This is a genomic window from Pseudomonas sp. NFACC43, assembly GCF_900119645.1.
Classification (GTDB): Bacteria; Pseudomonadota; Gammaproteobacteria; order Pseudomonadales; family Pseudomonadaceae; genus Aquipseudomonas.
In genome coordinates this window covers 1-96,888 of the sequence record NZ_FPKK01000018.1, presented here as the reverse complement: position 1 = coordinate 96,888, position 96,888 = coordinate 1, and the positions used below count along the sequence as shown (strand labels likewise).

92 protein-coding genes, 3 tRNA genes, 1 pseudogene and 1 riboswitch are annotated in these 96,888 nt (G+C 61.0%); of the genes and pseudogenes, 56 read left to right on the top strand and 40 right to left on the bottom strand.

Annotated elements, in window-relative coordinates; translation table 11 throughout:
- Positions 1-402 precede the first annotated feature (402 nt).
- Positions 403-1,146: a phosphatase PAP2 family protein gene (locus BT179_RS23845; RefSeq protein WP_072432026.1), complete on the bottom strand. Its 744-nt coding sequence runs from the start codon at positions 1,144-1,146 to the stop codon at positions 403-405.
- A 229-nt stretch (positions 1,147-1,375) separates the two neighbouring features.
- Here BT179_RS23845 and colR point away from each other — a divergent pair, with 229 nt between their 5' ends.
- The 5 genes from colR to BT179_RS23820 all read left to right on the top strand — a co-directional run bounded on the left by colR (position 1,376) and on the right by BT179_RS23820 (position 5,082).
- Positions 1,376-2,059: a two-component system response regulator ColR gene (colR, locus tag BT179_RS23840; protein ID WP_072394984.1), complete on the top strand. Its 684-nt coding sequence runs from the start codon at positions 1,376-1,378 to the stop codon at positions 2,057-2,059.
- Positions 2,049-3,326 (top strand): sensor histidine kinase, encoded by a 1,278-nt coding sequence (locus tag BT179_RS23835; RefSeq protein WP_072394982.1) that lies wholly within the window; start codon positions 2,049-2,051, stop codon positions 3,324-3,326. The genes colR and BT179_RS23835 overlap by 11 nt, the downstream gene beginning before the upstream one ends.
- A gap of 142 nt (positions 3,327-3,468) precedes the next feature.
- Positions 3,469-4,137: a class I SAM-dependent methyltransferase gene (locus BT179_RS23830; protein ID WP_072394980.1), complete on the top strand. Its 669-nt coding sequence runs from the start codon at positions 3,469-3,471 to the stop codon at positions 4,135-4,137.
- Between the two features lie 4 nt (positions 4,138-4,141).
- Positions 4,142-4,852 (top strand): lipopolysaccharide kinase InaA family protein, encoded by a 711-nt coding sequence (locus tag BT179_RS23825; RefSeq protein WP_072432008.1) that lies wholly within the window; start codon positions 4,142-4,144, stop codon positions 4,850-4,852.
- A 2-nt stretch (positions 4,853-4,854) separates the two neighbouring features.
- Positions 4,855-5,082 carry a hypothetical protein gene (locus BT179_RS23820; protein ID WP_072394976.1) on the top strand — a complete coding sequence of 76 codons (228 nt, stop codon included), beginning with the start codon at positions 4,855-4,857 and terminating at the stop codon, positions 5,080-5,082.
- A 51-nt stretch (positions 5,083-5,133) separates the two neighbouring features.
- Here the strand turns inward: BT179_RS23820 and BT179_RS23815 are convergent, their stop codons facing one another.
- The 11 genes from BT179_RS23815 to BT179_RS23765 all read right to left on the bottom strand — a co-directional run bounded on the left by BT179_RS23815 (position 5,134) and on the right by BT179_RS23765 (position 17,628).
- A complete protein-coding gene (locus BT179_RS23815) occupies positions 5,134-8,163 on the bottom strand; it encodes a multidrug efflux RND transporter permease subunit (RefSeq protein ID WP_072394974.1) in 3,030 nt (1,009 codons plus the stop codon).
- Between the two features lie 13 nt (positions 8,164-8,176).
- Positions 8,177-9,325: an efflux RND transporter periplasmic adaptor subunit gene (locus BT179_RS23810; protein ID WP_072394972.1), complete on the bottom strand. Its 1,149-nt coding sequence runs from the start codon at positions 9,323-9,325 to the stop codon at positions 8,177-8,179.
- 153 nt (positions 9,326-9,478) lie between these two features.
- Positions 9,479-10,576, bottom strand: coding sequence for a DUF1513 domain-containing protein (locus BT179_RS23805; RefSeq protein WP_072394970.1), 1,098 nt, complete (start codon positions 10,574-10,576; stop codon positions 9,479-9,481).
- A gap of 2 nt (positions 10,577-10,578) precedes the next feature.
- Entirely contained in the window at positions 10,579-11,643 is a 1,065-nt protein-coding gene (locus BT179_RS23800; RefSeq protein ID WP_072432009.1) for an imelysin family protein, read from the bottom strand.
- 30 nt (positions 11,644-11,673) lie between these two features.
- Positions 11,674-13,101, bottom strand: a complete 1,428-nt coding sequence (locus tag BT179_RS23795; protein WP_072394968.1) for a di-heme oxidoreductase family protein — start codon at positions 13,099-13,101, stop codon at positions 11,674-11,676.
- A 153-nt stretch (positions 13,102-13,254) separates the two neighbouring features.
- Complete coding sequence (locus BT179_RS23790) at positions 13,255-14,595, bottom strand: sensor histidine kinase (RefSeq protein ID WP_072394967.1); 1,341 nt, start codon at positions 14,593-14,595, stop codon at positions 13,255-13,257.
- Between the two features lie 66 nt (positions 14,596-14,661).
- On the bottom strand, positions 14,662-15,096 hold the full coding sequence (locus BT179_RS23785) for a Spy/CpxP family protein refolding chaperone (protein ID WP_072394966.1): 435 nt from the start codon (positions 15,094-15,096) through the stop codon (positions 14,662-14,664).
- 326 nt (positions 15,097-15,422) lie between these two features.
- Positions 15,423-16,100, bottom strand: coding sequence for a response regulator transcription factor (locus tag BT179_RS23780; protein ID WP_072394964.1), 678 nt, complete (start codon positions 16,098-16,100; stop codon positions 15,423-15,425).
- 7 nt (positions 16,101-16,107) lie between these two features.
- Entirely contained in the window at positions 16,108-16,518 is a 411-nt protein-coding gene (locus BT179_RS23775) for an SH3 domain-containing protein (protein WP_072394962.1), read from the bottom strand.
- Positions 16,519-16,730: 212 nt separating this feature from the next.
- Complete coding sequence (locus tag BT179_RS23770; protein WP_072394959.1) at positions 16,731-17,030, bottom strand: YciI family protein; 300 nt, start codon at positions 17,028-17,030, stop codon at positions 16,731-16,733.
- A gap of 1 nt (position 17,031) precedes the next feature.
- Positions 17,032-17,628, bottom strand: coding sequence for a septation protein A (locus BT179_RS23765; protein ID WP_072394957.1), 597 nt, complete (start codon positions 17,626-17,628; stop codon positions 17,032-17,034).
- Between the two features lie 87 nt (positions 17,629-17,715).
- On the opposite strand from BT179_RS23765, the gene BT179_RS23760 reads away from it, so the two are divergent.
- The 6 genes from BT179_RS23760 (at position 17,716) to rluB (ending at position 22,589) form a co-directional block, all read left to right on the top strand.
- Positions 17,716-18,573, top strand: coding sequence for a PHP domain-containing protein (locus BT179_RS23760; RefSeq protein ID WP_072394955.1), 858 nt, complete (start codon positions 17,716-17,718; stop codon positions 18,571-18,573).
- Positions 18,574-18,586: 13 nt separating this feature from the next.
- A complete protein-coding gene (locus BT179_RS23755; protein WP_072395442.1) occupies positions 18,587-19,216 on the top strand; it encodes an L-threonylcarbamoyladenylate synthase in 630 nt (209 codons plus the stop codon).
- Between the two features lie 132 nt (positions 19,217-19,348).
- Complete coding sequence (locus BT179_RS23750) at positions 19,349-20,047, top strand: segregation and condensation protein A (RefSeq protein WP_172834660.1); 699 nt, start codon at positions 19,349-19,351, stop codon at positions 20,045-20,047.
- 11 nt (positions 20,048-20,058) lie between these two features.
- Positions 20,059-20,994, top strand: coding sequence for an SMC-Scp complex subunit ScpB (scpB, locus tag BT179_RS23745; protein WP_072432010.1), 936 nt, complete (start codon positions 20,059-20,061; stop codon positions 20,992-20,994).
- Positions 20,995-21,039: 45 nt separating this feature from the next.
- Entirely contained in the window at positions 21,040-21,231 is a 192-nt protein-coding gene (locus BT179_RS23740; RefSeq protein WP_072394949.1) for a DUF1289 domain-containing protein, read from the top strand.
- Positions 21,232-21,374: 143 nt separating this feature from the next.
- Entirely contained in the window at positions 21,375-22,589 is a 1,215-nt protein-coding gene (gene rluB, locus BT179_RS23735) for a 23S rRNA pseudouridine(2605) synthase RluB (protein WP_072394947.1), read from the top strand.
- Between the two features lie 82 nt (positions 22,590-22,671).
- Here the strand turns inward: rluB and BT179_RS23730 are convergent, their stop codons facing one another.
- Positions 22,672-23,637 (bottom strand): CgnE/CgnB domain-containing protein, encoded by a 966-nt coding sequence (locus BT179_RS23730; protein ID WP_072432011.1) that lies wholly within the window; start codon positions 23,635-23,637, stop codon positions 22,672-22,674.
- A 90-nt stretch (positions 23,638-23,727) separates the two neighbouring features.
- Entirely contained in the window at positions 23,728-23,865 is a 138-nt protein-coding gene (locus BT179_RS26830) for a hypothetical protein (RefSeq protein ID WP_003178782.1), read from the bottom strand.
- Between the two features lie 938 nt (positions 23,866-24,803).
- On the opposite strand from BT179_RS26830, the gene BT179_RS23720 reads away from it, so the two are divergent.
- Positions 24,804-26,219 (top strand): amino acid permease, encoded by a 1,416-nt coding sequence (locus tag BT179_RS23720; RefSeq protein WP_072432012.1) that lies wholly within the window; start codon positions 24,804-24,806, stop codon positions 26,217-26,219.
- Between the two features lie 159 nt (positions 26,220-26,378).
- Positions 26,379-26,792, top strand: coding sequence for an alternative ribosome rescue aminoacyl-tRNA hydrolase ArfB (gene arfB / locus BT179_RS23715; RefSeq protein ID WP_072394939.1), 414 nt, complete (start codon positions 26,379-26,381; stop codon positions 26,790-26,792).
- A 22-nt stretch (positions 26,793-26,814) separates the two neighbouring features.
- On the opposite strand, the gene BT179_RS23710 is transcribed toward arfB, so the two are convergent.
- The 3 genes from BT179_RS23710 to BT179_RS26635 form a co-directional block, all read right to left on the bottom strand.
- Positions 26,815-28,014, bottom strand: coding sequence for an MFS transporter (locus BT179_RS23710; protein ID WP_072432013.1), 1,200 nt, complete (start codon positions 28,012-28,014; stop codon positions 26,815-26,817).
- Between the two features lie 83 nt (positions 28,015-28,097).
- Positions 28,098-28,346: a hypothetical protein gene (locus BT179_RS23705; protein ID WP_072394935.1), complete on the bottom strand. Its 249-nt coding sequence runs from the start codon at positions 28,344-28,346 to the stop codon at positions 28,098-28,100.
- 47 nt (positions 28,347-28,393) lie between these two features.
- The gene (locus tag BT179_RS26635) at positions 28,394-28,654 is read right to left on the bottom strand and encodes a hypothetical protein (RefSeq protein ID WP_143007945.1); all 261 of its coding nucleotides are present in this window, start codon (positions 28,652-28,654) and stop codon (positions 28,394-28,396) included.
- Between the two features lie 98 nt (positions 28,655-28,752).
- Between BT179_RS26635 and BT179_RS27340 the strand changes: the two are divergent.
- Positions 28,753-29,556: pseudogene (locus BT179_RS27340) on the top strand (hypothetical protein); the annotation flags it as partial.
- A gap of 165 nt (positions 29,557-29,721) precedes the next feature.
- Positions 29,722-30,489, top strand: coding sequence for a methyl-accepting chemotaxis protein (locus tag BT179_RS27335; protein ID WP_371128597.1), 768 nt, complete (start codon positions 29,722-29,724; stop codon positions 30,487-30,489).
- A 104-nt stretch (positions 30,490-30,593) separates the two neighbouring features.
- Here BT179_RS27335 and BT179_RS23695 read toward each other — a convergent pair whose 3' ends face one another.
- The 3 genes from BT179_RS23695 to BT179_RS23685 form a co-directional block, all read right to left on the bottom strand.
- On the bottom strand, positions 30,594-31,616 hold the full coding sequence (locus BT179_RS23695) for a transporter (protein WP_072395429.1): 1,023 nt from the start codon (positions 31,614-31,616) through the stop codon (positions 30,594-30,596).
- Positions 31,617-31,826: 210 nt separating this feature from the next.
- Entirely contained in the window at positions 31,827-32,132 is a 306-nt protein-coding gene (locus tag BT179_RS23690; protein WP_072394931.1) for a PepSY domain-containing protein, read from the bottom strand.
- 154 nt (positions 32,133-32,286) lie between these two features.
- Complete coding sequence (locus BT179_RS23685; protein ID WP_072394929.1) at positions 32,287-33,414, bottom strand: glycerophosphodiester phosphodiesterase; 1,128 nt, start codon at positions 33,412-33,414, stop codon at positions 32,287-32,289.
- Positions 33,415-33,654: 240 nt separating this feature from the next.
- Between BT179_RS23685 and BT179_RS23680 the strand changes: the two genes are divergently transcribed.
- The gene (locus tag BT179_RS23680) at positions 33,655-33,981 is read left to right on the top strand and encodes a DUF2025 family protein (RefSeq protein WP_072394927.1); all 327 of its coding nucleotides are present in this window, start codon (positions 33,655-33,657) and stop codon (positions 33,979-33,981) included.
- 66 nt (positions 33,982-34,047) lie between these two features.
- Here the strand turns inward: BT179_RS23680 and BT179_RS23675 are convergent, their stop codons facing one another.
- Both BT179_RS23675 and BT179_RS23670 read right to left on the bottom strand, forming a co-directional pair.
- Positions 34,048-34,362, bottom strand: coding sequence for an antibiotic biosynthesis monooxygenase family protein (locus BT179_RS23675; RefSeq protein WP_072432014.1), 315 nt, complete (start codon positions 34,360-34,362; stop codon positions 34,048-34,050).
- On the bottom strand, positions 34,359-35,069 hold the full coding sequence (locus tag BT179_RS23670; protein ID WP_072432015.1) for a CTP synthase C-terminal region-related (seleno)protein: 711 nt from the start codon (positions 35,067-35,069) through the stop codon (positions 34,359-34,361). The genes BT179_RS23675 and BT179_RS23670 overlap by 4 nt, the downstream gene beginning before the upstream one ends.
- Positions 35,070-35,084: 15 nt before the next feature.
- On the opposite strand from BT179_RS23670, the gene BT179_RS23665 reads away from it, so the two are divergent.
- Positions 35,085-36,032 (top strand): LysR family transcriptional regulator, encoded by a 948-nt coding sequence (locus tag BT179_RS23665; protein WP_072394921.1) that lies wholly within the window; start codon positions 35,085-35,087, stop codon positions 36,030-36,032.
- Positions 36,033-36,035: 3 nt separating this feature from the next.
- Here BT179_RS23665 and BT179_RS23660 read toward each other — a convergent pair whose 3' ends face one another.
- On the bottom strand, positions 36,036-36,644 hold the full coding sequence (locus tag BT179_RS23660) for a TetR/AcrR family transcriptional regulator (RefSeq protein ID WP_072394919.1): 609 nt from the start codon (positions 36,642-36,644) through the stop codon (positions 36,036-36,038).
- Between the two features lie 192 nt (positions 36,645-36,836).
- Between BT179_RS23660 and BT179_RS23655 the strand changes: the two genes are divergently transcribed.
- Positions 36,837-37,895, top strand: a complete 1,059-nt coding sequence (locus tag BT179_RS23655) for an MBL fold metallo-hydrolase (RefSeq protein WP_072432016.1) — start codon at positions 36,837-36,839, stop codon at positions 37,893-37,895.
- Between the two features lie 21 nt (positions 37,896-37,916).
- Here the strand turns inward: BT179_RS23655 and BT179_RS23650 are convergent, their stop codons facing one another.
- Positions 37,917-38,234: a helix-turn-helix domain-containing protein gene (locus tag BT179_RS23650; protein WP_072394915.1), complete on the bottom strand. Its 318-nt coding sequence runs from the start codon at positions 38,232-38,234 to the stop codon at positions 37,917-37,919.
- Between the two features lie 71 nt (positions 38,235-38,305).
- Positions 38,306-39,094 carry an AraC family transcriptional regulator gene (locus BT179_RS23645; RefSeq protein WP_072432017.1) on the bottom strand — a complete coding sequence of 263 codons (789 nt, stop codon included), beginning with the start codon at positions 39,092-39,094 and terminating at the stop codon, positions 38,306-38,308.
- Between the two features lie 109 nt (positions 39,095-39,203).
- Between BT179_RS23645 and BT179_RS23640 the strand changes: the two genes are divergently transcribed.
- On the top strand, positions 39,204-40,016 hold the full coding sequence (locus tag BT179_RS23640; RefSeq protein WP_072432018.1) for a sulfite exporter TauE/SafE family protein: 813 nt from the start codon (positions 39,204-39,206) through the stop codon (positions 40,014-40,016).
- Positions 40,017-40,020: 4 nt separating this feature from the next.
- On the opposite strand, the gene BT179_RS23635 is transcribed toward BT179_RS23640, so the two are convergent.
- The 4 genes from BT179_RS23635 to BT179_RS23620 all read right to left on the bottom strand — a co-directional run bounded on the left by BT179_RS23635 (position 40,021) and on the right by BT179_RS23620 (position 43,532).
- Entirely contained in the window at positions 40,021-41,007 is a 987-nt protein-coding gene (locus BT179_RS23635; RefSeq protein ID WP_072432019.1) for a hypothetical protein, read from the bottom strand.
- A gap of 265 nt (positions 41,008-41,272) precedes the next feature.
- Entirely contained in the window at positions 41,273-42,520 is a 1,248-nt protein-coding gene (locus tag BT179_RS23630; protein WP_072394906.1) for a ribonucleotide-diphosphate reductase subunit beta, read from the bottom strand.
- 501 nt (positions 42,521-43,021) lie between these two features.
- Positions 43,022-43,237 (bottom strand): hypothetical protein, encoded by a 216-nt coding sequence (locus BT179_RS23625; RefSeq protein ID WP_072394904.1) that lies wholly within the window; start codon positions 43,235-43,237, stop codon positions 43,022-43,024.
- Positions 43,238-43,268: 31 nt separating this feature from the next.
- A complete protein-coding gene (locus BT179_RS23620; protein ID WP_072394902.1) occupies positions 43,269-43,532 on the bottom strand; it encodes a DUF2790 domain-containing protein in 264 nt (87 codons plus the stop codon).
- A gap of 427 nt (positions 43,533-43,959) precedes the next feature.
- On the opposite strand from BT179_RS23620, the gene acs reads away from it, so the two are divergent.
- The 13 genes from acs (at position 43,960) to astE (ending at position 58,902) form a co-directional block, all read left to right on the top strand.
- Positions 43,960-45,915, top strand: a complete 1,956-nt coding sequence (gene acs, locus BT179_RS23615; RefSeq protein ID WP_072394900.1) for an acetate--CoA ligase — start codon at positions 43,960-43,962, stop codon at positions 45,913-45,915.
- 642 nt (positions 45,916-46,557) lie between these two features.
- Entirely contained in the window at positions 46,558-47,331 is a 774-nt protein-coding gene (locus BT179_RS23610; RefSeq protein WP_072394898.1) for an ABC transporter substrate-binding protein, read from the top strand.
- Positions 47,332-47,421: 90 nt separating this feature from the next.
- Positions 47,422-48,111, top strand: coding sequence for an ABC transporter permease (locus tag BT179_RS23605; protein WP_072394896.1), 690 nt, complete (start codon positions 47,422-47,424; stop codon positions 48,109-48,111).
- Positions 48,108-48,806, top strand: a complete 699-nt coding sequence (locus BT179_RS23600) for an ABC transporter permease (RefSeq protein ID WP_072394894.1) — start codon at positions 48,108-48,110, stop codon at positions 48,804-48,806. The genes BT179_RS23605 and BT179_RS23600 overlap by 4 nt, the downstream gene beginning before the upstream one ends.
- 56 nt (positions 48,807-48,862) lie before the next feature.
- Positions 48,863-49,627 carry an ABC transporter ATP-binding protein gene (locus tag BT179_RS23595; RefSeq protein WP_072394892.1) on the top strand — a complete coding sequence of 255 codons (765 nt, stop codon included), beginning with the start codon at positions 48,863-48,865 and terminating at the stop codon, positions 49,625-49,627.
- 113 nt (positions 49,628-49,740) lie between these two features.
- The gene (locus BT179_RS23590; protein WP_072394890.1) at positions 49,741-50,721 is read left to right on the top strand and encodes a GlxA family transcriptional regulator; all 981 of its coding nucleotides are present in this window, start codon (positions 49,741-49,743) and stop codon (positions 50,719-50,721) included.
- Positions 50,722-51,055: 334 nt separating this feature from the next.
- Positions 51,056-52,276 (top strand): aspartate aminotransferase family protein, encoded by a 1,221-nt coding sequence (locus BT179_RS23585; protein WP_072394888.1) that lies wholly within the window; start codon positions 51,056-51,058, stop codon positions 52,274-52,276.
- A gap of 216 nt (positions 52,277-52,492) precedes the next feature.
- Entirely contained in the window at positions 52,493-53,512 is a 1,020-nt protein-coding gene (gene aruF, locus BT179_RS23580) for an arginine/ornithine succinyltransferase subunit alpha (protein ID WP_072394886.1), read from the top strand.
- A gap of 43 nt (positions 53,513-53,555) precedes the next feature.
- Positions 53,556-54,581, top strand: coding sequence for an arginine N-succinyltransferase (gene astA, locus BT179_RS23575; protein ID WP_072394884.1), 1,026 nt, complete (start codon positions 53,556-53,558; stop codon positions 54,579-54,581).
- The gene (gene astD / locus BT179_RS23570; protein ID WP_165887866.1) at positions 54,578-56,047 is read left to right on the top strand and encodes a succinylglutamate-semialdehyde dehydrogenase; all 1,470 of its coding nucleotides are present in this window, start codon (positions 54,578-54,580) and stop codon (positions 56,045-56,047) included. Before astA ends, astD begins: the two co-directional genes overlap by 4 nt.
- Positions 56,048-56,177: 130 nt before the next feature.
- Positions 56,178-57,524: an N-succinylarginine dihydrolase gene (gene astB, locus BT179_RS23565; protein ID WP_072394880.1), complete on the top strand. Its 1,347-nt coding sequence runs from the start codon at positions 56,178-56,180 to the stop codon at positions 57,522-57,524.
- 70 nt (positions 57,525-57,594) lie between these two features.
- Positions 57,595-57,882, top strand: a complete 288-nt coding sequence (locus tag BT179_RS23560; RefSeq protein WP_053147236.1) for a hypothetical protein — start codon at positions 57,595-57,597, stop codon at positions 57,880-57,882.
- A 12-nt stretch (positions 57,883-57,894) separates the two neighbouring features.
- Positions 57,895-58,902: a succinylglutamate desuccinylase gene (gene astE, locus BT179_RS23555; RefSeq protein WP_072394878.1), complete on the top strand. Its 1,008-nt coding sequence runs from the start codon at positions 57,895-57,897 to the stop codon at positions 58,900-58,902.
- 123 nt (positions 58,903-59,025) lie between these two features.
- Here the strand turns inward: astE and BT179_RS23550 are convergent, their stop codons facing one another.
- A complete protein-coding gene (locus BT179_RS23550) occupies positions 59,026-59,535 on the bottom strand; it encodes a 6,7-dimethyl-8-ribityllumazine synthase (protein WP_072432020.1) in 510 nt (169 codons plus the stop codon).
- 100 nt (positions 59,536-59,635) lie between these two features.
- Positions 59,636-59,806: riboswitch (FMN riboswitch) on the bottom strand.
- A 265-nt stretch (positions 59,807-60,071) separates the two neighbouring features.
- Here BT179_RS23550 and ltaE point away from each other — a divergent pair.
- The 6 genes from ltaE (at position 60,072) to BT179_RS23520 (ending at position 65,883) form a co-directional block, all read left to right on the top strand.
- Positions 60,072-61,076, top strand: coding sequence for a low-specificity L-threonine aldolase (gene ltaE / locus BT179_RS23545; RefSeq protein WP_072432021.1), 1,005 nt, complete (start codon positions 60,072-60,074; stop codon positions 61,074-61,076).
- Positions 61,077-61,222: 146 nt separating this feature from the next.
- Positions 61,223-63,844 (top strand): alanine--tRNA ligase, encoded by a 2,622-nt coding sequence (gene alaS / locus BT179_RS23540; RefSeq protein WP_072432022.1) that lies wholly within the window; start codon positions 61,223-61,225, stop codon positions 63,842-63,844.
- 87 nt (positions 63,845-63,931) lie between these two features.
- A complete protein-coding gene (locus BT179_RS23535) occupies positions 63,932-65,173 on the top strand; it encodes an aspartate kinase (RefSeq protein WP_072394869.1) in 1,242 nt (413 codons plus the stop codon).
- Between the two features lie 184 nt (positions 65,174-65,357).
- Complete coding sequence (csrA, locus tag BT179_RS23530; protein WP_003178872.1) at positions 65,358-65,546, top strand: carbon storage regulator CsrA; 189 nt, start codon at positions 65,358-65,360, stop codon at positions 65,544-65,546.
- A gap of 62 nt (positions 65,547-65,608) precedes the next feature.
- Positions 65,609-65,699: transfer RNA gene (locus BT179_RS23525), tRNA-Ser, on the top strand.
- Between the two features lie 107 nt (positions 65,700-65,806).
- Positions 65,807-65,883, top strand: a tRNA-Arg gene (locus BT179_RS23520).
- Between the two features lie 40 nt (positions 65,884-65,923).
- On the opposite strand, the gene BT179_RS23515 is transcribed toward BT179_RS23520, so the two are convergent.
- Positions 65,924-66,406: a cell envelope protein SmpA gene (locus BT179_RS23515; protein WP_072432023.1), complete on the bottom strand. Its 483-nt coding sequence runs from the start codon at positions 66,404-66,406 to the stop codon at positions 65,924-65,926.
- A 320-nt stretch (positions 66,407-66,726) separates the two neighbouring features.
- On the opposite strand from BT179_RS23515, the gene mgtE reads away from it, so the two are divergent.
- Positions 66,727-68,169 (top strand): magnesium transporter, encoded by a 1,443-nt coding sequence (mgtE, locus tag BT179_RS23510; protein WP_053147250.1) that lies wholly within the window; start codon positions 66,727-66,729, stop codon positions 68,167-68,169.
- 184 nt (positions 68,170-68,353) lie between these two features.
- Here mgtE and BT179_RS23505 read toward each other — a convergent pair whose 3' ends face one another.
- On the bottom strand, positions 68,354-68,680 hold the full coding sequence (locus BT179_RS23505; RefSeq protein ID WP_003178899.1) for an Arc family DNA-binding protein: 327 nt from the start codon (positions 68,678-68,680) through the stop codon (positions 68,354-68,356).
- 528 nt (positions 68,681-69,208) lie between these two features.
- On the opposite strand from BT179_RS23505, the gene BT179_RS23500 reads away from it, so the two are divergent.
- The 5 genes from BT179_RS23500 to BT179_RS23480 all read left to right on the top strand — a co-directional run bounded on the left by BT179_RS23500 (position 69,209) and on the right by BT179_RS23480 (position 75,104).
- Positions 69,209-69,285: transfer RNA gene (locus BT179_RS23500), tRNA-Arg, on the top strand.
- A gap of 564 nt (positions 69,286-69,849) precedes the next feature.
- Positions 69,850-71,457, top strand: a complete 1,608-nt coding sequence (locus BT179_RS23495) for a tetratricopeptide repeat-containing response regulator (RefSeq protein WP_072394865.1) — start codon at positions 69,850-69,852, stop codon at positions 71,455-71,457.
- The gene (locus BT179_RS23490) at positions 71,450-72,142 is read left to right on the top strand and encodes a sensor histidine kinase (protein ID WP_072394863.1); all 693 of its coding nucleotides are present in this window, start codon (positions 71,450-71,452) and stop codon (positions 72,140-72,142) included. The genes BT179_RS23495 and BT179_RS23490 overlap by 8 nt, the downstream gene beginning before the upstream one ends.
- Before the next feature lie 334 nt (positions 72,143-72,476).
- Positions 72,477-73,718 (top strand): glutamine synthetase family protein, encoded by a 1,242-nt coding sequence (locus BT179_RS23485; protein WP_177305134.1) that lies wholly within the window; start codon positions 72,477-72,479, stop codon positions 73,716-73,718.
- A 69-nt stretch (positions 73,719-73,787) separates the two neighbouring features.
- Positions 73,788-75,104, top strand: coding sequence for an MFS transporter (locus tag BT179_RS23480; RefSeq protein WP_072394859.1), 1,317 nt, complete (start codon positions 73,788-73,790; stop codon positions 75,102-75,104).
- Positions 75,105-75,279: 175 nt separating this feature from the next.
- Here the strand turns inward: BT179_RS23480 and BT179_RS23475 are convergent, their stop codons facing one another.
- The 4 genes from BT179_RS23475 to flgA form a co-directional block, all read right to left on the bottom strand.
- A complete protein-coding gene (locus BT179_RS23475) occupies positions 75,280-76,026 on the bottom strand; it encodes a flagellar brake protein (protein WP_072394857.1) in 747 nt (248 codons plus the stop codon).
- Positions 76,027-76,117: 91 nt separating this feature from the next.
- Positions 76,118-76,585: a flagella synthesis protein FlgN gene (locus tag BT179_RS23470; protein ID WP_072394854.1), complete on the bottom strand. Its 468-nt coding sequence runs from the start codon at positions 76,583-76,585 to the stop codon at positions 76,118-76,120.
- A 48-nt stretch (positions 76,586-76,633) separates the two neighbouring features.
- Positions 76,634-76,939, bottom strand: a complete 306-nt coding sequence (gene flgM / locus BT179_RS23465) for a flagellar biosynthesis anti-sigma factor FlgM (protein ID WP_072394852.1) — start codon at positions 76,937-76,939, stop codon at positions 76,634-76,636.
- Between the two features lie 173 nt (positions 76,940-77,112).
- Entirely contained in the window at positions 77,113-77,877 is a 765-nt protein-coding gene (gene flgA, locus BT179_RS23460) for a flagellar basal body P-ring formation chaperone FlgA (RefSeq protein ID WP_072394850.1), read from the bottom strand.
- Positions 77,878-77,955: 78 nt separating this feature from the next.
- Here flgA and BT179_RS23455 point away from each other — a divergent pair, with 78 nt between their 5' ends.
- The 6 genes from BT179_RS23455 (at position 77,956) to flgE (ending at position 82,976) form a co-directional block, all read left to right on the top strand.
- Positions 77,956-78,882 (top strand): chemotaxis protein CheV, encoded by a 927-nt coding sequence (locus tag BT179_RS23455; protein ID WP_072394848.1) that lies wholly within the window; start codon positions 77,956-77,958, stop codon positions 78,880-78,882.
- Positions 78,883-78,935: 53 nt separating this feature from the next.
- Positions 78,936-79,763 carry a protein-glutamate O-methyltransferase CheR gene (gene cheR, locus BT179_RS23450; protein WP_072394846.1) on the top strand — a complete coding sequence of 276 codons (828 nt, stop codon included), beginning with the start codon at positions 78,936-78,938 and terminating at the stop codon, positions 79,761-79,763.
- Positions 79,764-80,050: 287 nt separating this feature from the next.
- Positions 80,051-80,458, top strand: a complete 408-nt coding sequence (flgB, locus tag BT179_RS23445) for a flagellar basal body rod protein FlgB (RefSeq protein WP_072394844.1) — start codon at positions 80,051-80,053, stop codon at positions 80,456-80,458.
- A 3-nt stretch (positions 80,459-80,461) separates the two neighbouring features.
- A complete protein-coding gene (gene flgC, locus BT179_RS23440; RefSeq protein ID WP_053124368.1) occupies positions 80,462-80,905 on the top strand; it encodes a flagellar basal body rod protein FlgC in 444 nt (147 codons plus the stop codon).
- 15 nt (positions 80,906-80,920) lie between these two features.
- On the top strand, positions 80,921-81,643 hold the full coding sequence (gene flgD / locus BT179_RS23435) for a flagellar hook assembly protein FlgD (protein WP_072394842.1): 723 nt from the start codon (positions 80,921-80,923) through the stop codon (positions 81,641-81,643).
- Between the two features lie 28 nt (positions 81,644-81,671).
- The gene (flgE, locus tag BT179_RS23430; protein WP_072394840.1) at positions 81,672-82,976 is read left to right on the top strand and encodes a flagellar hook protein FlgE; all 1,305 of its coding nucleotides are present in this window, start codon (positions 81,672-81,674) and stop codon (positions 82,974-82,976) included.
- Positions 82,977-83,248: 272 nt separating this feature from the next.
- On the opposite strand, the gene BT179_RS23425 is transcribed toward flgE, so the two are convergent.
- Positions 83,249-86,140, bottom strand: a complete 2,892-nt coding sequence (locus BT179_RS23425) for a ribonucleoside-diphosphate reductase subunit alpha (protein ID WP_072394838.1) — start codon at positions 86,138-86,140, stop codon at positions 83,249-83,251.
- Between the two features lie 785 nt (positions 86,141-86,925).
- Between BT179_RS23425 and BT179_RS23420 the strand changes: the two genes are divergently transcribed.
- Together BT179_RS23420 and BT179_RS23415 are read left to right on the top strand one after the other, a co-directional pair.
- Complete coding sequence (locus BT179_RS23420; RefSeq protein ID WP_072394836.1) at positions 86,926-87,648, top strand: response regulator; 723 nt, start codon at positions 86,926-86,928, stop codon at positions 87,646-87,648.
- Entirely contained in the window at positions 87,645-89,255 is a 1,611-nt protein-coding gene (locus tag BT179_RS23415) for an ATP-binding protein (RefSeq protein ID WP_072394834.1), read from the top strand. Before BT179_RS23420 ends, BT179_RS23415 begins: the two co-directional genes overlap by 4 nt.
- A gap of 45 nt (positions 89,256-89,300) precedes the next feature.
- Here BT179_RS23415 and BT179_RS23410 read toward each other — a convergent pair whose 3' ends face one another.
- On the bottom strand, positions 89,301-90,026 hold the full coding sequence (locus BT179_RS23410) for a 4'-phosphopantetheinyl transferase family protein (RefSeq protein WP_072432025.1): 726 nt from the start codon (positions 90,024-90,026) through the stop codon (positions 89,301-89,303).
- A gap of 115 nt (positions 90,027-90,141) precedes the next feature.
- Positions 90,142-90,933 (bottom strand): dienelactone hydrolase family protein, encoded by a 792-nt coding sequence (locus BT179_RS23405; protein WP_072394830.1) that lies wholly within the window; start codon positions 90,931-90,933, stop codon positions 90,142-90,144.
- A gap of 159 nt (positions 90,934-91,092) precedes the next feature.
- On the opposite strand from BT179_RS23405, the gene BT179_RS23400 reads away from it, so the two are divergent.
- From BT179_RS23400 to BT179_RS23390, 3 genes are all read left to right on the top strand, one after another.
- Positions 91,093-91,692, top strand: coding sequence for a hypothetical protein (locus BT179_RS23400; protein ID WP_072394829.1), 600 nt, complete (start codon positions 91,093-91,095; stop codon positions 91,690-91,692).
- Between the two features lie 101 nt (positions 91,693-91,793).
- Positions 91,794-92,471: a response regulator gene (locus BT179_RS23395; protein ID WP_072394828.1), complete on the top strand. Its 678-nt coding sequence runs from the start codon at positions 91,794-91,796 to the stop codon at positions 92,469-92,471.
- The gene (locus tag BT179_RS23390; protein WP_072394826.1) at positions 92,468-93,814 is read left to right on the top strand and encodes an ATP-binding protein; all 1,347 of its coding nucleotides are present in this window, start codon (positions 92,468-92,470) and stop codon (positions 93,812-93,814) included. The genes BT179_RS23395 and BT179_RS23390 overlap by 4 nt, the downstream gene beginning before the upstream one ends.
- Before the next feature lie 42 nt (positions 93,815-93,856).
- Here BT179_RS23390 and BT179_RS23385 read toward each other — a convergent pair whose 3' ends face one another.
- Positions 93,857-94,855: an AraC family transcriptional regulator gene (locus BT179_RS23385; RefSeq protein WP_072395410.1), complete on the bottom strand. Its 999-nt coding sequence runs from the start codon at positions 94,853-94,855 to the stop codon at positions 93,857-93,859.
- A gap of 333 nt (positions 94,856-95,188) precedes the next feature.
- Between BT179_RS23385 and BT179_RS23380 the strand changes: the two genes are divergently transcribed.
- Positions 95,189-96,541 carry a dicarboxylate/amino acid:cation symporter gene (locus BT179_RS23380; RefSeq protein WP_072394824.1) on the top strand — a complete coding sequence of 451 codons (1,353 nt, stop codon included), beginning with the start codon at positions 95,189-95,191 and terminating at the stop codon, positions 96,539-96,541.
- Positions 96,542-96,888 lie beyond the last annotated feature (347 nt).

Genomic DNA, 96,888 nt, shown 5'->3' with positions numbered 1-96,888 from the left:
ACTCCAATGTCGTCGCGTGTGCGCTAGCAAACAAACTGGCGCGAATCGTGTGGGCGGTACTGGCCAAAGGCGGCCAGTACGACCCACATCCGAACGCTTGAATGCACAGCGTTACCACCGGCTTTTGCGACGTCACTGACTGATGACAGTAAACGGCAAACGGCCCGACTGAGAACCTGGCAATAAAATCAGCTTTAGAAGCTGAGGGTTTTTTCAGGACAGTCGGGAGCGGCTACTCATCGAGGGCCGAGCGTTGTTGCAGCAACGCTCACAACGAGCCCGGATACATTAGCGCAAGCCAGCTTTACCGAAAACAGCCCATGAGGTTGCAGGAGAAGGGCTGACCATACATTTTATTCGCTTCAAAAATGTTAGCTCGAAATGGCGGTGTGGCTATCCCGTTCAGGCATTGGCGGGACGCGCCTCGGCTACCGACTCATTTGTGGAAGCTGGCCGGTACAGGATGTAGTAATAACATCCCAGGCAAATCAGCCAGCAGAACACCGCCGTCCACACATTGTGGGAAAAGAAGTGTGCTCCCTGCATCATCCGACCGACAGAAAACACCGTGCCCAGGGCGAAGGCCAATACCAGCGTCTGGCGGGCGAGGCGCGGGCGACGGTCGCGCAGGGCGAAGAACAGCGCAAACAAGGTGAAGCCGGTCGCCGCATGGCCGCCGGGCCAGCATCGGCCAGGCTTGTCGGTGGCAGGGCGAGGACTCAGCAGTTCACTGTAGGCTTCGCTGCCGCCAAATTCCTTCAGGCTCCAGGGACATTGCACCGCCGTCACGGCTTTCATCGGGGTAACGAAAGAAGTCGCCAGGGCCAGGGATAAGACCAGGCAGCCCATCTCGCGTTTGAAGGGTTTGAGTCGGGCGACGAAAAACGTGCCGATGAAACCGAGGATCGCCAGCACGGAAAAACCGATGACCATCTGTTTGGCCCGGTCATGCAGGATGTCTTCCAGAAAAAAACTGTGCCGGCCGATGAAACCACCACCGGCCGGGTCGTAGAACAGCCTGGCCAGCTCCATGTCCACGGTCGTCGCCTCCAGTAGCACCAGAATCAGGGCAACCACGGCGGGCACGCCCAGGGCGATCCGGAAATTCAAGGGTCTGGAAGCGGGACGGATGGCTGTGTGGACCATGGCGGTACCTTCGATGGCAGTGTTCATGAACGGCAATGCGCGCAGTCTGCCCGGCGCTGCGTTGGGGAGGTGTGAATGCCCGGTGAAAAACTCGTCAAGATCCTTTTTCCGGAAAGGTCCCCTCAAGGTTCACCGGCGAGGACCAAAGATGCGCCTCTAGCCGGAAGCGACGCTTGGCCTTAAGCTGCGCGGGCCACGAAGACCGTCTAGCGTGAGCGGAGGAGATCCCATGCGAATTCTGTTGGTTGAAGACAACCGTGACATCCTGGCCAACCTGGCCGATTACCTGGGGCTCAAAGGCTATACGGTCGATTGCGCACAGGACGGTTTGTCGGGGTTGCATCTGGCCGCGACCGAGCACTACGACCTGATCGTGCTCGATATCATGCTGCCGGGGATCGACGGCTACACCTTGTGCAAGCGCCTGCGGGAAGATGCCCGGCGCGACACGCCCGTGATCATGCTCACGGCTCGCGACCAACTGGATGATCGCTTGCAAGGTTTCAAATCCGGGGCCGACGATTACCTGATCAAACCCTTTGCCCTGTCGGAACTGGCGGCACGGATCGAAGCCGTGATGCGTCGGACCCAGGGCGGCGGTCGGCGCGCCTTGCAGGTTGGCGACCTGAGCTACGACCTCGACACCCTGGAAGTGACACGCGAAGGCAAGCTGCTCAAGCTCAACCCGGTCGGCCTGAAGCTGCTGGCAGTACTGATGCAGAAGAGCCCCCACGTGTTGCGCCGGGAAATCCTCGAGGAAGCCTTGTGGGGCGACGACTGCCCGGACAGCGACAGCCTGCGCAGCCACGTTCACCAATTGCGCCAGGTGATCGACAAGCCTTTCGACAAACCCCTGCTGCATACCGTGCACGGCGTGGGTTATCGCCTGGCCGAGGGCCGAGATGGAGTTTAAGCAGAGCCTTGCCCAACGGATCATCATCGCTTTTGCACTGATGAGCGCGTTGGTGGCCGGAGCGTTCGCCATGGGCATCGTGGCGACGGTCCATCTGGTGGAAGAAAAGTTGATTTCCGCCGGGCTGGGAGGCGACCTGCAGCGCCTGTTGCTGATGGACAGCGTGTCGGACTGGAGCCATCGCCCGGAACCCGACCAGCTGTTCTACTTCAGTGGTGGCCCGGGCGACTTCGAGTTGCCCAAGGATCTGCGTCATCTGGAACGCGGTTTCCATGAAGTGTTCCGGGAGCAGTTGTCCTATCACGCCATGGTGGAGATCGTGGACGGTCGGCACTACGTGCTGCTGCAAGACCAGAGCGATTTCGAGGAGCGTGAACGGGTACTGTTCGCCGTGGTGCTGGTGGGGTTCGTGCTCAGCCTGGCGCTTGCAGTGTTCCTGGGTTGGGTCCTGGCTCGTCGGGTGATGGCGCCGGTGGTGCGCCTGGCCCAGCAAGTGCGCCATCGAGACCAGCTCCTCGGGCTCGCCCCGCCGTTGGCCCCCGATTATGCCGCCGATGAGGTGGGCGAACTTGCCGTGGCATTCGACGCCACGCTGGGGCGTTTGCGCCAGGCGTTGACGCGGGAACGGTTGTTCACCAGTGATGTGAGTCACGAGTTGCGCACTCCGTTGATGGTGCTGGCGACGTCCTGCGAGCTGTTGCTGGAGAACCCGGCCTTGGATCAACGCGGTCGCACCCAGGTCGAGCGTATCAACCGCGCCAGTGAAGAGATGCGTGAGCTGGTGCAGACCTTCCTGATGCTCGCCAGGACCCAGCGTGAAGACAGTGGCATGTCCCCTCGAATGACGCTGGGCCAAGTCGCCGATAACCTCATCGGGTTGTGGCGAACCCCGATCGAGTCCAAGGGCCTGGAACTGATCTTCGAGCCCGGGCATCCCCCCGATACCCTGTACAACGCGACATTCCTGACAGCCGTCATGGGCAACCTGTTGCGCAACGCCTTGCACTACACAGACCAGGGGTTCATTCGCCTCACGCTGAATTCCAGCGGGTTCGTGGTCGAGGACAGCGGGGTTGGTATTCCCGAGGAGAAGCGCGAGGCGATGTTCGAACCGTTCGTACGCGGCAACGAAAAACGCGGAGAAGGGCTTGGGTTGGGGCTGTCGCTGGTGCAGCGAATCTGTGAGAACCAGGGCTGGACGGTGAGCCTCAGCACCATGGAGCCTAACGGTTGCCATTTCGAAGTGGACTTGAATCCGCAGCCTTGAACGTTCCCGTCACCTCCATGCATGTCGAAAAGTCTTGAAAACATTCGGCCGTTTACACGACGAAGTTTTCACAAAGACATGACCTGACGCCAACATGCCCAACCCTAAGGTGGAAGCCATTCAGTAATGGAGGCTTCTCACCATGTCAAATGCCATCAAGCTCGATTTCTCTGAAAAGTACGACGAGCAGCATGCCCAGCAATACCTGCATAAACACCGTGACGGCTTGAGTCGGCGCCTTTCCCATCAGCGTGACGAGCAACTGGCCCGGCGGGCATTGGCGCTTGCGGGGGATCCTGGCCTGGTGCTGGATTTGCCATGTGGTGCCGGGCGTTTCTGGCCCTTGCTGGCGGAAAAACCTAATCGGGTCATCATCGGTGCGGACAATTCCGAGGCGATGCTCATGACGGCATTGAAGGCCCAGCCGACCGATGTCGTAAAACGGGTACGACCTTTGCACACATCTGCGTTCGACATTGCCTTGCCTGATAACGCCGTCGACAGCATTTTTTGCATGCGTTTGTTGCACCACATCGGTGAAGCCGCGCACCGACTGGCGATCCTGCGGGAATTCCAGCGTGTCAGTCGAGACAGCGTGATCGTTTCATTGTGGGTCGATGGCAATTTCAAGGCCTGGAAGCGCAAGCGCCTGGAACGTTCACGTGGGCAGAAAGACTACCAGAACAGATTTGTGTTACCGGCCGCTACAGTCGAGGAAGAATTCCGACAGACTGGGTTCCGTATTCAAGAACGATTGGATTTCCTACCGCTCTATGCCATGTGGCGAGTTTATGTATTACGCAAGAGGTAACAGCATGGTTGCGCAGGCGCAAGAGGTACCGACGGTTCACCTTGGCAATTTCGATCACTTCTGGAACCAGCAGGGGGAGTGGGTCGAAGCACCCAATGTGCGCCGTGGCGGTGAAAGCGGTGTGCAGCGGATCCACAATGATGACGGCAATCTACTGTACGCCAAGCGTCAGATCGGTCATGTGTACCGCAGCTTTTTCCATCCGTTTGGTCGGCCAACCGTACTGCGCGAGCAGGACGCGCTGCTGGCTCTGACTCGGCTGGACGTTGGCGTCCCCCAGATCATCTTTTGCGGCGCCCAGCGCGATCCGGTCCATAAATGGCGTGCACTGTTGGTGACCCATGCGTTGGATGGCTTCGTGGAGTTGGAACAGTGGTATGCCGCAGGCGAACGCGAGCGTCATGGCGAAGCGCTGCATGAGCGTATCCTCCAGGCATTGGCTGAGAACCTGGCTCGTATGCACAAAGGTCGCTGGCAACACGGCTGCCTCTATATGAAGCATGTGTTTGTGCGGGTCAGCGGCGAGGGCGAGTTTGCCAAGGCCGAGGTGGCCCTGTTGGACCTGGAGAAGTGCCGCCAGCGACTGACTGCCCGAAGTGCCGCCTCCCATGACTTGAAGCAGCTGCGTCGCCATTCGTCGTTCAGCGAGTCTGACTGGAGAAAACTCGTCTACTTTTATGAGGCGGCGTTTGGCAGCGCTATCAAAGGCTTATGACGATGAAATTGGAAATTGCTAGAGGTGTGTTCCTGGTGGGAGCCCTGGCAGTGACATCGATGGCGGTGGCTGTCTGGGAACAGCCTCGTTCGCAGATCCTCAATGCCTCCCACACCGATGCACATTGCCCATTGCCGCGGGTGGCCAAGGCCAGTGAGGCGGTCAGGCCGGATCAGGACCTGTTGCTGTTCATGTTCGGTCTTTCCCAAGGCATGAGGCCACAGAGTTGAGTTTCACGAAACCAGAATGAAAAGGCCTCGCTTGTACGAGGCCTTTTCATTTCATGCAGTCTTGTCCGGCTTGGCCAGCAGCGTGTAGATGCAGGGCAGTACGAACAGGGTGAACAGGGTGCCGATGGACATGCCGGTGGCAATCACCATGCCGATGTCGAAGCGGCTGACCGCCCCGGCACCCGTGGCCAGGATCAGCGGTACCATGCCAAACACCATCGCCGCGGTGGTCATCAGTACTGGCCGCAAGCGAATCGAGGCGGCCTGCTCCACGGCTTCCCTTGGTGCCAGCCCCTGTTCCTTGCGCAACTGGTTGGCAAACTCGACGATCAGGATCCCGTGCTTGCTGATCAGGCCGATCAGCGTCACCAACCCTACCTGGGTATAGATGTTCATGCTCGACCAGCCGAGGAACAGCGGAATCAGTGCTCCGCAAATGGACAGCGGCACTGTCACCAGGATGACCAGTGGATCCCGGAAACTCTCGAACTGGGCGGCCAGTACCAGGAAGATGATTGCCAGGGCCAGGGCAAAGGTGACCCACAGTGCGCTGCCTTCCTGGACGAACTGACGCGATGCGCCTGCATAGTCGAAGGCGAACCCCGTTGGCGCTTCTTCCTGGGCGATCTGGCGAACCGTCTCGATCGCCTCGCCCATGCTGACGATGGGAAAACCTGAAATCGTGACTGCGTTGAGCTGCTGGAACTGGTTCAACTGCCGCGGTCGAGCCCGATCACTGACCTTGATCAGCGTGGACAGGGGGAGCGATTCGCCCTGGGCATTCTTGACGTAATAGTTGTTCAGCCAGTCCGGGTTGTCCCGGTAGGGGCGTTCTACCTGGGCGATGACCTTGTAGCTGCGCCCTTCGATGGTAAAGCGGTTGATTTCCGATTCCCCCAGCAGCGTGGCGAGGGTGCCGCCAAGGTCCTGCATCGATACGCCCATCTGGGCGGCCTTGGCGCGATCGATGTCCACGACGACCTCGGGTTTGTCGAAGGCCAGGTCGATGTCCATGAAGGCGAACTTGCCGGACTCCAGCGCGCGTTTCTTGACCCGCTCGGCAATCTCCAGCAGCGTCGCGTAGTCTTTCGGCGCGTTGATGACGAATGCAAAGGGCAGCCCCTCGCCAGTGCCCGGCAGGGAAGGCAGGTTGAAGCCGAAGATCTGCAGGCCCGGTATCGTCTCCAGTCGTTCCTGGACTTCAGGCAGGATTTCCATCTGGGTGCGGTCGCGTTCGTTCCAGGGCTTGAGGAGGAAACCACCGATACCGGACTGGACGCCGTTGTAGCCATTGATCTGGAACGAGGAGTAGTACTCCGGGAATTCCTTGAAGATCGTGAGGAAGTGGTCGGTGTAGGCGTTCAGGTAATCGAGGTTGGTGTGCTGTGGCGCGCTGGCCATCATGAAGATGATGCCCTGGTCTTCATCGGGGGCCAGCTCGGATTTGGTGAACATGACCAGCACCGGAATCAGCAGCAATACGATCACCGCGAATACCAGCACCGCCGGCCGGGTATTGAGGGTGCCGTGGAGCATGCGCTGGTAGCGGCTTTTCAGGCGTTCGAACATGCCATCCAGGCGATGAGCCAGGCCCGAAGGGTTTTCGTCGCGCCGCAGCAGCATGGCGCACATCATCGGCGACAAGGTCAGGGCAACGATGCCGGATATCACCACGGCACCGGCCAGGGTCAGGGCGAACTCCTTGAACAAGGCGCCTGTCAGGCCTTCCAGCAGGCCGATCGGCGCATACACCGCTGCCAGGGTGATGGTCATCGAGACCACCGGCATGGCAATTTCCCGGGCGCCTTCCAGCGCAGCGTCGAACGGGCTCTTGCCTTCCTCGATATGCCGGTGGATGTTCTCCACCACGACGATGGCATCGTCCACCACCAGGCCGATGGCCAGCACCATGGCGAGCAGCGTCAGCAGGTTCATCGAGTAGCCCATCAACTGCATGAAGAACATCACGCCGATCATCGACAGCGGGATGGTCACTACCGGGATGACGACCGAACGCAGCGCACCGAGGAAGAGAAAGACCACGACGATGACGATCAGCACGGCTTCGAAGAGGGTCTTCACCACTTCATCGATGGAAGCCTGGATGAACAGCGTCGCGTCATAGGCGATCTCGGCCTTCAGGTTCGACGGCAGCTGGGCTTCCAGTTCCGGCATGACCCGGCGTACTTCCTTGATCACGTCCAGCGGGTTGGCGCCGGGGGTGGCCTTGATGCCGATGTAAACGGAGGGGGTGCCCCCGAAGGAGCTGATGGTGTCGTAGTTTTCCGCGCCCATCTCCACCCGCGCCACGTCCCGTAGCAGCACGCGGCTGTCACCCTCGGTCTTGAGCGGAATCGCGGCGAAGGCTTCCGCGGTCTTGAGCTCGGTATTGGCGTTGATGCTGGTGACGACGTATTCGCCTTTCACTTCGCCGGCGGCCGAGAGGAAGTTGTACTGGCGCACGGCAGCTGTCACGTCGGCGGCGGTCAGGCCGAAGCCGGCGAGCTTGACCGGGTCCAGCCACAGGCGCATGGCGAAGACCTGGTTGCCGAGGATTTCCGCTTCAGCCATGCCAGGGAGGGTGGCCAGCTTGGGCTGGACCACCCGCGACAGGTAGTCGGTGATCTGCGGGTTGCTCAGTTCCTGGCTGTAGAAACTGATGTACATCAGCGCCGAGGCATCGGCCGCCTCACGGCTGAGCACCGGGTCTTCCGCGTCCTGGGGCAGCTCGTTCTTGACTTCGTTGGCCTTGGCCAGCAGCTCGGTGAACAGCCGGTCGTTGTTGGTGCCGATGCGGGCATAGACCGAGATCACCGAGAAGTTCTGGCGGCTGACCGAGGTCATGTAGTCGATGCCCTCGGCGCTGGCCAGGCTCTGTTGCATCGGCTGGGTGATATAGCCCTGGATGGTCTCGGCGTTTGCCCCCGGATAGGCGGTGGTCACCGTGATCAGGGCGTTTTCCATTTGCGGGTATTGCCGCAGGGGCAACTTGCTCCAGGCCTGGAAGCCCAGCAGAACGATCAACAGGCTGACCACGGTGGCGAGCACCGGGCGGCGGATGAACGGATCGGTAAAAGCCATGGGGATTCCTTGATCAGTCCGCGCGTGGCGGGCTGTTCTGTTCGGTCAGGGTCTTGTCATCGCTGATGGCGACGGGGGTGCCGTTATCGAGCTTGATCTGGCCGGCGATCACGACCTGTTCACCGCTTTGCACGCCCTTGGAGACCAGCACCTGACCGTCACGGCGCTCACCGGTCTCGACGAAACGCCGTTCGGCGATCAGCACTGGCTGGCCCTTGTCATCCTTTTCAGTGCTGCCGTCGGCGGCTTTCTTCTGCGTCACCACGTACATGGAGTTGCCATAGAGGGTGTAGGTCACGGCACTTTCCGGTACGACGATGCCGGCAGCCATCTCCGGCAGGATCACCTGGAGGCTGGCGAACATGCCGGGTAGCAGCTTGCCGTCGGGGTTGGCCAGGGTGGCGCGCACCAGTACGTTGCGAGTGCTGTCCTCGACCTTGGGGTTGATGGCGCTGATGGTGCCGACGAAGGTCTGGCCCGGATAGGCCGATACGTTCACGTTGACCGGTTGGGCAATGGCAAGCCTGGGCACCGTCTGTTCGGGCACATAGAAATCCACGTAGAGGCTGCTGAGGTCTTGCAGGGTGGCGATTACCGTACCGCTGGCCAGGTAGTCGCCGACATCCACCTGGCGAATGCCGATGGTGCCGCTGAACGGCGCGACGATCTGTTTCTTGGCCAGCGAAGCCTTCAGTTGGTTGACCGTGGCCTGGTTCTTCTTGAGTTGCGCCCCGAGCCGGTCGAATTCGCCCTTGGAGATCGCCTGGCTGCCTACCAGCTGCCGGCCGCGGCCGAAGTCCAGTTGCGACAGGCCAAGGTCCGCCTGGGCGGTTTCCAGCAGGGCGGTTTCGACATCACTGTCCAGTTGCAGCAGGGGCTGGCCGGCCTTGACCTTTTGTCCCGACTGGAAGAGCACCTTCTGCACGGTCCCGGCGATCTCCAGGCTCAGGTCCACGCCTTGCAGTGCCTTGAGGCTGCCAACGGTGGGCAGTCGTGCCTGCCAGGGTTGTTCGGCGGCGGTGGCCACTGCCACGCTGATGGGCGGTTTCGGTGCAGAAAACATCTGGATCTGCTGGTAAACGGAGAAGGCCTTGTAGCCAGCCAGCAACAGCACCACCAGCAGGACAACACCCAACATGATCAGCATGCGGCGTCGCAGCATGTTCCACTTCCTTGGAAAAGCCTAAAAGAAATACAGTCAGGCGGGCACCTTACTCCGAGTGTGCGGGGGATTCCAGATGTTGTCGGGGGGCTGTCGCGTAGGATTATTCCTGAAATTTCAAGGGGCTCGGCCCAGGCGGCTTCGCCCCTTCGATCACACCAGGTGCAAATGGTTGTCCCAGAGCCCCGCTGGCAGGTCCAGCGGTTTTGCAACCAGTTGTGGCTGGCGGCAATCGTAATAGCGGCATCGGCCTTGACCCGAGGTCACGACGAAACCGTCGGCCACCGCACCCACGCCGGCGCAGTCTGGAAGAGGCGCGTCCAGGCGCACTTCGCCGCTGTCCAGGTCCCAGATGAAAAAGCGATTGCCCCGCGGCGCCGTCAGGGCCACCAGGCGCAGCTCGCTGTGCACGGCGACACTGGCGGTGTAGTGCCCCATCGCCTGCAACTGGTGGTCGGCCACCGGGAACGCCTTGAATGGCTGGCCCGGGCGCTTGATTGCCAGCAGCTCTGAGGATTCGTGAGGATCGCCCATGAACTGCTGGCCGGACACGATGGTGCCATCGCTGGCTATGCCCAGGTGGCGCACGCTGTTCATCGGTTGGGCGAGGGTTTCCTTGCTCAGCAGCGTGCCATCGCGCCGCATCAGGACCAGGCTCGGCTCCATGGCGTCGAGGTTCATCTCTACCCGGCTCTCGGCCTCGGTGCGGATGCCGCCATTGGCCACCACCAGGGTCTCGCCGTCGGGCAGCCACGACACCTGGTGCGGGCCGATGCCATGGGTGGAAATCTCGCCGCTGTGCACCAGGCGCTCGCCGTCGAAACGGTACATGCCCAGCAGGCCGCGTCCCGGATCGCTGGTGTCGTTCTCGGTGGCGTACAGCCATTCGCCGCTGCCATGGATCACCGCGTGACCATAGAAATGTCGGTTCGGCAACGAAGCGATCGTCTGCAGCAAGGCTCCGTCGCGCAGGTCGATCAGATAGCTTTCGGTGCCCGGACGCCGGGCGACGAACAGGGCGATGGGCCGTGTCGGATGGTTGACGATGTCATGGCAGCGTTGCCCGACCCGGGTGGCGAATACTTGCGTGCCATCCAGTCGGTAGCCGACGGCATAGTGCTTGCCGTCACCATCGTCTCGTGCCGACAGCAGTAGCGGACTCTTGTCCTTTTGCTTGAACAGCGTCCAGCCGCCCAGGGTAACGGCACCGAGCAGCAAGCTGCCCAGCGCCAGAGCCTGACGTCGAAACATGATCAGTCACCGTCGTTGGCGTTGAAGCCCAGTTGGATGCCCAGCGCCTTGGCCAGTTCACCTTCGTGCAGGCGATGGACGACATTGAGGCTGTCGTACAGATCGTTGAGTTGCTGGCGACCGGCGTCGTCGCCGAGCATTTCGGTCAGCGAACGCTGGCTGCTGGCGAACAGTTTCAGCGAAGCGTCATAGGCGGCGTCGATCTTGTCGGCCAGCGGTTTCTGGTCGCTTGGCAGCAAGCCGCGCAGGCCTTTGTTATCCACGCCTTCCCAGACGGTCCGGGCAGCACTCAGGCTGGCCTCCAGGCCTTGCAACGAGGATTGGCTGCGCCAGGCATCGGCCTGGAAAGGTTGTGGGACGCCCTTGCTCTGACGGCCCATCGGGGTGCCGAGTTTTTTCTTCAGGGTGTCCAGGGCGGTGACCTGGACACGTAGCAGGTCGGCAATGGCCTCATGGGAGTCGGCGTAGCGCTGGTTGGGGAACTTGCTCATCTGGGCGAGCATGCCGTCGTTGGTGTTCCAGCGCGACAGGATCTCTTCGGCGAGTTGTTTCTGGCGTTCGCCAATGGCCATCAGCAGCGGGCAATACTTGGCTTTCTGCGCGCTGTCGGCCATGTCGATCCGGGCGTCGAACAGCAGGTATTCGTAGGCCGACAGGCCCTGGACCACGACGCTGGACTTGGCCAGGCCGGCAGCGTCGATCTGCGGCTGGCTGTTGACCAGTTGCTCGACCTGACGGCCTACCAGGTTCTTCTTGTCCGGCCAGAACTGCACCTGCCAGGCGCGGTTGCCCTCGGCCAACGGGCCGATCAGCAGCGGCTGGAGTTCGGCCCAGGCCTTTTGTGCCTTGAGGAAATCGGCGCGAGCGGTCTCCAGGTTTTCCTTGCCCTGGCAGAACGCCAGGGCGCTGGCTGCCAGTTGTCGGTCGGCATCGACCCAGCGGCTGTAGGTCGGCAGGATCACTTGCTTGGCGATAGCCGCCGAGGTGACCGCCTGTGGATCCTGTGGCGAGCAGGCACCGAGGGCGAGGGCGGCGAGGCTGGTGAACAACAGCTTGGGACGGAACATTGTCGGGCTCCCGTTTTTCGGAAAATGCGTTTAAAGAGAATTCAGGAACGCCAGCAACGCGGCGCGCTGCTCGGCATTGAACGCCAGGACCTGGCGCTGCGCCGCTTGTGCTTCGCCGCCATGCCAAAGCACGGCTTCGAGCAGGTTGCGGGCGCGACCGTCGTGCAAGAACTGGGTGTGGCCGTTGACAGTTTCGGTCAGGCCGATGCCCCACAGCGGCGCAGTGCGCCAGTCACGGCCACTGGCCTTGAATTCGCTGCGGTTGTCGGCCAGCCCTTCGCCCATGTCGTGCAGCAGCAGGTCGGTGTAGGGCCGGATGACCTGGTTTGCCAGCTCCGGTTCGGCCGCGCTGGCGGAGGTGGTGTACTGCGGTGTGTGACACGATTGGCAGCCGGCCTGGAAAAACAGGTTCTTGCCGGCCAGCACCTGGGGCGAGTCGACATCGCGACGGGCTGGCACGGCGAGGTTGCGGCTATAGAACAGCACCAGCCGCAGGATGTTGTCGCTGACTTCCGGCTCGCCGTCCGGGCCATTGCCACTGGGAGCGCGTTTGCAATCGACCTGGGCCTGGGTGCAATCGTCGAACGGGCGCAGGCTTGTCGTCAGGCCCATATCGCCGGAAAAGGCATGAACGTTCTGTTGGTTCAGGTTGGGCTGGCCGGCCTTCCAGCCGAAGCGCCCCATGACGGTTTTGTGCTGGGCATCGTCCCAGACCTGGTTCGGTCGCCCGGCGATGCCGTTGCTTTCCCGCGCCTGGGCCTCGGCATTCGCCAGGATCGCAGCGTCGGGAATGGCCTCCAGCAGCCCCAGGCCGATCATCGGTGGAGCGACGCGGGCGGAAAAGCGCGTGTCGGGATGCATCGGTCCATAACCGAGCTGGGTGATCCGCAACTCAGGCTTGCGCAACTCCACGACGGTGCCATCTTCGAAGCGCACAGGAACGGCGGAGTAATCGACCCGTACCTTGCCTTCCGGGACGACACCTGGCACGGACATGTCCTGCAGTTGCCCGCCGTAGACGGGCTCGGGCACCACACCCAGTTGTTCGATGACCTTGGCGTACGGCGGTGCGTCGGGTATCGACAGGCGCACCAGCATCGATACCGCACTGGTCGCGCCGGGTTCCGGCGGATGGCCGCGACCATCCTTGATGTGGCAGTTCTGGCAGGCGTTGGTGTTGAACAATGGCCCAAGACCATCCCGGGCAGTGGTGGTGGACGGCGCGATCACCCAGGGGCTGCGGAAGAAACTGTTGCCGACACTGAAATCCACGCGCCGCGAGGGTGGCAGGTTGGCCGAAGGCAGCGAGAAGGCATTCTGATCGGCCTTGCGTACCGTCGCCGCGCCACCGGATCGGGCTTCACCCGGTTCGGCCTGGGTAAAGCGCGGGGCGTCGTCGCAGGCACTCAGGCCCAAGGCCATGAACAGTGCACATAGACGAAGAGGCAACGACAGCATCGGGCGACCTGGGAGATAGGTGAAAAGAGGGCGCAAAGTCTAACAGGGCGGGGCGGTTTGAATAAGAGGAATTATCGTTTGCTCTGATGGCGAACAGCCTCGCCCGACGAGAGCACACTGCGCGGCCACGGATTCGCTGGAATCCTTGCCAGGTCACGGTTGGACAACCGCGCCCGGCACCAACGGCAATTCAAGGCTGGCGATGAACCCGCCCTCGGGGTGATTGGCCAGCACCAGCGCACCACCATGGCGTTCGGCGGCGCGGCGGGCGATGGCAAGGCCCAGGCCATGGCCGGCGGCGGTCTGGCCCGGCGCGCGGTAGAACGGCTCGCCCAATTGCCCCAGGTGTTCGGCTTCCACCCCTGGGCCATGGTCACGCACGCTGATCAGGATCCGCTCCCCTTGGCGCACCGCGCGCATCTCGATCGGTTGCCCGGGCGGGTTGAAGCGCTGGGCGTTGCGCAGCAGGTTGTCCACGGCCCGTTCGATCATGGTCGGCCAGCCCTTGAGGGTCAGGTTCGGCTCAATGTCCAGTTGGACCGTTTGTTCCGGTGAGGCCAGTTGCGCGTCCTTTTGCAGGGCAACCAGCAGGCCGTCGAGGTCTACCTCTTCGGCGCTGGCGTTATCGGCATCGACCCGGGCCAATACCAGGATTTCGCTGATCAGCGCTTCCAGGCGGTCGCATTCGCGTGTCAGGCGCGGCCACAGGTTTTCCCGCTCCTGGGGAGCCGCCCGCTCGGCCAGAGCCAGCGCAATGCGCAGCCGGGCCAGGGGCGAGCGCAGCTCGTGAGAGACATCCCGCAGCAATTGGCGCTGACTGCCGATCAGGCTTTGCAAGCGTGCGCCCATGCGGTTGAAGTCTGTCGCCAGTACCCCGAATTCGTCCCGGCGATTGGCCAGTTTGGCGAGACTGTTCTGCTGATAGGTCGTCTGCCCCAGGTCATGCACGGCACCGCGCAGGCGACTCAACGGGCGAGTGATGGAAAGGGTCACCAGCAGGCTGAACAAGGTCAGCACCACCAGCGCGATTCCCAGGGCGCTCAGCGGCCACAGCAGGCTGCCGCGATGCCAGGCATCCAGCTCGGGGTGGGGGATGCGATAGATGAACAGGTACGTGTCGCCGGTCTTGCTGCTGGTGAACTCATCGGTCAGTCGCCGCCAGGGCAGGCGGCGGTCATCGTTGTTCTGACGTGCCTCGAAGGCCGCGGCGCGATGTGGAAAGGTGCCCCGCACCACGGGGTCGCCGCTTTCGTTGAGTACCTGAACGTCGATATGGTACTGACGCTTGCGTTGTTGCAGGATGCCTTGGGCGGCGTCTTCGCCCTGGCTTTCGTAGGTTTGCGTCCATTCTTCGGCCAGGGTGTTGAGGCCCGGATGACGGCTCAGTATCCAGGCGTCCTGGTTCAGCATGTGGCCCATGAGAATCGAAAGCCCTGCCACCAGGGTAATCGCCAGCCAGAAACTGGCCAGGATGCGCCAGAACAATGAACGCACGGTAAATCCTCGAAAACAAAGAAAGCCCAACGGTCATCAACCGTTGGGCCGGGATGCATCAGCGCATTATTGCGCTTTTTGTGGCTGTTGCGCTTTCCAGGCCTTGAACTCAGCCCATTCGGCGCGACGCTCGGCCTGTTTCTTCTGGATCGCGTCGAACTCTTTCTGCTGTTCAGGTTTGAGCAGGCCGCGGATCTGGGCATCGACTTTCTCGTGGCGAGCCTTCACTTCATCCTGCATGGCCTTCTGGTCGGCCGGCGATAGCTTCGCCAGGTACTTCTCGACCAGCTCCCGGCGTTCGTGGCGCTGTTCGCCCATGATCCGACGGATCTGCTGGCGCTGTTCGGGGGTCAGGTCCAGTTGGCTGTACGGACCTTTGTCGTGCATCTGGCCGTGACGCGGGCCGTCCATCGGCCCCATCGGACCGGCGCCTTCCGGCATGGCCATGGCGACGGTAGGCAGGGCGGTTGCGAACATCAGAGCGATGAGAGTCTTGCGCATGGTGTATCTCCTTGTCTCGTTCCCGGTCAGTTCCGGATGAGTGCAGATTACGCAGATCAAGGTCAGCGGCGGTCAGCGCAGGGTAAAGCTTGGGTAAAGAGGTCCTGGTGACGGGCTTACAAAACGGTCGAAGCGCAAGCTGTGACAAGCAGATGATTGCGGCGAGGGGATTTATCCCCGTCGGGCCGCGTAGCGGCCCCCCTGTGTTTATCCGATACATCGCAAGGCAGGCACGCCTTGGGAGCGCTTCGCCCCCCACCAGGGATAAAACGCCCTCCCCACAAAGGCATCATGGCCTCGGTCCAGGCAAGGAATCGGTGCAGTGTTCAGAGGCTGTAGTAATAGCCCCGACTGCGCAGGGCAACGATGCGCGGCCGGCCGTCAGGGTGGGGACCGATCTTCTTGCGCAGGTTGCTCACGTGCATGTCGAGGCTGCGGTCGTACAGGGTCAGCTTGCGGCCCAGGGCAATCTGCGCCAGTTCCTGTTTGTCCAGCGGCTCGCCCGGCTGCTTGAGCAGCGCTTCGAGCAGGCGGCTTTCGGATACGGTAAGCGTCTGTTCCTGTTCATCGATGCTGACCACGCCCCGTACCGGACTGAACGTCAGGTCACCCAGTTCGATCTGGCTGGATACGGCGGTGGGGTGGCTGCGGCGCAGCACTGCGCGCAGGCGGGCGGTCAGTTCCCGCGGATCGCAGGGTTTGGCCAGGTAATCGTCAGCGCCCAGCTCCAGGCCGAGGATACGGTCCAGGGGTTCGCCACGGGCCGAAAGCATCAGCACCGGCAGCTCGGGATGATCACTGCGCAATTGCTTGAGCAGTTCCAGTCCGCTGCCGTCGGGCAGCATCACATCCAGTACCACCGCCGCCGGTGCGGTTTCGGCCAGGGCCTTGCGGGCACTCTGGCCGTCATGGCAGGCCCGTACCAGGAAACCCTCCTGGCCCAGCCAACTGCCCAGAAGCTCGCACAGCTCCTGGTCATCATCAATCAGTAACAGCTCGCTCATGAATCACTCAATTTAGCCATTGCCGACGTTGTCTACGTCCACCGCTGGCAAAGATACCGCAGAGTACGGCCAATAGCGCTACCCCGGCGCCGATGACGAACCACTGCTGCTGGTCGGTCAGCAGGCGTGGCAGCGGGCTGGCCTGGGCTTCCTTGAGTTGCAGCTTCAGGCGCTGGTTCTCCTGGCGCAAGCGGCTCACCAGGGCGCTTTCACGTTCGTTGTTGGCGTTCTGCAATTGTTGGGTAAGCTCTTCGCGTACTCGCTCGCTGTCCTTCAAGCGTTGCTGCAGTTCGGTGAGCTGGCCGCCTGCGCTCAGGGACAGGGGCGTCGAGTGACTGCCCTCGGTGTGGTCTTCCCCGTGGGCGGGTGTCCCGATCGCCAACGTGATCCATAACAGGCACAACGGACCTTTGCGCATTGCCACTCCTGAATTCCAGTCGAGATTAGACAGAATAGGCTTTGTACGAAAAGTCGCCGAGCGCATGATCAGGCAAGCCCGTTATCAACGCAGCCAGATCGTCGCGAAGGCACTTTTTGTACAAAGCCCAAGCCTGGGCAGGTTGTCGGCAGGCAAACGAGAATAATGAGCAATTGAGCGCAATGAGCCACCCAGGCTCACTGCGCGAAGGGTCACGGCATGACTTGCTTGAACGGCTTGACCACGACATTGGCGTAGACGCCGGCGGTCACGAACGGATCGGCTTCGGCCCAGGCCTGGGCATCGGCCAGGGAAGGGAACTCGGCCACGATCAGGCTGCCGGTGAAGCCGGCGGCGCCCGGGTCGTTGCTGTCCACCGCCGGGTGCGGGCCGGCCAGCACGACACGACCTTCGGCCTTGAGCTGTTGCAGGCGTTCCAGGTGCTCCGGGCGGGCGGCCAGGCGTTTTTCCAGGGAATTGGCGACGTCGGTGGCAATGATTGCGTAGAGCATGTCAGTCCTCGGTTTTTGGCGTGGTGGGGTCGGCATCGTGCAGATGGCGGGACAGGTAGATACCTTGGCCGACCAGGAACAACAGCGTCATGCCCAGGCTGCCGAATACCTTGAAGTCGACCCAGTATTGCTGGAACGTGAACGCAACGAACAGGTTGGCCGCGCCGCAGAACAGGAAAAAGGCGATCCAGGCGATGTTGAGCCGGGTCCAGATCAGGTCCGGCAGGTTCACGGCGTGGCCCATGATGCGCTTGACCAGCAGGCGATCACCGATGAAGTGGCTGCCGATGAAGGCCAGGGCGAACAGCCAGTTGACCACCGGTGCTTTCCACTTGAGGAAGGTTTCGCTGTGGAAGGCCAGGGTCAGGCTGCCGAACACCAGGCAGGCGATCAGGGTCAGCCACTGGCTTTTTTCCAGTTTGCGCTGGGACACGAACAGCGCTCCATAGACCACCACGGAGCTGATGATCAGTACCGCGGTGGCGCTGTAGATGCCGCCTACGGTCAATGACTGACCGGCAATGTCGATGGCCCGGGGATCAAGTTTGTAGACGATGAAGAACAGCAGGAGCGGGATGAAGTCGATGAATTGTTTCACAATGGCAGCCAGAAGCAGGATGTGGCGGCATAATAACAAACATCCTTGGCCGCGATAGGGCCAGCTGATTCGAGGTAACACACCCCCGTGAATGTTGATTTGCACTGCCATAGCACGGCCTCCGATGGCGCCCTGGCGCCTGCGGTTCTGGTGGCGCGGGCGTTCGAGCACGGCGTGCGAGTCCTGGCCCTGACCGATCACGACACCCTCGAGGGCCTCGAAGAGGCCCGTGGCGCGGCGACGGCCCTGGGCATGCAACTGATCAACGGCGTCGAATTGTCCTGCACATGGGGTGGGGCGACCATTCACGTGCTGGGCTATGGTTTCGATGTCGACGCACCGTCGCTGGTCCGTGCCATCGCGCAATTGCGCGACGGCCGCTGGCTGCGTGCCGAAGAGATCGGCCGCAAGCTGGCCCTCAAGGGCATGCCTGGCGCCCTGGAGGGCGCGCGGCAGATCCAGCAGGAGCTGGGGGACAGCGGCAACGCACCGGCCCGGCCGCACTTCGCCGACTGGATGGTGCGCGAGGGGTTCGTCAAGGACCGCGCCGACGCCTTCCGCAAATGGCTGGGGGCCGGCAAGCTGGGGGACGTCAAGCAACATTGGCCGACGCTGGAGGAAACCGTCGAAACCCTGCGGGCCGCCGGTGCCTGGGTCAGCCTGGCGCATCCCTGGCATTATGATTTCACCCGTAGCAAACGCCGCCGCCTGATAGCCGACTATATTCAAGCAGGGGGCCATGCCATCGAGGTGGTCAATGGCCACCAGCCGGCCGAACAGGTCGGCAGCCTGGCGATCCTGGCCCGGGAATTCGGGCTGTTGGTGACCGCCGGCAGTGATTTCCATGGCCCGGGGGGCTGGTCCGAGATAGGCGAGTACCGCCCGCTACCCGAAGATCTGCCACCGCTTTGGTGTAGATTCAAACATGATCCCGTCGCCGTCTGAACAGGTAGAACACGTGAGTCAATTTTTCCAGATTCATCCGGAAAACCCGCAAGCGCGCCTGATCAAGCAGGCGGTGGAAATCATTCGTAGCGGTGGCGTGGTGGTCTATCCCACCGACTCTTCCTACGCCATCGGCTGCCAGATTGGCGACAAGAACGCCGTGGAGCGGGTCAGACGCCTGCGCCAATTGGACGACAAGCACAATTTCGCGTTGATCTGCAGCGATCTGTCGCAGCTGGGCCTGTTCGCCAAGATCGATACCGGCACCTTCCGCCTGCTCAAGGCCCATTTGCCGGGGCCTTACACCTTTATCCTCAACGCCACCCGTGAAGTACCGCGGCTGTTGTTGCACCCGAAGAAACGCACCATCGGCCTGCGCGTGCCGAGCCATCCCATTGCCCTGGCCTTGCTGGCGGAACTGGGCGAGCCGCTGATGAGCGTGACGCTGATCATGCCCGGCGAGACCGAGCCGATGACCGATCCCTATGAAATTCGCCAGGTGCTCGAACATCAGGTGGACCTGATCATCGACGGCGGTTTCGGCGGCATGAAGGCCTCCACCGTGATCAACCTGGCCGACGGTGAGCCGCAAGTGGTGCGCGTGGGCTGCGGCGACCCGACGCCGTTCATGGTCGAGGCCTGAATGTCGGCTGTGGAGACCGTGGTGGACACGACCGACAGCCAGGCAGGCGCCCAGCAGGAGCTGCCGTTCGCCATGGTCTATGGCCAGGCGGTCATGGAAATGCCCCTGGACTTGTACATTCCGCCGGATGCGCTGGAAGTATTCCTCGAAGCTTTCGAGGGGCCCCTCGACCTGCTGCTCTACCTGATCCGCAAACAGAACATCAATATCCTCGACATTCCGGTGGCGGAGATCACGCGCCAGTACATGGGCTACGTCGAGCTGATGCAGTCGGTACGCCTGGAACTGGCGGCCGAATACCTGGTCATGGCGGCCATGCTCGCGGAGATCAAGTCGCGCATGCTGCTGCCACGCTCGGCCGAGGTCGAGGAAGAAGAGGACGATCCCCGCGCCGAGTTGATCCGCCGCTTGCAGGAGTACGAACGTTTCAAGGTCGCGGCCGAAGGTCTCGATGGCTTGAACCGGGTCGGCCGGGATGTGGTGGTACCCAAGCTCGATGCGCCAGAAGCGCGGGCGCGCAAATTGTTGCCGGACGTGAGTCTGGAAGAACTGCTGATGTCCATGGCTGAAGTCCTGCGCCGCGGCGATATGTTTGAAAGCCACCAGGTCAGCCGCGAAGCGTTGTCCACCCGCGAGCGCATGAGCGATGTGCTGGAGCGGCTCAAGGGCGGCGGCTTCGTGCCGTTCGTGGAGCTGTTCACCGTCGAGGAAGGGCGCTTGGGAGTCGTGGTGACCTTCATGGCGATCCTGGAACTGGTCAAGGAATCCTTGGTCGAGCTGGTGCAGAATGAGCCGTTCGCCGCGATCCATGTGCGGGCACGAGCCGAATAACGAGCGAATCGATGAATCTGACTGAACCCCGTGAACTGGCGCCCTTGCTTGAAGCTTTCCTATTGGCTTCGGGAAAGCCGCAATCGATGGAGCGCCTGTTCGAACTCTTCGAGGAAGGCGAGCGGCCGGAGCCGGCCGTGTTCAAGAAAGCCTTGGCGCTGTTGGGCAAGTCCTGCGAGGGACGGGCCTTCGAACTCAAGGAAGTGGCTTCCGGCTACCGCCTGCAGATCCGCGAGAAATTCGCGCCCTGGGTCGGACGCCTGTGGGAAGAGCGACCGCAGCGCTACTCCCGGGCCATGCTCGAAACCATGGCGTTGATTGCCTATCGCCAGCCGATCACTCGGGGCGAAATCGAGGATGTCCGCGGCGTGGCGGTGAACAGCCATATCGTCAAGACGTTGCTGGAGCGTGAGTGGATCCGCGTGGTGGGTTATCGCGATGTACCCGGCAAGCCGGCGATGTTCGCCACTACCAAGGCATTCCTCGACCACTTCAACCTGAAGAACCTGGACGAGCTGCCACCGTTGGCCGAACTGCGTGAGCTGGAGCCCGAACCAGTGCTGGAGTTCGACGACGCCCCCGTGCCTCCAGGTCTGCAGGAACTGGCCGATGCCAGCGCCGAACCGGAGGAGCCCAGGGAAGAAACCAGTTTCCATTCGCTGTTGCTGGAACTGGACACAATGGAAGAAGGCCTCAAGACCGATTTCGATGACCTGCTGCGTGACGGTCCACCGGTAACGGAAGAGGAGGCGCCTGGCATTGAAAGCGAACCCCAGGCCGAACCCGAGCAGGATATCCTTGGCGTGGCCGAAGCCCGGGAGAAGCTGCTGGCTGCCGTGGCCGCCCTTGAACCGCGCGAGCCCGAACCCGAGCTGAGTGAAGAAGAGGCCGAAGCCCGCGCGCTGGCCGAAGCGATCGAAAACGAGCGGCGCCAGCTCGACGACTGATCAGGCTGCATCCCGTCGGAGCGGCAGTGCCAGCAGGAAATGACCATGAGTTCCACTAAAGACCCCTGCATCAGCCTCTGCAAGTTCGACGATGACATCTGCATCGGCTGTGGCCGCAGCAAGCGCGAGATCAAGGCCTGGAAGAAACTCGACAAGGACGACAAGCGCACCGTGCTCGCCGAGGCGGCGTTGCGGCTGATCAGGTTGGGCAGCACCGGTCGGCGGAAAAAGCGTTGACGGTGTATCGATCAGCTAGTCTGTGATGCGCAAACGCCTGAACGGGCGTATGATTCGCGACCCTTTGGCGAACCCTTCGCCGAACGACCCGTTTTCAAAGCGTCAGGCCTGACCTGACCGGAACACACCGGGAGGTGCCCAGCATGAAAGACCAAGACCAGAACGACACCCAGGAAATCGGCCCCGCAGGCGAGAAACTGCAAAAAGTCCTCGCCCGTATCGGCGTCGGCTCGCGCCGCGACGTGGAAGCCTGGATCACCCAGGGCCGGATCAAGGTCAACGGCAAGGAGGCCACCCTGGGCCTGCGCGTCGACTTGCATGACGCCATCACCATCGATGGCAAGGTGATCAAGCGCGAAGAGGCCGCCGAAACGGTGCGCCGCGTGATCATGTACAACAAGCCCGACGGCGAGATCTGCACCCGTGACGACCCGGAAGGCCGTCCGACCGTGTTCGACAAGATGCCGCGCCCAAAGGAAGGCCGCTGGATCAACATCGGTCGCCTGGACATCAACACCACAGGCTTGCTGATGTTCACCACCGACGGTGAACTGGCCAACCGCCTGATGCACCCGTCCTACGAGATGGACCGCGAGTACGCCGTGCGGGTCCGTGGTGAAGTCGACGATGAGATGATCGAGCGCCTGAAGGCCGGCGTGGTGCTGGAAGACGGCCCGGCGCGTTTCACCGACATCAAGCAGGCACCGGGCGGTGAAGGTTTCAACCACTGGTACCACTGCGTGGTCATGGAAGGCCGTAACCGTGAAGTCCGGCGTCTGTGGGAGTCCCAGGGGCTGGTGGTGAGCCGGCTGAAGCGTGTGCGTTTCGGTCCGGTGTTCCTCAACTCCGACCTGCCGATGGGCCGCTGGCGCGAAATGAGCCAGCAGGAAGTCGACATCCTGGCGGCCGAGGTGGGCCTCAAGCCTGTGGCCATGCCGCAGATGACCGCCAAGAGCAAGGACAAGCTGGAGCGGATGCAGCGCAAGTCCTCCCGTCCGATGGGCAAGACCGAACGTGTGCGCACCCTGCGCCCTGCGGCCGATGGCGCAACGGCTCCGCGCGCGCCCCGCGAGCCGCAGCTCGAAGGCGAACGCCCGGCCCGCAAGCCTGGGCCTCGCCAGGACGGCGAACGCGGCCCGCGTACGCCACGTCCGGCCATTGGCCGTACCGAGCGTGGCGAAGGTCGGGGCACGCCAGTGGCTGAGCGTCCGGCTGACGTCAAGCGTCCGGCCAAGCCAACCTCGAAGAAACGCCCGGGTATCACCCTGGTTGATCGCGATACGCCGTCTGGCAAGCGCCGTGGCGCCCCGGCCGGCAGCGGCCAGCGTCCTGGATTTGGACGTCGCAAACCGGAGTGAGGCCGTTCCAAGCCACACGCGGCATGAAAAAACGCCAACCGTTGGGTTGGCGTTTTTTTTTGCCCCACGTGCAACGTTTCTCTTAAAACACGAAGCGCCCGTCGAACATGGGTTCGTTGTCCAGCGCCAGCACACCGCTCTCGAAAATCAGATCCAGGTGATGACTGCCCTTGGCGCCGCCGCCGAGCCCCAGGTGCAGGCCGCAATGACGCTCCTCGAAACCGGCGTTGCGGGCGTAGAGGCTCTTGACCCCTTCGTTGGTGCCGATGCCCAGTTCCTCGATGCGACGGTTGGACGGATTGGCGTCCAGGTACCGGTTGAAATCGTGTTCCAGACCCGGTACGTCGGTGGCGATCTTCCGGATGGTGGAGTCTTCGATCCACAGCTCCAGCGGTGATTGCAGCACACCATACTTGCGCGCGAACGGAATAGTGCTGAGGAAGGTGCCGAGAAATTTTACCTGCCCATTGATGGTGTCGCTGTGGGTGGCGATTTCACCCGGCGCCAGGTCGAAGTTGCCGACGCCGTTGATGTCGGTCCATTTTTTCACGCTGCTCAGGGCAGTGTCGAAATACGAGCCGTGGTCATCCTGGAAACTCAGCGTGGTCGCTTGGGACATGCGCCGGATCAGGTGGCTGTTGAGTCCCGCGATGCGTTGTGGGATGACGCTGAAGGTGTCATAGAAATAATCGCCATAGTCCTTGAACAGCAGCGATTTTCTCCAGTTATCCGCCATCACGCCTTGCAGCGCACGGACAAAGTCCGGACCGTCGGGGCGCGGGTTGGGCAGGGTGGAGGAGTCATAGAAGAAAATGTAGAGGTCGCTTTGGGCAATTGCCTTGGACACACGCTCCGTGGTCTCGAGGTCCAGGCGCATGGCGCTGAACCGCAAAGGCGAGCTGCTTGCTGCCTGTTCGGCGATGGCACCGGTCAGTGCTTCATAGTCAGCGGTGTGGCCGAGTAGCACCTTGGCGGGCTGGATGCCGGCCAGGGCGGGGTGGTGTTCGAGGTAGTAAAGGAAATGTGAGATGGCTCGTTGCGTGTCCATGCTTATTCTTCCCTGACAGATTGATTGACTTCCTGACAACCCGAAAAAGTGGCGGAGCCGACCGGCCGGATCACCTCCGCCGGGTCGTGCTTACAGAGGCCACATCGCCGTGCCGAACGGAACGACGGCATCGGCTTGCATCATTTCAACGGCGGCTTCATGGGTTGGCGCTTCAAACCATTCGTCCAGTTGCAGTTCGGTTTCCAAGTCCTTGTCCAGTGCTTGCATAGTGAATCTCCTAGATGACTTTTACGGAAATTTGCGCAGCGTTCCGGTGAGTGAGAACTGACTGGAAGTGGCCTCGCAAAGGCTTGCCGGCAGATGCCTTGGCAAGTCGCTAAAACCTAGTCGAGGGTTTTTTGGAATGCAAAAAAAATTTTTCTATTTTTCGTGAATAAACTTTTTATTCCATTTTCAGTGATTTTTTTACCCTGAAAAAACAGTCACCTGGAAATGTTTTTTAATTAGGAAGCTTCCTACCGTCAATTTGCAGACGTCTTACAAGAAATTCCCATGTGGAAATTCTGCGTTACGCTCTGTAAAGAAATAATGACGAAAAGACGCCGTTCATCCGCCTCCTGACACGGCCTTCAAGGCATGTAAGAAAAAGATTCCAGGGCAGCCGCACGGCGCTCGATCAAAAGGGGTTCCAGTGCTTGTTTCCTCACGACAGGAAAGGTGAGATGCGCTCCATGCCTGTCGTGCAGGTGCATAACAAGAAGGAGGCGCAATGAACGCCGTAGCTCAACTCCATCCCTTGCGTCGTGGTGTTTCCACGTCGCTCACTTCGAGGGCTCGCAAGGGCCTGGACCTTGATTCGCAGCCGCCCGGGATCTTCGAGGCGGCCTCATGCGATCCCGGCAAATGACACGCTGATCCGGTGGTGTCTGGCAGCAGGGGGTCGGCGGTGTACAATGCGCCGCGTTTTACTGTGACCCTTCGCGTACCCACGCACCTTCAAGGTTATCCGCCTTGTTCACTCCGCCACGCCACAAGCGTGTCGGGTTCGATTTCGTCACAGATAAAAACAAACAGGTGACGCATGACCGTTGTAAGAACGCTGAATTCCTGGTGCCTGCGCTGGGGTTTGATCGGCGCCGCTTGAAATCCGATTCGAGTGGCAACGTCCTGACGAACATCATCAAACCTTGCGTGAGACCTTTTTCATGAGTGGACAAAACTCGCATTCAGGCGAGCTGAAACGCGGCCTGAAAAATCGACACATTCAACTGATCGCCCTCGGTGGCGCAATCGGCACCGGCCTGTTCCTCGGATCGGCGGGGGTGCTGAAGTCGGCCGGCCCGTCGATGATCCTGGGCTATGCCATCTGCGGCTTCATCGCATTCATGATCATGCGCCAGTTGGGCGAAATGATCGTCGAGGAGCCGGTAGCCGGTTCCTTCAGTCACTTCGCCCATAAGTACTGGGGCGGTTTCGCGGGCTTCCTGTCGGGCTGGAACTGCTGGATTCTGTATATCCTGGTGGGCATGTCCGAGCTGACGGCGGTGGGCAAGTACATCCACTACTGGGCGCCGGACATCCCGACCTGGGCCTCGGCGGCAGCATTTTTCATCCTGATCAACGCCATCAACCTGGCTAACGTCAAAGTCTTCGGCGAGGCCGAATTCTGGTTCGCCATCATCAAGGTCGTGGCGATTGTCGGCATGATTGCCCTGGGCAGCTACCTGCTGGTGAGCGGTCATGGCGGGCCGCAAGCCTCGCTGACCAACCTGTGGAGCCATGGCGGATTCTTCCCCAACGGCGTGAGCGGCCTGGTGATGGCGATGGCGATCATCATGTTCTCCTTCGGTGGCCTGGAAATGCTCGGCTTTACCGCCGCCGAAGCCGACAAACCGAAGACCGTGATTCCCAAGGCCATCAACCAGGTGATCTACCGGATCCTGATTTTCTATATCGGTGCCCTGGTGGTGCTGTTGTCCCTGACCCCCTGGGACAGCCTGTTGAGCACCCTCAACGCCTCCGGCGATGCCTACAGCGGCAGTCCGTTCGTACAGGTGTTCTCGATGCTGGGCAGCAACACCGCGGCGCACATCCTCAACTTCGTGGTGCTGACCGCCGCGTTGTCGGTGTACAACAGTGGCACCTATTGCAACAGCCGCATGCTGCTGGGCATGGCCGAGCAGGGAGACGCGCCTGCCATGCTGGCCAAGATCGACAAGCGTGGCGTGCCGGTGCGCTCGATCCTTGCCTCGGCGGCGGTGACCCTGGTGGCGGTGTTGCTCAACTACCTGATTCCGCAACACGCGCTGGAGTTGCTGATGTCCCTGGTGGTCGCGACCCTGGTGATCAACTGGGCGATGATCAGCTACTCGCATTTCAAGTTCCGCCAGCACATGAACCAGGCCCGCCAGACACCGCTGTTCAAGGCGCTGTGGTATCCCTACGGCAACTACATCTGCCTGGCGTTCGTGGTGTTCATCCTGGGCGTGATGTTGCTGATCCCCGGTATCCAGATCTCGGTCTATGCGATTCCGGTGTGGGTGGCGTTCATGTGGGTCTGCTACCTGGTCAAGAACAAGCGCAGTGCCAGGCAGGAATTGGTCGTGGCGCCTGCCAAGTAAGCACGAAACCCTGTGGGAGCGAGCTCGCTCGCGATGGTGGGTCAGCAATATCAAGGGTGACTGACACACTGCAATCGCGAGTAAGCTCGCTCCCACAGGGTTAGGCGTTGTCTGGGGTATTCGGGGTATCCTGAGCGTCCTGATACCGGACCCTTTCCCATGCTGGTGATTTCCAACACAGTGCACATTCCGGACGCCGAGATCGAATTGACGGCCATCCGTGCCCAGGGCGCCGGCGGGCAGAACGTCAACAAGGTGTCCAGCGCCGTGCACTTGCGCTTCGACATTCCGGCCTCGTCCTTGCCCGAGTTCTACAAGGAACGGTTGCTGGCCCTGCGCGACAGCCGCATTACCGGCGACGGTGTGCTGGTCATCAAGGCCCAGCAGTACCGCACGCAGGAACAGAACCGGGCTGACGCCCTGGCGCGCCTGACCGAACTGATTCTCGGTGCCATCAAGGTGGAGAAGAAGCGTCGCCCGACCAAACCGACCCTGGGCTCCAAGACCCGTCGCCTGGAATCCAAGACCCGTCGCGGCTCGATCAAGGCCGGGCGCGGTAAGGTGGACTTCTAATAGGATACTAGAGGGTAGCCCACTAGATTCGCTCCCGTTCCTCGCGATACCTCGGCGCCTGTCGGTACAGATAGATGCTCAATGCCAGCCCGCCCAGGGCCGCCAACGCAGCGAACAGAAAGATCGAGGCAAAGCCAAAACCCGCGGCAATGGCCCCAGCCAACGGTCCGGTGATCCCCAGCGATAAATCGATGAACAGCGAATAGGCACCCACCGCCGCGCCGCGGCTGGAAGCCGGTACCAGGTTGACCGCTTCCACCCCCAGGGCCGGAAATACCAGGGAAAAGCCGAACCCGCTCAACGCCGCGCCCGCCAATGCCCAATGGGCATCGGGTGCCAGCCACAACAGCAGCAGGCCCAGGGTCTCCACCGACAGGCAGGCAATCGCCACGCGGAAACCGCCCAGACGGTTGATCAGGTTGCCGAACAGCAAGCGTGCCCCGATGAAGCAGGCGCCGAACAGGCTCAGGCACAACACTGCGTTATCCCAATGTTGCGTCGCGTAATACAGCGTGATGAACGTTGCGATGGTGCCAAAGCCGATGGAGCCCAAGGCCAGGCCGCTACCATGCGGCAGGACGCGTCCCAGCACATGCATGAAGGGCAGCCGTTCGCCAGCGACGATGGGCGCGGCGGTTTTCGGCCAGGCCAATGCCACCCCCAGCACCGCCAGCAGGATGATGCTGACGCCCATGCTCCAGAGGCCCAGGGACTTGACCAACCACACCCCCAGCGGGGCGCCAATCGCCAGCGCGCCGTAGCTGGCGATGCCGTTCCAGGAAATCACCTTGGCGGTATTCGCCGCGCCGACCCGGCCGATGCCCCAGCCAATCGAGCCCGAACCTACCAGGCTTTCCGCGCTCCCCAGCACCAGGCGCCCGATGAGCAGGCTGATCAGGCTCAGGGTCGGCAACTCATGGGTCCAGGCGGATACCAGCATGAATACACCGCTCAGCCCGCACCCGGCAAGGCCGAACATGACGGCGCGCTTGCTGCCGAGGTTGTCGATGATTCGACCGGCGTAAGGACGGCTGAGGAGTGTCGCCAGGTACTGGACGCTGATCACCAGCCCGGCGATGACCGCGCCGAACCCCAGCTCGCCGTGGACGAAACCGGGCAGCACGGCCAGGGGAATGCCGATGTTCAGGTAGCCAATGAAGGTGAACAGGACGATGGAAACGACTTGCAGCGTGACCGCCAGGGGGCGCTGGGAATCTGACATGGGGAAAGGGTCCACGGAACAGCGAAATAGATAGGCTGCTTATGATAACGGCGGACGTGGTATCCAGGCGTGAAAAAGTAGAACTATTTGCCCCTCGCCGATCCGTCGTCGTCTTTCCCGGCTACCAGTTGCGTGGTCACCAGGGCGGCGATGGCATTTTCCTCGCTACCGAAACGCGCCAGCAGCGCAGCCTGTTTCTCGGGGGAAAGGCGTGTCCAGACATCGACCATTTTCTCGGCGGTGCCGATCAGTACGCTGGCCTGGGCTTCGCTGAAGGTAGATGTGTCGTCGGTCATGGCGGGACTCGGGTTCAGGCAGTGTGGAAAACGCATCTTAGCGTTTTCCACACGGTCTGGTGTTGCGGCTGGATCAGTGTGAATCAGTTTTCGCTGTCGGCCTGGCGGCGTTCGGCGGCTTCTTTGGGCTCGGGTTGGCGGGCGTCAGGTTGCCCCCCAGCTTGTCGCGTGGTCGTCTGCTCAGTTTCGTGCAGGCTTGGGAAGGGGAGATTGGGAATCTCGTGCATATCGCGCTCCTCGCAAAGTCTGTTGACAGATCGGGTAGATCCGCGCTTTTTCAAAGCCTGGGCAGGATACAGCAGGAGAAATGACAAAAAGACTTTTAAATCCCGTTCGGCCGACAAAAGGGCTTGTCCAGACAGGCCTATGCAAGCCCGCCGTCAGGCGCCAACAATCGGATGAACGGTGATCGCAAGCGCTCAAGAACGCGGATGACAGGTCGATGTTCAAGACATATCCCCGCATTCATGCCGTGACATGGCTTGCGCGAGACAAGGAAGTCCGGACGCACTGTTCGGGGCCTGGCCTTATCACTTCCTGGAGAGCTGCCTCCATGTTTCTGCAAAAATCCCTGAGAGCCCAGATTCTTGCTCTGCTGAGCGGGAGCCTGCTGGCGATGTTGCTGATCGCCCTGGCGTCCTTTCATTTCCTTTCCGATGGCATCCAGAACTATCGAAGCCTGATCGATGGGCCGCTGCGCGCCTCGCAGTTGATCGATGAGGCCAACCTGCAATTCAAGGTGCAGGTCCAGGAGTGGAAAAACGTGCTGTTGCGTGGCAAGCAACCGGCGGACCTGGATAAGTACTGGAAGCAGTTCGAGGATCGCCAGCGCGATGTCCAGGGGATCCTGGGAGAATTGATCGGGCGCGAAGGTGTACCGGCAACCATCAAGACCCGCCTTGAACAATTGCGCAGCGAACATCGTCAGTTGGGCGCGGCCTATCAGAAGGGCCGTGATGCTTTCGTCGCTGCGGGCGGCGATGCGGCGGCAGGCGACGCCGCAGTCAAGGGTGTCGACCGCGCAACCAGCGAGCAGATGAGCGAACTGGTCATCGAGCTTCGCAAGCTGAGCAAGGAGCAGTCGGTGCTGATCAGTGCCGGTGCCGATCGAACGATCCTGTCGGGCACCGCAATCATGCTGGTGTCGGGCCTGCTGATTGGTGTGTTCAGCCTGTGGCTGGTCAATCGCAACCTGGTACAGCCCATCCGGAGCCTGATTGCATACGTGACTCAACTGAGCCGCGGCCGTTTCGCCGAGCGAGTGGTCAGCCACCGCCAGGATGAACTGGGCGACCTGGCCCTGGCGGCCAATACCTTGCGTGATTTTCTCGCCGAAACTTTCTCGCGCTTGCAGCGCAGTGCTTCGGAGCTGGACAGCGCCAGCGGCGAACTCAATGCCATCGCCGGCCTGATGAGCCAGGGCACCAACGAGCAATTCGAACGTACCGACCAGGTCGCCACGGCGATGAACGAGATGTCCGCCACTGCCCAGGAGGTGGCGCGCCACGCCGCCGACGCCGCGCGGGCGGCCGACGATGCCGATCATTCGGCGCAGCAGGGCGAGAAGGTCATGCAGGGAACCATCCATACCATCACACGCATGCGCGGCGAAATCGCCAATACCGCCACGGTGATCCGCCAGCTGGAAACCGACAGCGGGCGCATCGGCAAAGTGCTCGAAGTAATTCGCGGCATCGCCGAACAAACCAATCTGCTGGCCCTCAACGCGGCCATCGAAGCGGCCCGTGCCGGTGAGGCCGGGCGCGGCTTCGCGGTAGTGGCCGATGAAGTGCGCAGCCTGGCGCAGCGTACGGCCTCTTCCATCATCGAGATCAACCAGATCATCCAGACCGTGCAAACCGGCGCGGTGGACGCGGCCCAGGCCATCGAAAGCGGCCAGACCCGCAGCGAGGAAAGCGTGCAACAGGTGACCCAGGCTGGAGCCATGCTCGAACGTATCACCCAGGCTGTGGAGGCGATCCGCGACATGAACCGCCAGATCGCCACGGCTGCGGAAGAACAGACGTCGGTGGCCGAGGATATTTCGCGCAACCTGACCGAAATCACCTGTATCGCCAGCACCAACCTGGACAACGTACAGCGCACTGAAACCGCCAGTAGAGGCCTGCATGGCTTGTCGGGGCAGTTGAACGAAGTGACGGCGCGGTTGAGTGCCTGACCTGCTTTATCCGGGCAGGCTGTCGCAGTCGTGGCGAGGGGGGATCGCTCTCGCCACGACTGATTCCGGCGCACCGTCGCCTCAGGACGTTGGCAAGGCCTGGCTCAATAGTCGCGTCGCTTACGGAACGCCCATCGACCGGCGATCAGTGTGAAGGTCGCCACCAGCACTACCAGGACCCAGAAACCTTCGGGATCGTCTGCAAGGGGCACGCCGCCGACGTTCATGCCAAAGAAACCGGCGATGATGTTGATGGGCAAGGCCAGTACCGTGACCACCGTCAGGGTGAACAGGGAACGGTTGGTCTGTTCGTTGAGATTGGCGGCGATTTCTTCCTGCAGCAGCTTGATCCGCTCGCTCAACGCGGTGAGGTCGTTGATGATCAGGGCAAACTCCTCAGTGGATTTGCGCAGTTCCTTGACGTCTTCTTTCTGCAACCACTGCGGCGGGCGGTTGAGCAGGCGCAGCAGCGAACCCGGTTCCAGGGCCAGCAGCCGTTGCAGACGCACCAGTACCCGGCGGTTGGCGCCCAGTTCGGCGCGGTTGGTTGAAAGTCGCGACGACAGCAGCTCATCCTCGATCTGGTCGACGCTGAGGCTGGTCTTGCGCACGATCTGAGTCAGCACTTCGCCCTGATCGCGTAGCAAGTGCACGAGCAATTCCAGTGGCGAGCGAAAGCATTCGCCGGCCTTGACCGAAGAGCGCAGCTTGTCCACCGAGTGCAGGGGTTGCAGGCGTGCGCTGACAATCAATCGGCTGTGCACGCAAACCCACAGGGTGGAGACGTCCGAGGAAACCATGCTGCTGAGGTTGAACACCACGTCGTTGACCACTGCCAGCAGCGCCGAATCGACATGCTCGATGCGGGTCGAACGCGAGCCTTCATGCAAGGCTTCGAAAAATTCCTGTGGCAGGCGCAGATGGCTTTTCATCCAGCGTTCGCACGCCGCGTGGGCCAGGTTCAGGTGCAGCCAGAGGAATGCATTGTCGTCTTGCGATTGCTGCAGATATTGCAGGGCCTGCGCCGAGTCGATCTCCCGCCCGCGTTCGCCGGGTTTGAAACGAAATCCATAGAGCAGGCCGAACAGGTCCGGGTCGCGATGGCTTTGGTCGAGGCTGTGGTTCATGAGGTCTCGCTGGCGGGAAGTGCCTGTGGCATCCACAGGTTCACTTGAGGCCATCATCGCAAGCTTTCTTGATGGTTGTGTGACAGTTGGACGGCAAGGGTATGGCCTGAAAGAGCCGGGTTGCGCAATGGAGTTACAAGTTCTTTCACCTGGAAAAAACAAAGCCGCACAACTCGAAAGTTGTGCGGCTTTTATTGTCTTGCCTGCGAATTATCTGTCTTGCTTGTTGCTGAGGACTTTGCCGGTTGTCGCATCGAAGTCGACATCGAACTCTTTGCCGTCGGCGGTTTTCAGTTCCACTTCATATTCGTAACCATTGAAGTGGTTATCCAGGTCAGTGTCGGTGATGGTGGCGCCCGGGTGCAGTTTCAGGGCTTCCTCATTCATCGACTCCAGGGATTTGATCTTGCCTTCCTTGACCAGTTGTGGAACCTGGTCGATGCGTACGTCCGCTTGGGCCAGGCCAGCGGTGAGGGTCAGGGCGGCGGCGGTGAACAGGGCAGTCAAAGTTTTCATAAGTTCTTTCCTTGGTGTCATCGAAAGGGTGTGTTGTTTAAGTGGGCTCAGGCTAACTCTGGCAACTTAATTCACCCTTAATTTCAAAAGAATCAAGAAAAGCGCAGAACAAGGCCTATGGGCCCAATGTGTTCAACCCATAGGCTGACGTAGTTTAGTAACCGTTCTTCTCCAGCAACTGCACGACGCTGCCAGTCTCAGGACGCTTGAAGTACTTGAGCAGTTCACTGGCGCGGTTGGTAAAGATGCCATCCACGCCGGCATCCATCACCTTCTTGAAATCCACGGCTTCGTCCACGGTGTAGACGTGCACCAGCAAGCCCTGGTCATGGGTGTACTGGTTCATCCAGGGTTGTACCAGGTCCGCATAGCTCTGGCTGCCCCCATGGGTCAACGCCGCGGAAGGGCCTGTGCCGATGGCGCCCTGGTCCTTGGCGTAACGTACCCATTTCTCGAATTCGGCTCGGTCCTTGGGCTCCTGCCTGGCGTAATAGACCGCCTTGTCCGTTTCGCCGGACTCGGCGAACGTCACCTTGGATTTTGGCTCGATATTGCCTTCGCCTACCCACAGCAACAGGACCTTGGGCACTTTCGGCATTTCTTTGTGCAGCAGTTCCAGGCTGCTCTTCTCGAAGGTCTGCAAGACCACCTTGCCCTTGCCCTGGCCCACGCCGGTCGCGCTCTTGGCCAGCTTGGACCCGGCCGGGCTCAGCCAGCCACGGTCCTGCAGCTTGTCCTTCAGGTCGCGTTCGATACCCGGGAACAGTTTCGGCTCCTTGGTTTCGATGTACAGCCCGGGCTTCTGGGCCGGATTGCCTTCGGCGATGTTGATGACTTCATCGAGGGTCAGGATTTTCAGCCCTGCGAACGCAGGGCGCGCCCGATCCGGGTAGGCGGCATTGAACCAACTGCCAGCGTCGAGGGTTTTGAGTTCCGCCATGGTGAACGCATTGGCGGGGCTGTCCTTGCGTTCGGGAAACCTGGTCGCGACGTCCGTGGTGCGCAGCAGGCTGTCATCATGCAGGACGAAGAGCACACCGTCCTTGCTGCGTTGCAGATCCAGCTCCAGGTAATCGGCGCCCAGGTCGCGGGCCAGCTTGTAGGCCGCGGCGGTGGATTCCGGCGCGTCGAATGAAGCGCCACGGTGGGCGATCACTGCCGGATGGGGGATGCCCTGGAGGGTCGCCAATGCCTTGGGAGTCGAGGCCTCGGCTGCGTGTGTCTGACCGAAGCCGAGCAACAGGCTCAACATCAAGGCGCTGCGGGTGAAGGTAACAGGCATGCTCGAGTTCCTTTCGTAGGTTCGCAAAAACCTATCTTTTAACAACTCGATGCGCCGAACGCTATCGCCAGACCGACACAAAGCTGCGTAAAGCAGATTTTTCCCACGGCTTTTCAGGCGGCTTTGCAGTACTCTTGGCGGCAACAGTTTCCCCGGCAGAGGGAGACCTGAACACAATCGCTTGCCCTGCGTGTAAACCATCGATCAGACGTCCCACGGGACGCATCCATGAGGTTTACCATGCGCACCACTTCGACCTTCATCTGCCAGGCCGCCGATCAGCTCCAGGGTTTTGTCGGCCTGAACCGCAAGACCGGCCAGTACATCGTGCGTTTCAGCGAAGACGCCTTCGGCATGGACGTGGCCGACGACGGCATTATCCCCACCAGCGAATTCGTCTGGGCCCCTGCCGCCCAAGGCACCATGATCCTGAAGCGCGAGCGGATCCAGTTGCTGCTGGACCAGAACATCGACGATCGGATCAACCTTACCGAACCCCTGCGGGTGTACATGGCACGTAGTGACCTGCCGGAGATCATGGCGGTGCGTCAGTTGGTGAACGGCTGAACCGGGCGGATATCGGCAATCGCGTGGTGTTGGGCAGGTCCCTCACCACGGGGGCAAGAAGCGCGCTCAGACCTGGCGCTGGAACGCATATTCCCGTTCGACCTTGCACACCCGCGTGTGGAAATGGGTGTACCAGGTGACGCGACCGCGCTCCTGGATTGCACGATGTTCAGGATGCCGCTTCCAGCTCTGGATCGCCGCTTCGCTGCTCCAGTAGGAAACCGTGATGCCCAGGCCGTCCTCGCCACGGGCCGATTCGACGCCGAGAAAACCCGGCTGTTCCCTGGCCAGCGCCAGCATGCGCTCGGCGGCTTCGGCGTAGTCTTGGTCTGCATCGGTGCGCAGGGAAGTGAAGATAACGGCGTAATAATGTTCACTCACGGGGCTACGCTCCGGCAGGCTTCGACAAATGCATTGACCAGCGGCGGGATGCGGTTTTCCAAGGCCGCGCGCTCAGGCTGGAACAGCGTGGCGACAAAGAACGGATGCCCCCGCAGTTCCACGGCGCGCAGCTCGCCGGCCGGATCCCTGGCGACGGCGTACAGCGGTCCGTCCAATAGCTCCTTCTCGAACTGCGGATTGACGCCGAAGCGGCACCGATACCCTTCGAACACCGTCTGGCGACCATAAGCCTTGGCCGTAAATGAGTCCGCTACGAGCCCAAGGCTGTCGATGGTTTCGATCAGAGCACAGCTCAGCGGTGTCAGCAGGATGCGTTCGGCTTGCGGGGCGGTTTCGCCATGGACGGCATCGGCCCAGCCCATGACGTTGCGGGCATATTCCAGCATCGCATGTTGGAAACCGCCGCAGGTGCCCAGGAAAGGGCGACCCTGTTCGCGGGCAAAACGAATGGCGTCCAAGGCCCCGGTTTCGTTTCGGTAAGGACTGCCGGGCACGCACCAGATGCCGTCGAAGCCTTCCAGAACGCTCCCATGACTGATGGATTCCGTTGCCAGCCATTGGAAACTCACGAGCTGGCCGGTTTGCTGGCCAATCATCTCCAGGGCCAGGGGAATGGCCCGGTGGGCGATTATCTGCGGGTCATGATCGCCGACAAGGGCGATGTGCGAAGGACGCTGTTTTTCCATGGGGAGGCCTGCCGCTTGTTGATTCCTGGCCGCCACTATAGATTGGCGTTCACGCAATCAATATTGGCGTTTACCCAAGTGCTCAATGCATCGACGCAATATCGCCTGGACTATCCCGACCTGTCCCTGATTCTGGCGCTGGTGCGTGGCGGCTCCCTGGCTCGGGCCGCACGGCTGTTGCAGGTGGACGTATCGACGGTGTTTCGTTCGGTGCGTCGGCTTGAGGCGTCGCTGGGACAGCCACTGTTCGAGAAGAGCCGTGCCGGGTATTTGCCCACGAGCCTGGCACAGGCATTGTCCGAACAGGCCGAGCGTGCCGAGCAAGCCCTGGAAGCTGCGCGTATCGGCGTGGAGCAGGGCGGGGAGGTGGTCAGCGGCACGGTGCGGTTGACCTGTACCGACTCGGTCCTGCAAGCGCTGTTACTGCCTGCTCTGGCGAGGTTCATGCCCGCCTATCCGGCGTTGCACCTGGAACTGAGTACGTCCAACGACTTCGCCAACCTGAGTCGCCGCGACGCTGATATCGCATTGCGATTGACCCGCACGCCACCGGAGCACCTGGTCGGCCGACATCTGGGTGATGTGACCTTCCGGGTATGTGCGAGCCCGTCTTACCTGTGCGCTGTGACTTCGGATGACCTGGCAGCAATGACCTGGATCGCGCCCGACGACTTCCTGCCCGACCACCCCACCGTGACCTGGCGCCGCCAGCATTTTCCCGGCGTGATACCGGCTTATTGCTGCAACAGCATGCTCTCGGTCACCGAGCTGGTGCGCGCCGGCCTGGGCATCGCGGCGCTGCCGGACTTCCTGGTCGACGACGCCCAGGGCCTCACGTCCTTGGGTGAACCGTTGGCTGGCTACGACACGGCGCTTTGGCTCCTGACCCGGCCAGACTGCCGGGCCTTGCGCTCGGTGGTGACGTTGTTCGATGAACTGGGGCGTAGCGTGCGGCTGCGTTGAGTATCAACGCTGGTAATGGGCCAGGAACATGTCGAGGGCCGATTCAACCACCTGGGTCTGTTGCTCAGCGGTCAGGCCAGGTTGGCCCATGGAAATCTGCGGCCAGAAGGCGAACGTCTTGATCAGCCCGTGCATCTGCTGGGCGGCAAAGGCCGGCTCCACAGCTTTCAACCGGCCATCGGCCTGGGCCTGGCGAATCCAGGCCGTCAGGCCTTCTTCACGCTGTCCCATGCGCGCAACCATGTTCTGTGCCCGCTCGGGAGAATGGATCGTTGCGGCGATGGCGATGCGCGCCAGGTCGAGGAAGTTATCGTCCGCCAGCATGTGCAGTTTGGCTTGCAGCAATCGACGAAGCTGCTCGCGCAGAGGCCTGTCGGGGTCGTAGGCGGTTTCCTGCTCTGCCGTCACGCTGTTCCATAACCGGTTCAGGATCTCAGCGAAAAGTTCTTCCTTGCTCGGAAAGTGGTTATACACCGTGCGCTTCGACACACCGGCCGTTGCCGCGATCTTGTCCATGCTGGTGATATCGAAACCACTGCTGCGAAATTCGGCAATGGCGGCCTCCAGGATGGCTTCGCGTTTTCGGTCGGTGAGGCGCTGCGGTACGGTCATGTGTAAAAATAGTCCAGAAAAGATAAGTTACACTCAGTGGTTTACTTGTTGTCGGCAGTGATGCAGTCTGCAACCTACACCGGTCGGTGTAGTTTTACCATCAAGCGAACGGCTGAGCGTGCATGCAACGGCCATTTAGCGTTCAACAACGGCGAAGCGCAATGCCAGTGACGCCCTTGGAGTTATCGCATCATGACCCATCCCTCTATTTCGTCCGACAGCTCATCTATTCATCCCGCGTCTCGACGGGAGCAAGGAAAGTATCGCAACCACGCCTCGACGCCTCGGGAAGGGGTCGGCAAGGCCTTGCGCATTCTGTGGAACATGGTCTTCCACAAGCCCCGCGACACCCGCCCTAAGGGCGCCGTCCCGGTCCGGCCGTTGACCCGTGCCGAGCTGCTGGCGGCGCCCAATGGCAGTGTCTTTCGCCTGGGCCATTCCACCGTACTGCTCAAGCTTCGGGACAAATTCTGGCTGACCGACCCGGTTTTTTCCGAGCGTGCCTCCCCGGTGCAGTGGGCCGGCCCTAAACGCTTTCACCAACCGCCCATCAGCCTGGAAGAGCTGCCGCCCATCGAGGCGGTGATTCTTTCCCACGATCATTACGACCATCTCGATCACCAGGCCATCATCCAGCTTGCCGACAGGACCGAGCATTTCCTGACGCCACTTGGAGTGGGCGATACCCTGGTCAAATGGGGCGTCGACGCCAGCAAGGTGCGTCAGCTGGACTGGTGGCAGGGCACCGAGGTGGACGGTATCGAGTTCATCGCCACCCCCTCCCAGCATTTTTCCGGTCGGGGCCTGTTCGACGGCAACAGCACGTTGTGGGCCTCGTGGGTGATGATCGACGGTGACACCCGGATTTTCTTCAGCGGCGATACCGGTTATTTCGATGGCTTCAAACGCATCGGCAATCGCTACGGCCCCTTTGACCTGACCCTGATGGAAACCGGTGCCTACAACGTCGAATGGCCCCTGATCCACATGCAGCCCGAACAGACCCTCCAGGCGCATATCGATCTCAGGGGCCGTTGGCTGCTGCCGATCCATAACGGGACGTTCGACCTGTCGATGCATGCCTGGTACGAACCCTTCGACCGAATCCTGGCCCTGGCCTGGGAGCGTAACGTTCTCATCACCACGCCGCGGATGGGCGAAGCCTTCAGCCTTACGCAACCGCAACGTGGCCGGGCCTGGTGGCTGGATGTGGAGGCGTCGGCCTACCAGAACCAGACCGGTATGGCCTGATACCGTGTCACACCCGCAGGGTCATTCGATCATCGCGTAATCGGCCCGCTCCATGGGATCCGGCGTGGCGCCCTTGATGTTCATGCCGCGCCCCGGTGCGAAGCCAGGGAAGAACACCAGGCCCTCGGCTTCCAGTCGAAAGGCCAGGGCCAGGCGCGTCACGTCGCGCAACTCCCCGCCGGCTTCGAAGCGCCGTATGGCCGGGACTGAAACACCGGACTGGCGGGACAATTCCTCGACACTCCAGCCCAGCATGGCTCGGGCCTGGGCACTGTGGGCGGGGGTGAACTGGTAGACAGCGATGCGTTCCAGGGTGGTTTTGATTGCGAGAGAGGCCATGGGGGTTCTCCAAAGCGGTGGGTTCAAAAAATACTGTGTTTTTGTACAGTTGTTTTGAGCCCGGATCAATCTCATTTTTTTGATGGATGACCGGTGGTTTTCTCCAGCCAGGCGCTCGGGGCCTGGCCCAGGATCCTTCGAAACATCGTGGAGAACGCCGCGGGACTGTCATAGCCCAGATCAAGGGCAATCCTGGTCACTGAATCTCCTACAGCCAATCGAGACAATGCCGACAGGACGCAGGCCTGTTGTCGCCATTGGCTGAAACTCAGCGAGGTATGCTGCCTGAACAGGCGATTGAACGATCGCAGGCTGACGTGCAACTGCGCGGCCCATTGCACAGGCGACGCATGGGCGTCGGGTTTTGCCAGGAAGATCTGGCACAGGCCCAGCAAGCGGGGCTCCTTGGGCAATGGAAGGTGCAATGGCAAAGGGGCGCTGCGCAGCAGCTCATGCAAGAGCAGTTGGACCAGCGCACCATCGCGTCCGGCTTCGTCGTAGTTCGGTACAAGCTCCACGGCCTCTATCAGAAGCTGGCGCATCAGGGGCGACACGCCGATGACCTGGCAACGGCTGTCCATGCCTGTGATGACAGCTGGTTCAAGGTACAGGCTGCGCGTGCTGACGCCCAGCATCAACACTTCATGGGCGACCCCTGGCGGAATCCATACCGCCTGTTGCGGCGGCACCACCCAGTTACCGTCCTGTGTGCTGACCTTCATCACCCCTGTTGCACCGTAGAGCAACTGCGCACGGCGATGGCGGTGTAGCGGCAACAGGTATCCATGGGGATAGTCGGTGCCGATGGCGACCACAGCCCGGGGCGTCGCATCCAATACATCGATCGAACCATTGCGCATCGAAAGCCTCGTTTTGGCGTAAACGCAAAGATTATTGGCCAGTTTGCTACAGCGGGCCATGTCTCGTTTACCTATCGTCGACACCTTTCTCCGGCAGTGGATTTCTCTGATGTCCTACCTATTGCTCGCCTGTTTCGGCTGCCTGAGCGGCGTGACCGCCGTGCTGTTCGGGTTTGGCGGCGGCTTTGTCGTCGTACCGCTGATCTACCGCTTGCTGATGGCACGTCACGCTAATGACGCCATCGGTGAGTCGGCGATGCACATCGCCGTGGCGACCTCCACCTGCGCCATGATCGTCAACGCTCTGGTCGCGACCCGAAAACACCAACGCGCCGGTCAGTTGCTTGCTCATTACCTGTGGCCGTTCGGTGCCTTCATCGCCCTGGGCGCGGCCCTCGGTGCGATGACTGCCACCTGGATGAGCGGCGAAATCATTCGCTACGTCTTCAGCGCCTACCTGGCCCTGACCATTCTGGATTGCTTGCTACGGCGAGGTTTTCTTACACGCCAGAGCGACGTCGTCCCTCGCTCCCTGTCGACACTGGAGACGACGTTGGGAGGTACTGCTGTCGGAATCATCGCCACGTTCCTGGGTGTCGGTGGCAGTGTCATGACTGTGCCGCTGCTTCGCCGGTGTGGCTTGAGCATGTCCCAGGCTACATCGATGGCAAATCCACTGAGCTTGCCTGTCGCTTTGGCTGGTACCGTTACCTACAGGGCTTTGGCCGGCCTCACCGGAGCTGACCTCGGGCCGTGGTTCGTCGGATATGTGGACCTGCTGGCGTTCGCTGTACTCACGCTCGGTGCGGTACTGGGCATCCGCCTGGCAATGCCATGGGTCGGGCGGATACCGGATCGACTGCATGCGCGGGTATATGTCGGGCTGCTGATGATGGTGATGGGCGCAATGTTGTCGGGGTAGGGGGTTATTGGTCGGCCAGCCCCGGTGCTTCCCGGATGATGAAGTGATCCAGGTTCTCGATATTGGCGCTGAATACTCCGAACGTCTGGTCGGGGTTTTTCTTGCTCGGCACCTGTTTCAACTCCGGCGTCACCCCATAAAAGAAGCAGTACAACGGCGCGTCGCTGTCCACGGCGTGCTTGATTTCTTCCAGGAACGCTTTGCGCTTGCGGTAGTTGTCGATCAGTTTCTTGCTCAGGTAGACATTGACCGAGTAAGGCTTCTTCTTTGTCTCATCCGGTTGCTTGAACCAGACCTTCTGTTCGAAGTCGATGCGAAAACTCTGCGTGTAGTCCTTGATCTCCTTGATCCTGCCCCAGTAGATCAATCCCCTGTTGTCCAGCAGGTACTCGATCTTCTTGAAGAACGAGGCGTAGGGTGCCGTATGCTCGCCGATCTTCAGGGGCATGCGCTTGAGCAACGCCTTGTCCGCGAAGTTCGATACGAAACACTCCACCGGATGAGCGAAGACATGGGTCCTGTCCGGTGCCGAACCGCGGCCCGGGTGCTCGCCATCACTGGCGAGGGAAGGCGCGCGTTCTTCGCGTATTCCATCGGTCGTCACCGTCGGGCTGGACGGCTTGCGCACATACTCGCGCCGAGCCAGCAATAGCTCCGAAGGAAAATGCTCTTCCCGAGCGTCATCCGATTCCTCACCATCCGCCTCCAGGCCAGACGCCGGGGTCTTTAGACTGGCATAGGGGCAACCCTCGATATGTCGCGTACTGGGGATGTTCTTGAAGTGCGGCGTGCGTACATAGTTCACGTTCTTGGCATTGAATGTCCCCAATACATTCGTCGCGTCGAACGCTATTCGACAAACATCGTTGGGGCACTGGAAATGCTCCTTGGCGGAGTCGAAGTCCATGGTCTCGTCGAAATTCAAATCGCGCACGTCATAGATCGATAACTTGTCGTCGAGGCTGAGGCAGTAGGCGAGGTCGAATTTCATGACGGGCTCGGGTCCTTGAGAACAAAAGGATATTAATAGCGAGTGGTGGGGTGAGATGCACTGATTGTTTTGCAAACACGGCAGTAAGCCGGTGTCCCCCGACTCGCCTGGCAACCTGTGGCGAGAGACTGTGCTTTCGCTGGCTTGCGGAGCAATCCCGATGCCAGGTGCAAGAAGTCCTTCACGCGCCTACATCCAACGGTGCTTTCTGACCCAATGAAAAAGGGCTGCCTAATGGCAGCCCTTTGTTTTGTCGTGAGAGAACTCAGTCCCAGCTAAGCGCGCCGCCGGTTTGGTATTCAATCACCCGAGTCTCAAAGAAATTCTTCTCTTTCTTCAAGTCCATGATCTCGCTCATCCAAGGGAACGGGTTAGTCGTGCCTGGATACTCTTCTTTCAGACCAATCTGCGACAGGCGACGGTTGGCGATGAACTTCAGATAGTCTTCCATCATCGCCGCGTTCATGCCCAACACGCCGCGAGGCATGGTGTCGCGGGCGTATTCGATCTCCAGCTGCGTACCCTGCAGGATCATCTGGGTCGCTTCTTCCTTCATCTCGGCATCCCACAGGTGCGGGTTTTCGATCTTGATCTGGTTGATCACGTCGATGCCGAAGTTCAGGTGCATGGATTCGTCGCGCAGGATGTATTGGAACTGCTCGGCGACGCCGGTCATTTTGTTGCGCCGGCCCATGGAGAGGATCTGGGTGAAGCCGCAGTAGAAGAAGATGCCTTCCAGGACGCAGTAGTAGGCGATCAGGTTGCGCAGCAGCTCCTTGTCGGTTTCCGGGGTGCCGGTCTGGAACGTCGGGTCGGAGATGGAGCGGGTGTATTTCAGGCCCCAGGCGGCTTTTTTCGCCACCGATGGGATCTCGTGGTACATGTTGAAGATCTCGCCTTCATCCATGGCCAGCGATTCGATGCAGTACTGGTAGGCGTGGGTGTGGATCGCCTCTTCGAACGCCTGGCGCAGGATGTACTGGCGGCATTCCGGGTTGGTGATCAGGCGATACACGGCCAGGACCAGGTTGTTGGCCACCAGGGAGTCGGCGGTGGAGAAGAAGCCCAGGTTGCGCATCACGATGCGGCGTTCGTCGTCGGTCAGGCCTTCCGGGTTTTTCCAGAGGGCGATGTCGGCGGTCATGTTGACTTCTTGCGGCATCCAGTGGTTTGCGCAACCGTCCAGGTACTTCTGCCAGGCCCAGTCGTACTTGAAAGGCACGAGCTGGTTGAGGTCGGCGCGGCAGTTGATCATGCGCTTTTCATCGACGGCGACGCGGGCGGAGGCGCCTTCAAGTTCGGCGAGGCCTTCGGCGATGTCGAGTTTGTCGAGGGCGGCCTTGGCGCGAATGATCGCCGCCGAGTCGCTGGCCGTCACGGCGCGCGCTTCCAGTGCGGCGGCACCGCCGGCACTGTCGAGGCGGTCCATGTTGGCTTCAGAAGCGTGGCCGGCGTTGGTGCTTTTTACAGCAACTTCGCCGTCTTCTTTGTCGAATTCGTCCCAGCTCAGCATGACGTGTCGTCTCCTGCGTGAGGGCCAGATGCCCGGTGAAGGCCTACTGGCCGCGGTGGATCTTGGAAAATCGTTTGTTGCAGCAGCTGACGCAGGCAATAAACAGAAAAATGTACGGGTCATGCCGAAGCGGCTGTGAACGCGAAGAGGCAATGTGCCTTTGCGTAGGCTTCAGGCTGGCTTGATCCCCTGTAAGGGAATATTGCAGGCCCGTTTAAGGCGGCATTATAAGGACTTTTTTGCCTACGTGGTGCGGCGAAATCGCCCACGGAGGAGGTGGCGGGGTGGCATATCCGCGTCGGAGCGAGAGTTTACAAGGCTTGCGTCAGGAAAGGACCACTGAAGATTTTTTTTGCATGGGTCGAATGGCGAGAGGTTTTGATCAAAAAACGATCTATTTTTGCGGTTTTGCACTACATGTTGTGTTTGTCGAGGGTTTTCGGCGGTCCCAGACACAACCCGGCCCGACCGGAGTCGGGCCTTGGAAACTGCCAATAATGATCAATCGATGCGCGCCGAATCGGTGCGGTCGCTGCCATCGGCAGCGACGCTCGTCGAAGCGGTGTGGTCGTTGGCATTGGTGGCGACCGTGGCGCTGTTCGAGAGGTTGTAGCGATCGATAGCGACGGCGGAACCGGTGTGATCGAAGCCGTCGGCGGCGAAGCCATGGCTGGCCAGTACGGACAGGGTCAAGGCGCAGAACAGTTTGCTTTTCATGGTGGTTGCTCCTGGTTCGTTCACACGTCGGTCAGCCGTTGGAGCAACCGTTGCCCATGATGCTGTAGCGAAGGATGTGGAGCTGGCCCTTCGAATCTTCGTATTCCATCTTCGCCGGGACCACTTCGCAGACGTTCGGAATCTCGCTCATGTAAATGACTTTGGCGATGTCCAGGTGGGTGGAGTAGGTGTACTCCTCGATGGCCGGTTGTTGCTGTGCGACATCGGTCGGGACCTCGTCTGCCATTGCGCTGGCGCAAAGACTGCCGAGGACCAGGACCCATAGAGCTTTCATCTGATTCACCTTTCTTGAGGTCGAGTGGGTTCACGCAACCTTTTTGGGGTTGCGTGTGGAGCTGGCTTTGGAAGTTGGATTAACGGCCTTCGTGGGGGCTGTGTTGCGTTAATCGTGTTTGCCGGTTGGCGAGATGGATTCTAGGGAGCCGGGCCGGACGCAAACAGACCGGGTTTTGATAAACACTTTTGGTTGATTTGGTAATAATCGCCGGGAACGGGGCGCTGTCTGCGGCCAATGGTCTGGATCACCGACGCTGTGGCGAGCACGCCCGTTGTCATAGGGAAGTGCTCTGAAAACGGGCCTCGGGAGGGATTACCGACACTTTGTAGGGACTTGTTACTACCATCGTCGAATGGTTCCATAGGCCCGCGCCGAGCTACAACGGACCCATACAAAAACAACTATTGTCACCGAGGTAAGAAAGATGAGTGCGGCTTCCCTGTATCCCGTTCGTCCCGAGGTAGCGGCCAGTACGCTGACTGACGAGGCGACCTACAAGGCCATGTACCAGCAGTCGGTGGTCAACCCGGATGGTTTCTGGCGCGAGCAGGCCAAGCGCCTCGACTGGATCAAGCCGTTCACCACGGTGAAGCAGACATCCTTCGACGATCACCACGTCGACATCAAGTGGTTCGCCGATGGCACCCTGAACGTGTCCTACAACTGCCTCGACCGCCATCTGGCCGAGCGCGGTGACCAGGTGGCGATCATCTGGGAGGGCGACGACCCTGCCGAGAGCCGCAAGATCACTTATCGCGAGCTGCATGAAGAAGTGTGCAAGTTCGCCAACGCGCTGCGTGGCCAGGACGTGCACCGCGGCGACGTAGTGACGATCTACATGCCGATGATTCCCGAGGCCGTGGTCGCCATGCTGGCCTGTGCCCGGATCGGCGCGATCCACTCGGTGGTGTTCGGTGGCTTCTCCCCCGAGGCGCTGGCCGGCCGGATCATCGACTGCAGGTCCAAAGTGGTGATCACCGCCGACGAAGGCATTCGTGCCGGCAAGAAGATCCCCCTCAAGGCCAACGTCGACGATGCGCTGACCAACCCGGAAACCAGCAGCATCCAGAAAGTCATCGTGTGCAAGCGCACCGCTGGCAACATCAAGTGGAACCAGCACCGCGACATCTGGTACGAAGACTTGATGAAGGTGGCGGGTACCGTTTGCGCGCCGAAGGAGATGGGTGCCGAAGAGGCGCTGTTCATCCTCTATACCTCCGGTTCCACCGGCAAGCCCAAGGGGGTGCAGCACACCACCGCCGGCTACTTGCTGTATGCGGCCCTGACCCACGAGCGCGTGTTCGACTACAAGCCGGGCGAGATCTACTGGTGCACCGCCGACGTCGGCTGGGTCACCGGCCACAGCTACATCGTCTATGGCCCGCTGGCCAATGGCGCGACCACCTTGCTGTTCGAAGGCGTGCCGAACTATCCGGACATCACCCGCGTCGCGCAGGTCATCGACAAGCACAAGGTCAATATCCTCTACACCGCGCCGACCGCCATCCGCGCGATGATGGCTTCGGGTACCGCCGCTGTCGACGGTGCCGATGGCAGCAGCCTGCGCCTGTTGGGGTCGGTGGGCGAGCCGATCAACCCGGAAGCCTGGGACTGGTACTACAAGAACGTGGGCAAGGAGCGTTGCCCGATCGTCGACACCTGGTGGCAGACCGAAACCGGTGGCGTGCTGATCAGCCCGTTGCCAGGTGCCACAGCCTTGAAGCCGGGTTCGGCCACGCGGCCATTCTTCGGCGTGGTACCGGCGTTGGTGGACAACCTCGGCAACCTGATCGAAGGCGCCGCCGAAGGCAACCTGGTGATCCTCGATTCGTGGCCAGGCCAGGCGCGGACGCTGTACGGCGACCATGACCGTTTCGTCGATACCTACTTCAAGACCTTCAGCGGCATGTACTTCACCGGTGACGGTGCGCGTCGTGATGAGGATGGGTACTACTGGATCACCGGTCGGGTGGACGACGTGCTCAACGTATCCGGCCACCGCATGGGCACCGCCGAGATCGAAAGCGCCATGGTCGCCCACCCGAAAGTCGCCGAAGCGGCGGTGGTCGGTGTGCCGCACGACATCAAGGGGCAGGGCATCTATGTCTACGTCACCCTGAATGCCGGCGAGGAAACCAGCGAGGCCCTGCGCCTGGAACTGAAGAACTGGGTGCGCAAGGAGATCGGCCCGATTGCGTCGCCGGATGTAATCCAGTGGGCGCCGGGGCTGCCGAAAACCCGTTCGGGCAAGATCATGCGCCGTATCCTGCGCAAGATCGCTACGGCCGAATACGACAGCCTGGGTGATATCTCCACCCTGGCCGATCCGAGCGTAGTGGCGCACCTGATCGAGACCCACAAGACCATGAACGTCGCCTGACGGTAATCCGTAACACCGAAAAGCCCCGCCCGGTTTTGCCGAGCGGGGCTTTTTCGTGGGGCTGGCGCGCGCCCTCGCCACAGGTCAGGTGTTCGAGTGACTGCGGTGCCTGGCTTTGGGGCTGCTTCGCAGCCCGCAGGAGCAAGCTCCCTCGCCACAGGTTCGGCGAATGAATAAATATCGGCGTTTGAAGCAGGAGGTGTCTGAGCGTTACCGGTGTTTTGAAATGTGTAACCAAAGGCGCCACAACGGGGCGATGTGAAACGTGAAGCCCCGTCATAGGGCGGCTTCGGGCGTCTTGTAAAATAAGGCGACACGCTGTGCTTGCCGGATTAGAAGGGTTTGCCAATAATGGGCCCGCAATTTGCAGCATGGATCGGTTCCCCTTCTTTTGCTCTTGCATGAATTTGCGGAGCTGTCAATGTGCTCAAACAGCTTTCTCGGTGCTTCTGTAATTTGTTGTCGCATTGAAGAAATATCGGCTTCCGACCTGTCGTTAGAATGCCGATCACTCGCTCGTCGTGGCCTGCGTTGAATAAAACGTGGGCTTCCTAGGACGCAGCACCTGAGTTCGTTTTACCCATTCGCATATTGGGCTGTTGCTCACTCTGCCGTTTTGCCCTTTACCGATGGAGTCCCAAGATGAAGAAACTTGTGCTGCTTGGCGCCCTGGCACTGTCCGTGCTGTCCCTGTCGTCGTTCGCCGATGAGAAACCGCTGAAGATCGGTATCGAGGCGGCTTATCCTCCGTTCGCCTCGAAAGCCCCGGACGGCAGCATCGTCGGTTTCGACTACGACATCGGCAATGCGCTGTGCGAAGAGATGAAGGTCAAGTGTGTGTGGGTCGAGCAGGAGTTCGATGGCCTGATTCCCGCCTTGAAGGTGCGCAAGATCGACGCGATCCTGTCCTCCATGTCCATCACTGAAGATCGCAAGAAGTCCGTCGACTTCACCAACAAGTACTACAACACTCCGGCTCGCCTGGTGATGAAGTCCGGTACCCAGGTCAGCGAAAGCCTGGCCGAGCTCAAGGGCAAGAACATTGGCGTGCAGCGCGGCTCGATCCACGAGCGTTTCGCTCGCGAAGTCCTGGCCCCGCTGGGTGCCGAGATCAAGCCGTACGGCTCGCAGAACGAGATCTACCTGGATGTTTCCGCAGGTCGTCTCGACGGTACCGTGGCCGATGCCACCCTGCTGGATGACGGTTTCCTCAAGACCGACGCCGGCAAGGGGTTCGCCTTCGTGGGCCCGGCCTTCACCGACGAGAAATACTTCGGCGACGGTATCGGCATCGCGGTTCGCAAGGGTGATGCGCTGAAAGACAAGATCAATGGCGCGATCGCTGCCATTCGCGAAAATGGCAAGTACAAGCAAATCCAGGACAAGTACTTCGCCTTCGACATCTACGGCAAGTAATACCGTCCCGCTACTCGGGCGAAATGGCGCAAGCAACAGGCTCCCTGCGGTTTGCGCCATTTTTTCATCCCACTTTCGAGGACCTGAATCATGTTGAAAGGCTACGGGGCTGTCATCCTCGATGGCGCATGGTTGACGCTTCAGCTCGCCTTGTCGTCCATGGCTCTGGCCATCGTCCTGGGGCTGATCGGCGTCGCGTTGCGGCTCTCGCCGGTGCGCTGGCTGGCTTGGCTGGGCGACCTGTATTCCACGGTCATCCGGGGTATCCCCGACCTGGTGCTGATCCTGCTGATCTTCTACGGTGGCCAGGATCTGCTCAACCGTGTCGCGCCGCTGCTCGGGTATGACGACTACATCGACCTGAACCCGCTGGCGGCCGGCATCGGCACCCTGGGCTTCATCTTCGGTGCGTACCTGTCGGAAACCTTTCGTGGTGCGTTCATGGCGATTCCCAAGGGCCAGGCCGAGGCGGGCATGGCGTATGGCATGAGCGGCGTCCAGGTGTTTTTCCGGGTGCTGGTGCCGCAGATGATTCGCCTGGCGATTCCGGGCTTCACCAACAATTGGCTGGTGTTGACCAAGGCTACCGCACTGATCTCGGTGGTGGGCCTGCAAGACATGATGTTCAAGGCCAAGCAGGCGGCGGATGCCACTCGCGAGCCTTTTACCTTCTTCCTGGCAGTGGCGGCGATGTATCTGGTGATCACCAGTGTCTCGTTGCTGGCATTGCGTCACCTCGAGAAGCGCTACTCGGTAGGCGTAAGGGCGGCTGATCTATGATCTTCGATTACAACGTCATCTTCGATGCCTTGCCGCTGTACTTCAGTGGCCTGCTGACCACGCTCAAGCTGCTGGCCCTGTCGTTGTTCTTCGGCCTGCTGGCGGCGTTGCCCCTGGGGCTGATGCGGGTGTCCAAGCAGCCCATCGTCAATATGACGGCCTGGCTCTACACCTATGTGATTCGCGGCACCCCGATGCTGGTGCAGCTGTTCCTGATCTACTACGGGCTGGCGCAGTTCGAGATCGTACGCGAAAGCTTCCTCTGGCCGTGGCTGTCCAGTGCGACCTTCTGTGCATGCCTGGCATTCGCCATCAATACCAGTGCCTACACCGCCGAGATCATCGCCGGCAGCCTGCGGGCCACGCCCAACGGCGAGATCGAAGCGGCCAAGGCCATGGGCATGTCACGCTACAAACTGTATCGCCGGATCCTGCTGCCGTCGGCCCTGCGTCGGGCGCTGCCGCAATACAGCAACGAGGTGATCATGATGCTGCAGACCACCAGCCTGGCGTCCATCGTGACCCTGATCGACATCACCGGCGCCGCGCGCACGGTGAACGCCCAGTATTACCTGCCCTTCGAGGCTTACATCACGGCCGGTGCCTTCTACCTGTGCCTGACCTTCATCCTGGTGCGCCTGTTCAAGCTGGCCGAGCGTCGCTGGCTGAGTTACCTGGCCCCGCGCAAGCACTGATAACGCATCGACCCGCTCGACTGCTCAACGACTGACGTTTTGTGAGAACCGACCGCATGTACAAGCTTGAAGTCCAAGACCTGCATAAACGCTATGGCAGTCACGAAGTGCTCAAGGGCGTGTCCCTGAAGGCCGCCGCCGGGGATGTCATCAGCATCATCGGCTCCAGTGGCTCCGGCAAGAGTACATTCCTGCGTTGCATCAACCTGCTCGAGCAGCCTCACGCCGGCAAGATCCTGCTCAACAACGAAGAGCTGAAGCTGGTAGCTGGCAAGGATGGCGCCTTGAAGGCCGCTGACCCCAAGCAGCTGCAACGCATGCGTTCGCGGTTGTCGATGGTGTTCCAGCATTTCAACCTGTGGTCCCATATGACTGCGCTGGAAAACATCATCGAGGCACCCGTGCATGTGCTGGGCGTGCCCAAGGCCGAGGCCCGGGAGAAAGCCGAGCATTACCTGAACAAGGTCGGCGTGGCCCATCGCAAGGACGCCTATCCGGGCCACATGTCCGGCGGCGAGCAGCAGCGCGTGGCGATCGCCCGCGCGTTGGCGATGGAGCCGGAAGTCATGCTGTTCGACGAGCCGACCTCGGCCCTCGACCCGGAACTGGTGGGCGACGTGCTCAAGGTGATGCAGGCCCTGGCCCTGGAGGGTCGGACCATGGTGGTGGTGACCCATGAGATGGGTTTCGCCCGTGAGGTGTCGAACCAGCTGGTGTTCCTGCACAAGGGGATCGTCGAAGAAAGCGGCAACCCACGGGAAGTGCTGGTCAACCCGCAATCGGAGCGCCTGCAACAATTTCTTTCGGGCAGCCTCAAGTAATCGCTCCCGTTACGCCGCTGATTTGGGTCATGCTGAGCACCAAGTGCCAGATGGTCTAATTTGGTTGCAGCCGCTTTTGGCTTTAACACTGTTTTCGCTTCGGATTGCCCGACATGACTGCCCATCGAATTGGTTTCCTGATTTGGCCCAGCACTAAAGCCCTGACGCTGGCGCTGGCGGAGGAGGCCTTGCGTGTTGCTCAGCGGGTGCATCCGGAGGTGGCCTACGAACTCTCGTTCCTGCAGGCCGAGCCGCCGGTGGAGGGCACGTGGCAATTGCCGGGTGAACCCTGGGCGGGCAAGCTTGAAGGCCTGCAGAAGCTTTTCCTGCTGGCCGATGAGCCGCCGACCGCACTGGCCTCGAACCTGAGCAGCGCCCTCAAGCAATTGGTGCGTGCCGGCTGCGTGATCGGCGGGTTGTCCGCTGGCGTTTATCCCCTGGCCCAGTTGGGTCTGCTCGACGGTTATCGTGCAGCGGTGCATTGGCGCTGGCAGGACGATTTTTCCGAGCGTTTCCCCAAGGTCATCGCCACCAGTCACCTGTTCGACTGGGATCGCGACCGACTGACCGCGTGTGGCGGCATGTCGGTGCTCGACCTGTTGCTGGCGGTGCTGGCCCGGGATCACGGTGCCGAGCTCTCTGGCGCGGTGTCGGAAGAACTGGTGGTCGAGCGTATTCGCGAAGGTGGCGAGCGTCAGCGCATCCCGTTGCAGAACCGCCTCGGCTCCAGCCATCCGAAGCTCACCCAGGCCGTGCTGCTGATGGAAGCCAATATCGAAGAGCCGTTGACCACCGACGAAATCGCCCAGCATGTCTGCGTATCCCGCCGGCAACTGGAGCGGATCTTCAAGCAATACCTCAATCGCGTGCCGAGTCAGTATTACCTGGAGCTGCGCCTGAACAAGGCCCGGCAGATGCTGATGCAGACCAGCAAATCCATCATCCAGATCGGCTTGTCCTGCGGTTTTTCCTCGGGGCCGCATTTCTCCAGCGCCTATCGCAACTTCTTCGGTGCCACGCCGCGGGAAGATCGTAACCAGCGGCGCAGCAGCAATCCGTTCGAGCTGTCTTCGGTGCCCTCCGAGCGCGGCTAGGGCTGGCACACCAACTGCTACAGCATCTGTGGTTGGGGGCTGGCACACCATCCTGTGGCCAGGGCTGGTACAGCATCTGTGGCTGACACGACACCCTGTGGCGAGGGCATTCCAGCAAGCAAGGGAAATGTGAGTGTCTCTGCCTCAAAGCCTGCGCCAACGTTTAAACTGCGCCTTTGCGACGCTATTTGTCGCATTGCCGTAAACCCGCGCAAAACGTGGGTTGGCGCTATAAGAAGTTGTCGCTTGGCGACAAGGTCAGGCCGAAAACTGTCCTTACAATCCCCCCATCACTCGCCAGTTCCAGGCGAGTGTTCCTCTTCAGGAGACTCCGATGTCCGTTGAGCAAGCCGCGGTACAACGCGCCGATTTCGACCAGGTGATGGTCCCCAACTATGCACCTGCTGCCTTCATACCTGTGCGTGGCGCCGGTTCCCGCGTGTGGGACCAGTCCGGTCGCGAGTTGATCGATTTCGCCGGCGGCATCGCGGTCAATGTGCTGGGGCATGCCCATCCCGCGCTGGTCGGCGCATTGACCGAGCAGGCCAACAAGTTGTGGCACGTGTCCAACGTTTTTACCAACGAGCCGGCGCTGCGCCTGGCCCATAAGCTGGTCAACGCGACCTTTGCCGAGCGGGCATTCTTCTGCAACTCCGGTGCCGAAGCCAACGAGGCCGCCTTCAAGCTGGCCCGTCGAGTCGGGTTCGATCGTTTCGGTAGCGAGAAATACGAAATCATCGCCGCGCTCAACAGCTTCCACGGTCGCACCCTGTTCACCGTCAACGTTGGCGGACAGGCGAAGTACTCCGATGGTTTCGGTCCCAAGATCGCCGGCATCACCCACGTGCCCTACAACGACCTGGCAGCGCTGAAGGCAGCCATTTCGGACAAGACCTGTGCCGTGGTGCTGGAGCCGATCCAGGGCGAGGGCGGCGTATTGCCGGCTGAAGTGGCTTATCTGCAAGGCGCTCGCGACCTGTGCGACGCCCATGACGCGCTGCTGGTATTCGACGAAGTGCAGACCGGCATGGGTCGCAGCGGCGAGCTGTTCGCCTACATGCATTACGGCGTGGTCCCGGACATCCTCACCAGTGCCAAGAGCCTGGGCGGTGGTTTCCCGATCGCGGCGATGCTCACCACCGAGGCGCTGGCCAAGCACCTGGTGGTCGGCACCCATGGCACCACCTACGGCGGCAACCCACTGGCATGTGCGGTGGCCGAGGCGGTGATCGATGTGGTCAACACCCCTGAGGTGCTGGGCGGCGTCAAGGCCAAGCACCACAAGTTCAAGGCTCGCCTGGAGCAGATCGGCGAGAAGTACGGCCTCTTCACCCAGGTGCGTGGCCTCGGCTTGCTGCTCGGCTGTGTGTTGAACGATGCCTGGAAAGGCAAGGCCAAGGACATCTTCAACGCTGCCGAACAGGAAGGCCTGATGATTCTGCAGGCTGGCCCGGACGTGGTCCGTTTCGCCCCGAGCCTGGTGGTGGAAGATGCCGACATCGACGCAGGTCTGGACCGTTTCGAACGGGCCGTGGCGAAGTTGACCCAGGCCTGATTCATTTCAATTGAACCGGGGCTACTGTGGGAGCGAGCCTGCTCGCGAAAGCGGTGATTCGGCTTGCGTCAAGGTTGGATGTGCCACCGCCATCGCGAGCAAGCTCGCGCCCACAGGGTGTGGTGGTGGCCTCCAGGCAGGCAGTGAGCCCGGTATTTTTTCTCCGAATCTCGACCTCCCGGTCGAACCGTTTATTTCAAGTTAAGGAGTGACACCATGCTGGTGATGCGCCCCGCGCAAATGGCTGACCTGGGCGAGGTACAGCGTCTGGCTGCGGACAGTCCGATCGGTGTCACTTCCCTGCCCGATGACGTGGAACGCCTGAGCGACAAGATTGCCGCGAGCGAAGCCTCGTTTGCCGCCGAAGTCAGCTTCAACGGCGAGGAAAGCTATTTCTTCGTCCTGGAAGACACTGCCACCGGCAAGCTGGCGGGCTGTTCGGCCATCGTGGCGTCGGCCGGTTATTCCGAACCGTTCTACAGCTTTCGCAACGAGACCTTCGTCCACGCGTCCCGTGAGTTGAAGATCCATAACAAGATCCATGTCCTTTCCCAGTGCCACGACCTGACGGGCAACAGCCTGTTGACCAGTTTCTACGTGATTCCGGAGCTGGTGGGGTCGCCCTGGGCCGAGCTCAATTCCCGTGGACGCCTGCTGTTCGTCGCCAGCCATCCGGAGCGCTTCGCCGATTCGGTGGTGACCGAGATCGTCGGCTACAGCGATGAAAATGGCGACTCGCCGTTCTGGGACGCCATCGGTCGCAACTTCTTCGACCTCAATTACGCCGCCGCCGAGCGCTTGTGCGGGCTGAAAAGTCGCACTTTCCTTGCCGAGCTGATGCCCCATTACCCGATCTACGTGCCGTTGCTGCCGGACGCGGCGCAGGAGGCCATGGGCCAGGTCCACCCGCGTGCGCAGATCACCTTCGACATCCTGATGCGCGAAGGCTTCGAGACCGATCATTACATCGACATCTTCGACGGCGGCCCGACGCTGCACGCCCGGGTTTCGGGGATTCGCTCGATTGCCCAGAGCCGCGTGGTGCCGGTGAGGATCGGCGAAGCCGTCAAGGGAGCCGGTCGCCAATACCTGGTGGCCAACGCCCAGTTGCAGGATTACCGCGCCGTGTTGCTCGAGCTCGACTATGCGCCGGGCAAGCCGGTGACCCTGGACATGGAAGCAGCCGAGGCCCTGGGCGTCGGCGAAGGCGCCAGCGTGCGCCTGGTGGCGGTTTAATGAGTTTCGCGGGGTGCGTGAGCAGCCCGTTTGAGGAGATAGCATGATCGTTCGTCCCGTACGCAGCAGCGATTTACCCGCCCTGATCGCCCTGGCCCGCAGCACCGGCACCGGCCTGACCACCCTGCCGGCCAATGAAGAGCGCCTGGCCCATCGGGTCGGCTGGGCGGAGAAGACCTTTCGCGGCGAAGCCGGGCGTGGCGATGCGGATTACCTGTTCGTGCTCGAAGACGACGATGGCCGGGTGGTGGGCATTTCCGCCATCGCCGGTGCCGTGGGGCTGCGGGAGCCCTGGTACAACTTCCGCGTCGGCCTGACGGTCAGCGCATCCCAGGAGTTGAACATCTACCGGGAAATCCCGACGCTGTTCCTGGCCAACGACCTGACCGGCAACTCCGAGCTGTGCTCGCTGTTCCTGCACGCCGATTACCGCAATGGCCTCAACGGACGCATGCTGGCCAAGGCCCGGTTGTTGTTCATCGCCGAGTTCCCGAAGCTGTTCGGCAACAAGATCATCGCCGAAATGCGGGGCATGTCCGATGAAACCGGGCGTTCGCCATTCTGGGAAAGCCTGGGCCGGCATTTCTTCAAGATGGAATTCAGCCAGGCCGATTACCTGACCGGCGTGGGCAACAAGGCGTTCATCGCCGAACTGATGCCCAAGTTCCCGCTGTACACCTGCTTCCTGTCCGAAGATGCCCGGGCCGTCATCGGCCAGGTCCATCCGGACACCGAGCCTGCGTTGTCGATGCTCAAGAGCGAAGGGTTCAGCTACCAGGGCTACGTCGATATCTTCGACGCCGGCCCGGCCGTGGAGTGCGAAACCGGCAAGATCCGCGCAATCCGCGAAAGCCAGGCGCTGGTCCTGGCGATCGGCACGCCGGGAGACGACGCCACGCCGTTCCTCATCCATAACCGCAAATGCCTGGATTGCCGTATCACGGCCGCCCCGGCGCGTTTCGCCTCGGGGACCCTGGTGGTCGATCCGCTGACCGCCAAACGTCTTCAACTCAACGCTGGCGATCAGGTTCGCGCCGTCGCGTTGTCTGCTGCTCGGGAGTCGAAATAATGAATTCGCTGTACATTGCGGGAAGCTGGCTGGAAGGCCAGGGCGACGCGTTCGAGTCGTTGAACCCGGTTACCCAGCAAGTGCTGTGGTCGGGCAAGGGCGCCACGGCGGCTCAAGTGGAGTCGGCGGCGCAGGCGGCGCGCCAGGCGTTCCCGGACTGGGCCCGGCGCCCGCTGGAGGAGCGGATCCAGGTGCTGGAAGCCTTTGCCGCCGCCCTGAAGCGTCGCGCAGACGAGCTGGCCCGCTGCATCGGTGAGGAAACCGGTAAGCCATTGTGGGAAGCGGCCACCGAAGTCACCAGCATGATCAACAAGGTCGCCATCTCGGTTCAGAGCTACCGGGAGCGGACCGGCGAAAAGAGCGGCCCCCTGGGCGATGCCACCGCCGTGCTGCGCCACAAGCCCCACGGCGTGGTGGCGGTGTTCGGTCCGTATAACTTCCCGGGCCACTTGCCGAACGGTCATATCGTGCCGGCGCTGCTGGCCGGCAACTGCGTACTGTTCAAGCCGAGCGAGCTGACGCCGAAAGTCGCCGAGCTGACGGTCCAGTGCTGGGTCGAGGCCGGTCTGCCGGCGGGTGTGCTCAATCTGCTGCAAGGCGCCCGGGAAACCGGCATCGCCCTGGCGGCGAACCCGGGCATCGACGGCCTGTTCTTCACCGGCTCCAGTCGGACCGGCAACCTGTTGCATCAACAGTTCTCCGGTCGCCCGGACAAGATCCTGGCCCTGGAAATGGGCGGTAACAATCCGCTGGTGGTAGACGAAGTGGCCGACGTGGATGCGGCCGTCTACACCATCATCCAGTCGGCATTCATTTCCGCGGGCCAGCGCTGCACTTGCGCCCGCCGTCTGTTGGTGCCGGAAGGCGCCTGGGGCGATGCCTTGCTGGCGCGCCTGGTGGCGGTCAGCGCGACCCTGGAAGTGGGGGCATTCGACCAGCAGCCAGCGCCGTTCATGGGTTCGGTGATTTCCCTGGGCGCGGCGAAAGCATTGATGGATGCCCAGAACCATCTGTTGGGTCTTGGGGCCGTGCCGTTGCTGGCCATGACCCAGCCATTGCCCCAGGCTGCACTGCTGACGCCTGGGATCCTCGACGTGACCGCGGTGGCCGAGCGTCCCGACGAAGAACTGTTCGGGCCGTTGCTGCAAGTGATTCGCTACGTGGATTTCCCAGCGGCCATCGCCGAGGCCAACAATACTCAATATGGTCTGGCCGCTGGCCTGCTGTCGGATTCCCAGGAGCGCTACCAGCAGTTCTGGCTGCAAAGCCGCGCGGGCATCGTCAACTGGAACAAGCAACTGACCGGTGCGGCCAGCAGCGCGCCGTTCGGCGGTGTCGGCGCCTCGGGCAACCATCGCGCCAGCGCTTATTACGCGGCCGATTATTGCGCGTATCCAGTGGCGTCCCTGGAGACGCCAAGCCTTGTCATGCCGGCTGCCCTGACCCCTGGCGTGCGAATGGCGTGAACCTCGATCGCGAGCAAGCTCGCTCCCACAAGGACAGTGCAAGACCCTGTGGGAGCGAGCTTGCTCGCGATAGCCGCGCCGCAGTTGTTATTTGATGCCTATAAAAACAGATTCTCGTGGAGCCTCGCTGATGAAATCCTTTGAAGTCAACTTTGACGGTCTAGTGGGGCCGACCCATAACTACGGCGGGCTCTCGTACGGCAATGTCGCGTCCCAGAGCAACAGCCAGCAATCCTCGAACCCCAAGGAAGCGGCGTTGCAAGGTCTGGCGAAAATGAAAGCGCTGATGGACATGGGCTTCCAGCAGGGCGTGCTGGCGCCGCAGGAGCGCCCCGACGTGGCGGCCCTGCGCCGGTTGGGCTTTGCCGGCAGCGATGCCCAGGTCATCCAGCAGGCGGCGAAGGAAGCGATGCCGTTGCTGGTTGCCAGTTGCTCGGCCTCCAGCATGTGGGTGGCCAACGCCGCCACCGTCAGCCCGAGCGCCGACACCGCTGACGGTCGTGTGCACTTCACCGCGGCCAACCTCAACTGCAAATACCACCGCAGCATCGAGCATCCCACCACCAGTCGGGTGCTGGGGGCGATGTTTGCCGATCAGCAGCACTTCGCTCATCACGCCGCGTTGCCGGCGGTGGCGCAGTTCGGCGACGAGGGTGCGGCCAACCACACCCGTTTCTGCCGGACCTACGGCGAGACCGGTGTCGAGTTCTTCGTGTTCGGTCGTAGCGCCTTCGACGCGCGTTATCCGGCGCCACAGAAGTATCCGGCGCGCCAGACCCTCGAGGCGTCCCGCGCCGTTGCCCGCCTGCATGGCCTGCGGGAGGAAGGCGTGGTGTATGCCCAGCAGAATCCGTCCGTGATTGACCAGGGCGTGTTCCATAACGATGTGATCGCAGTGGGTAACGGCGAAGTGCTGTTCTATCACGAGGACGCCTTCCTCGAGACCGAAAGCATGCTGGCGGAGTTGAGTGGCAAGCTCGCCAGGGTCGGTGGGAAATTTCAATCGGTGTGCGTACCGCGTTCTGCGGTCACCGTGGATGATGCGGTTCGTTCCTACCTGTTCAATAGCCAGCTGCTGTCGCGTCCCGATGGCTCGATGCTCTTGATCGTGCCGGAGGAGTGCCGCAGCAACGCCCGCGTCTGGCAATACCTGCAAGGCCTGACGAGCTCTGGCGGGATCATCCGCGAAGTGAAGGTCTTCGACCTCAAGCAGAGCATGCAGAACGGTGGTGGCCCAGCTTGCCTGAGGTTGCGCGTGGCGCTCAACGAAACCGAACTGGCGGCGGTCAACCCAGGGGTTATCATGACCGCGTCGTTGTACGATTCGCTGACCCAGTGGGTCGAGCGGCATTACCGCGACCGCATGACCGAAAACGATCTGGCCGATCCGCAATTGCTGCTCGAATGCCGGTCGGCACTGGATGAATTGACGCAAATCCTTAAACTGGGCTCGGTCTATCCATTCCAGATCAATTGAAAGCGCGCGCGACCTGACTACAGTCAACACAGGGCGCGTGGCCTTACCCCCGGACGAGAACGTAAAAGACATGAGCGATTCCCTGCAACTGATTCTTGAAGACACCGATGGCACCCAACTGCAGACCTCCTGCACCCGCGTCGCGGTGATGTGGCAGGGCAAGGAGTTGTGGATCCAGCAGGATGGCCGCGGTCAGTTGCTGATCGGCGTGGACGTGGAGGAGGGGGATGAGGAGTACGCCAACCTGCTGCTGCGCCCATTGGCAACCAACCTGGTCAGCCTGCAACTGGAAATGGAACCGGCCGACCTCGGCGACGATGACCATGTCCATGGCCCGGATTGCGGCCACGACCATTAAGGAACCCGCGCTATGCTCGCCCTCGGCAAACTGCTTGAACTGACCCTCGCTGGCCGTGAACCGGCGGAGAAGACTCAACTGACTGTCGAAGGCGTGCGGATGCGCTGGTTGAGCGAGGGCGCGCTGGAGGTCAAGCCGCCCGAAGCCCGGGACAACGGCCTGGACCTGCTGCTATCGGCCGGTATCCATGGCAACGAAACCGCCCCGATCGAATTGCTCGACCGCCTGCTGCACGATATCGCCCGCGGCGATATAAAGCCGCGGGCCCGCATTCTGTTTCTGTTCGGCAATCCCGAGGCCATCCGGCGCGGCGAGCGTTTCGTCGAACAGGACGTCAACCGGCTGTTCAATGGTCGTCATGAGTTGAGCGGCGGTCCCGAAGCCTTGCGTGCCTGCGAGCTGGAGCGGCTGGCCGCCAGTTTCTTCAGTCGGCCGGAGCGCGCTCGCCTGCATTACGATCTGCACACGGCCATCCGTGGCTCGAAGATCGAGCAATTCGCCCTGTATCCATGGAAAGAAGGCCGTCAGCACTCCCGGCGTGAACTGGCGCGCCTGCGTGCTGCCGGCATGGAGGCGGTGCTGCTGCAGAACAAGCCATCCATCGTGTTCAGCGCCTACACCTACGATCAGCTTGGTGCGGAGTCCTTTACCCTGGAGCTGGGCAAGGCCCGTCCGTTCGGACAGAACGAAGGCGTCGATGTCAGCCTCCTGGAAATCCGCCTGAAGCAGATCATCGAAGGCAACGAGCCTGAACTGGATGAAGGGCTGGACGGCCTCCAGCTGTTCAGCGTGGCGCGGGAGGTCATCAAGCACAGCGACAGCTTCCGCCTGAACCTGCCAGCGGATATCGAGAACTTTTCTGAACTGGAAAAGGGCTATGTGCTGGCCGAGGACATTGCCCAGACCCGCTGGGTGATCGAAGAGGAGGGGGCCCGGATCATTTTCCCGAACCCAAAGGTCAAGAATGGCTTGCGGGCCGGTATCCTGATCGTGCCGGCGACTGACGAAAACCTGATCTGAAACCCACGCCAAACCATTGTGGGAGCGAGCTTGCTCGCGATAACGGTGTGCCAGTCAATGTTGAAGGTGACTGATACTCCGTCATCGCGAGCAAACTCGCTCCCACAGGTTGTTGAGTGGCTGTTAGCTCGCTACCGCCCGTTGCTCACTGCGGCGCAGCACCCGGGTCTTGTGCAGGGTGTCGGCGCAGGTCTTCGCCGCTTCCTGGCCCTTGTGCACGAAATGCTCGAAAAAGAACTTCTGGTGCTCTTCCCCGGCATGGAAGTGATGTGGCGTGAGCACCACCGAGAACACCGGTACTTCGGTATCCAGTTGGACCTGCATCAGGCCGCTGATGACCGATTGCGCGACGAACTCGTGGCGGTAGATGCCGCCATCCACTACCAGACCTGCGGCGACGATCCCGGCGTAGCGGCCTGTCCTGGCCAGCAGCTTGGCATGCAACGGGATTTCGAAGGCGCCACCGACTTCGAAAAAGTCGATGTCGCTCTCCTGATAACCCTGATTGATCATCTCGGCAAGGAACCCCTTGCGGCTCTGGTCGACGATTTCCTTGTGCCAGCAGGCCTGGATGAACGCGACGCGCTCGCCCGGATTGAGTTTGGTCTTGCTATCGATTGCAGTGGGTTGCATGTTCTGGTTCCTGTTTGTGTGAAAAACAGGGCGTCATGAATCGAAGGGGATTCGAGGGTGCGCCGCGCGCAGACAGGCGCAGGCGGCCCTTGGGTAACAATCCCGTTCTCTCTTCATCCGGACTATGACCGTCGGCCCCGGAATCACACCGGGTCTGCTGACCTTGCCGCTGCACCGCGTGAAAAACCGTGCATCGCCAAGCGCTCGCGGGCTATGCACCTTGCGTGCAATTACCGCCGGTGGGGAATTGCACCCCGCCCTGAGAACGTTTTTGCCGCCATGGTTTGGGGCAGCGGCGGATTTTTAACACATAACCTACTGTGGGGGCGAGCTTGCTCGCGATAGTGGTGGTTCGGCTTGCGTTGATGCTGGATGCACTGTCGCCATCGCGAGCTAGCTCGCTCCCACAAATGTTTTGATTAATCTTCATTTACAGGAGGGTGTTTTCCTGCGGCCAGCCTTGATTATTCCCCGCCATGCCCGCAGTAATTGCCCTTCGACAGGGAATTCCCCCATCTGAACTCGAGGCCAGATTCATGAGCGTTATTGATCTTCGCAGCGACACGGTCACTCAACCTTCCGCCGCCATGCTGGATGCCATGGCCACTGCGCCCACCGGCGACGATGTGTATGGCGAAGACCCGACCGTCAACCGTCTTGAAGCCGAACTGGCCGCACGCCTGGGGTTCGCCGCGGCGCTGTTCGTACCCAGTGGCACCATGAGCAACCTGCTGGGCCTGATGGCCCATTGCGAACGTGGCGACGAATACATCGTCGGCCAGCAGGCCCATACCTATAAATACGAAGGTGGTGGTGCGGCGGTGCTCGGTTCGATCCAGCCACAGCCGCTCGAAGTGCAGGCGGATGGTTCCCTGGACCTGGCGCAGGTCGCCGCGGCGATCAAGCCCGATGATTTTCATTTTGCCCGTACTCGCCTGCTGGCCCTGGAAAACACCATGCAAGGCAAGGTGCTGCCGCTGGAGTACCTGGCCCGCGCCCGCCGCTTCACCCAGGACCATGGCCTGGCCCTGCACCTGGATGGCGCGCGACTGTACAACGCTGCGGTGAAGCTGGAGGTCGATGCCCGGGAAATCACCCAATATTTCGACTCCGTCTCGGTGTGCCTGTCCAAAGGCCTCGGCGCGCCTGTCGGCTCGGTGCTGTGTGGCAGCATCGAACTGATCGACAAGGCTCGACGCCTGCGCAAGATGGTCGGTGGTGGCATGCGTCAGGCCGGCATTCTCGCGGCGGCGGGGCTGTATGCGTTGGACCACCACGTCCAGCGCCTGGCCGAGGACCACGCCAATGCCCAGCGGCTGGCCGACGGGTTGCGGGCGGCGGGTTACGAGGTCGAGCCTGTGCAGACCAACATGGTGTACGTGCAAATGGGCGAGCGGGCCGAGGCCATCAAGGCGTTTGCCGCCGAGCGTGGCATCCGGCTCAGTGCCGCGCCACGCTTGCGGATGGTGACGCATCTGGACGTCAACGCCGGGCAAATCGATCAGGTGATCGCCACTTTCGTCGATTTTTCCCGCCGCTGAGCAGCCAGGCGACGTAATTGAAGGTTTCTATCGCATAAACACGCTGTACCCCACGCGAAGGGCCGATATAATGCGGCCCTTTGCCGTTGCTTCGTCTGTTGACGTTTTGCACAGGCCTTTGGCCGCAGCCTCCGTGGAAGAACCTAATGAAAAGCGCAGAAATCCGTGAAGCCTTCCTTCGCTTCTTCGAAGAGCAAGGCCACACCCGAGTAGCCTCCAGCTCTTTGATCCCGGGCAATGACCCGACCCTGCTGTTCACCAACGCGGGGATGAACCAGTTCAAGGATTGCTTCCTGGGCCAGGAAAAACGTGCCTACACCCGTGCGGTAAGCAGCCAGAAATGCGTGCGTGCCGGTGGCAAGCACAACGACCTGGAAAACGTCGGCTATACCGCTCGTCACCACACCTTCTTCGAAATGCTGGGTAACTTCAGCTTCGGCGACTATTTCAAGCGCGACGCCATCACCTTCGCCTGGACCTTCCTGACCTCCGAGAAGTGGCTGAACCTGCCCAAGGAGAAGCTCTGGGTAACGGTCTATGCCACCGATGACGAAGCCTATGACATCTGGACCAAAGAGGTCGGTGTCCCGCCGGAGCGCATGGTACGCATCGGCGACAACAAGGGAGCGCCTTACGCTTCCGACAACTTCTGGACCATGGGCGACACCGGCCCTTGTGGCCCTTGCACCGAGATCTTCTACGATCACGGCGCCGATATCTGGGGCGGCCCGCCTGGCTCGCCGGAAGAAGACGGCGACCGCTACATCGAGATCTGGAACAACGTGTTCATGCAGTTCAACCGCACCGCCGATGGCGTACTGCATCCGCTGCCGGCGCCGTCGGTCGATACCGGCATGGGCCTGGAGCGGATCAGTGCGGTGTTGCAGCACGTTCACTCCAACTACGAAATCGACCTGTTCCAGAGCCTGCTGAATGCATCGGCCAAGGCCATTGGCTGCACCAACGACAACCAGGCTTCGCTGAAAGTGGTGGCAGACCACATCCGCTCGTGCGGTTTCCTGATCGCCGACGGCGTATTGCCGTCCAACGAAGGTCGTGGCTATGTACTGCGCCGGATCATCCGTCGCGCCTGCCGTCACGGTAACAAGCTGGGTGCCAAGGGCAGCTTCTTCTACCAGATCGTCGCGGCGCTGGTGGCGGAAATGGGCGAGGCTTTCCCAGAGCTGAAATCCCAGCAGGCTCATATCGAGCGCGTGCTCAAAGGTGAAGAAGAGCAGTTCGCCAAGACCCTGGAGCAGGGGCTGAAGATCCTCGAGCAGGACCTGGCCGAGCTCAAGGGCAACGTGGTACCGGGCGACGTGGTGTTCAAGCTGTACGACACCTACGGTTTTCCGATGGACCTGACCGGCGACATCGCCCGCGAGCGCAACCTGACCCTCGATGAGGAAGGTTTCGAGCGCGAGATGGAGGCACAGCGTGTGCGTGCCCGTTCGGCCAGCGCCTTCGGCATGGACTACAACAGCCTGGTCAAGGTCGATGTGGCTACCGAATTCACCGGCTATGGCGGCACCACCGGTTCGGCCAAGATTGTCGCTATTTATAAGGACGGGCAATCGGTCGACATCCTGAGCGAAGGCCAGGAAGGGGTGATCGTGCTGGACACGACGCCGTTCTATGCCGAATCCGGCGGTCAGATCGGTGACAGCGGCTACCTGCAGGCCGGCAACTCGCGTTTCGACGTGCGGGACACCACCAAGACCGGCGGTGCATTCCTGCACCACGGTGTGCTTACCTCGGGCAGCCTGATGATCGCCGCCCCGGTGGCCGCCCATGTCGACGCCGAGGTTCGCCACGCCACTTCGCTCAATCACTCCGCCACGCACCTGTTGCACGCAGCATTGCGCCAGGTACTGGGCGAGCACGTCCAGCAGAAGGGCTCGTTGGTGGATAGCCAGCGCCTGCGCTTTGACTTCAGCCACTTCGAGGCCGTCAAGCCGGAGCAGCTCAAGGCCCTGGAAGACATCGTCAACACCGAAATCCGCAAGAACTCCCCGGTGGAGACCGAAGAAACCGATATCGACACCGCGAAGAAAAAAGGCGCGATGGCTCTGTTCGGCGAAAAATACGGCGACAGCGTGCGCGTCCTGAGCATGGGCGACTTCTCCGTAGAATTGTGCGGCGGTATCCACGCCAACCGGACCGGCGACATCGGCCTGCTCAAGATCGTCAGCGAAAGCGGCGTGGCCTCCGGCGTGCGCCGGATCGAGGCGGTCACCGGTGCTGCGGCACTGGCGTACCTCAACGCTGCCGAAGAACAACTCAAGGAAGCGGCGAGCCTGATCAAGGGCAACCGTGACAACCTGATCGACAAGCTGTCGGCCGTGCTGGAGCGCAATCGCCTGCTGGAAAAGCAGGTTGAACAGCTGCAGGCCAAGGCCGCCAGCGCCGCGGGCGACGATCTGTCGGCACAGGCCGTGGACGTCAAGGGCGTCAAAGTGCTGGCCGTACGCCTGGACGGCCAGGACGGCAAGGCCCTGCTGGGGCTGGTCGATCAGCTGAAAAACAAACTCGGCCGCGCAGTGATCCTGCTCGGCGGTGTCCATGAGGAAAAGGTCGTTCTCGTCGCAGGCGTGACCAAAGACCTGACCGGCCAACTCAAAGCCGGTGATTTGATGAAGCAGGCCGCTGCGGCAGTGGGCGGCAAGGGCGGTGGTCGTCCGGACATGGCGCAAGGCGGCGGTACCGACGCCGGCGCGCTGGACGCGGCACTGGCCCTGACCGTTGCATTTGTAGAGCAGGGTATTTAAGGCAGCGCCCCGGGTTCGTGGTCTAGTCGCGAGCCCGGCCGCTGTTGTGATTATTGGGCGCCCTTCGTGGGCAGAGGCGGCTTTGAAATGGCTTTGATCGTACAGAAATTTGGAGGCACCTCGGTCGGCACTGTCGAGAGAATCGAACAAGTCGCCGACAAGGTTAAGAAATTCCGTGAAGCGGGCGATGACCTGGTGGTTGTGCTGTCGGCAATGAGCGGCGAAACCAACCGTCTGATCGATCTGGCCAAGCAAATCAGTGGTGATCAGCAGCCGGTTCCCCGTGAACTGGACGTGATCGTCTCCACCGGTGAGCAAGTGACCATTGCCTTGCTGGCCATGGCGCTGATCAAGCGTGGCGTGCCGGCGGTGTCCTACACCGGTAACCAGGTGCGCATCCTGACGGACAGCGCGCACAACAAGGCGCGTATCCTGCAGATCGACGACCAGAAGATCCGGGGCGACCTGAAGGCGGGCCGGGTCGTGGTCGTCGCCGGTTTCCAGGGCGTGGACGAGCACGGCAACATCACCACCCTGGGTCGTGGCGGTTCCGATACCACCGGCGTTGCGCTGGCGGCGGCCCTGAAGGCTGACGAATGCCAGATCTACACCGATGTGGATGGCGTCTACACCACCGACCCGCGGGTGGTTCCCGTGGCTCAGCGCCTGGACAAGATCACGTTCGAAGAGATGCTGGAAATGGCCAGCCTCGGTTCGAAGGTATTGCAGATCCGGGCAGTCGAATTCGCCGGCAAGTACAACGTTCCGCTGCGCGTCCTGCACAGCTTCAAAGAGGGTCCGGGTACCCTCATTACTATCGATGAAGAGGAATCCATGGAACAGCCGATCATTTCCGGCATCGCCTTCAACCGCGATGAAGCCAAGCTGACCATCCGTGGCGTGCCAGACACCCCCGGCGTGGCATTCAAGATTCTCGGCCCGATCAGTGCCGCGAACATCGAAGTCGACATGATCGTGCAGAACGTTTCGCACGATAACACCACCGACTTCACCTTCACTGTGCATCGCAACGACTACCAGGCTGCCGAGGCCGTCCTGAAGAAGACTGCGTCCGAGATCGGTGCCCGGGAAGTGGTGGGTGACACCAAGATTGCCAAGGTCTCGATCGTCGGCGTCGGCATGCGTTCCCATGCTGGCGTGGCCAGCCGCATGTTCGAATCACTGGCCAAGGAAAGCATCAACATCCAGATGATCTCGACGTCGGAAATCAAGGTTTCCGTGGTGATCGAAGAGAAGTACCTGGAACTGGCCGTGCGCGCCCTGCACACGGCTTTCGAACTCGACGCGGCTGCCCGACAGGGCGAATAAGGCGTTGTCCCGAGGGCGCGGCTTGGCCGCGCCCTTTGTTTTCTGAATGGCGCGTTTCAAAACTGTTCTTTTGCCCGCGCTGGTCAATACTTAGGCCTGTAGGCTGCGACCGTTTCGGTTGTAGGCCTAACGCCCTTTTTTTGCAGACTGTGGTCCCTGAACTGAATTGCGTGAGGAGAAAGGTATGCTGATTCTGACTCGTCGGTGCGCGGAAAGCCTGATTATTGGCGATGGCGAAATCACCGTGACCGTGCTCGGCGTCAAAGGAAACCAGGTGCGTATCGGTGTCAACGCCCCGAAAGAGGTCGCGGTACACCGGGAAGAAATTTACCTGCGTATCAAGAAAGAGAAGGACGACGAACCAAGCCATTAATTTTTATCGATTTTTATGTTTGCAAACGGGGAGGAAGGTGGTTAATATACGCCCCGTGTTGCGGAGAGCTGGCCGAGTGGCCGAAGGCGCTCCCCTGCTAAGGGAGTACACCTCAAAAGGGTGTCGGGGGTTCGAATCCCCCGTTCTCCGCCATTATTCATGTAGTGCGTTGTAATCTGGCTTGATCGGTAAGTGCTTGAAATTACTGGAAAAAGCGCTTTACAAAAAGATTCGACGACCTATAATGCGCGGCAACAAATGCACTCGTAGCTCAGCTGGATAGAGTACTCGGCTACGAACCGAGCGGTCACAGGTTCGAATCCTGTCGAGTGCACCATACATCAAGAAGCCCGCGTTTAACGCGGGCTTTTTGTTGCCTACGATTTACCCTTCACACAGCCTTTCTCGTCAAACACGATCTCTGCACCACGGCCGTTCTTCACTTTGTAGGTGAAGCGGGTGGTGGAATTACGAATCTTGATCGAATCCGGTTTGCCGAGAGCGCTTTCTACGTCCTGCTGGCTCATTCCGGCGACGATTCGCTTGTTCATGATCGCTTCCCGGCGTTGCCTGGCGCTGATCACATTGGCGCAACTGTCTTCGAACTGACCGACAATTGTCGGTTCCTGGCGCCTGGTCTTGGGGAGGGGTAGGGAGCGGTGTTCGGTTTCGGGCAGCAGTGGTTCGCTCGTACCCGGGGTGAATGAGTGGATCTGCTGCAGCGACAGGCTCTCTTGCGGTTTGCAGCTCAAGGTGGTGAAGGTGATGTGGCCGGCGGCGTCTTCGCAGCGATGCACAGTCTGTCCGCTGGCGCACAAGGGCAGGCAGAAAAGTAAAAAAAGATAACGACAAATGGGCATCCGGACGTCTTCCTTGACGGTGAAAAGGCAAGGGTAGTCGCTCCATTTTTGCCCGGGCGCGTGTTTTCTTTTCAGGATGCGTCGTCATATGCCTACAGGTTCAGCCTGCGTTCAGGTTTGTCTCGCAAGCGCTTGTTCTTGCCATGATTTTTTAACGCTTCAAAACGCCAAGCGGTGTATGATTGCGCCCGTCAGCCCCGCCGGGGCTTTGGAACATATCCATGGACTTACCCAGTAGTTACTCAATATCGCGTTTTACCAATCATGAATTGACCGATTGATCCTTCCGGCGTGCCCACTGCTGGGAGTGGAGTTCGCCTATGACCGAAGTAGAAGTAAAGAAAACACAGGAAAGCCTCCAGGACCGTCTTGCTCAAGTCGTTGAGCTGCTGCATCGCCAGCGGGTCGTGGAAGACCTGACGCACCGCCAGGAAGGTCCTCATCACGACCGGGTCGAGAACCTGGTCCACCGGCAGAACCTCGTCGAGTTGCAGCGCAAGCTCGATGACCTGCACTCCGCCGACGTCGCCTATATCCTCGAAGCCTTGCCGCTGGAAGAGCGTCTGACGGTCTGGCAACTGGTCCAGGCTGATCGCGATGGCGACATCCTGTTGGAAGTGTCCGACTCGGTTCGTGAAACCCTGATCGCCGACATGGATGATCATGAGTTGCTGGCGGCGGCCAAGGAGATGGACGCCGACGAACTCGCCGACCTTGCACCCGAACTGCCGCGGGACGTTGTCCACGAGCTGATGGAGTCTCTTGACGCCCAGCAACGTGAGCGCGTGCGTTCGGCGTTGTCCTACGATGAGGAGCAGGTCGGTGCACTGATGGACTTCGAGATGGTGACGATCCGCGAGGACGTCAGCCTTGAAGTGGTGTTGCGTTACCTGCGTCGTCTCAAGGAGTTGCCGGGGCATACCGACAAGCTGTTTGTCGTCGATTATGACGGTGTGCTCAAGGGCGTGCTGCCAATCAAGCGGTTGCTGGTCAATGATCCGGAAAAACAGGTGGCCGAGGTCATGGCCAGCGATCCGGTGAGTTTCCAGCCGGACGAAGACGCTTACGATGCAGCCCAGGCGTTCGAGCGTTATGACTTGATTTCCGCGCCGGTGGTCGACAAGAACGGCAAACTGATCGGCCGTCTGACCATCGATGAAATGGTCGACCTGATTCGTGAAGAGAGCGAAAACGAAGTCCTCAGCATGGCCGGTCTGCGGGAAGAGGAAGACATCTTCGCCTCGGTCTGGAAATCCCTGCGCAACCGTTGGGCCTGGCTGGCAATCAACCTGATCACGGCTTTTGTCGCGTCTCGGGTCATCGGTTTGTTCGAGGGTTCCATCGAGAAGCTGGTGGCACTTGCGGCCTTGATGCCTATTGTCGCCGGTATCGGCGGCAACTCCGGCAACCAGACCATTACCATGATCGTCCGTGCCATGGCCCTGGACCAGGTCAGCACGGGTAATACGTCGCGCCTGATGCGCAAGGAACTGGCTGTGGCCCTCATCAACGGCGTGCTTTGGGGCGGAGTGATCGGCGTGGTGGCGTATCTGCTTTATGGCAGCTGGTCGCTGGGCGTCGTGATGACGGCCGCGATGACGCTCAACCTGCTGCTGGCAGCCTTGATGGGGGTATTGATCCCCATGACCCTGGCCCGGCTGGGGCGCGACCCGGCGATGGGGGCCAGTGTCATGATCACCGCCATGACCGACAGTGGTGGGTTCTTCATATTCCTGGGGTTGGCGACGATCTTCCTGCTCTGACCCGTTTCATGGCGAGGGAGCGTGCTCCCGTCACGGCGCAGCCGCCCTCGCTTCCCGCCTTTGAATACATTGCAGTCATACGATCGTCTCGCAGGCTTCCCTGCTGAGCGAGCCGATTGCTCCTTGCCATAAAAAAAGGCAAAAAAAAGCCAGCGCAAGGCTGGCTTGGGTGCTGCTGCTGCGATCAGGACGCGTCTGCGGCCATTTCTGCATCATGGGCAATCAGCGAAACGAGAGCGTTCTGCTGGCGATGAGAGAGTTGTCGGAAGCGCTGAAGCAGCTCGCGTTCATGCAAGGACAGCTCCGGGCTGTCCAGGCGCATGCTCAGTTCTTCACCCAACGCGCCTTCCTGGATAAGGCTTTGCTCAAGGCGCGCGATGATTTCAGAGTTCATGCTGCGATGATGATTGCGAGCCACCTCGGCAATGCGTTCACGCATTCCGTCGGGCAAGCGTACGACGAACTTGTCAGCCGTACGGCTGGAATAAATTGCCTGTTTCAATGGGCGCATATATTTAACCGGTTAGTTCAGGGGAGCGGTTCTCGGGATTGGCCGCAGGATGTCGATAGGACAAGCGCTGTTGCCAAATGTTCAACCTGAATTGTTAAGAGGCCCGCATCATGCCTCAAAATGGCCAGATCATTGGCGCCAATTCTGTGACAAATTCTGATCCGGGTAAAGGCGTTATGCCAGCACCCTTGATCAAAAAATGCGGACTGGTTTGAAAATCCAACAGGTCCGCATGGTGTGACCACCGCATCGTGTCGATGTGCCATACCGTCCGGCGGATAACCGAAACGGGGGCACAAGCCGATGCTGTCCTTGTAGGGTATAGGATAGTGGCAATTGGCCGATTTACTAGCGGAGGGGCGCATGCGATGGATGAGCGGTGTCCCGTTACCCCGTGACACCCCGCGACAGGCGGGGGAGCGGCAGTATTTGCCTACACTTAAAAAACTACTCACGACATGACAAACGCAAGGCTGCCCGTTAACATGCACGCCGTCCATCGCACCGCATTTCTAGTGGTCGACCTGTGTCTCAGTAGCTCAATTGGATAGAGCATCCCCCTCCTAAGGGGAAGGTTGGCAGTTCGAACCTGCCCTGGGACACCATTTATATCAGTGGGTCGGGTATCGACGATCTCCCCCACCAGCGTACTGCTCCCTCCTTGTATCTCCCGGATCGATTGGCCTGAGCCGCCGCCTTGCGGCCCAGGCTGTGGATCCATGCCCAACATGCCTATTTTTCGACCCTGTATAAAACGCACTCAGCTGTCGCGAAACCTCCTTGTGGCAATCTGAATGCTACGGCGGTTTGGCGAGCGAAGCGGGTTTCTGGGCGAATTTATTGGGCTGTCGTGGCTGAACGTGCTTCGTGTCGGTTGCCGAAGGGAGAAAGCCTGCCATCATCCTTTTTTGTGTAGCCGATCCCCTGTGCTCGGTTTCTCCCACACGTTGCCCTTAACGGAACGCCATCTGCTGCCGATAACCCGATGAGCCCGGTTGCCTCCAACGTTTCGGCTCGCAATGTGCGTCACGACACAGCCAGGCCAAGCGGTTGCTGAAATCTCTTGTACGTTGCCGGCTGGTGGCTATCATCTGCGCGCCTCGGGGCTGTGACACGGCGTTTCGTTGTTATGCCATTGGGTTATTTTCTTACTTGCCTGGACATCCTCGATGCTGGCGTACCACCAAAAAAGTTTTCTGATCGTCGATGATTTCTCGGATTTCCGCAGTTCTATCCGGTCGATGTTGCGTGAGCTGGGTGTCAAGGACGTGGACACCGCAGACACCGGTGAGGTCGCGCTGCGCATGTGCTCGCAGAAGCGCTATGACTTCATCCTGCAGGACTACCACCTCGGTGACGGCCGCAAGAACGGCCAGCAGGTGCTTGAAGACCTGATGGTCGAGAAGCTGATCAGCCATGAAAGTGTGTTCCTCATGGTGACCGCCGAGACCAGTCAGGCCATGGTGCTCAGTGCCCTGGAGCACGAGCCGGACGCGTACCTGACCAAGCCGTTCAACCGCTCAGGCCTGGCCCAGCGGCTGGAGCGGCTGGAGCAGCGCAAGACCTTGCTCAAGCCGATCCTCCAGGCCCTGGATCGTGGCAAGCCAATGGAAGTGCTCAATGCCTGTATCGCCCTGTGCAAGCAGGATCCGCGCTACGGGCCGTTGTGCCTGCGCTATCGGGCCGATGCGCTGCGCGACCTGAACCAGAACGAAGCCCTGGAACGGCTGTACAACACCATCCTGGCGGATCGTCCGTTGCCGTGGGCCTATGCGGGCCTGGGCAAGTTGCTGTTCAAGCGCGGCCAGGTGGGGCAGGCCAAGGCGGTCTATGAAAAGGCCTTGAAAACCTTCCCGATGATGCCGGCCTTGTACGATGGCATGGCCGATGTGCTGATGGCCGAAGGCGACACGAAGCAGGCGCAGAGCGTATTGGAAGAGGCGGTTCGCCTGTCCCCGTTGGCGGTGCGTCGGCAGTCGCTGCTGGGCAAGCTGGCGATGACCAACGAAGACTACGAGACCGCGTCCCGGGCTTACCGCCAGGCGGTCGGGCAGGGCGCGCAGTCACGCTTCAAGGACCCGGAAAGCAACCTCGGCCTGGCCCATGCACTGATCAGCAAGGGCAGCGAGAAAGGCCTGGACACCCGCACCCGCCTGGAAATCAATACCACGCTGAGCGCAGTGGCCAAGGAAAACCTCAACGACCCAGGGCTGCAGGTGCGGGCGCGGCTGATGAAGGCCACCAGCCTGCTGCTCAACGACGCCGAAACCGCGGAAAAACTCACCGAACAGGCCTTGCAGCGCCTCGACGGCATGGAGCAGTTCATGAGTGCCGAAGCCGCGCTGCTGGTGGCCAAGCAGTTGCAGATGCTCGGCCAGACCAGTGCCGGCGAATCGATGCTCAAGAACTGCGCGGAAATCTATGGCGATGACCCGGCGGTGATGCAAGGGATCGCCAAGCTCACCGATGATCCGAACATCCTCAATCAGGGCAATGCCGCCGCCGAGCTGAACCGCGAAGGCGTGCGCGTCTACAAGACTGGCGCGCTGCCCGAGGCCCGGGAGTTGTTCCGTCGGGCCCTGAAGATGCAACCGAAAAACATCAGTATTGCCCTGAACATGGCGCAGTCCCTGCTGCATGGCACCGACACCAGTGTGGAGTCGGAGCTGTTGGAGGAATGCCGCGCCTGCCTGAAACTGGTGGGCATGATGCCCGACACCGATGCGCGTTATGCGCGCTATCAGAAACTGCGAAGCAAGGCATTTGGCGATGAATGACAGCGAACAGGCACTCGATTTTTCCACGGTGATCGCATCGACCGTGCACGACATGAAGAACTCCCTGACCCTGCTCATGCAGGCTCATACGCAATGGCTCGAGCGTCTGCCCGAGCCTGCCCGGCAAGCCTCGGAGCAGGGGGTGATGGAGTTCGAGTTCGCCCGCCTCAACGGCCTGCTGGTGCAATTGCTGGGGCTGTACAAGCTGGGCGTCAACCAGCTGCCACTGCACCCGGCCTACCATGAGCTGGACGATTTCATCGAGGCGCAGTTGGCCGGTCATCAGGACGTATTCCGCAGTCGCGGGATCATGGCCACCTACGAAGTCGACCCGCTGAGCCCCCTGGGCTTTTTCGACCGCGAGCTGGTGGCCTCTGTGCTCGACAACTGCATCAACAATGCCATTCGTCACGCACGCCAGGCCTTGTTGATCAGCGTGAGCGACGAGGCCGGGCAACTGGTCCTGACCATCAACGACGATGGCGAGGGCTATCCGCCGGAGATGATCGAGCGCCAGGCCGACTACGTGCAGGGCATCAACCACAGCAGTGGCAGCACCGGGCTGGGCCTGTATTTCGCCGCGCGGATCGCCGAGCTGCATCAGCGCGGCGGGGTCTGCGGACGTACCGAGATCGGCAATGGCGGCGTGCTGGGTGGCGGGGTGTTCCGGCTCTATCTGCCCTGAACAGGCCCCCTCCATAAATCCTCACAAATCCCCTGCGGGAGCGAGCTGGCTCGCCATAGCGGTGTATCAGCCAGCTCAATATGGGCTGGACCGACGCTATCGCGAGCCAGCTCGCTCCCACAGCCGTATCGCATGAGATTTTAATTGCCTCCGGCTGCTTGATATTCCGAACAGCCGAAGCCTATTTTGTACGGGTTGCCGTTCGCGGCTCGCACATAACAAGGATTGCGTCATGACGACCGATGGCCAGCGTTCACTCGCGCAGCGATTGACGGGCATTGATGAGATTGAGTGTGTCACACCGGATTTGAATGGCGTGCCGCGAGGCAAGGTGATGGCGGCCGCGGGGTTCCTCGAGGGACGGCGGTTGCAGATGGCCCGCGGGGTGCTGCTGCAGTGCATCATGGGCGGTTATCCGCCGGCGCGTTTCTATGGCAGCGACGATGGCGACCTGGCGCTGGTGGCCGATCCGCAACAGATTCATCGCCTGCCCTGGAGCCAGCATCCTCGCGCCCTGGCGATCTGCGATGCCGATGAACTGACCGGCGAAAGCTCCCGACTCTCGACTCGCGGCCAGCTCAAGGCCGTGATCGCCCGGTATGCCGCCCATGGCCTGGCGCCGGTGGTGGCGACCGAGCTGGAGTTTTTCGTCTTCGCACCCAACCCGGACCCGGCCCGGCCGTTCCAGCCCCCGGTGGGCCTGGATGGGCGCCGCGAAGACGGCCATTCGGCCTTCAGCGTCAGTTCCAACAATGGCCTGCGACCCTTCTTCAATGAGGTGTACCAATGCATGGCGGCGTTAGGCCTGCCTCGAGACACCTTCATGCATGAAATGGGCGTGAGTCAGTTCGAGATCAATCTGCTCCATGGCGACGCGCTGCTGTTGGCCGACCAGACCTTCCTGTTCAAGCACCTGCTCAAGGAAGTGGCCCTCAAGCATGGCTTGACCGTGGTCTGCATGGCCAAGCCCCTGGCCCATACGCCGGGCAGTTCGATGCATATCCACCAGAGCGTCGTCGAGCTGGACAGTGGTCGCAACGTCTTCAGCGACGCGGCGGGCGAACCGACGGCCGCGTTCCGGCATTTCATTGGCGGACAACAGGCGGGCATGGCGGATTTCACGGCGCTGTTCGCACCGAACGTCAATTCCTACCAGCGCCTGTGCCATCCGTTCGCCTCGCCGAACAATGCCTGCTGGTCCTATGACAACCGTTCGGCCGGACTGCGGATACCCGCCAGTTCCCCTGTGGCCCGGCGGGTCGAGAACCGCTTGCCCGGGGCCGATGCCAACCCTTACCTGGCGATTGCCGCCAGCCTGGCGGCGGGATTGCATGGTATCGAAAACCGGCTGGAGCCAAGTGCCGCGATCCAGGGCGAATTCCAGGTGCCGGACAATCTCTCCCTGCCATGTACCTTGCATGCTGCCCTGGAGCGTCTGAAGCGTAGCCCCCTGGCGAAGGAACTGTTCGGAGTTGAGTTCATCGAAGGCTACATCGCTTCGAAAAACCTGGAACTGACCAGTTTCCTTGACGAAATCACGCCTTGGGAACGGCGGGTCCTTGCGGCCCAGGCATAACCAAACCCCCGCTTCGGGCTATCTTCAGCGATAGCCCTTACTCACCTCAAGGAGCCGCTCGGAACGCCGATGCGCCAAATCTGGAAACCCTTTCGAGCGCTTTATTTCGCCTCGCTGATGATGCTCATCGGCTCGGGCCTCTTGAGTACTTACCTGGCCTTGCGCCTGGCTGCCGATAACGTGGACAGCCTGTGGGTCGGTGCCCTGATGGCCGCCAACTATTTCGGCCTGGTGCTGGGCGGCAAGATCGGTCACCGGCTGATCGCCCGCGTCGGGCATATCCGTGCCTATTCGGCCTGTGCCGGGCTGGTGGGCGCAGCGGTGCTGGGCCATGGCCTGGTGGACTGGCTGCCGGCCTGGATCGTGCTGCGGATGATCGTCGGCCTGGGGATGATGTGCCAGTACATGGTCATCGAGAGCTGGCTCAACGAGCAGGCCGAAGCCTCGCAGCGCGGGGTAGTGTTCAGTGGCTACATGATCGCTTCGTACCTGGGCCTGGTGCTCGGCCAGTTGATCCTGGTCATGCATCCGGCCCTGGGGCCGGAGCTGCTGATGCTGGTGGCCTTGTGCTTCGCCCTCTGCCTGGTGCCGGTGGCGCTGACCCGGCGGATTCACCCGGCACCGATGCGTCCGGCTCCCATGGAACCGCGTTTCTTCATCAAGCGCGTGCCACAGTCATTGAGCACGGTGCTGGGTTCCGGGCTGATCGCCGGCTCGTTCTATGGCCTGGCGCCGTTGTACGCCTCTCAGCAGGGGCTTTCCACCGAGCAGGTCGGTCTGTTCATGGGTAGCTGCATTTTTGCCGGGTTGCTGGTGCAGTGGCCGCTGGGCTGGTTGTCCGACCGTTATGACCGGGCGCTGCTGATCCGTTGCTTTGCGCTGGTCCTGGCGATCTGCGCGTTGCCGCTGGCAATTCTGCCCAAGGTGCCCCTTGAGATGCTGTTCGTCGCCGGCTTTCTCTGTTCGCTGGTTCAGTTCTGCCTGTATCCACTGGCGGTGGCATTTTCCAACGACCATGTCGAAGGCGATCGCCGGGTCTCGCTGACGGCGATGCTGCTGGTGACCTATGGTGTCGGCGCCAGTATCGGGCCGTTGGTGGCCGGCGTGCTGATGAAGACGTTCGGCAGCCATATGCTGTATGGCTTCTTTGCGTTCTTCGCGTTGATTCTGGTATGGCGCATCCGGCCCAAAGCGGTGACCAACCTGCATCAGGTCGACGACGCGCCGCTGCATCACGTGGCGATGCCGGACAGCATGTCCAGTTCGCCGTTGGTGGCATGTCTCGATCCGCGAGTCGATGAGCAGGTGGTACAGGAACAGATGCAGACGCCGGCGACGGAGCAGGAACCGGCCGCTGAAGCGTCGGTGGAGGAGCCGGTCAAGTAGACCGTGGTGTTCTCATCGCGAGCAGGCTCGCTCCCATCGGGATTGGTGGTGGACACGCTGGGAGGCGAGCCCTGCTCGCGATGAGGTCGGCCCAGACGCAGTAGCATTCGGATCTAAACGGCATAAAAAAACGGGCAGCCCCTGTGGAGGCTGCCCGTTTTTTATGCCCGGATGATCAGAGATCGTCTTTATCGAAACGACGGGCTTCGCGCTGTAGCTGATAGACGAAGCGCTCGACCTGGCGCTGCACCAGGCCACTGATATTGTGGAAGCGCACGCCGGCGAAGGTGGTGTTGATCCTTTCTTCAAAATGCAGGTAGCGCAGTTCGACCGGTGCGGTCATGTTGCCGAACGGCAGGGCGGCGATGAAGCGTTCGTAGACCTGGCCCAATTGCAGGCGTTCGGTAATGTCGCCCTCGAAGCGCAGCTTGCAGCCGGTAGCGGAAATATCCAGCAGCTTGCCGTCCACCGGTGACTTGAGCTTCTCGCCACCCAGTTCGATGCTCACCAGTTGCGCCAGTTTCAAGGCGGCACGGAAGGCATTGCGACGCTGGTGGTAGACCACTTCCTCGGGCAGGGCGCCGCGATAGCAGCGACCGTCGCTGGAGTCTTCGATGGTCAACGGCCCGTTGCCTTCCCATGCGATGCGCACGCCATCATGGAAACCCTCGACCCGGAACGGCTCGCCTGCCAGCAGGAAGCGTTCTCCGTCGCGGGGGATCATTTCGTCCAGGGCGAGGGCGTTCTTCTCGCGGTCGACATCGACCAGGTAACTCTGGAAGCGCTGGCTGCGTTCATGGAAGGTGATGATCAGCGGATCATGGCTTTCTTGCAGCATCCTCAGGTTGCCGGAGATTTCCAGAGGCGTGGTGAGAACCTTGGGGGGCTGCGGAGCATCATCCGCGTTTGAGGCATTGAACACGGGGGTCAATCTCCAGGCTAAATACGACTACGAATAGCCAGCATTTTGCCAGCATGTATCGCACGTTGATAGAGCGCAGGCATCGTTCGTTTCATGCCTGGCTGAGCGGGCGATGCTTGACCATTTTTGCGGTCGAGCCGCGAGCATCGTAAAGCGTCGGGATTTCACCGCCATTGAGGATGCGCAACTGGTTGGCGGTAGCGGCCTGCTGGACCTGGATCGACTGGCCGTTCTTGGCGTTGGCGGCCTGGCATTGGGCGAGCAGGTCGTTGAGCGCCGCGCTTTGGGACAACAATTGATCGCCGATGGGCGACTGGCTCGCCAGTTGCTCCAGTCCACCCTGGTTGGTGGGCAGGTTGAGGCTGGCGAGAATCTCGCTGCGCTTGCGGCCATGCTGATCGAGCAAAATGATCAATGCCTGTTTCTGCGCCAGAATATTTTCCAGCAGCGGCATGTCGCGACCGTGCAGCGCCAGGGATTCGGTCTGCAAAAGTTCCAGTAACTGCTGGACTGGAACGAAGTCGTCGATGATCAGTTGCAATAAAGTAGTGTCGTGCATGGCTGGCCTTGGGTCTTAAGCGTCCAAAAGCCTGGCGCAGGCGGCTGCCTAGCGCTGGGCTTCGAAGTTGAGCAGTTTGCTGGCTACACGGTTGCTGTCGACTTTGTAGCTGCCATCGGCGATTGCTGCCTTCAACTCGGCCACGCGGCCTTTGTCGACAACAGGTAGATCGCGCAGCTTGTCAGTGACCTTCTGCAACTGTTGAGCCTCATCGCTGAGGTGTACCGACTCCCCATTGCTGACAGTGGTGGCTTGCTCGACCGGCGAGGATTTTTCGGTTTCCTTGCTGGCGTTGGTGCGCGTGGTGCCTGTCAGGGGTGAAGAGCTGTTTAAACGATTGAAATCGATGACCATGGTAAAAAACCTCTGGGTATTTGGACGCTTGCCATGTTCTCGGCCATTCCCAAAAAAACTTTAGGCTCATTTATTCAATGAACGTGCGCACGTCTGCGCTTGCCTTGGCATAAGGCACAGTCTAGGGAACGGCGGGGGCAAGCGCCAGCTTTCTACCCGTCTCTACCGGATCGCTACATAGCCACTTCCACTTGGCCTGGGGCCATCACTTGCGCCTTGATGACGCGTTGGGAGTTGAGGTTTTTCACTCGGATCTGCTCACGCATGCCGCCGTTGGACAGCGCCTCGCCCGGCATTCTTACGGCCAGGGTGCCGCTACGGGCGGTGATGACGACCTGATCGCCCTTGCGAACCACTTCGGCCTGTTCCAGGTGCACGAGGGTTACCACCTGATCGGCTACCATTGGTCGGACAAGTTTCTGACCGATGGCTTCGTCGACGGAGGTCAGGAAGCCTTGGGTGATCTGGCTGACGTCGCGTTCACGCAGCGTCACGTCCTGTGGCTCGACGATGCCGGCCCGCTTGAGTGGGCGGGTCGTGGTGACGATCTCGCGGTACAGGCGCACCTGGGCTGGCACGAACACCGTCCACGGCGCGGCGCTGTCGCAACGAACCTTTACCGTGACCCGCCCCAGGGGCCTGGCCGGGCTCTCCAGCGAGGCAGTCAATTCCTTGTCGCACATTGGCATGCGCAGGCGGGGATCGAGCTGGTTGACTTCGATTTCATAACGACCTTCGGTTTGACTGGAGGCCAGGTAGTCTTCTACGGTGAATTCAAGAAAGCCCTGAGTGACGCCGATAAGGAGATCAGGCAAGGTAACCGGAGCATCGGCGAGGGCACGGCCGCCCGAGGCGAACAGGCAGACAGCCAGCAGCGCACCTAGCCAGTGGCGGCAATGAGTGGTCAAGCGTCGAGAAAATGTCGTTTGTGCGTTCATGCCGGTTGAATAGCAAGCCCCGTGCCGTTTAGTGATGAATGCGCGTCGGACACATTAGCGTTAGGTAGGAGTCAGGGCATGGCGGGAGTGATGGATTCGGTAAACCAGCGCACGCAGCTGGTCGGTCAGAATCGCCTGGAGCTGTTGTTGTTCCGTCTCGATGGCCAACAGTTGTATGGGATTAACGTGTTCAAGGTCCGTGAGGTGCTGCAATGCCCCAAGCTGACGTTGATGCCAAAATCCAGTCCCGTCGTGTGCGGTGTGGCGAATATCCGGGGAGCGACCATCCCGATTCTCGATCTGGCGATGGCCACTGGTGCCGGTGCGCTGCTGGATCAGAGCAATCCGTTTGTGATCATCACCGAGTACAACACCAAGACCCAGGGTTTCCTGGTGCGCTCGGTGGAACGCATCGTCAACATGAACTGGGAGGAGATCCATCCGCCGCCCAAGGGCACGGGCCGTGATCACTACCTGACGGCGGTGACCCGGGTCGACAACCAGTTGGTGGAAATCATCGACGTGGAGAAAATCCTCGCCGAAGTGGCCCCGACGCCGGAGACCATCTCCGTGGGCGTGGTGGATGCCGAAACCCAGCACAAGGCCATCTCGATGCGCGTGCTGACCGTCGATGACTCATCGGTGGCGCGCAAGCAGGTGACCCGTTGCCTGCAGACCGTCGGTGTCGAGGTCGTGGCATTGAACGACGGCCGGCAAGCGCTGGACTACCTGCGCAGCCTGGTCGACGATGGTAAGAAGCCGGAAGAAGAGTTCCTGATGATGATTTCCGACATCGAAATGCCAGAGATGGACGGCTACACGCTGACGTCGGAAATCCGCAGCGATCCGCGCATGCAGAAACTGCACATCATCCTGCATACGTCGTTGTCCGGGGTGTTCAACCAGGCGATGGTCAAGAAAGTCGGCGCCGACGATTTTCTCGCCAAGTTCCGGCCCGATGACCTGGCTTCCAGGGTGGTCGACCGGATCAAGGCCGCGGAATAAAGGTCGGGCGCGTCTTGCGCCCGGCAAATCAACACAATGAAAGAGGCGGTATCTTGTCTACGGGTAATTTGGATTTCGAACAGTTCCGGGTCTTCCTGGAAAAAGCCTGTGGCATCTTGCTTGGTGAAAACAAGCAATACCTGGTGTCGAGCCGTCTCAACAAATTGATGGAGCAACAGGGCCTCAAGTCGTTGGGTGAGCTGGTGCAACGTATCCAGACCCAACCGCGCAGCGGTTTGCGCGAAATGGTGGTGGACGCCATGACCACCAACGAAACCCTGTGGTTTCGCGATACCTATCCCTTCGAGGTGTTGAAGAGCAAGGTCTTGCCGGCGGCCATCAAGGCCAGCCCGGGCCAACGCCTGCGGATCTGGTCGGCGGCCTGTTCGTCGGGCCAGGAGCCGTATTCGATCTCGATGTCCATCGACGAATTCGAGCGGACCAACATCGGCCAGTTGAAGGGCGGCGTGCAAATCGTCGCCACCGATCTGTCCGGGACCATGCTCAACAACTGCAAGACCGGCGAATACGACAGCCTGGCCATCGGCCGCGGCCTGTCGCCGGATCGCCTGCAACGCTATTTCGACACGAAGGGGCCGGGCCGCTGGGTGGTCAAGGCGCCGATCAAGAATCGGGTGGAGTTCCGCTCGTTCAACCTGCTGGACAGCTATGCCAGCCTCGGCAAGTTCGACGTGGTCTTCTGCCGCAACGTGCTGATCTATTTCTCCGCCGAGGTGAAGAAAGACATCCTGCTGCGTATCCACGGTACCCTCAAGCCCGGCGGCTACCTGTTCCTCGGCGCTTCCGAAGCGTTGAATGGCTTGCCGGATCATTACCAGATGGTCCAGTGCAGCCCGGGTATCATCTACCAGGCGAAATGATTGGCTTGGGTTGTCAAAAAAACGGGAGTCCCTAGGGGCTCCCGTTTTTTTTTGCCGGCCAGCCGGCGCCATCCCCCTATGGGAGCGAGCTCGCCCCCACATCTTGACTCGCGTCGCCTGATGAAAGCGGCAGAAAAGCGGCAGAAAAGCGGAAGCCGATTGCCGCTTTTCTGGCATTGCCGCTTTGCCGCTGCCCGCAAAGCCCCGGTTTATGGGCTTTTGGAAAGTGGCACGACGCTTGCTATATCCATTCGTACGTACATTCTGGTCACCCAAAGGTTTCCGACATGAGCATCAGCTTCGATAAAGCGCTCGGTATCCATGAAAAGGCCCTGAGCTTCCGCGCCCAGCGTGCCGAAGTCCTGGCCAATAACATTGCCAACGCCGACACCCCGAACTACAAGGCGCGTGACCTGGACTTCTCCAAGGTGCTCGCCGAGCAGAACGAAAAGGCCAAGAACGGCCACTTCGCCTTGAACATGACCAACAGCCGTCATATCGAAGCCGAAGGCTTGAGCAGCGGCGACGAGTCGCTGATGTATCGCACGCCGATGCAGCCTTCGATCGACCAGAACACCGTGGATGCTCAACTGGAACAGTCCAACTACGCGGAGAACTCCGTGAATTTCCAGGCCAGCTTCACCTTGCTCAACAGTAAGTTCAAAGGGCTGGTATCGGCCCTGCGCGGAGAGTAATCCATGTCGATCGCCAGCGTATTCAACATTGCCGGCAGTGCCATGAGTGCCCAGACCACTCGCCTGAACACCGTCGCCAGTAACATCGCCAACGCCGAGACCGTCTCGTCGAGCATCGACCAGACCTACCGTGCCCGTCACCCGGTGTTCGCCACCATGTTCCAGGGCGGCCAGTCCGGCGGCAGCGACTCGCTGTTCCAGGACCAGGACGCAGCGGGCCAGGGCGTACAGGTACTTGGCGTAGTCGAAGACCAGAGCAACCTCGAAGCACGTTATGAGCCAAACCATCCGGCCGCGGACGCCAAGGGTTATGTCTACTACCCGAACGTCAACGTCGTCGAAGAAATGGCCGACATGATTTCCGCCAGTCGTTCGTTCCAGACCAACGCCGAAATGATGAACACCGCCAAAACCATGATGCAGAAGGTCCTGACCCTCGGTCAGTGATAAGGGGCGAGTCACATGAGCGTCACCAACACTACCAGCGGTTTGAGCCTCAACGAGATTCTGGCCAACTCCTCGGTCAAGACCAACAACACCTCCGATGGTCTCGGCGGCGCGACCCAGGCAGCGACCGGCAACAAGGAGCTGGGCAAGGATGCGTTCCTGCAGTTGCTCGTTACCCAGCTGAAGAACCAGAACCCGCTGGAGCCCCAGGACAACGGTGAGTTCGTTGCCCAATTGGCGCAGTTCAGCAGCCTGGAAGGTATCACCACGCTCAACGAAACCGTGAGCGGTATCGCCGGCAACTACAACTCGTCCCAGGCGCTGCAGGCTTCGTCCCTGGTGGGGCGTTCGGTGATCGCGCCCGGTGACAAGGCTGTGGTCGACACCTCCAAGAGCCTCAACGGCACGGTGGTGGTACCGGCGGCAGTGTCCTCCCTCACCGTCAAGATCATGGACAAGGACGGCAAGACTGTCCGCACCATCGACCTGGGCAGCCAGAAGGCCGGCAACTCGGCGTTCATCTGGGATGGCAAGAACGACGCCGGCACGACGGTCGAGTCGGGCACGTATACCTTTGCGGCCTCGACCACCATCGACGGCAAGGCCACGTCGCTGATCACCAACCTGCCGGCCACGGTCAGCAGCGTGACCATCAGCCAGACGGGCGGTGAGCTGATGCTCAACCTGGCCGGGCTGGGCAGCATTGCCCTGTCCAAAGTACAAACTATTGGTATGTAGAGCCGACTAACCGGCAAAAGGAGTCAACATGTCTTTCAACATCGGCCTTAGCGGTCTCTATGCAGCCAACAAACAGCTGGACGTGACCGGCAACAACATCGCCAACGTCGCGACCACCGGTTTCAAATCGTCCCGCGCGGAATTCGAAGACGTCTACTCGGCCACCAAGCTGGGTTCGGGCACCAAGACCGTCGGCAACGGCGTGCGTCTGGCCAACGTCTCCCAGCAGTTCGGCCAGGGTGATGTGAACAACACCGGCAACGTGCTGGACATGGGTATCCAGGGCCAGGGCTTCTTTGTCCTGAGCAACGACGGTTCCCTGAGCTACACCCGTGCCGGTACCTTCAAGACCGACAAGGAAGGCTACATCACCAACAGCGATGGCACTGCACGCCTGCAAGGCTATGGCGTGGACGCCAACGGCAAGATCCTTAACGGTATCCTGACCGACCTGCGCATCGACACCTCGAACCTGCCGCCGCAGGCCACCAGCCTGGTTTCGTCGACGATCAACCTGAATTCGACGGCCACGCCGATTGACCAGACCAACCCGGCCTTGGAGTTCGATCCGACCGATACGGCCACGTTTACGAAACAGTTCACTACACCGGTCTACGACACTCAGGGTAACCAGCACTCCATGGATCAGTACATGGTCAAAACGGGTGCCAATACCTGGGACGTCTATACCCTGATCGATGGTCGTAACCTGAATGGCAGCGCGCCGGTCGCTCCCAACGCTCCGGTTCCTTCGACGATGACCTTCGATTCGAGTGGCAAGCTGGTCCAGGTCAGCACTCCGCCCGCGACCATCAACAGCGATCTGGTACTCACAGGCTGGGTGCCCGGTACCGTGACCAACGGTGTGTGGACCGCGAACGGCGCCGGTTCGTCGACTATTACGGTCTCCATGGCCAACACCACCCAGTTCAACGCCGACACCGCACGGTCGATCCCGACCCAGAACGGTTACGCCACCGGCCAGATCACCAACCTGACCATCGACGGCAGCGGTGTATTGCTGGCCAACTTCAGCAACAACCAGACCAAGCCCATCGGCCAGATCTCCCTTGCCAGCTTCACCAACGAGCAAGGCCTGCAGCCAGTAGGCGGTACCAGCTGGAAGGAAACCTTCGCTTCGGGCATCCCAGGCTACGATGCTCCGCAAACCGGCACCCTGGGTTCGATCGTCTCCAACTCCCTGGAAGAGTCCAACGTCAACCTGACCAACGAACTGGTCGAGCTGATCAAGGCGCAAAGCAACTACCAGGCGAACGCCAAGACCATCTCCACCCAGAGCACCATCATGCAGACCATCATTCAGATGACTTGATGACGCTGTTGGCTTGAAGGCTGCACAAGAAGCCCCTCGCAAGAGGGGCTTTTTCATACCCGCCAGAGCTTGTCCTCATGCCAGGTTCCCTTTGTGGCGAGGGGATAAATCCCCTCGCCACAATGAGTGTCACCCTGAACCTGGATGCAGGTTGGCCCGCAGCTGTCGCGAACGAGTACTGTCGTTTTCCAGGCAAAAGAAAACCCCCGATAAACCAGCGGTCTATCGGGGGCTTCTTTCAGCTGGCGCTTTTACGCGCCCACTGGCTCAGCTTATTGGCAAGCTTCGCAATCCGGCTCATCGATCGCGCAGGCCTTTGGCACTGGCGCCGGACCCGCTGGAGCAGCCAGGACCGAATCGTCACCGTGGTTGCCGCCAGCGGAAACCGCGTTCAGCTTACCGGTGTTGATGGTGGACTTCTCGGTGCTGGTGGCGGCCAGGGCACGGAGGTAGTAGGTGGTCTTCAGACCACGGTACCAGGCCATGCGGTAGGTCACGTCCAGCTTCTTGCCCGAAGCGCCGGCGATGTACAGGTTCAGCGATTGAGCCTGGTCGATCCACTTCTGGCGACGGCTGGCGGCGTCGACGATCCAACGGGCCTCCACTTCGAACGCGGTGGCATAGAGCTCCTTGAGCTCCTGCGGGATGCGCTCGATCTGTTGTACCGAACCGTCGTAGTACTTCAGGTCGTTGATCATCACCGAATCCCACAGGCCGCGGGCCTTGAGGTCGCGGACCAGGTACGGGTTGATCACGGTGAACTCGCCCGACAGGTTCGATTTCACATAGAGGTTCTGGTAGGTCGGTTCGATCGACTGCGACACGCCGGTAATGTTGGCGATGGTGGCGGTCGGTGCGATGGCCATGATGTTGGAGTTGCGGATGCCTTTCTGTACGCGGGCACGAACCGGGGCCCAGTCCAGGCTTTCGGTCAGGTCGACGTCGATGTATTTCTCGCCACGGGACTCGATCAGGATCTGTTGCGAATCCAGCGGCAGGATGCCCTTGGACCACAGCGAGCCCTGGAACGTCTCGTAGGCACCGCGCTCGTCGGCCAGGTCGCAGGAAGCCTGGATCGCGTAGTAGCTGACCGCTTCCATGGACTTGTCGGCGAACTCGACGGCAGCGTCCGAACCATACGGGATGTGCTGCAGGTACAGCGCGTCCTGGAAGCCCATGATGCCCAGGCCCACTGGACGGTGTTTGAAGTTGGAGTTCTTCGCCTGTGGCACCGAGTAGTAGTTGATGTCGATCACGTTGTCGAGCATGCGCACGGCGGTGTTCACGGTGCGCTGCAGCTTGGCGGTGTCCAGCTTGCCGTCGACGATGTGGTTCGGCAGGTTGATCGAGCCCAGGTTGCAGACCGCGATCTCGTCCTTGTTGGTGTTCAGGGTGATCTCGGTGCACAGGTTCGAACTGTGGACCACGCCCACGTGCTGCTGCGGGCTGCGCAGGTTGCACGGGTCCTTGAAGGTCAGCCATGGGTGGCCGGTCTCGAACAGCATCGACAGCATCTTGCGCCACAGGTCCTTGGCCTGGACGACCTTGAACAACTTGATCTTGTTGTACTCGGTCAGGGCTTCGTAGTACTCGTAGCGCTCTTCGAAGGCCTTGCCGGTCAGGTCGTGCAGGTCCGGCACTTCGGATGGCGAGAACAGGGTCCACTTGCCGTCGTCGAAGACACGCTTCATGAACAGGTCGGGGATCCAGTTGGCGGTGTTCATGTCGTGGGTACGACGACGGTCGTCACCGGTGTTCTTGCGCAGCTCGATGAACTCTTCGATGTCCATGTGCCAGGTTTCCAGGTAGGCACAGACCGCGCCCTTGCGCTTGCCGCCCTGGTTGACCGCCACGGCGGTGTCGTTGACCACCTTGAGGAACGGCACGACGCCCTGGGACTTGCCGTTGGTACCCTTGATGTACGAGCCCAATGCGCGAACCGGGGTCCAGTCGTTGCCCAGGCCGCCGGCGAATTTGGACAGCATGGCGTTGTCGTGGATCGCGCCGTAGATGCCCGACAGGTCGTCCGGCACGGTGGTCAGGTAGCAGCTCGACAGCTGTGGCCGCAGGGTACCGGCGTTGAACAGGGTCGGGGTCGAGGCCATGTAGTCGAAGGACGACAGCAGGTTGTAGAACTCGATGGCACGGTCTTCGCGCTGCTTCTCTTCGATCGCCAGGCCCATGGCCACGCGCATGAAGAAGATCTGCGGCAGTTCGAAACGCACGCCGTCCTTGTGGATGAAGTAACGGTCGTACAGGGTCTGCAGGCCCAGGTAGGTGAACTGCTGGTCGCGCTCGTGATCGATCGCCTTGCCGAGTTTTTCCAGGTCGAAGGAAGCCAGGACCGGGTTCAGCAGTTCGTATTCGATACCCTTGGCGATGTAGGCCGGCAACGCCTTGGCGTACAGGTCGACCATTTCATGGTGGGTCGCGCTCTCGGCGACTTCCAGGAAGCTCAGGCCTTCGGCGCGCAGGGTGTCCATCAGCAGGCGGGCGGTGACGAAGGAGTAGTTCGGCTCGCGCTCCACCAGGGTCCGCGCGGTCATCACCAGGGCGGTGTTGACGTCCTTGAGGGCGACGCCGTCATAGAGATTCTTCAGGGTTTCGCGCTGGATCAGTTCGCCGTCGACTTCTTCCAGGCCTTCGCAGGCTTCGGTAACGATGGTGTTCAGGCGACCCATGTCCAGAGGCGCCAGCGTGCCGTCGGCGCGGGCGATGCGGATCGATGGGTGGGCCTGGACCGGTGCGTCGGCTGGCGCGCGGGTGGCACGCTCCTTGGCACGGGAGTCACGGTAGATCACGTAGTCGCGGGCCACTTTCTGCTCGCCGGCACGCATCAGGGCCAGTTCGACCTGGTCCTGGATCTCTTCGATGTGGATGGTGCCGCCCGAGGGCATGCGACGCTTGAAGGTCGCGGTGACCTGTTCGGTCAGGCGGGCCACGGTGTCGTGGATTCGCGACGAGGCGGCAGCGGTACCGCCCTCAACTGCGAGAAACGCTTTGGTGATGGCGACGGTGATCTTGTCATCGGTGTAAGGAACGACAGTGCCGTTACGCTTGATCACACGCAGTTGGCCGGGCGCGGTGGCAGACAGATCCGGGCTCGAATCGGCGGCCAGCGGCGCGGTGCCCTGCGGGTTCTCGCGAGTTGTGTCGGTGTGCATGGGTGTCTCCACGTTCTCTATGTTTGTTTGGGCTCCCTCGCGGGGCCCACCGTTCCGTCCTGAAGCACTACAACCGACTGGCGTCGGGCATAACCACTTCGGGACAGTAGGAGGCTGGGCCGGGAGGCCGCCTCCATCCGAAGTTCCGGGTTGCGAGCCTGGGCTCGTGACCGAACTGAAGGGGCGCAGCTAAGTACTGCAACACCCGTACCGTTCCGGTCGTTTTCTCAACCTTTGAAGCCATTGCCCTTCGCGCGGCGCGGATGGGTCTTGGGGATGCGATGTTTCAGCTGGACAGAGGCACGAAAAGCGCTTGAATTCTCTGTCCGACTTGTGTTTGGTTTTTGGCCTGAACCCCTACATGTAGGGTTTTTTTCGTGGCGGGCTACAAGATAATGCGTTTTGGGGGATGAATCAACGTACTACCTGTGGATAAGCCTGTGCGTAATTTGTGTGCGAAACGTGGAGCTGCTCTGTAGGCCGCGAGCTTGCTGGAGCGAGCGCTTTTTCAACAATTTCGAGCACTGAAAAACTGTTCGAAAATTTTGCGGGCGCGGACCATACCACAGCCATTCCATCCGGCCGAACGCATTTGTCCGCTTGTTTTCTAGCGGGACGCCGTTTATACAATCGGGCCATGTATCGGTGCGATTGTCCTCGTCCAGGATGACAATAAAGAGAGGACGGCCCCGACGATCCATAAGTGGACATACATGCCCTGTGGCAAGCGTTGTCGCCACGCAAGCGTGCACGTCCCTTCCTATTCGCTGCAAGACGAGGCCCCAGTGGAACAAGAAGCCTGGCAGGTATTGATTGTCGAGGATGACCAGCGTCTCGCCGAGCTGACCCGTGACTACCTGGAGAGCAATGGGCTGCGGGTCGCCATCGAGGGCGACGGTGCGGTGGCGGCGCGGCGGATCATCGCCGAGCAACCGGACCTTGTGATCCTCGACCTGATGCTGCCGGGCGAAGATGGCTTGAGCATCTGTCGCAAGGTGCGCGAGCAGTACGACGGGCCGATCCTGATGCTCACCGCCCGTACCGACGACACCGATCAGATCCAGGGGCTGGACCTGGGGGCGGACGACTATGTCTGCAAGCCGGTGCGCCCGCGGGTGTTGCTGGCACGCATCCAGGCGCTGTTGCGGCGCAGCGAGCCCGTGGAGCCGAACCCGCAGAAATCGCGGCGCCTGCAGTTCGGTCCGCTGGTGGTGGACAGTGCCTTGCGCGAGGCCTGGTTGCAGGGCAGCGGTATCGAACTGACCAGCGCCGAATTCGATCTGCTGTGGCTGTTGGTGTCCAATGCCGGGCGCATCCTGTCCCGGGAAGAAATCTTCACCGCCTTGCGCGGTATCGGCTATGACGGCCAGGACCGCTCCATTGATGTGCGAATCTCGCGGATCCGCCCCAAGATCGGTGACGATCCGGAGCATCCCCGGCTGATCAAGACCATCCGCAGCAAAGGCTACCTGTTCGTTCCCGAAGCCTGCGTAGACCCGGCGCCGTGAACTCGATTTTCCTGCGCATCTATGGCGGCATGTGCGCGGCGCTGGTGCTGGTGGCGGTGCTAGGGGTACTGGCCCTGCACCTGCTCAACCAGACCCGCGCCGAACAATATCGCGAGCGCCTGGCCCACGGCACGTTTTCCCTGATGGCCGACAATCTGCGGCCGATGAACGATACCGAACGCCATCGCGCCCTGATGCTGTGGGGGCGCCTGCTGGGCATTCCCCTGGCACTGCGGACCTTCGCCGAGACCGACCTCGACCTTGGCCAGCGCACCCGTGTGTTGCGTGGACAGGTACTGGTGGAACAGACCGGGCCCCATGCGGCTAAGGTCTATCGGCTGGTCAGTGATGGTGAGCAACTGATGCTGATGGGCGAGGTCCGCCAGATCAGCGAGCAACTGGCCCGGGCCACCATTTATCTGCTGGCCGACGAACTGGTGCGCTACCCCGTGGCCGAGCAGCCCGAACGGCTTGCCCAGCTCAAGCAGGACAAGGGGTTCGGTTTCGATCTTCGACTGATGAGCGTCGACCAGGTGGACATGGACGAAGACCAGCGTCGTCGTGTCACCGAAGGCGATACGGTGATGGCCCTGGGCAAGGACGGCGATTCGATCCGGGTATTCGCCGGCATGGTCGGCACGCCCTGGGTGCTGGAGATCGGTCCGCTGTACCAGATGAACCCATATCCACCGCAATGGCTGGTCTTGATCGCGGCGTTGGGGTTGAGCCTGATCGGGTTGATTGTCTATCTGCTGGTGCGCCAATTGGAGCGACGCCTGCGGGGCCTGGAGTCGGCCGCCACCCAGATCGCCCAAGGCAGCCTGGAAACCCGAGTGCCGGCCCGGGGCGCCGACTCGGTGGGGCGACTGGCCGCGGCGTTCAACGGCATGGCCGAGCACCTGCAACAGTTGTTGGCAATCCAGCGCGAGCTGGTGCGAGCGGTGTCCCATGAACTGCGTACCCCGGTGGCGCGCCTGCGCTTCGGCCTGGAAATGCTCGGCAGTGCCACCACCGCCCAGGCCCGGGAAAAATACCTGGCGGGCATGGACCACGACATCGAGGACCTGGACCGGTTGGTGGACGAGATGTTGACCTATGCGCGACTGGAGCAGGGTTCGCCGGCACTGAATTTCCAGCGCGTGGACCTCGATGCCCTGGTCAATCAGGTGATCGAGGAACTGGGCCCGCTCAGGCCGGGTGTCACGGTGGAGCGGGGACTCTGCCTCTCTGCCGCCGATTGCGATGGCGCCTGGGTCGAGGCCGAGCCGCGGTTCCTGCACCGCGCCTTGCAGAACCTGGTGAGCAATGCCATGCGCCATGCCCGGTCACGGGTGACGGTGAGTTACCAGGTGGGGCAGTTGCGCTGTCGGGTGGATGTCGAGGACGACGGTCCCGGCGTGCCTGAGGCGGCATGGGAGCGAGTGTTCAAGCCGTTCCTGCGTTTGGACGACAGTCGTGCCCGTGCTTCGGGTGGCCATGGGCTGGGGCTGTCGATCGTGCGGCGGATCATCCATTGGCATGACGGCCGGGCGCTGATCGGCAAGAGCAAGAGCCTGGGTGGCGCCTGTTTCAGCCTGAGCTGGCCGAGGCATCAGGACCGGTCTTGAAGGGTGTGGCTGAGGTGGGCCGCTGTCGCGGACACTGCGCAAGGCTCAGGCCCTGATGCCCACCAGGCTCAACAACTGCGAATCCTTCACCCCAAACTGTGCCTGCAGCTCGCTGCCATGACGCCACTGCTCCGACAGGTCGGTCAGTAACCGTAGTCGCACCTGCCCATCCTGTGTCCACTCCAGCACCTCGGCATGCTCGAAATAAAAGCGCTTCCCGACGATCGGATACAGCGCCTTGAACAGGCTTTCCTTGACCGAAAAGGTCAGGGTCACCAGCAATGCGCGGTCATCCTGCGGGGTGTTGGCCAGGCGCAGCAGCTCGGGCGGCGTGAGGATTTCGCCGGCCAGGCGCTCGGCGCGCTCGGGGTCGAGGAGGTTTTCCAGGTCCATGCCCAGGCCCTGCCAGTGTTCCTTGCGAGCGACGATGGCCGCCGCCCGGCCGGTGCTGTGGGTGATCGAGCCGCTGACATGGGCCGGCCACACAGGGGCGCGGTCTTCGCCGATGGCCGGCACGCAAGGCTGGCCATCCAGGCGGTGCAGGGCGGCCCGGGCGCAGATTCGCCCGGCAAGGAATTCGGCCTGGCGCTTGGGCACGGAGCGCTGGATGCTCGCGGGTGGCTCGATGGCGCTGCTGCGGAAATCGTCACTAGCCAGCAGCAACGGGTCGAAGCAGGTGCTCAGCAAGAAGGTGTCGGGCAGGATGTCGGGCAGCAGCCACCGGTCATCCAGAGGCGAGCAGCAGGCGGGCAGGGCGGGGAGTCGGTTCATGCCGGGCATTTTGCCGGGTTGGCCGCACGCTGGGTAGTAGGAACAGGGCAGTGTCCTGAGCGGGCAGGGCTTTTGTGGCGAGGGGGGAAATCCCCCTCGCCACAAAGTGTGTATGTCAGCCAAAGATTTTCTTGAAGAACGACTGCATGTCCGCCCAGGACTTTTCATCGGCCTCCTTGTTGTAGCCGATATCCGGACCGCCGTGCTCGCCGTGGCTCAGACGGTCGGCGTCCGGGTTGCTGAAGCCATGCTTGGCGCCTTTGAGGCTGACGAATTGGTAGTCGGCACCGGCCTTGTCCATTTCGGTCTTGAACGCGGCGACGTTGTCTTCGGTGACCATGCTGTCCAGGGCGCCGTGCTCCACCAGGACCTTGGCCTTGACGCTGCCGGGCGTGGCCGGGGTGTTGGTCACCAGCGCGCCGTGGAAACTCACCACACCGGCCAGTGGCACGCCTTGGCGCGCCGCATCCAGTACCACCTTGCCGCCGAAGCAGTAGCCGATGGCGGCGAGTTTATCCGGATCGGTCTGGGGTTGTTTCTTCAACAGGTCCAGACCGGCCTGGAAGCGCGCACTGGCCGCCTTGCCGTCCTTGAGCGCCGCCTGCATGAAGGCCATGGCATCCTTGGGATGCTCGGTATTCTTGCCGTCGCCATACATGTCGATGGCCAGGGCGCTGTAGCCCAGGCCCGCCAGGTCACGGGCACGGCGCTTGGCGTAATCGTTCAGCCCCCACCATTCGTGCACCACCACCACTCCCGGGCGCGGCCCCTTGATGGCGTCGTCGTAGGCGTAATAGCCGATCAGCTTCGTGCCGTCGGCACTGGTGTAGGGAATCTCCTGGGTCTGGATGGCGGCGTGGCTCGCCCCGCTGAAAGCCAGAAGTAAGACAGCAAGTAACCTGCGCATGACGGATCTCCATGAAAGGTGGGTTTGCACGACAGTGAGACTGGACACTCTAGCCGATTCGTTCAGCACTGGTTCAGAGAACGTTCAAGGGGTGTTCAGGGACCGTTGGTTAACGTGGCTTCGACTTCACCACACACCACGTTCCAGAGGAACCTGAACATGATCCGGATGAAAAAACTGCTGCTGGCTTTTACCGTCCTGGGCGCCAGCGCCATGGCCCATGCCGACGATAACTTCGCCAGCCTGACCCTCGGCCAGACCAGCGACAAGGTCAAGAAGTCCAGTGCCCTGGACCAGGCCCTGAACAATCCGAACGCCGACGGCGTGATCGGCAAGGACACCACCTATGGCCTGCGCCTGGGCAAGCAGAACGACCAGGGTCGCTACTACGCCACCTATGACAATGTCTCGGGCACCCACAACGGCATCAAATTGCGCCAGGAAAACCTGCTGGGCAGCTACGATGTGTTCTATCCAGTCACCGGCAGTACCAAACTGTTCGGTGGCGGCACGGCGGGCCTGACCAAGCTGACCCAGGATTCTCCCGGTTTCAGCCGCGACAGCGACATCGGCTACGCAGTAGGCTTGCAGGCGGGCGTCTTGCAGCAGGTTTCGAAGAACGCTTCGGTGGAACTGGGTTACCGTTACCTGCGCAGCAACGCCAGCACCGAGATGAGCCCGCACGGTGGCGACAAGGTGGGGTCGCTGGACCTGACCAGCAGCGCCCAGACCTACCTGTCGGCCAACTACACGTTCTAAGCGGGCGAGGATCGTGCGCCGCCGGATCGAGCGAAGACGATCCGGCGCCTCGTCGAGGTGTGTCGCGCTGGATTGTTTGATTCTGCCTGGGGAAAGGCTCCATGAAATTACTGGTCGTCGAAGACGAAGCGTTATTGCGTCACCACCTGCATACCCGCCTGACCGACAGCGGCCATGTGGTGCAGGCCGTGGTCAATGCCGAAGAGGCGCTGTACCAGGTCCGTGAATTCAATCATGACCTGGCGGTGATCGACCTGGGTCTGCCGGGCATCAGCGGCCTGGAGCTGATCCGCCGGTTGCGCGCCCAGGACAAGACATTCCCTGTCCTGATCCTCACGGCTCGCGGTAACTGGCAGGACAAGGTCGAAGGCCTGGCCGCCGGGGCGGATGACTACGTGGTCAAGCCGTTCCAGTTCGAGGAGCTGGAGGCTCGCTTGAACGCCCTGTTGCGTCGTTCCAGCGGCTTTACCCAGTCGACCATCACCGCCGGTCCGCTGTTGCTCGACCTCAATCGCAAGCAGGCGTCCCTGGGGGATGAGCCGCTGGCATTGACCGCCTATGAGTACCGCATCCTGGAATACCTGATGCGCCATCACCAGCAGGTGGTGGCCAAGGATCGCCTGATGGAGCAGCTTTATCCCGATGATGGCGAACGCGATCCCAATGTCATCGAGGTGCTGGTGGGGCGGCTGCGCCGCAAGCTGGAGGCGCCCGCCGGCTTCAAGCCAATCGACACGGTGCGTGGCCTGGGCTACCTGTTCAACGAGCGCTGCCAGTGATTCGTTCGCTTCGACTGCGCTTGATGCTGGCCGCCATGACCCTGGCGGTGCTGTTCATGCTGGCGCTGCTGCCGGCCATGCAAGGCGCGTTCAGCCTGGCCTTGCAGGAGTCCATCGAGCAACGCCTGGCCTCGGACGTGACCACGCTGATTTCCGCCGCCCGAGTGGAAAACAATCGATTGAAGATGCCGGAACAACTGCCGGACGAACGCTTCAACCTCGCCGACGCCCGCCTGCTGGGCTACATCTACGACCGCGACGGGCGGCTGGTCTGGCGGTCGAAGGCCACCCGCGAGGAAAACATCAACTACGCGCCACGCTACGACGGCCAGGGCAACCAGTTCGCGCGTATCCGCGAAAACGACGGCCAGGAGTTCTTCGTCTATGACGTCGAGATCAAGCTGCTCGGTGGCCAGAACGCGGCGTTCAGCATCGTTACCCTGCAACCGGTTCGTGATTACGAGGTGACCCTGCAGGGGCTGCGGGACAACCTCTACCTGGGCTTCGGTGCCGCGCTGCTGGTGCTGCTGGCACTGTTGTGGATCGGCCTGACCTGGGGCCTGCGGGCGCTGCGACGCCTGAGCCAGGAACTGGACGAAATCGAAAGCGGGGCGCGGGAAAGCCTCAGTACCGAACACCCTCGGGAACTGCTGCGCCTGACGGGCTCCCTCAACCGCCTGTTGCACAGCGAACGGGAGCAGCGCAGCCGTTACCGTGACTCCCTCGACGACCTGGCCCACAGCCTCAAGACCCCCCTGGCGGTGTTGCAGGGCGTCAGCGAAGACATGGCCCGGCGCCCGGAAGACCGTGGCCAGGCCTGGGTGCTGCAGACCCAGATCGAGCGCATGAGCCAGCAGATCGGCTACCAGTTGCAGCGCGCCAGCTTGCGCAAGAGCGGGCTGGTACGCCACCAGGTGCGCCTGCGCCCGGTGTTGCAAAGCCTGTGCGACACCCTGGACAAGGTCTACCGCGACAAGCGGGTCAATGTCGCGTTCGACCTGCCGGAACAGTGCCATGTGCCGATCGAGCAGGGAGCCTTGCTGGAGATGCTTGGCAACCTTCTGGAGAACGCTTATCGGCTATGCCTGGAGCAGGTGCGTGTCAGCGTGCACCAGGTCCTCGGCGGCATGGAGCTGTGTGTCGAGGACGACGGACCGGGTGTGCCGCCGGATCAACGTGCACGGATTCTCCAGCGTGGCGAGCGGCTGGACCGCCAGCATCCGGGGCAGGGGATCGGTCTGGCGGTGGTCAAGGACATCATCGAAAGCTACAACGCGCGCCTGACCCTAGGGGATTCGGAACTGGGCGGGGCGGCGTTCCGGATTCATTTCCCGGTGGTTTGACTGGGGCTGGGCGTGGTTGCTGCCGCCGCCCATCTGTCCTGTTCAATTGTCCTGTTCCCGATAGGCCCCCGGCGTCACCCCCGTCCACTTCTTGAAAGCCCGGTGAAACGCCGACGGTTCGGAAAAACCCAACTGCTCGGCGATCTGCTGCAACGACAGGTCCGCGCGGCCCAGATGGTAGATGGCGATATCCCGCCGCAGGTGGTCCTTGAGCTCCTGGAAGCTGGTGCCTTCCTCGCGCAAGTGCCGACGCAGTGTCTGGGGGCTGATGTGCAGATGAGCGGCTACGGTGTCCAGGTCCGGCCAGCGAGCGGTGTCGCGGCTGAGCAGGCGACGCAGTTGGCTGCTCAAGCTGTGTCCGTCGTCCGGGCGCGACAGCAGGTCGGCAGGGGAACGTTCGAGAAAGCGCTTGAGAGTCCGTTCATCCTGGAGCAGCGGCATGTCCAGGTAGCGGCTGTGGAACGACAGGCTGCTGTGAGGTGCGTCGAACACCACGGGACAAGGGAACAGCAAATCGTACTCGGCCCCATGGGCAGGCCTGGGGTAGCCGAAGGTGGCCTGTTCCAGGCCGATCCGCTGGCCGATCAGCCAACTGCCAAGGCGGTGCCAGACCACCAGCAGGCTCTCGGTGAGGAAGTGGTCCGGGTCCCAAAGGGTCGAGTCGTCCAGCACCAGGCGCACCCGTTCACCTTCCGCCAGCAAGGTCAGGCCCGGCGCATCCGGGAACAGGCTGTAGAACAGCAGGCCGCGCTGCAGGGCGCTGCCCAGGTTACGGCAGTGGATCAACGCATGACACATCATGGCGAAGGTCCCGGGCTTGCTGCGAGCCTTGCCGAAACCCAGGTATTCATCGCCCATCGCCAGCCACAGCGCCTGCAGCAGGCGAGCGAACTGCTCTGGCGCGAGGCGCGCCCGCGGCTCGTCCAGAAGCTCGGGACTGATACCCAGTTGTTGCAGCAGGGGGAAATAGTCGAACCCTTGTCGGCGCGCGCCCCCCAGGGCGGCGCGGGCGAAATGGCTGGCGATCGTGCGTTGGCGCATGGCATCCATCCGTTTGTCAGGCGCTCGATGGTAGCAGGGCGATCCGGCTCGACAAGGCGGATATCCGCCAAATCCCGGAACGTCAGCTGGCCGGTGGGCGGAAATCCGCCACCTTAAACGGCGTCGTTTAGTTTTCGAATATTCATGAAACCCGTCTGCCATGCTGGCTGTAGGGCATTTCGCAAAAATGGCACGCGCCTTGCGATGCATTGGGTAGGTCTGCAGCGTGCAGCCGACAAAACAAATCCCTCCAGTGCAGGAGGGTTCGCAAAGTTGAGGTTTCGTGGGCGACAGGTGGATGTTGTCACGCGGGACGCTTGAGGAAAGTTTGCCATGACGACTCGTCAGCCCTTGTACAAATCCCTGTATTTCCAGGTGATCGTAGCCATTGCCATCGGTATTTTGCTCGGCCACTTCTACCCGCAGACTGGTGTAGCCCTCAAGCCGTTCGGTGACGGGTTCATCAAACTGATCAAAATGGTCATCGCCCCGATCATCTTCTGTACCGTTGTCAGCGGCATCGGCGGCATGCAGAACATGAAGTCGGTCGGCAAGACCGGCGGTTATGCGCTGCTGTACTTTGAAATCGTCTCCACCATCGCCTTGCTGATCGGCCTGGTCGTGGTCAACGTCGTGCAACCGGGCAACGGCATGCACATCGACGTGTCGACCCTGGACACCAGCAAGATCGCCGGTTTCATCAGCGCTGGTAAAGACCAGAGCATCGTTGCCTTCATCCTCAACGTGATCCCGAACACCATCGTCGGTGCGTTCGCCAACGGCGACATCCTGCAAGTGCTGATGTTCTCGGTGCTCTTCGGTTTCGCCCTGCATCGCCTGGGTGCCTATGGCAAGCCGGTGCTGGACTTCATCGATCGTTTCGCCCACGTGATGTTCATCATCATCAACATGATCATGAAACTGGCTCCCATCGGTGCCTTCGGTGCCATGGCGTTCACCATCGGTGCCTACGGTGTCGGCTCGCTGGTGCAACTGGGCCAGCTGATGATCTGCTTCTACATCACTTGCGTCGTGTTCGTCCTGGTGGTGCTGGGCGCCATCTGCCGCGCCCACGGTTTCAGTGTCATCAAGCTGATTCGCTACATCCGTGAAGAGCTGTTGATCGTACTGGGTACTTCCTCCTCGGAATCGGCCCTGCCACGCATGCTGATCAAGATGGAGCGCCTGGGCGCCAAGAAATCTGTCGTAGGCCTGGTGATCCCGACTGGCTACTCCTTCAACCTCGACGGTACCTCGATCTACCTGACCATGGCGGCAGTGTTCATCGCCCAGGCCACCGACACCCCGATGGACCTGACCCACCAGATCACCCTGCTGCTGGTGTTGCTGTTGTCGTCCAAGGGGGCGGCTGGCGTGACCGGTAGCGGCTTCATCGTACTGGCGGCCACCCTGTCGGCCGTGGGTCACCTGCCGGTGGCCGGCCTGGCGCTGATCCTGGGTATCGACCGCTTCATGTCCGAAGCCCGCGCCCTGACCAACCTGGTGGGCAATGCCGTTGCCACCGTCGTGGTTGCCAAGTGGGTGAAGGAACTGGACGAAGACCAGCTGCAGACCGAACTGGCTTCCGGTGGTCGTGGCATCTCCGAAGTACGTGAAGATGACGAGCAGATCGCGGCGGCGCAGATTGCAGCGGCCGAGTCCTCTGCTCCAGGCGCTGTGAAGTAAGCTTCAACTGCAATAAAATGTATGGTCAGCCCTTCTCCTGCAACCTCATGGGCTGTTTTCGGTAAAGCTGGCTTGCGCTAATGTATCCGGGCTCGTTGTGAGCGTTGCTGCAACAACGCTCGGCCCTCGATGAGTAGCCGCTCCCGACTGTCCTGAAAAAACCCTCAGCTTCTAAAGCTGATTTTATTGCCAGGTTCTCAGTCGGGCCGTTTGCCGTTTACTGTCATCAGTCAGTGACGTCGCAAAAGCCGGTGGTAACGCTGTGCATTCAAGCGTTCGGATGTGGGTCGTACTGGCCGCCTTTGGCCAGTACCGCCCACACGATTCGCGCCAGTTTGTTTGCTAGC

Bases quoted from the DNA above. Each gene is read 5' to 3' on its own strand.
- BT179_RS23385 (WP_072395410.1), bottom strand. From the start codon at position 94,855: ATGCGCCAACGCACGATCGCCAGCCATTTCGCCCGCGCCGCCCTGGGG.
- BT179_RS23730 (WP_072432011.1), bottom strand. From the start codon at position 23,637: ATGGACACGCAACGAGCCATCTCACATTTCCTTTACTACCTCGAACAC.
- BT179_RS23640 (WP_072432018.1), top strand. From the start codon at position 39,204: ATGTCCTACCTATTGCTCGCCTGTTTCGGCTGCCTGAGCGGCGTGACC.
- BT179_RS23480 (WP_072394859.1), top strand. From the start codon at position 73,788: ATGCGCCAAATCTGGAAACCCTTTCGAGCGCTTTATTTCGCCTCGCTG.
- BT179_RS23495 (WP_072394865.1), top strand. From the start codon at position 69,850: ATGCTGGCGTACCACCAAAAAAGTTTTCTGATCGTCGATGATTTCTCG.
- BT179_RS23455 (WP_072394848.1), top strand. From the start codon at position 77,956: ATGGCGGGAGTGATGGATTCGGTAAACCAGCGCACGCAGCTGGTCGGT.
- BT179_RS27335 (WP_371128597.1), top strand. From the start codon at position 29,722: ATGAGCCAGGGCACCAACGAGCAATTCGAACGTACCGACCAGGTCGCC.
- BT179_RS23820 (WP_072394976.1), top strand. From the start codon at position 4,855: ATGAAATTGGAAATTGCTAGAGGTGTGTTCCTGGTGGGAGCCCTGGCA.
- BT179_RS23600 (WP_072394894.1), top strand. From the start codon at position 48,108: ATGATCTTCGATTACAACGTCATCTTCGATGCCTTGCCGCTGTACTTC.
- BT179_RS23470 (WP_072394854.1), bottom strand. From the start codon at position 76,585: ATGCACGACACTACTTTATTGCAACTGATCATCGACGACTTCGTTCCA.
- BT179_RS23395 (WP_072394828.1), top strand. From the start codon at position 91,794: ATGAAATTACTGGTCGTCGAAGACGAAGCGTTATTGCGTCACCACCTG.
- BT179_RS23845 (WP_072432026.1), bottom strand. From the start codon at position 1,146: ATGGTCCACACAGCCATCCGTCCCGCTTCCAGACCCTTGAATTTCCGG.
- mgtE (WP_053147250.1), top strand. From the start codon at position 66,727: ATGACCGAAGTAGAAGTAAAGAAAACACAGGAAAGCCTCCAGGACCGT.
- BT179_RS23425 (WP_072394838.1), bottom strand. From the start codon at position 86,140: ATGCACACCGACACAACTCGCGAGAACCCGCAGGGCACCGCGCCGCTG.
- BT179_RS23645 (WP_072432017.1), bottom strand. From the start codon at position 39,094: ATGCGCAATGGTTCGATCGATGTATTGGATGCGACGCCCCGGGCTGTG.
- BT179_RS23835 (WP_072394982.1), top strand. From the start codon at position 2,049: ATGGAGTTTAAGCAGAGCCTTGCCCAACGGATCATCATCGCTTTTGCA.
- BT179_RS23605 (WP_072394896.1), top strand. From the start codon at position 47,422: ATGTTGAAAGGCTACGGGGCTGTCATCCTCGATGGCGCATGGTTGACG.
- astA (WP_072394884.1), top strand. From the start codon at position 53,556: ATGATCGTTCGTCCCGTACGCAGCAGCGATTTACCCGCCCTGATCGCC.
- BT179_RS23535 (WP_072394869.1), top strand. From the start codon at position 63,932: ATGGCTTTGATCGTACAGAAATTTGGAGGCACCTCGGTCGGCACTGTC.
- BT179_RS23800 (WP_072432009.1), bottom strand. From the start codon at position 11,643: ATGTTCCGTCCCAAGCTGTTGTTCACCAGCCTCGCCGCCCTCGCCCTC.
- csrA (WP_003178872.1), top strand. From the start codon at position 65,358: ATGCTGATTCTGACTCGTCGGTGCGCGGAAAGCCTGATTATTGGCGAT.
- BT179_RS23670 (WP_072432015.1), bottom strand. From the start codon at position 35,069: ATGGAAAAACAGCGTCCTTCGCACATCGCCCTTGTCGGCGATCATGAC.
- BT179_RS23620 (WP_072394902.1), bottom strand. From the start codon at position 43,532: ATGAAAGCTCTATGGGTCCTGGTCCTCGGCAGTCTTTGCGCCAGCGCA.
- BT179_RS23795 (WP_072394968.1), bottom strand. From the start codon at position 13,101: ATGCTGTCGTTGCCTCTTCGTCTATGTGCACTGTTCATGGCCTTGGGC.
- BT179_RS23610 (WP_072394898.1), top strand. From the start codon at position 46,558: ATGAAGAAACTTGTGCTGCTTGGCGCCCTGGCACTGTCCGTGCTGTCC.
- arfB (WP_072394939.1), top strand. From the start codon at position 26,379: ATGCTGGTGATTTCCAACACAGTGCACATTCCGGACGCCGAGATCGAA.
- flgB (WP_072394844.1), top strand. From the start codon at position 80,051: ATGAGCATCAGCTTCGATAAAGCGCTCGGTATCCATGAAAAGGCCCTG.
- BT179_RS23590 (WP_072394890.1), top strand. From the start codon at position 49,741: ATGACTGCCCATCGAATTGGTTTCCTGATTTGGCCCAGCACTAAAGCC.
- colR (WP_072394984.1), top strand. From the start codon at position 1,376: ATGCGAATTCTGTTGGTTGAAGACAACCGTGACATCCTGGCCAACCTG.
- flgE (WP_072394840.1), top strand. From the start codon at position 81,672: ATGTCTTTCAACATCGGCCTTAGCGGTCTCTATGCAGCCAACAAACAG.
- rluB (WP_072394947.1), top strand. From the start codon at position 21,375: ATGAAAGACCAAGACCAGAACGACACCCAGGAAATCGGCCCCGCAGGC.
- BT179_RS23695 (WP_072395429.1), bottom strand. From the start codon at position 31,616: ATGAACCACAGCCTCGACCAAAGCCATCGCGACCCGGACCTGTTCGGC.
- BT179_RS23680 (WP_072394927.1), top strand. From the start codon at position 33,655: ATGCGCACCACTTCGACCTTCATCTGCCAGGCCGCCGATCAGCTCCAG.
- BT179_RS23400 (WP_072394829.1), top strand. From the start codon at position 91,093: ATGATCCGGATGAAAAAACTGCTGCTGGCTTTTACCGTCCTGGGCGCC.
- aruF (WP_072394886.1), top strand. From the start codon at position 52,493: ATGCTGGTGATGCGCCCCGCGCAAATGGCTGACCTGGGCGAGGTACAG.
- BT179_RS23720 (WP_072432012.1), top strand. From the start codon at position 24,804: ATGAGTGGACAAAACTCGCATTCAGGCGAGCTGAAACGCGGCCTGAAA.
- BT179_RS23585 (WP_072394888.1), top strand. From the start codon at position 51,056: ATGTCCGTTGAGCAAGCCGCGGTACAACGCGCCGATTTCGACCAGGTG.
- BT179_RS23625 (WP_072394904.1), bottom strand. From the start codon at position 43,237: ATGAAAAGCAAACTGTTCTGCGCCTTGACCCTGTCCGTACTGGCCAGC.
- BT179_RS23825 (WP_072432008.1), top strand. From the start codon at position 4,142: ATGGTTGCGCAGGCGCAAGAGGTACCGACGGTTCACCTTGGCAATTTC.
- BT179_RS23485 (WP_177305134.1), top strand. From the start codon at position 72,477: ATGGCGGCCGCGGGGTTCCTCGAGGGACGGCGGTTGCAGATGGCCCGC.
- BT179_RS23515 (WP_072432023.1), bottom strand. From the start codon at position 66,406: ATGCCCATTTGTCGTTATCTTTTTTTACTTTTCTGCCTGCCCTTGTGC.
- astE (WP_072394878.1), top strand. From the start codon at position 57,895: ATGCTCGCCCTCGGCAAACTGCTTGAACTGACCCTCGCTGGCCGTGAA.
- BT179_RS23815 (WP_072394974.1), bottom strand. From the start codon at position 8,163: ATGGCTTTTACCGATCCGTTCATCCGCCGCCCGGTGCTCGCCACCGTG.
- BT179_RS23635 (WP_072432019.1), bottom strand. From the start codon at position 41,007: ATGAAATTCGACCTCGCCTACTGCCTCAGCCTCGACGACAAGTTATCG.
- astB (WP_072394880.1), top strand. From the start codon at position 56,178: ATGAAATCCTTTGAAGTCAACTTTGACGGTCTAGTGGGGCCGACCCAT.
- acs (WP_072394900.1), top strand. From the start codon at position 43,960: ATGAGTGCGGCTTCCCTGTATCCCGTTCGTCCCGAGGTAGCGGCCAGT.
- BT179_RS23490 (WP_072394863.1), top strand. From the start codon at position 71,450: ATGAATGACAGCGAACAGGCACTCGATTTTTCCACGGTGATCGCATCG.
- flgC (WP_053124368.1), top strand. From the start codon at position 80,462: ATGTCGATCGCCAGCGTATTCAACATTGCCGGCAGTGCCATGAGTGCC.
- BT179_RS23685 (WP_072394929.1), bottom strand. From the start codon at position 33,414: ATGCCTGTTACCTTCACCCGCAGCGCCTTGATGTTGAGCCTGTTGCTC.
- BT179_RS23650 (WP_072394915.1), bottom strand. From the start codon at position 38,234: ATGGCCTCTCTCGCAATCAAAACCACCCTGGAACGCATCGCTGTCTAC.
- BT179_RS23630 (WP_072394906.1), bottom strand. From the start codon at position 42,520: ATGCTGAGCTGGGACGAATTCGACAAAGAAGACGGCGAAGTTGCTGTA.
- BT179_RS23560 (WP_053147236.1), top strand. From the start codon at position 57,595: ATGAGCGATTCCCTGCAACTGATTCTTGAAGACACCGATGGCACCCAA.
- BT179_RS23710 (WP_072432013.1), bottom strand. From the start codon at position 28,014: ATGTCAGATTCCCAGCGCCCCCTGGCGGTCACGCTGCAAGTCGTTTCC.
- ltaE (WP_072432021.1), top strand. From the start codon at position 60,072: ATGAGCGTTATTGATCTTCGCAGCGACACGGTCACTCAACCTTCCGCC.
- BT179_RS23780 (WP_072394964.1), bottom strand. From the start codon at position 16,100: ATGAGCGAGCTGTTACTGATTGATGATGACCAGGAGCTGTGCGAGCTT.
- BT179_RS23775 (WP_072394962.1), bottom strand. From the start codon at position 16,518: ATGCGCAAAGGTCCGTTGTGCCTGTTATGGATCACGTTGGCGATCGGG.
- BT179_RS23405 (WP_072394830.1), bottom strand. From the start codon at position 90,933: ATGCGCAGGTTACTTGCTGTCTTACTTCTGGCTTTCAGCGGGGCGAGC.
- flgA (WP_072394850.1), bottom strand. From the start codon at position 77,877: ATGAACGCACAAACGACATTTTCTCGACGCTTGACCACTCATTGCCGC.
- BT179_RS23595 (WP_072394892.1), top strand. From the start codon at position 48,863: ATGTACAAGCTTGAAGTCCAAGACCTGCATAAACGCTATGGCAGTCAC.
- BT179_RS23505 (WP_003178899.1), bottom strand. From the start codon at position 68,680: ATGCGCCCATTGAAACAGGCAATTTATTCCAGCCGTACGGCTGACAAG.
- BT179_RS23550 (WP_072432020.1), bottom strand. From the start codon at position 59,535: ATGCAACCCACTGCAATCGATAGCAAGACCAAACTCAATCCGGGCGAG.
- BT179_RS26830 (WP_003178782.1), bottom strand. From the start codon at position 23,865: ATGCAAGCACTGGACAAGGACTTGGAAACCGAACTGCAACTGGACGAA.
- alaS (WP_072432022.1), top strand. From the start codon at position 61,223: ATGAAAAGCGCAGAAATCCGTGAAGCCTTCCTTCGCTTCTTCGAAGAG.
- BT179_RS23380 (WP_072394824.1), top strand. From the start codon at position 95,189: ATGACGACTCGTCAGCCCTTGTACAAATCCCTGTATTTCCAGGTGATC.
- BT179_RS23805 (WP_072394970.1), bottom strand. From the start codon at position 10,576: ATGTTTCGACGTCAGGCTCTGGCGCTGGGCAGCTTGCTGCTCGGTGCC.
- BT179_RS23740 (WP_072394949.1), top strand. From the start codon at position 21,040: ATGAGTTCCACTAAAGACCCCTGCATCAGCCTCTGCAAGTTCGACGAT.
- scpB (WP_072432010.1), top strand. From the start codon at position 20,059: ATGAATCTGACTGAACCCCGTGAACTGGCGCCCTTGCTTGAAGCTTTC.
- BT179_RS23410 (WP_072432025.1), bottom strand. From the start codon at position 90,026: ATGAACCGACTCCCCGCCCTGCCCGCCTGCTGCTCGCCTCTGGATGAC.
- BT179_RS23705 (WP_072394935.1), bottom strand. From the start codon at position 28,346: ATGCGTTTTCCACACTGCCTGAACCCGAGTCCCGCCATGACCGACGAC.
- BT179_RS23785 (WP_072394966.1), bottom strand. From the start codon at position 15,096: ATGCGCAAGACTCTCATCGCTCTGATGTTCGCAACCGCCCTGCCTACC.
- BT179_RS23830 (WP_072394980.1), top strand. From the start codon at position 3,469: ATGTCAAATGCCATCAAGCTCGATTTCTCTGAAAAGTACGACGAGCAG.
- BT179_RS23690 (WP_072394931.1), bottom strand. From the start codon at position 32,132: ATGAAAACTTTGACTGCCCTGTTCACCGCCGCCGCCCTGACCCTCACC.
- BT179_RS23810 (WP_072394972.1), bottom strand. From the start codon at position 9,325: ATGCTGCGACGCCGCATGCTGATCATGTTGGGTGTTGTCCTGCTGGTG.
- BT179_RS23655 (WP_072432016.1), top strand. From the start codon at position 36,837: ATGACCCATCCCTCTATTTCGTCCGACAGCTCATCTATTCATCCCGCG.
- flgD (WP_072394842.1), top strand. From the start codon at position 80,921: ATGAGCGTCACCAACACTACCAGCGGTTTGAGCCTCAACGAGATTCTG.
- BT179_RS23770 (WP_072394959.1), bottom strand. From the start codon at position 17,030: ATGCTCTACGCAATCATTGCCACCGACGTCGCCAATTCCCTGGAAAAA.
- BT179_RS23660 (WP_072394919.1), bottom strand. From the start codon at position 36,644: ATGACCGTACCGCAGCGCCTCACCGACCGAAAACGCGAAGCCATCCTG.
- flgM (WP_072394852.1), bottom strand. From the start codon at position 76,939: ATGGTCATCGATTTCAATCGTTTAAACAGCTCTTCACCCCTGACAGGC.